Annotated in this window: 94 protein-coding genes, 8 tRNA genes and 1 other RNA gene (1 of these 103 running past the window's edge); 42 read left to right on the top strand and 61 right to left on the bottom strand. The window is 24.1% G+C overall.

Annotated elements, in window-relative coordinates:
* Both BUCIKOCA2762_RS00515 and ndhC read right to left on the bottom strand, forming a co-directional pair.
* Nucleotides 1–553: the 5' portion of a NuoB/complex I 20 kDa subunit family protein gene (locus tag BUCIKOCA2762_RS00515; RefSeq protein ID WP_154028388.1), read on the bottom strand. 125 nt of this gene lie to the left of the window's left edge; the window shows 553 of its 678 coding nt (coding positions 1–553); its start codon is at nt 551–553; its stop codon lies off the left edge, out of view.
* A 132-nt stretch (nt 554–685) separates the two neighbouring features.
* Nucleotides 686–1057 carry an NADH-quinone oxidoreductase subunit A gene (gene ndhC, locus BUCIKOCA2762_RS00510; RefSeq protein WP_154028386.1) on the bottom strand — a complete coding sequence of 124 codons (372 nt, stop codon included), beginning with the start codon at nt 1055–1057 and terminating at the stop codon, nt 686–688.
* 371 nt (nt 1058–1428) lie between these two features.
* Here ndhC and dnaK point away from each other — a divergent pair, with 371 nt between their 5' ends.
* Complete coding sequence (dnaK, locus tag BUCIKOCA2762_RS00505) at nt 1429–3348, top strand: molecular chaperone DnaK (RefSeq protein ID WP_154028384.1); 1920 nt, start codon at nt 1429–1431, stop codon at nt 3346–3348.
* A 137-nt stretch (nt 3349–3485) separates the two neighbouring features.
* Nucleotides 3486–4625: a molecular chaperone DnaJ gene (gene dnaJ / locus BUCIKOCA2762_RS00500; RefSeq protein WP_154028382.1), complete on the top strand. Its 1140-nt coding sequence runs from the start codon at nt 3486–3488 to the stop codon at nt 4623–4625.
* Between the two features lie 88 nt (nt 4626–4713).
* On the opposite strand, the gene rpsT is transcribed toward dnaJ, so the two are convergent.
* Entirely contained in the window at nt 4714–4977 is a 264-nt protein-coding gene (rpsT, locus tag BUCIKOCA2762_RS00495; RefSeq protein ID WP_154028380.1) for a 30S ribosomal protein S20, read from the bottom strand.
* A 430-nt stretch (nt 4978–5407) separates the two neighbouring features.
* On the opposite strand from rpsT, the gene ileS reads away from it, so the two are divergent.
* The 4 genes from ileS (at nt 5408) to carB (ending at nt 13759) form a co-directional block, all read left to right on the top strand.
* Nucleotides 5408–8242: an isoleucine--tRNA ligase gene (gene ileS / locus BUCIKOCA2762_RS00490; RefSeq protein ID WP_154028379.1), complete on the top strand. Its 2835-nt coding sequence runs from the start codon at nt 5408–5410 to the stop codon at nt 8240–8242.
* Between the two features lie 252 nt (nt 8243–8494).
* Nucleotides 8495–9328 carry a 4-hydroxy-tetrahydrodipicolinate reductase gene (gene dapB, locus BUCIKOCA2762_RS00485; protein WP_154028377.1) on the top strand — a complete coding sequence of 278 codons (834 nt, stop codon included), beginning with the start codon at nt 8495–8497 and terminating at the stop codon, nt 9326–9328.
* An 86-nt stretch (nt 9329–9414) separates the two neighbouring features.
* Complete coding sequence (gene carA / locus BUCIKOCA2762_RS00480; RefSeq protein WP_154028375.1) at nt 9415–10542, top strand: glutamine-hydrolyzing carbamoyl-phosphate synthase small subunit; 1128 nt, start codon at nt 9415–9417, stop codon at nt 10540–10542.
* The gene (carB, locus tag BUCIKOCA2762_RS00475) at nt 10526–13759 is read left to right on the top strand and encodes a carbamoyl-phosphate synthase large subunit (RefSeq protein ID WP_154028373.1); all 3234 of its coding nucleotides are present in this window, start codon (nt 10526–10528) and stop codon (nt 13757–13759) included. Before carA ends, carB begins: the two co-directional genes overlap by 17 nt.
* 316 nt (nt 13760–14075) lie before the next feature.
* On the opposite strand, the gene rsmA is transcribed toward carB, so the two are convergent.
* From rsmA to nfo, 3 genes are all read right to left on the bottom strand, one after another.
* Nucleotides 14076–14891, bottom strand: a complete 816-nt coding sequence (rsmA, locus tag BUCIKOCA2762_RS00470; protein ID WP_154028371.1) for a 16S rRNA (adenine(1518)-N(6)/adenine(1519)-N(6))-dimethyltransferase RsmA — start codon at nt 14889–14891, stop codon at nt 14076–14078.
* 743 nt (nt 14892–15634) lie between these two features.
* Nucleotides 15635–15940: a 50S ribosomal protein L25 gene (gene rplY / locus BUCIKOCA2762_RS00465; protein WP_154028369.1), complete on the bottom strand. Its 306-nt coding sequence runs from the start codon at nt 15938–15940 to the stop codon at nt 15635–15637.
* A 137-nt stretch (nt 15941–16077) separates the two neighbouring features.
* Nucleotides 16078–16947: a deoxyribonuclease IV gene (gene nfo, locus BUCIKOCA2762_RS00460; protein WP_154028367.1), complete on the bottom strand. Its 870-nt coding sequence runs from the start codon at nt 16945–16947 to the stop codon at nt 16078–16080.
* Between the two features lie 284 nt (nt 16948–17231).
* On the opposite strand from nfo, the gene BUCIKOCA2762_RS00455 reads away from it, so the two are divergent.
* Nucleotides 17232–18107, top strand: coding sequence for a glycine--tRNA ligase subunit alpha (locus BUCIKOCA2762_RS00455; RefSeq protein WP_154028365.1), 876 nt, complete (start codon nt 17232–17234; stop codon nt 18105–18107).
* Nucleotides 18108–18117: 10 nt separating this feature from the next.
* A complete protein-coding gene (gene glyS, locus BUCIKOCA2762_RS00450; RefSeq protein ID WP_154028363.1) occupies nt 18118–20196 on the top strand; it encodes a glycine--tRNA ligase subunit beta in 2079 nt (692 codons plus the stop codon).
* 334 nt (nt 20197–20530) lie between these two features.
* Here the strand turns inward: glyS and BUCIKOCA2762_RS00445 are convergent, their stop codons facing one another.
* The 8 genes from BUCIKOCA2762_RS00445 to BUCIKOCA2762_RS00410 form a co-directional block, all read right to left on the bottom strand.
* A complete protein-coding gene (locus BUCIKOCA2762_RS00445) occupies nt 20531–20848 on the bottom strand; it encodes an integration host factor subunit alpha (RefSeq protein ID WP_154028361.1) in 318 nt (105 codons plus the stop codon).
* A gap of 3 nt (nt 20849–20851) precedes the next feature.
* Complete coding sequence (gene pheT / locus BUCIKOCA2762_RS00440; protein ID WP_154028359.1) at nt 20852–23245, bottom strand: phenylalanine--tRNA ligase subunit beta; 2394 nt, start codon at nt 23243–23245, stop codon at nt 20852–20854.
* Between the two features lie 15 nt (nt 23246–23260).
* Nucleotides 23261–24235 (bottom strand): phenylalanine--tRNA ligase subunit alpha, encoded by a 975-nt coding sequence (gene pheS, locus BUCIKOCA2762_RS00435; protein ID WP_420022478.1) that lies wholly within the window; start codon nt 24233–24235, stop codon nt 23261–23263.
* A 143-nt stretch (nt 24236–24378) separates the two neighbouring features.
* Nucleotides 24379–24738 carry a 50S ribosomal protein L20 gene (gene rplT, locus BUCIKOCA2762_RS00430; RefSeq protein ID WP_154028355.1) on the bottom strand — a complete coding sequence of 120 codons (360 nt, stop codon included), beginning with the start codon at nt 24736–24738 and terminating at the stop codon, nt 24379–24381.
* 48 nt (nt 24739–24786) lie between these two features.
* A complete protein-coding gene (gene rpmI, locus BUCIKOCA2762_RS00425) occupies nt 24787–24984 on the bottom strand; it encodes a 50S ribosomal protein L35 (protein WP_154028353.1) in 198 nt (65 codons plus the stop codon).
* A 69-nt stretch (nt 24985–25053) separates the two neighbouring features.
* Entirely contained in the window at nt 25054–25590 is a 537-nt protein-coding gene (gene infC, locus BUCIKOCA2762_RS00420) for a translation initiation factor IF-3 (RefSeq protein ID WP_154028351.1), read from the bottom strand.
* Between the two features lie 3 nt (nt 25591–25593).
* On the bottom strand, nt 25594–27528 hold the full coding sequence (thrS, locus tag BUCIKOCA2762_RS00415; RefSeq protein WP_172598348.1) for a threonine--tRNA ligase: 1935 nt from the start codon (nt 27526–27528) through the stop codon (nt 25594–25596).
* 54 nt (nt 27529–27582) lie between these two features.
* Complete coding sequence (locus tag BUCIKOCA2762_RS00410; RefSeq protein ID WP_154028349.1) at nt 27583–28632, bottom strand: 3-deoxy-7-phosphoheptulonate synthase; 1050 nt, start codon at nt 28630–28632, stop codon at nt 27583–27585.
* A gap of 656 nt (nt 28633–29288) precedes the next feature.
* On the opposite strand from BUCIKOCA2762_RS00410, the gene BUCIKOCA2762_RS00405 reads away from it, so the two are divergent.
* The gene (locus tag BUCIKOCA2762_RS00405) at nt 29289–29648 is read left to right on the top strand and encodes a HesB/IscA family protein (RefSeq protein ID WP_154028347.1); all 360 of its coding nucleotides are present in this window, start codon (nt 29289–29291) and stop codon (nt 29646–29648) included.
* 41 nt (nt 29649–29689) lie between these two features.
* Here BUCIKOCA2762_RS00405 and tyrS read toward each other — a convergent pair whose 3' ends face one another.
* Together tyrS and BUCIKOCA2762_RS00395 are read right to left on the bottom strand one after the other, a co-directional pair.
* Nucleotides 29690–30976 (bottom strand): tyrosine--tRNA ligase, encoded by a 1287-nt coding sequence (gene tyrS / locus BUCIKOCA2762_RS00400; RefSeq protein ID WP_154028345.1) that lies wholly within the window; start codon nt 30974–30976, stop codon nt 29690–29692.
* 167 nt (nt 30977–31143) lie between these two features.
* Nucleotides 31144–31779: an endonuclease III domain-containing protein gene (locus BUCIKOCA2762_RS00395; protein WP_154028343.1), complete on the bottom strand. Its 636-nt coding sequence runs from the start codon at nt 31777–31779 to the stop codon at nt 31144–31146.
* A gap of 196 nt (nt 31780–31975) precedes the next feature.
* On the opposite strand from BUCIKOCA2762_RS00395, the gene BUCIKOCA2762_RS00390 reads away from it, so the two are divergent.
* Nucleotides 31976–32048 (top strand) — tRNA-Val (locus tag BUCIKOCA2762_RS00390).
* Nucleotides 32025–33395, top strand: coding sequence for a tRNA lysidine(34) synthetase TilS (gene tilS / locus BUCIKOCA2762_RS00385; protein ID WP_154028341.1), 1371 nt, complete (start codon nt 32025–32027; stop codon nt 33393–33395). Before BUCIKOCA2762_RS00390 ends, tilS begins: the two co-directional genes overlap by 24 nt.
* Before the next feature lie 2 nt (nt 33396–33397).
* Here the strand turns inward: tilS and metG are convergent, their stop codons facing one another.
* The 11 genes from metG to smrB form a co-directional block, all read right to left on the bottom strand.
* The gene (metG, locus tag BUCIKOCA2762_RS00380) at nt 33398–35038 is read right to left on the bottom strand and encodes a methionine--tRNA ligase (RefSeq protein ID WP_154028338.1); all 1641 of its coding nucleotides are present in this window, start codon (nt 35036–35038) and stop codon (nt 33398–33400) included.
* 142 nt (nt 35039–35180) lie between these two features.
* Complete coding sequence (gene gnd, locus BUCIKOCA2762_RS00375; protein ID WP_154028336.1) at nt 35181–36593, bottom strand: decarboxylating NADP(+)-dependent phosphogluconate dehydrogenase; 1413 nt, start codon at nt 36591–36593, stop codon at nt 35181–35183.
* Between the two features lie 85 nt (nt 36594–36678).
* Entirely contained in the window at nt 36679–37293 is a 615-nt protein-coding gene (hisIE, locus tag BUCIKOCA2762_RS00370) for a bifunctional phosphoribosyl-AMP cyclohydrolase/phosphoribosyl-ATP diphosphatase HisIE (RefSeq protein ID WP_154028334.1), read from the bottom strand.
* On the bottom strand, nt 37287–38063 hold the full coding sequence (gene hisF, locus BUCIKOCA2762_RS00365) for an imidazole glycerol phosphate synthase subunit HisF (protein WP_154028332.1): 777 nt from the start codon (nt 38061–38063) through the stop codon (nt 37287–37289). The genes hisIE and hisF overlap by 7 nt, the downstream gene beginning before the upstream one ends.
* Nucleotides 38045–38782, bottom strand: coding sequence for a 1-(5-phosphoribosyl)-5-[(5-phosphoribosylamino)methylideneamino] imidazole-4-carboxamide isomerase (locus BUCIKOCA2762_RS00360; RefSeq protein WP_154028330.1), 738 nt, complete (start codon nt 38780–38782; stop codon nt 38045–38047). The genes hisF and BUCIKOCA2762_RS00360 overlap by 19 nt, the downstream gene beginning before the upstream one ends.
* 4 nt (nt 38783–38786) lie before the next feature.
* Nucleotides 38787–39377: an imidazole glycerol phosphate synthase subunit HisH gene (hisH, locus tag BUCIKOCA2762_RS00355; RefSeq protein ID WP_154028328.1), complete on the bottom strand. Its 591-nt coding sequence runs from the start codon at nt 39375–39377 to the stop codon at nt 38787–38789.
* On the bottom strand, nt 39377–40444 hold the full coding sequence (gene hisB / locus BUCIKOCA2762_RS00350) for a bifunctional histidinol-phosphatase/imidazoleglycerol-phosphate dehydratase HisB (RefSeq protein WP_154028326.1): 1068 nt from the start codon (nt 40442–40444) through the stop codon (nt 39377–39379). The genes hisH and hisB overlap by 1 nt, the downstream gene beginning before the upstream one ends.
* Nucleotide 40445: 1 nt before the next feature.
* Nucleotides 40446–41510, bottom strand: a complete 1065-nt coding sequence (gene hisC, locus BUCIKOCA2762_RS00345; protein WP_154028324.1) for a histidinol-phosphate transaminase — start codon at nt 41508–41510, stop codon at nt 40446–40448.
* Between the two features lies 1 nt (nt 41511).
* On the bottom strand, nt 41512–42840 hold the full coding sequence (hisD, locus tag BUCIKOCA2762_RS00340; RefSeq protein ID WP_154028322.1) for a histidinol dehydrogenase: 1329 nt from the start codon (nt 42838–42840) through the stop codon (nt 41512–41514).
* A gap of 7 nt (nt 42841–42847) precedes the next feature.
* On the bottom strand, nt 42848–43768 hold the full coding sequence (gene hisG, locus BUCIKOCA2762_RS00335; protein WP_154028320.1) for an ATP phosphoribosyltransferase: 921 nt from the start codon (nt 43766–43768) through the stop codon (nt 42848–42850).
* Between the two features lie 434 nt (nt 43769–44202).
* Entirely contained in the window at nt 44203–44745 is a 543-nt protein-coding gene (gene smrB / locus BUCIKOCA2762_RS00330) for an endonuclease SmrB (protein ID WP_154028318.1), read from the bottom strand.
* A 289-nt stretch (nt 44746–45034) separates the two neighbouring features.
* Between smrB and aroC the strand changes: the two genes are divergently transcribed.
* Nucleotides 45035–46093, top strand: a complete 1059-nt coding sequence (gene aroC, locus BUCIKOCA2762_RS00325; protein WP_154028315.1) for a chorismate synthase — start codon at nt 45035–45037, stop codon at nt 46091–46093.
* Between the two features lie 295 nt (nt 46094–46388).
* Nucleotides 46389–47264 carry a 4-hydroxy-tetrahydrodipicolinate synthase gene (dapA, locus tag BUCIKOCA2762_RS00320; RefSeq protein ID WP_154028313.1) on the top strand — a complete coding sequence of 292 codons (876 nt, stop codon included), beginning with the start codon at nt 46389–46391 and terminating at the stop codon, nt 47262–47264.
* Between the two features lie 211 nt (nt 47265–47475).
* Here dapA and dapE read toward each other — a convergent pair whose 3' ends face one another.
* From dapE to BUCIKOCA2762_RS00300, 4 genes are all read right to left on the bottom strand, one after another.
* Nucleotides 47476–48606 carry a succinyl-diaminopimelate desuccinylase gene (dapE, locus tag BUCIKOCA2762_RS00315; protein ID WP_154028311.1) on the bottom strand — a complete coding sequence of 377 codons (1131 nt, stop codon included), beginning with the start codon at nt 48604–48606 and terminating at the stop codon, nt 47476–47478.
* Between the two features lie 109 nt (nt 48607–48715).
* Nucleotides 48716–50710, bottom strand: coding sequence for a transketolase (gene tkt / locus BUCIKOCA2762_RS00310; RefSeq protein WP_154028309.1), 1995 nt, complete (start codon nt 50708–50710; stop codon nt 48716–48718).
* Between the two features lie 69 nt (nt 50711–50779).
* Nucleotides 50780–51736: a transaldolase gene (gene tal / locus BUCIKOCA2762_RS00305; protein ID WP_154028307.1), complete on the bottom strand. Its 957-nt coding sequence runs from the start codon at nt 51734–51736 to the stop codon at nt 50780–50782.
* Between the two features lie 249 nt (nt 51737–51985).
* Nucleotides 51986–53203 carry a beta-ketoacyl synthase N-terminal-like domain-containing protein gene (locus tag BUCIKOCA2762_RS00300; RefSeq protein ID WP_154028305.1) on the bottom strand — a complete coding sequence of 406 codons (1218 nt, stop codon included), beginning with the start codon at nt 53201–53203 and terminating at the stop codon, nt 51986–51988.
* Between the two features lie 246 nt (nt 53204–53449).
* Here BUCIKOCA2762_RS00300 and rsmI point away from each other — a divergent pair, with 246 nt between their 5' ends.
* Complete coding sequence (gene rsmI, locus BUCIKOCA2762_RS00295; protein WP_154028303.1) at nt 53450–54286, top strand: 16S rRNA (cytidine(1402)-2'-O)-methyltransferase; 837 nt, start codon at nt 53450–53452, stop codon at nt 54284–54286.
* An RNA gene (gene rnpB / locus BUCIKOCA2762_RS00290) (RNase P RNA component class A) lies at nt 54285–54650 on the top strand. The genes rsmI and rnpB overlap by 2 nt, the downstream gene beginning before the upstream one ends.
* Nucleotides 54651–54664: 14 nt before the next feature.
* Here rnpB and BUCIKOCA2762_RS00285 read toward each other — a convergent pair.
* Nucleotides 54665–56020 (bottom strand): metallopeptidase TldD-related protein, encoded by a 1356-nt coding sequence (locus BUCIKOCA2762_RS00285; RefSeq protein ID WP_172598347.1) that lies wholly within the window; start codon nt 56018–56020, stop codon nt 54665–54667.
* 249 nt (nt 56021–56269) lie between these two features.
* On the opposite strand from BUCIKOCA2762_RS00285, the gene ppa reads away from it, so the two are divergent.
* The 3 genes from ppa (at nt 56270) to rpmG (ending at nt 57292) form a co-directional block, all read left to right on the top strand.
* Nucleotides 56270–56815 carry an inorganic diphosphatase gene (gene ppa, locus BUCIKOCA2762_RS00280; RefSeq protein WP_154028299.1) on the top strand — a complete coding sequence of 182 codons (546 nt, stop codon included), beginning with the start codon at nt 56270–56272 and terminating at the stop codon, nt 56813–56815.
* A 75-nt stretch (nt 56816–56890) separates the two neighbouring features.
* Nucleotides 56891–57112 (top strand): 50S ribosomal protein L28, encoded by a 222-nt coding sequence (gene rpmB, locus BUCIKOCA2762_RS00275; protein ID WP_154028297.1) that lies wholly within the window; start codon nt 56891–56893, stop codon nt 57110–57112.
* 12 nt (nt 57113–57124) lie between these two features.
* Nucleotides 57125–57292 carry a 50S ribosomal protein L33 gene (gene rpmG / locus BUCIKOCA2762_RS00270; protein WP_154028295.1) on the top strand — a complete coding sequence of 56 codons (168 nt, stop codon included), beginning with the start codon at nt 57125–57127 and terminating at the stop codon, nt 57290–57292.
* A gap of 178 nt (nt 57293–57470) precedes the next feature.
* On the opposite strand, the gene BUCIKOCA2762_RS00265 is transcribed toward rpmG, so the two are convergent.
* From BUCIKOCA2762_RS00265 to fliF, 11 genes are all read right to left on the bottom strand, one after another.
* Nucleotides 57471–58202 carry a flagellar biosynthetic protein FliR gene (locus tag BUCIKOCA2762_RS00265; RefSeq protein WP_172598346.1) on the bottom strand — a complete coding sequence of 244 codons (732 nt, stop codon included), beginning with the start codon at nt 58200–58202 and terminating at the stop codon, nt 57471–57473.
* A gap of 65 nt (nt 58203–58267) precedes the next feature.
* Entirely contained in the window at nt 58268–58534 is a 267-nt protein-coding gene (locus BUCIKOCA2762_RS00260) for a flagellar biosynthetic protein FliQ (RefSeq protein ID WP_154028291.1), read from the bottom strand.
* Between the two features lie 39 nt (nt 58535–58573).
* Nucleotides 58574–59308 carry a flagellar type III secretion system pore protein FliP gene (fliP, locus tag BUCIKOCA2762_RS00255; protein ID WP_154028289.1) on the bottom strand — a complete coding sequence of 245 codons (735 nt, stop codon included), beginning with the start codon at nt 59306–59308 and terminating at the stop codon, nt 58574–58576.
* A gap of 6 nt (nt 59309–59314) precedes the next feature.
* A complete protein-coding gene (locus BUCIKOCA2762_RS00250) occupies nt 59315–59713 on the bottom strand; it encodes a hypothetical protein (protein ID WP_154028287.1) in 399 nt (132 codons plus the stop codon).
* Between the two features lie 34 nt (nt 59714–59747).
* Nucleotides 59748–60056: a flagellar motor switch protein FliN gene (fliN, locus tag BUCIKOCA2762_RS00245; RefSeq protein ID WP_154028285.1), complete on the bottom strand. Its 309-nt coding sequence runs from the start codon at nt 60054–60056 to the stop codon at nt 59748–59750.
* A gap of 210 nt (nt 60057–60266) precedes the next feature.
* Nucleotides 60267–60899 carry a hypothetical protein gene (locus tag BUCIKOCA2762_RS00240; RefSeq protein ID WP_154028283.1) on the bottom strand — a complete coding sequence of 211 codons (633 nt, stop codon included), beginning with the start codon at nt 60897–60899 and terminating at the stop codon, nt 60267–60269.
* Nucleotides 60900–61009: 110 nt separating this feature from the next.
* Nucleotides 61010–61237 carry a hypothetical protein gene (locus BUCIKOCA2762_RS00235; RefSeq protein ID WP_154028281.1) on the bottom strand — a complete coding sequence of 76 codons (228 nt, stop codon included), beginning with the start codon at nt 61235–61237 and terminating at the stop codon, nt 61010–61012.
* 244 nt (nt 61238–61481) lie between these two features.
* On the bottom strand, nt 61482–62858 hold the full coding sequence (locus BUCIKOCA2762_RS00230; protein WP_154028279.1) for a FliI/YscN family ATPase: 1377 nt from the start codon (nt 62856–62858) through the stop codon (nt 61482–61484).
* Between the two features lie 6 nt (nt 62859–62864).
* A complete protein-coding gene (locus BUCIKOCA2762_RS00225; RefSeq protein ID WP_154028277.1) occupies nt 62865–63545 on the bottom strand; it encodes a FliH/SctL family protein in 681 nt (226 codons plus the stop codon).
* A 9-nt stretch (nt 63546–63554) separates the two neighbouring features.
* Nucleotides 63555–64535: a FliG C-terminal domain-containing protein gene (locus BUCIKOCA2762_RS00220; protein ID WP_154028275.1), complete on the bottom strand. Its 981-nt coding sequence runs from the start codon at nt 64533–64535 to the stop codon at nt 63555–63557.
* Nucleotides 64532–66220, bottom strand: a complete 1689-nt coding sequence (fliF, locus tag BUCIKOCA2762_RS00215; RefSeq protein ID WP_154028273.1) for a flagellar basal-body MS-ring/collar protein FliF — start codon at nt 66218–66220, stop codon at nt 64532–64534. The genes BUCIKOCA2762_RS00220 and fliF overlap by 4 nt, the downstream gene beginning before the upstream one ends.
* A 170-nt stretch (nt 66221–66390) precedes the next feature.
* Between fliF and BUCIKOCA2762_RS00210 the strand changes: the two genes are divergently transcribed.
* Nucleotides 66391–66669: a hypothetical protein gene (locus BUCIKOCA2762_RS00210; RefSeq protein ID WP_154028271.1), complete on the top strand. Its 279-nt coding sequence runs from the start codon at nt 66391–66393 to the stop codon at nt 66667–66669.
* A gap of 242 nt (nt 66670–66911) precedes the next feature.
* On the opposite strand, the gene gltX is transcribed toward BUCIKOCA2762_RS00210, so the two are convergent.
* Entirely contained in the window at nt 66912–68327 is a 1416-nt protein-coding gene (gltX, locus tag BUCIKOCA2762_RS00205) for a glutamate--tRNA ligase (RefSeq protein WP_154028269.1), read from the bottom strand.
* A gap of 120 nt (nt 68328–68447) precedes the next feature.
* On the opposite strand from gltX, the gene BUCIKOCA2762_RS00200 reads away from it, so the two are divergent.
* Together BUCIKOCA2762_RS00200 and BUCIKOCA2762_RS00195 are read left to right on the top strand one after the other, a co-directional pair.
* Nucleotides 68448–68520 (top strand) — tRNA-Val (locus BUCIKOCA2762_RS00200).
* An 8-nt stretch (nt 68521–68528) separates the two neighbouring features.
* Nucleotides 68529–68601 (top strand) — tRNA-Lys (locus tag BUCIKOCA2762_RS00195).
* Between the two features lie 45 nt (nt 68602–68646).
* Here BUCIKOCA2762_RS00195 and ligA read toward each other — a convergent pair.
* Complete coding sequence (gene ligA / locus BUCIKOCA2762_RS00190) at nt 68647–70419, bottom strand: NAD-dependent DNA ligase LigA (protein ID WP_154028267.1); 1773 nt, start codon at nt 70417–70419, stop codon at nt 68647–68649.
* A gap of 429 nt (nt 70420–70848) precedes the next feature.
* Here ligA and BUCIKOCA2762_RS00185 point away from each other — a divergent pair, with 429 nt between their 5' ends.
* A complete protein-coding gene (locus BUCIKOCA2762_RS00185; RefSeq protein ID WP_154028265.1) occupies nt 70849–71292 on the top strand; it encodes a hypothetical protein in 444 nt (147 codons plus the stop codon).
* Nucleotides 71293–71471: 179 nt separating this feature from the next.
* Here BUCIKOCA2762_RS00185 and BUCIKOCA2762_RS00180 read toward each other — a convergent pair whose 3' ends face one another.
* Together BUCIKOCA2762_RS00180 and tsaD are read right to left on the bottom strand one after the other, a co-directional pair.
* Complete coding sequence (locus BUCIKOCA2762_RS00180; protein WP_154028263.1) at nt 71472–72689, bottom strand: CCA-adding protein; 1218 nt, start codon at nt 72687–72689, stop codon at nt 71472–71474.
* 190 nt (nt 72690–72879) lie between these two features.
* The gene (tsaD, locus tag BUCIKOCA2762_RS00175; RefSeq protein ID WP_154028261.1) at nt 72880–73911 is read right to left on the bottom strand and encodes a tRNA (adenosine(37)-N6)-threonylcarbamoyltransferase complex transferase subunit TsaD; all 1032 of its coding nucleotides are present in this window, start codon (nt 73909–73911) and stop codon (nt 72880–72882) included.
* A gap of 232 nt (nt 73912–74143) precedes the next feature.
* Here tsaD and rpsU point away from each other — a divergent pair, with 232 nt between their 5' ends.
* From rpsU to rpoD, 3 genes are all read left to right on the top strand, one after another.
* Entirely contained in the window at nt 74144–74359 is a 216-nt protein-coding gene (gene rpsU, locus BUCIKOCA2762_RS00170) for a 30S ribosomal protein S21 (RefSeq protein ID WP_154028259.1), read from the top strand.
* A 79-nt stretch (nt 74360–74438) separates the two neighbouring features.
* Complete coding sequence (gene dnaG, locus BUCIKOCA2762_RS00165; protein WP_154028257.1) at nt 74439–76223, top strand: DNA primase; 1785 nt, start codon at nt 74439–74441, stop codon at nt 76221–76223.
* A gap of 182 nt (nt 76224–76405) precedes the next feature.
* Nucleotides 76406–78247 carry an RNA polymerase sigma factor RpoD gene (gene rpoD / locus BUCIKOCA2762_RS00160; RefSeq protein ID WP_154028255.1) on the top strand — a complete coding sequence of 614 codons (1842 nt, stop codon included), beginning with the start codon at nt 76406–76408 and terminating at the stop codon, nt 78245–78247.
* Between the two features lie 597 nt (nt 78248–78844).
* Here the strand turns inward: rpoD and argH are convergent.
* The 3 genes from argH to BUCIKOCA2762_RS00145 form a co-directional block, all read right to left on the bottom strand.
* Complete coding sequence (gene argH, locus BUCIKOCA2762_RS00155; RefSeq protein WP_154028253.1) at nt 78845–80230, bottom strand: argininosuccinate lyase; 1386 nt, start codon at nt 80228–80230, stop codon at nt 78845–78847.
* Nucleotides 80231–80273: 43 nt separating this feature from the next.
* Complete coding sequence (locus BUCIKOCA2762_RS00150) at nt 80274–81488, bottom strand: argininosuccinate synthase (RefSeq protein WP_154028251.1); 1215 nt, start codon at nt 81486–81488, stop codon at nt 80274–80276.
* 201 nt (nt 81489–81689) lie between these two features.
* Nucleotides 81690–82571, bottom strand: coding sequence for a methylenetetrahydrofolate reductase (locus tag BUCIKOCA2762_RS00145; RefSeq protein ID WP_154028249.1), 882 nt, complete (start codon nt 82569–82571; stop codon nt 81690–81692).
* 575 nt (nt 82572–83146) lie between these two features.
* Between BUCIKOCA2762_RS00145 and BUCIKOCA2762_RS00140 the strand changes: the two genes are divergently transcribed.
* The 12 genes from BUCIKOCA2762_RS00140 (at nt 83147) to rpoC (ending at nt 95543) form a co-directional block, all read left to right on the top strand.
* Nucleotides 83147–83219: transfer RNA gene (locus BUCIKOCA2762_RS00140), tRNA-Thr, on the top strand.
* Between the two features lie 10 nt (nt 83220–83229).
* A tRNA-Tyr gene (locus tag BUCIKOCA2762_RS00135) sits at nt 83230–83311 on the top strand.
* Between the two features lie 4 nt (nt 83312–83315).
* A tRNA-Gly gene (locus BUCIKOCA2762_RS00130) sits at nt 83316–83387 on the top strand.
* A 54-nt stretch (nt 83388–83441) separates the two neighbouring features.
* Nucleotides 83442–83515: transfer RNA gene (locus BUCIKOCA2762_RS00125), tRNA-Thr, on the top strand.
* A 241-nt stretch (nt 83516–83756) separates the two neighbouring features.
* On the top strand, nt 83757–84143 hold the full coding sequence (gene secE, locus BUCIKOCA2762_RS02085; protein ID WP_154028247.1) for a preprotein translocase subunit SecE: 387 nt from the start codon (nt 83757–83759) through the stop codon (nt 84141–84143).
* A 3-nt stretch (nt 84144–84146) separates the two neighbouring features.
* The gene (gene nusG / locus BUCIKOCA2762_RS00115; RefSeq protein WP_154028245.1) at nt 84147–84689 is read left to right on the top strand and encodes a transcription termination/antitermination protein NusG; all 543 of its coding nucleotides are present in this window, start codon (nt 84147–84149) and stop codon (nt 84687–84689) included.
* Between the two features lie 73 nt (nt 84690–84762).
* A complete protein-coding gene (gene rplK, locus BUCIKOCA2762_RS00110; protein ID WP_154028243.1) occupies nt 84763–85194 on the top strand; it encodes a 50S ribosomal protein L11 in 432 nt (143 codons plus the stop codon).
* Between the two features lie 2 nt (nt 85195–85196).
* Entirely contained in the window at nt 85197–85886 is a 690-nt protein-coding gene (gene rplA / locus BUCIKOCA2762_RS00105) for a 50S ribosomal protein L1 (RefSeq protein ID WP_154028241.1), read from the top strand.
* A 165-nt stretch (nt 85887–86051) separates the two neighbouring features.
* On the top strand, nt 86052–86537 hold the full coding sequence (gene rplJ, locus BUCIKOCA2762_RS00100; protein ID WP_154028239.1) for a 50S ribosomal protein L10: 486 nt from the start codon (nt 86052–86054) through the stop codon (nt 86535–86537).
* 52 nt (nt 86538–86589) lie between these two features.
* Nucleotides 86590–86958, top strand: a complete 369-nt coding sequence (gene rplL, locus BUCIKOCA2762_RS00095) for a 50S ribosomal protein L7/L12 (protein ID WP_154028237.1) — start codon at nt 86590–86592, stop codon at nt 86956–86958.
* A 222-nt stretch (nt 86959–87180) separates the two neighbouring features.
* On the top strand, nt 87181–91212 hold the full coding sequence (gene rpoB / locus BUCIKOCA2762_RS00090; RefSeq protein WP_154028235.1) for a DNA-directed RNA polymerase subunit beta: 4032 nt from the start codon (nt 87181–87183) through the stop codon (nt 91210–91212).
* 98 nt (nt 91213–91310) lie between these two features.
* Nucleotides 91311–95543: a DNA-directed RNA polymerase subunit beta' gene (gene rpoC / locus BUCIKOCA2762_RS00085; protein WP_154028233.1), complete on the top strand. Its 4233-nt coding sequence runs from the start codon at nt 91311–91313 to the stop codon at nt 95541–95543.
* 250 nt (nt 95544–95793) lie between these two features.
* On the opposite strand, the gene metE is transcribed toward rpoC, so the two are convergent.
* From metE to ftsY, 3 genes are all read right to left on the bottom strand, one after another.
* Nucleotides 95794–98079 (bottom strand): 5-methyltetrahydropteroyltriglutamate--homocysteine S-methyltransferase, encoded by a 2286-nt coding sequence (gene metE, locus BUCIKOCA2762_RS00080; protein ID WP_154028231.1) that lies wholly within the window; start codon nt 98077–98079, stop codon nt 95794–95796.
* A 504-nt stretch (nt 98080–98583) separates the two neighbouring features.
* Nucleotides 98584–99459, bottom strand: a complete 876-nt coding sequence (rpoH, locus tag BUCIKOCA2762_RS00075; protein ID WP_154028229.1) for an RNA polymerase sigma factor RpoH — start codon at nt 99457–99459, stop codon at nt 98584–98586.
* Between the two features lie 71 nt (nt 99460–99530).
* Nucleotides 99531–100388, bottom strand: coding sequence for a signal recognition particle-docking protein FtsY (gene ftsY, locus BUCIKOCA2762_RS00070; RefSeq protein ID WP_269471965.1), 858 nt, complete (start codon nt 100386–100388; stop codon nt 99531–99533).
* 263 nt (nt 100389–100651) lie between these two features.
* Here ftsY and rsmD point away from each other — a divergent pair, with 263 nt between their 5' ends.
* Both rsmD and dnaC read left to right on the top strand, forming a co-directional pair.
* Nucleotides 100652–101227: a 16S rRNA (guanine(966)-N(2))-methyltransferase RsmD gene (rsmD, locus tag BUCIKOCA2762_RS00065; protein WP_154028225.1), complete on the top strand. Its 576-nt coding sequence runs from the start codon at nt 100652–100654 to the stop codon at nt 101225–101227.
* Nucleotides 101228–101467: 240 nt separating this feature from the next.
* Complete coding sequence (gene dnaC, locus BUCIKOCA2762_RS00060; RefSeq protein ID WP_154028223.1) at nt 101468–102220, top strand: DNA replication protein DnaC; 753 nt, start codon at nt 101468–101470, stop codon at nt 102218–102220.
* Between the two features lie 29 nt (nt 102221–102249).
* Here dnaC and efp read toward each other — a convergent pair whose 3' ends face one another.
* The 3 genes from efp to BUCIKOCA2762_RS00045 all read right to left on the bottom strand — a co-directional run bounded on the left by efp (nt 102250) and on the right by BUCIKOCA2762_RS00045 (nt 104963).
* Nucleotides 102250–102819: an elongation factor P gene (gene efp / locus BUCIKOCA2762_RS00055; protein WP_172598345.1), complete on the bottom strand. Its 570-nt coding sequence runs from the start codon at nt 102817–102819 to the stop codon at nt 102250–102252.
* A 149-nt stretch (nt 102820–102968) separates the two neighbouring features.
* Nucleotides 102969–104621, bottom strand: coding sequence for a chaperonin GroEL (gene groL, locus BUCIKOCA2762_RS00050; protein WP_154028219.1), 1653 nt, complete (start codon nt 104619–104621; stop codon nt 102969–102971).
* A 48-nt stretch (nt 104622–104669) separates the two neighbouring features.
* Entirely contained in the window at nt 104670–104963 is a 294-nt protein-coding gene (locus BUCIKOCA2762_RS00045; protein WP_154028216.1) for a co-chaperone GroES, read from the bottom strand.
* Between the two features lie 379 nt (nt 104964–105342).
* Between BUCIKOCA2762_RS00045 and BUCIKOCA2762_RS00040 the strand changes: the two genes are divergently transcribed.
* Nucleotides 105343–105415, top strand: a tRNA-Phe gene (locus tag BUCIKOCA2762_RS00040).
* Nucleotides 105416–105453: 38 nt separating this feature from the next.
* Here the strand turns inward: BUCIKOCA2762_RS00040 and mnmE are convergent.
* From mnmE to rpmH, 4 genes are all read right to left on the bottom strand, one after another.
* Nucleotides 105454–106809 (bottom strand): tRNA uridine-5-carboxymethylaminomethyl(34) synthesis GTPase MnmE, encoded by a 1356-nt coding sequence (gene mnmE, locus BUCIKOCA2762_RS00035; protein WP_154028214.1) that lies wholly within the window; start codon nt 106807–106809, stop codon nt 105454–105456.
* Nucleotides 106810–106900: 91 nt separating this feature from the next.
* Nucleotides 106901–108274: a membrane protein insertase YidC gene (gene yidC / locus BUCIKOCA2762_RS00030; RefSeq protein ID WP_154028212.1), complete on the bottom strand. Its 1374-nt coding sequence runs from the start codon at nt 108272–108274 to the stop codon at nt 106901–106903.
* Nucleotides 108275–108338: 64 nt separating this feature from the next.
* Entirely contained in the window at nt 108339–108725 is a 387-nt protein-coding gene (rnpA, locus tag BUCIKOCA2762_RS00025; protein WP_232036824.1) for a ribonuclease P protein component, read from the bottom strand.
* A 9-nt stretch (nt 108726–108734) separates the two neighbouring features.
* Nucleotides 108735–108869, bottom strand: a complete 135-nt coding sequence (gene rpmH, locus BUCIKOCA2762_RS00020; protein WP_154028210.1) for a 50S ribosomal protein L34 — start codon at nt 108867–108869, stop codon at nt 108735–108737.
* A gap of 836 nt (nt 108870–109705) precedes the next feature.
* Here rpmH and dnaN point away from each other — a divergent pair.
* Nucleotides 109706–110812, top strand: coding sequence for a DNA polymerase III subunit beta (gene dnaN, locus BUCIKOCA2762_RS00015; RefSeq protein WP_154028208.1), 1107 nt, complete (start codon nt 109706–109708; stop codon nt 110810–110812).
* Nucleotides 110813–110885: 73 nt separating this feature from the next.
* Nucleotides 110886–113297 carry a DNA topoisomerase (ATP-hydrolyzing) subunit B gene (gene gyrB, locus BUCIKOCA2762_RS00010; protein ID WP_154028206.1) on the top strand — a complete coding sequence of 804 codons (2412 nt, stop codon included), beginning with the start codon at nt 110886–110888 and terminating at the stop codon, nt 113295–113297.
* 121 nt (nt 113298–113418) lie between these two features.
* Here gyrB and mnmG read toward each other — a convergent pair whose 3' ends face one another.
* Nucleotides 113419–115311 carry a tRNA uridine-5-carboxymethylaminomethyl(34) synthesis enzyme MnmG gene (mnmG, locus tag BUCIKOCA2762_RS00005; protein ID WP_154028204.1) on the bottom strand — a complete coding sequence of 631 codons (1893 nt, stop codon included), beginning with the start codon at nt 115309–115311 and terminating at the stop codon, nt 113419–113421.
* Nucleotides 115312–115343: the final 32 nt, after the last annotated feature.

Genomic DNA, 115343 nt, shown 5'->3' with positions numbered 1-115343 from the left:
GTTCTTTAGAAATAGATTTTTGTAATAACGTTAATGCATGAATATATGCTTCCGGCCTAGGAGGACAACCTGGTATGTAAATATCTACTGGGAGAAACTTATCTACCCCTTGTACAACTGAATATACGTCATACATTCCGCCAGAATTTGCGCATGCTCCCATAGAAATGACCCACTTCGGTTCTAACATTTGATCATATAATCTTTGTATAATGGGAGCCATCTTAATAAAAGGCGTTCCCGCAATAACCATAAAATCAGCTTGTCTAGGAGACACTCGTAAAACTTCAGAACCAAAACGAGAAACATCATGAACAGATGTAAATGCAGTTACCATTTCTACATAACAACACGATAAACCAAAATTATAAGGCCACAAAGAATTTTTACGACCCCAATTTACAATATTATGAAAAAATTTAGAAATTTTCCCAAAAAATACATTATTTTGCATTTGTGTTGTGATAGGATCTAATACGGTATCTACCGTATTTAATGGATATTTTTCAGATATGTTTTTATTTTTATTAACTTGCGTTAAAGTATATTTCATATTTAAAAATCCTTTTGTCATTAACTGACATGATAATGTTTTATTAATAAATTCAGCGAATATTAAAAGCTTAATAACTAATCAATACATGATTTATGTAATTTACTAAAAATAAAAAATAAAAATATATATTTATTTTAAAATGACCCACTCTAATATATTATTTTTGATCAAATAAAATAATGTCATAAATAAAATATGAATAAAAAAACAAATACTCAATAAACCTATCCATCCAGATTCTCGTATACATAAAGACCAAAAATATAAATACAATATTTCTACATCAAACAAAACAAATAAAATAGCAATTAAAGAAAACTTAATAGGTATTTGTATTCGAGCAGACCCAACTGAAATAACACCAGATTCAAATGGATCTGGAGATTTTTGAAAATATGATCTACCGCCCAATACGTAACCGCATAATAACATTAAAAAACACAGTACAAAAACACCAAATACAAAAAAAATAAAATGTAAATGTTGATCACTTATATTCATAAATATTTATAAACTCAAAAATGTTAATTAATTCTCATTATAGACAATAAAAATAAAATATAAAAATGATATTAATATATCTATATATATATTTTTCATTCAATTAATTATAACATCTTATAAAAAAAAGTTATAATTTTACTATAAAAAATCTAATTATTAATTCATTAATATGATTAAAAACATTCTTGATACGTTATTTTGAAATAAATAAAATTATATTTTTTTTTTACCCTTGATGCTTTATAAACTGACCCCATTTTATTAATATTATCTATTTAATAAAATTATTAATAATTACAAAAATATTATTAATAGTTATTAAAATATTTTTAAATTACATTTAAAATATAAATTAGGAGATTACTAAAATGGGATCTATCATTGGAATAGATTTAGGCACTACAAACTCTTGTGTAGCTATTATGGATAATAATAAAGCTAAAGTATTAGAAAATGCAGAAGGAGAACGTACTACACCTTCTATTATTGCTTATACCAAAGAAAACGAAATTTTAGTTGGACAACCAGCTAAAAGACAATCTATTACTAATCCAAAAAATACACTTTTTGCAATTAAACGTTTAATGGGAAGAAAATTTCAAGACGAAGAAGTACAAAGAGATATTAAAATCATGCCATATGACATCGTCCAATCAAAAAATGGTGATGCTTGGTTAAAAATAAAACAAGATAATATTGCACCGCCTCAAATTTCTGCTGAAATTCTCAAAAAAATGAAAAAAACTGCTGAAGATTATTTAGGAGAAAAAGTTACTGAAGCTGTAATTACAGTACCAGCATATTTTAACGATGCTCAAAGACAAGCTACTAAAGATGCAGGCAAAATAGCAGGATTAGAAGTTAAAAGAATAATTAACGAACCAACAGCAGCAGCACTTGCGTATGGTTTAGATAAAGGTACAGGTAATCGAACAATTGCAGTATATGATTTAGGTGGAGGAACATTTGATATTTCAATTATTGAAATTGATGATGTTGATAAAGAAAAAACTTTTGAAGTACTTTCTACAAACGGAGACACCCATTTAGGTGGAGAAGATTTTGATAATCGATTAATTCATTTTTTAGTTGAAGAATTTAAAAAAGAACAAGGAATGGATTTAAGTAATGATCCATTAGCAATGCAAAGATTAAAAGAAGCAGCTGAAAAAGCAAAAATTGAACTTTCTGCAACACAACAAACTGATGTAAATCTACCATATATTACAGCTAACGCTACAGGCCCTAAACATTTAAATATTAAAGTAACGCGAGCAAAATTAGAATCATTAGTCGAAGATCTAATCATTAAATCTATTAAACCGTTAAAAGTAGCATTAAAAGACGCTAAGTTAAAAATATCAGATATTAATGATATTATATTAGTAGGTGGGCAAACTCGAATGCCTTTAGTACAAAAAAAAGTAACAGAATTTTTTGGAAAAAAACCAAGAAAAGATGTAAATCCTGATGAAGCTGTTGCTATCGGCGCTGCTGTTCAAGGTGGTGTATTATCTGGTACAGTTAAAGATGTACTGTTATTAGACGTAACACCGTTATCATTAGGAATTGAAACAATGGGTGGAGTCATGACCCCATTAATTAACAAAAATACAACTATACCTACTAAACACAGTCAAACATTTTCTACGGCTGAAGATAATCAATCTGCTGTAACAATACATATATTACAAGGAGAAAGAAAAAGAGCTCTAGATAATAAATCTCTAGGACAATTTAACTTAGATGGTATTCAAGCAGCTCCACGCGGAATTCCACAAATAGAAGTAACTTTTGATATTGATGCCGATGGTATTTTACATGTTTCAGCAAAAGACAAAACAACAGGAAAAGAACAAAAAATAACTATACGATCTTCATCTGGATTAAATAAAGATGAAATTAAAAAAATGATTGACGATGCACAAGAAAATTCTGAAAAAGATTTAAAATTTGAAGAATTAATAAAAGTTAGAAATCAAGGTGATCAAATTTCTCATAATACCAAAAAGCAATTATCTGAATGCAAAGAAAAAATTGATTCAACGACAAAATCAGATATTGAAAAATCCTTACAAGAATTAGATCTTGCTCTTAAAGGTGAAAATAAAGAAGAAATTGATGCAAACATACAAAAAGTATTACAATTAAATTTAAAATTAACAGAATTATTAAAAAAAAATAATACAAATAATAATACTGATAAAAAAGAAGATGCAAACAATAACAAAGAAAACGTAGTAGATGCAGAATTTGAAGAAATTAAAGAAAAAGATAAAAACAAATAATTCAAAATATATGAAAAAAATTTAATTACAAAAATAATAAAAAATAAATCCAAAATATCTAATTCTATATCAAAGGGTGTAGAATATTCTATCTACACCCCTATTAATATATATTATATTAGGAATAATAATAAATCATGACACAACAAGACTACTATAAAATATTAGAGATATCTAATAATGCTAATGAACGTGAAATAAAAAGAGCTTATAAAAGACTCGCTATTAAATATCATCCTGACCGTAATCAGGGCAATAAAGCGGCAGAAGAAAAATTTAAAAAAATTAAACAAGCATATGAAGTTCTTAGTGATGCAAAAAAAAGAAATGCATACGATGAATACGGACATGCAGCATTTGAACAGAATAATAATACCGGAGGATTTCACAGTAGTTTTACCACATCAACATCTGATCTAAACGACATATTTGGGGATGTGTTTGGTGATATTTTTGGCAATAATAGAAAAAACACCAAAAAAAAAGGATCTGATTTACAATATAATATGAATCTTACATTAGAAGAAGCCGTACAGGGAACTACAAAAGAAATAAAGATTCCGACATTAAATAAATGTACAGCATGTTCCGGTCAAGGATCAGCATATGGAGCAAAACCACAAACATGTACATCTTGTAACGGTCACGGACATATACAAATGAGAAAAGGATTCTTTAGTGTGCAACAGACGTGTTCTACGTGCCAAGGAAACGGAACAGTTATAAAAAATCCATGTAAAATATGTTATGGGCAAGGTCGTATTAAAATATCTAAAAAATTATCTATTAAAATTCCAGCAGGTATAGATACCAACGATCGTATTAGATTAAATCATGAAGGTGAAGCAGGACAATGCGGGGCACAATCAGGAGATTTATATATACAAGTTACTGTAAAAAAACACCCTATTTTTATTAGAGAAGATAATAACCTTCACTGCAGTGTTCCTATTAATTTTGTCATAGCTGCCTTAGGCGGAGAAATCGAAGTACCTACGTTAACAGGAAGAATAAAGCTTAAAATACCCTCTGAAACACAATCAGGCAAATTATTTCGAATACGAGGCAAAGGTGTAAAATCAGTACGAAAAGGATATCCCGGAGATCTATTATGCAAAATAATAGTAGAAACACCTGTCAAATTAAATACCTTTCAAAAACATCTATTACAAAAATTAGGAAAAAGTTTTGGTGAAGTTAAAGGAGAAAACCATAGCCCTCAATCCAAAAGATTTTTTGATAGTGTTAAAAGATTTTTTGATAATCTTACACAATAAAAATATAGCAAAGAGGGTATTGCTATCTATATAAAATAAAATAGATGCAATACTTATATAATTTATTATATATATCTTGTAAAATATATTAGACAATATTTTTAATATATTTTGTTAATATGGATTTATGTCTAGCAGCTTTATTAACATGCAAAATTCCTTTCAAAGCATATCTATCAATAATAGATTGTAATATACAAAATGTTTCATTCGCTTTTTCTTTATTTTTTTGTTTGATAAAAAAATATACCTTTTTTATGAAAGTTTTTATTGCAGATCGTTTACTAAAATTATATTTTCTTTTTTTTTCAGAAATAATTGCATGTTTTTTAGATGATTTTATATTTGCCATAATATTCACAACCTCATAAATGAGTGCTATTGATAAAAATTACTGATATTAAAAATATTTATAATATTTATTAATATAAATCTTATTATAAGTTATAACTAATAATATATATATATTTTATATATATAAATATATAAAATATATATATTATAAATAATATTATTCATGTTAATATAATATAAAATATATTACATATAAAACAATACCAATTATTAATTAACGATATTTATGATCAAAATATAATAAATATATCGTTATATCGATTAAAATTAATAAAACTATTATATATACTATTATTAATAATTAAAAATTCTTAATAAATACTATTTTAAAAATTTTTATTTTAAAAAAAACATTCATTAGTAATGATATAAAATTTTTTTTATAATTTTAAAAAATAATATATCTATCAATTTACTATGAGGCATATATGAAAACAATCAAAACATCGTTAAATTTACCTAAAACAAAATTTCCTATGCAAGCAAATTTAGTTATTAAAGAAATAGAAATATTAAAAAAATGGAAAAAAAATAAATTATACGATAATTTACATGTATATAACAAAAAAAAAAAAATTTTTTCTTTGCATGACGGACCACCTTATGCAAATGGAGATATTCATATTGGTCATGCTGTTAATAAAATATTGAAAGATATAATACTAAAATTTAAACGTATGTCTGGATTTTTTGCGCCTTATATTCCTTGTTGGGATTGTCATGGATTACCTATCGAACAAAAAGTAGAACAAATATTAAAAAAAAAAAATAACATAAATAAAAAGCAATTTCGTAAAATATGTTATAAATATGTGTTAACACAAGTTCATCAGCAAAAAAAGGATTTTATCAGATTAGGAATCTTAGCAGATTGGGATAATAGTAACTTAACTTTAGACTATGTAAATCAATCTAATACTATAAATGTATTAGCTAAAATTGTTGAAAAAAAATATATTTATCGTGATCTCAGACCTATTCATTGGTGTTTTCATTGTCAATCTTCTTTAGCTGAAGCTGAAATAGAATATCAAAAAAAAAAATCACTATCTCTTTATGTGTCATTTATTTTAAAAAATAACAGTTTATCAAAAATAAAATTTAACAATCCCACCAAAGATAAAATAAATCCCGTTACTAATATTTCAATCGTTATTTTTACAACTACACCTTGGACATTACCAACATGTCAAGCTATTGCTGTTAATCCACAATTAAAGTATCAATTAATAAAAATTGAAAAAAAATATTATATTTTTGAAAAAAAATTAACAAAAAAAATAATAAAAAAAATTAACATAAAAAAATGGAAAATTATTAATTGTATAAATGGAAAAAATTTAGAAAATTTGCAATGTATACATCCATTTTTAAATATTTATGTTCCAATTATATTATCTACACATGTATCTAATGAATTAGGAACCGGAGCAGTACATATGTCTCCAGATCACGGATACGAAGATTTTATCGCATGTAAAAAATATCAAATAAAACCTACCCAAATCGTTAATTCATATGGATTTTATAATTTACCAAAATTTTATCCACTAAATAATATTCATATCTTCAATAAAGAAGATATAATTTTAAAGTTATTAAAAAATAATGATAAAATATTTTTTTTAGAAACTATTCAACATTCATATCCACACTGCTGGCGCCACACAAAACCTGTTATCCTACGAACTACATTACAGTGGTTTATAAAACTATCTGACCCATTATTACAAGATAGCATGCTACAAGAAATTAAAAAAGTTTTATGGATTCCTGGATGGGGAAAAAATAAAATGAAAATAATGTTAAAAAATAGACCCGACTGGTGTATATCTAGACAAAGAACATGGGGCATTCCAATTCCATTTTTTATACATAAACATACCGGTCAATTACATCCAGATACTGTTGATATAATGAAAAAAATATCAAAAAAAATTAAAAAATACGGTTATACAATATGGTGGAAATCTAATACTCATACTTGGATAAAAAAAAACGCTGATATGTATGAAAAAATTAATGATGTTCTTGATGTATGGTTTGAATCAGGATCAAATCATCAACTTAAAATATATAAGAATTATACCAATAATACATTAAATTATATTGCTAACTTATATTTAGAGGGATCAGATCAGCATCGCGGTTGGTTTATGTCATCATTAATTACATCTGTAATTACAAAAAATCATGCTCCATACAAATCAGTGCTAACTCATGGATTCGTTGTTAATGAACTTGGCCAAAAAATGTCTAAATCTTTAGAAAATAATACAAAACCTAAAGATATAATTAAAAAATGGGGAGCAGATATTTTAAGACTATGGGTAGCTTATACCAATTATACTAATGATATATCTATTTCTGATAAAATATTACACCAAATTTCCGACCACTACAGAAGAATTAGAAATACAATAAGATTTTTATTCTCTAACATTTTTGATTTTAAAAAAAATATCCATGTTGTAAAATATAAAAAAATGTTATTGTTGGATCGATGGATATTAGATATAACATATACATGTCAAAAAAAAATTATTAAAAACTACTCAATTTATAATTTTCATGAAGTAGTACAAAAAATTATTCATTTTTGTTCTATTAAATTAGGATCTTGTTATTTAGAATTAATTAAAGATCGATTATACACTAAAAATAGTAATAGTATAGAAAGACGAAGTGGTCAAACAGCAATATTTTATATATTAAATTCCCTTATACGATGGATTGCTCCTATCTTATCATTTACAGCAGAAGAAGCATGGAATTATTTTAAAATAAAAAAAGAAAAATCTATATTTACCGAAAAATGGTTTAAAAAAACAAAACCACTTCCTAACAATATTCCTTATAATATATTTTTTTGGAAAAAAATATTTATTGTCAGACATGAAGTCAATAAATATATTGAACAAGCAAAAAAAAATAAATATATACATAATTCATTAGAAATAATGCTAACACTATATGTAGATATAAAGTTATTTAACTTACTCCTATCTTTTAACAATGAATTGAAATATATATTTTTAGTATCTGAAACACAGTTACATAGATATTCTTCTGCACCGAAAATCGCTTATTCGAGTAATAACATTAAAAATTTAAAAATAATAATAAAAAAAAGTAATAAAATTAAATGTCCAAGATGTTGGAATTATTCAAAAAAAAACAATTTTACAAATAAAAATACAAATATTTGCTATAAATGTCTTGAAAATATTAATCAAACAGGTAAAAAACATATTTTCTTATAAAAAATTTATATAATTTTAACAAAATATAAATATATATATATTAAAATTAATCATCATTTAAGATAACTAATTATCCATATAAATATAAATAATAATTTTAATAAAAATATTTAATAATTATATTAATAACATTTGTTATGGAAAATAACATTTATTAAAATAAACACGTATTATTAACAATCTAATTAATGCTAAATATTAATATATTTATATCAACTATTCAATAACATCTTACCTATAAGAACATCAAACATGAAAAATATCAATACTAAAGTCGTTATTTCTGGTGCACTTGGTCGTATGGGAAAAATTTTAATTAAAGAAATTAAAAAAAACAAATATATTAAATTAATATATGGATTAATTCAAAAAAAACAAATGAAAAATTATTTAAATGATGACCAAAAATCTTCTACAAATAAAAAAAATTTTTTTACTACATTAAATGCTCTCAGAAAAAATAAAAATACTTTATCATTTGATACATTAATTGATTTTAGCACACCATACACTACCATAAAAATGGTAGAATACTGTATTAAATACAAAAAAAAAATGATCATAGGAACAACAGGATTTAATCCTGCACAAATGAATACAATTAAGCAAGCCTCTAAAATAATTCCAATATTATATTCTCCAAATTTTAGTATCGGTATTAATGTAATGCATAAAATAATACAATATATGTCACATATATTAGGTAATAGTGCTGATATTGAAATAATTGAAGCGCATCATAGACACAAAATAGACGCACCTTCGGGAACTGCATTACAATTAGGTAAAATTATTTCAAAATCAATGAATTGGAATTTCAGTAAATCAGCTGTATTTTCACGATACGGAAATATTGGAATACGAAAAAAGCATACAATTGGTTTTTCAACTATTAGAGAAGGAAATACAATTGGCGAACATACCGTATTATTCTCTAATGATTATGAGAAAATTTCCATTGTACATAAAGCTATACATCGATCAGCTTTTGCAAAAGGAGCTCTTCAGGCAGCTATCTGGATACACAGCAAAAAAACTGGTTTATATAAAATGTCTGATGTGCTTAAAAATATTTCTATTTTATAAAAATTACCAATAATATAATAAAATATTATTAATTAAAATTTAGTATTTTATATATATTTATAAAAATCATATATTAGGAGAATATTTTGAAAAAAATAGCGCATTTAATTTTAGAAAATGGTACTGTTTTCCAAGGTATCTCTGTAGGTATAGAAGGCGAAACAATTGGAGAAATAGTATTTAACACTGCTCTTACCGGATATCAAGAAATTTTAACAGATCCTTCGTATTTAGGACAAATTATTTCATTTACTAATCCGCATATTGGTAATGTTGGAACAAATAAACTAGATGAAGAATCTAAAAAAATTCATGCTAATGGTATTATTACTCGATCTATATCACCTCTCGATAGTAATTATCGCAGCACACAAAATTTATCCCAATATATAAAAAAAAATCATATTATTGCTATATCAAATATCGATACAAGAAAACTTACTCATATTTTACGAAATACAGGATCTTTATATGGATGCATACAATCTGAAAAATATATTAATATAAAAAATGCTATCCAAAAAATAAATAATTATAAAAATAAAAAAAAAATAATTACATTTACTGGAGTAAATAAAATTAAAAAATGGAATCCTGTACAATTTACAGATACTAACAATAAAAAAAGATTCCATGTTATTGTATATGATTTTGGCGTTAAAACAAGTATATTAAAAATTTTACAAAATAAAGGATGTCAAATTACTTTAATTCCATCAAATACTTCTGTAAAAAAATTATTATCACTACAACCCTCTGGGGTCTTATTGTCAAACGGTCCCGGCGATCCACGATCATACTCAATATCTATCAAAAATATAGAAAAATTACTCAATTTTTCAATTCCTATTTTTGGAATTTGTCTTGGTCATCAAATTTTAGCATTATCGTTAGGGGCAAAAATTATTAAAATGAAATTCGGACATCATGGATCAAACCATCCGGTCCAAAATATATCTACTAAACGTGTATTTATTACTACTCAAAATCATAATTTTACTATTGACAAAAAATCAATAAAAAATAATATGATCATTACACATATCTCTTTATTTGATCAAACTGTTCAAGGAATTAAGTTAAAAAACCATCCATCTTTTAGTTTTCAAGGACACCCTGAATCCAATCCAGGTACTCATGACATTCAAAAACTATTTGATATCTTTATTAAAAATATGCATAACAAGGAAATTTCAAATGCCCAAAAGAAATGATATAAACTCTATATTAATAATAGGATCTGGACCTATTATAATCGGACAAGCCTGCGAATTTGATTATTCAGGCGTTCAAGCTTGTACAGCATTAAAAGAAGAAGGATATACCGTTATATTGATTAATTCTAATCCAGCAACTATTATGACAGACCCTGATATTGCTGATAAAACATATATTGAACCTATTAATGTAAAAATTATTGAAGAAATTATAAAAAAAGAAAAACCAGATGCTATTTTACCTACTATGGGAGGACAAACTGCTTTAAATTGTGCGTTACAATTATATCAAACAGGAATATTAAAAAAATATAACGTAGAATTAATAGGAGCTACAATTAAATCTATTCAAAAAGCTGAAAATAGATCTTTATTTGAAAAGTCAATGAATAAAATTAATCTACAAACAGCAAGATGTGGTATTGCTCATAATATAAAAGAAGCAAATACAATAATTAAATCTATTGGCTTTCCGAGTATTATAAGGCCTTCATTTACTATGGGAGGTAGTGGCGGTGGTATTGCATATAATTATGAAGAATTTCAAAATATCTGTATAAAAGGTCTGGAATTATCGCCAATATCCGAATTATTAATTGACGAATCGTTAATTGGTTGGAAAGAATACGAATTAGAAGTAATACGAGATAAATTAAATAATTTTATTGTTATCTGTACCATAGAAAATCTAGATCCTATGGGTATACATACCGGAGATTCTATAACTATTGCTCCCGCTCAAACATTAAGTGATCGAGAATACCAAAATATGCGAAATGCTGCAATAATGATCCTTAAAGAAATTGGCGTAACAAACGGAGGATCTAATGTACAATTCGCAATACATCCAAGAACTGGAAAAATGATAGTCATTGAAATGAATCCTAGAGTATCTCGATCATCAGCTTTAGCCTCAAAAGCTACGGGTTTTCCTATCGCGCGAATTTCTACAAAGTTGTCTATAGGATATACCTTGAATGAATTACAAAATAATATTACTGGACATAACACACCAGCAGCTTTTGAACCTTCCATTGATTATGTTGTAACTAAAATACCTAGATTTGATTTTAAAAAATTTCATAAATGTAATGATCGATTAACAACACAAATGAAATCAATAGGAGAAGTAATGGCTATTGGTCGTACATTTCAAGAATCATTACAAAAAGCAATTAGAAGTTTAGAAATTGGATCTACAGGATTTGATATAAATACTAAAAAAATAGATGATAATAACATAATACAAGAAAAAAAAATAAAATATGAATTAAAAGAAACTGGTCCAAAACGATTATGGTATATAGGAGAAGCTTTTCGATTAAAATGGACTATAGATAAAATATACAAACTAACATACATTGATAAATGGTTTTTACAACAAATACAAAATTTAATTTTGATAGAAGAAAAAACAAAAAATAAGAAATTATCTGATTTTAATTATGCACAATTAAAATACTTAAAATCAAAAGGTTTTTCAGATTTACGTATCTCTCAACTGATAAATGTTCAAGAAGATGACATACGTAAAAAAAGATATAAACTAAAATTACACCCTACCTATAAACGTATAGATACCTGCGCAGCTGAATTTTCTACAGAAACCGCCTATATGTATTCTACCTGGGAAGATGAATGTGAATCCTTACCTACAAAAAATTTAAAAAAAATTATCATTCTTGGTAGCGGCCCAAATAGAATTGGCCAAGGTATTGAATTTGATTATTGTTGCGTGCATGCATCACAAATATTAAAAAAAGATAAATATGAAACAATTATGATTAATTGTAATCCTGAAACAGTATCTACAGATTACGATATATCCGATAGATTATATTTTGAACCTATTGCATTAGAAGAAATATTGGAAATCGTACGTATAGAAAAACCTATGGGGATTGTAATTCAATATGGAGGCCAAACACCATTAAAATTAGCCAAATATTTTCAACAAGAAAAAATTAATATTCTAGGAACACAACCAAAATATATTGATATAGCTGAAAATAGACAAAAATTCCAAAAAATAATTCACAAACTAAAATTACAACAACCTAAAAATGATACAGCAAATAATATAAAAGAAGCGTTAAAAAAATCTAATAATATAGGATATCCAATAATTGCGCGTCCTTCATATGTATTAGGTGGACGAGATATGAAAATTATTTATGATAACGATCATCTTATAAAATATTTTTCAAATCGTAATCAACAATCAAAAAATCAAACTATTTTATTAGATCAATATCTAGATAATGCTATTGAAGTAGACGTAGATGCCGTCTGTGATAAAAAAAACGTCTTTATCGGTGGAATTATGGAACATATAGAACCGGCAGGAATACATTCGGGAGATTCAGCATGTACCTTACCTGTTCATACATTGAATAAAAAAATAGAAAAAGAAATAATAAATCAAACAAAAATTTTAGCTCTTAATTTACATGTATTAGGACTAATTAATATTCAATTTGCCATTAAAAACAAAAAAATATTTATTTTAGAAGTAAATCCTCGAGCATCTAGATCTATTCCATTCGTATCAAAATCTATTGGAGCGCCATTAGCAAAAATAGCAATGCGTGCAATTTGTGGAAAAAATCTATTACAACAAAAATACATTAAAATAATTAAGCCAAAATATTTTTCAGTCAAAGAAGTTGTATTACCATTTAATAAATTTCCAGAATCTAATCCATTTTTAGGACCAGAAATGCGATCTACCGGAGAGGTGATGGGTATCGGTAAAAGTTTTTCATTAGCCTTTTACAAAGCTATGCTCGGAGTATCCGCTAATCTTAAAAATCACGGAACAGTTTTATTATCTGTAAAAAATCAAGATAAAAATTTAATTATTGATATTGCTATAAAATTAAAAAAACTAAAATTTAATTTAGAAGCAACATTAGGTACTTATTTAAAAATAAAAAATCAAGGAATCCCGATAAAATTAGTAAATAAAATTCATGAAGGAAGACCAAACATACAAGATGGCATTAAAAATAAAAAATATATTTACATAATAAATACATCAATAGATAATAAAAAAAATAAAGAAACTCATGAAATACGCAAAACAGCTCTAAATTACAAAATACATTATGATTCTACTTTAAATGGAGCATTCGCTACTATTTCTGCTTTAAAACATATTGGAAAATATCCAATATTATCCTTACAGCATATACATCGAAATAACAATTATTAACTCTAATTATAAATAACCTATAACCAAACACAAGAGTTACTCTATAACAACATATTACTAATAAATATACATTTATATGTATATTTATTTTACAAAAATCTATTTTACTTTTAAAAAATATATTAATTAAATAAATATGATATATATTATTTAATCAATTAAAATTATATATATGTATATATCATGTTTATTTGAGACCAATATTTTATTATAAATATTTATTTTCAATAAACTATTTTATAAATAAACTAATAAAATATTACATATACAAAAAATTATATATATAAAATATCAAGTATATATTAAATTATTTGTATTAAAAATATAATTTTAAAAAATTTTTTGCAAGTAAATAATACTGGTATACAGAAACATCTTCTGCCCGAGAAAACGGATGAATATCACATTTTAATAATGTCTGTTGAGAAAATAATTTAGATATATTTTTATTTAAAAATTTACGTCTATGCTGAAATGCTATACGAGTAATTAATTCTAATGCAAAAAAATAACGATTTATTTGCTTTTGATTATGTATACGATATGGAATAAATCGTAAAAAAACAGAATCTATTTTAGGACTTGGAAAAAAATTACATTTATCAATATCGCAAATAGGAATAATTTTATAAAAATACTGTGCAAGAATACTTATTTTACCATATTCTTTACTACCAGGTATTGCTAACAATCTACACGCTACTTCTTTTTGAAACATAAAATTCATATCCAAAATATACGAATTATATTGAATTAAATTTATTAATAAACAGGTAGAAATACTATATGGTAAATTCCCTACTAATCGATACAAAATATTTTCATGTAAAGAAAAAAAATATTGAAAATCAAATTTCATAACATCAGTTAAAATAATTTGCATTTTTTTATTATACTTACTCTGTAATAAAAAAAATACAATATTTTCATCTATTTCTAATACTGTAATTTTATTAACTACATTACAAATCGGGAATGTTAATGCTCCTAAACCTGGCCCAATTTCAATAAAATTATCAATATTTTTTAAATACATTTGTTGTAATATTTTATTGATAATAATTTTATTTTTTAAAAAATTTTGTCCAAATCTTTTTACTGGAATATGCTTTTTATATATCAATCCATTCATTAATATATCCTATAAATATTTACACTACTTATATAAATAAAAATTATTTCATTAAAATTAAATAATTCACTATTAACATAAATACACGTATATTTTTAAAAAAAAATTTCTTTTAATCTCTTTTATATATATAAATAATGATAAAATTTGTATATATTATAATATTTTCTAAAAAATTAATAATAAAAATTATTAATTAATAATTCTCCAATACAGTATAATACTGTTATATTAGTAATATGAACTAAATAGTATATAAAAAATTTGTAATTTTATTAAATAAGCGCAATAATAAAATCACAATATCTATATTAATTCTATCAAAAATATTTAATTATGTTATTAAAAATATTTAATTATTAATAATTTATTTTAAAATAAAATATATATTATTAATTTTAATACTTATAAAAATCAAATAACTACAATAAAAATAATTTCAATTTATTTAATTAATATACATAAAAATATTTATTTAAAATAATAAATACATTTATATTATCTATTTTACGTAACATATTATATATAATATTAAATATTATATTAATTATAATATTAATATATATTTATTATATTAATACAATATAAAATAGTCGGCACGAAAGATTTTTAAAATAACAATTTTTTATAATTGAATTTGTTTTAAAATACGTGCCGATAACAATATTTAATATATTATTAATTATTAAAACAGATCAATAAAAATATTGTTATAAATACATAAAAATAAAAAAATTATTATTTCATATAATATTATTAACGCATAAAAAATCTATATGAAGTAAAATAGATTTAAATGCATGATACTGAATATCTTTCAGAATAACCAAAAACTTTTTTTTATCTAAAATAATAGACAATGTTTTAGAAAAAAAATTACTATTTTTTTGTAAATTAAATACTATATCGTGTTCTAATAAAATTAATAATTCTTGTTTTAAAAATTTTTTACCATATATTATACCTGGCATTTTATGATGCACTTTACGTACATAACGACTATTACTAGTACCTTTTTTATCACGATAAATGGCATTTAATGTTATCATATATAATATCCTTGCTAAAAATAATAAAAATTCTATTGTTTCAAAAATTAAAAAACTTATTAATTATTTTATTTAAAATAATTATACTAAATTTATTAGTTATACAATATATATTGTAATATACTACAAATAATATTTTATTGCTTAAAAATACTTCTTTGACATAATAATGATTGCTGTTTTAACCAGAATATTTCGTTTTTCCACATTTTTGTATCTTTAGTTTCTAAAATAATTGGAATATTTTGAAATTCAGTAATTTGAACAATCTGAGAAAAAACATGTTTTTTTATTTTTCCGTAACCTAAATTATGATGACGATCTAATCGACTATTACACCTTCCTTTAGAATCATTTATATGAATTCCACATAAATACTGTAATCCTATTACAGCATTAAATTTTTTAAACGTCTCTTGAAAAGCAGAAAAATCATTTAATTGATATCCTGACGCAAATAGATGACAAATATCTAAACATATACCAATTCTAGATTTATCTTCAATTTTATTAATAATAAATGCAAAATGCTCAAAACAATATCCCAAATTACTTCCTTGACCGGCAGTATTTTCTAATACAATTACTATTTTGCGTGTTTTACTTAATACAAAATTTATAGAATTAGAAATAATTTCTAAACATTTCTTTTCTGTAATTTTATATAAATAACTACCAGGATGAATATTAATCATTGTTAAACCTAATTTATAACAACAATTAATTTCATGAATAAAAGCATAACATGATTTTTTATTCATTTCTTGATTAGGATGACCTAAATTTATTAAAAAACTACTATGTGGTAAAATTTGTAGAGGGGAATAACAATATATTTTACAATTTTTACGAAAATCATTAATTATATTTTTTGTTAAAGGAGGATGATTCCATCGCAACGGATTGTTTAAAAATAACGAAAAAGCCGTTGCATTTAATTGATGTGCTCGTAATACAGATTTATCTAATCCACCTTGAGCACTAACATGTGCGCCTATATATTTCATTAAATTTTATTATTCCTATTAAAAACAACATTTTTATGATATTTAAAATAAATCTAATATAGATATACTAGTTTATCTGTAATAATAATGCTAATATCAATATTATTATTTTTATAAAATGTACTAATAAAAAAACAAGATCTATTACAGATTTTTTCTACTTACAAAGTAAGTAATACTATACTAAAAAATTTATAGAAATAACATATAACATATACATTTACTTTAAATAACACTAATATATTGAATAATTTCAAAATATTACAAATAAATGAAATAAAATCATGTCTATATATATTTATACATTCCATGAAATAATTCAACAATTAAAAAATTTTTGGCATCAAAAAAAATGTACTATTTTACAACCATTAGATATCTCTATAGGAGCTGGGACATTTCACCATCATACTTTTTTTAATATCTTAAATAAAAAAACTGCTTCTGTTGCTTACTTACAGCCATCCAGACGTCCATCTGACGGACGTTATACCGATCATCCTAATCGATTACAGCATTACTATCAATTTCAAGTAATTATCAAACCCACTCCCAGTAATGTTCAAAAAAAATATTTGTCTTCTTTAAAAAATATTGGAATTGATATAAAAAATAATGATATTAGATTTATAGAAGATAACTGGGAAAATCCTACATTAGGAGCATCTGGATTAGGATGGGAGGTATGGTTAAATGGAATGGAAATAACACAAATTACATACTTTCAACAAATGGGCGGAATTAATTGTAATGAACCAACTGTTGAAATAACCTATGGGCTAGAAAGAATTGCAATGCATATACAAAATATAAATAATATTTTTGATATAGTATGGGACATACATGCTACAAAAAAAATTAAATATTCTGATATATTTTTAGATCACGAAAAAGAAAATTCATCTTATAATTTTGAATTATCGAGTACTCAATGTATATTACAATTATTTAAATTACATATACAAGAAGCAACACGATTAATTAAACTCATTAATCCAATCCCTATTCCTGCATATGAACATATGCTTTATGCTATTCATTATTTTAATTTATTAGATTGCAAAAAAGTTTTATCAACTACTGATCGAACAGACTATATATTAACTATACGAAAAAAAATTAAAAAAATTGCTAAACAATATATCCTTAATCAAAAATAAAGAGTAAAAAATGAAACAAAAAAATTTTATCACAGAAATACAAACAGAAGATCTACCAAGCAGAGAACTTAAAAATATAGCAGAATTTTTCTATTCATCCGTAAAAAAAGAATTAAATTATTATGATATTCAATATAAATCTATAAATTTATATTATACTTCTAAAAAAATAGCTTTAAAAATTCTTTCTTTGTTATACATTCAAACAAATAAATATATTAGAAAAATAGGCCCTCTAATAGAACAAGCTTTTAGTAATAACGGTAATATCACCCCATTAACAAGATTATGGTTACAATCACATAATATATCTATTGAAAATACAGAAAAAATACAAATTAATAAAAAAAAATATCTTAATTATACAAAAAAACAAAAAACTCCTTCGTTACACAAAATTTTAGCATATATTTTATCAAAAATAATAAAAAAAATACCATTTAAAAAATCTATGATATGGAATACTAATTCCATAAGATTTTCCCGTCCCATACTAAACATAATGAGTTTATTAAATCATAAAATTATTTCCTTAGATATACCGGGTATTACTTACAAAAATATTTCTCACGGGCACTTTCTGATGGCTCCTGAAGAAATAATTTTTACACATGCAGATCAATACACTACTGATTTATTTATAAAAAAATACATAATAATTAATTATAAAGAACGAAAAAAAAATATACTTATTCAATTAAATTATCTATCAAAACAAATAAATAAATCAATTAATATTAATAAAAAGCTATTAGAAGAAACTACAGCATCTGTAGAATGGCCAATAGCATATTTAGGTCAATTCAAAAAAAAATATTTAAAAATACCCCCAGAAATATTAATTAATACTATTGAAAATAATCAAAAATATTTTCCATTATATAATAAAGAAAAGAACACAATAACAAACAAATTTATTTTTATCAGTAATGTTAATTCTATTAATGAAAAAAAAATTATTCGTGAAAATGAACAAGTATTACGCGCAAAACTAAGTAATATCAATTTTTTTATAAGCAAAGATCAAAAAATAAAATTTTCTGATAGATTATATTTGTTAAAAAATATATCTTTTCAAAAAAATCTTGGATCTATGTACGATAAAACTTTAAGGATAAAAAAATTAAGCCAATATATTGCAAAAAAAATAAATACAGATACACAATTAATCAAAAAATCAGCTATTTTATCTAAATGTGATTTAACAACTAATATTATAACAGAATGTACAGCCCTTCAAGGAATAATCGGCATGTATTACGCATTAAATAATCAAGAAAATAAACAAGTATCTTTGGCTATTAAAGAACATTATTTGCCTAATTTTTCACAATCAAGTTTACCAACACAAAAAATATCATGCGTATTAAGTATTGCGGATAAAATAGATACAATTGTAGGAATTTTTAGTATTGATAAACAACCAACTAATCATAAAGATCCATTCGCTTTACGCCGAGCAAGTATTGGAATCATTCGAATTATAATTGAAAAAAAAATAAATATTAATTTATATAAAACAATTCAAAAATCAAAAAATTTATATAAACATATTAAAAAAGAAAAAATAATACAATTAATTTTAAATTTTATATTTTCAAAATATATCTCACTATATTCAAAAAAATATAACAAAAGAATTATACAATCTGTTTTATCTCTACAATTAACAAATATTCTTGATATTAATAAACGTATAGATGCACTCACGAGTTTTCAAAAAACCCATAATTTAAATATTATTACTGTAATATATAAAAGAATTAATAATATTATTTCTAAAACTATAAAAAAATTAAAATTAATAAAAATTAATACAGATTACTTATACTGTCAAAAAAATTTTTTATTACATGAAAATAAATTAATTAAACAGATTAAAGCAATTACAAAAGAAATAAATAAAACAAAAAAAATAAATTATTTGAATTTATTAATAAATATAAATCAATTATGTAAACCAATAGAAATATTTTTTCAAAAATCTTTTATAAATGATCCCAAAATAAAAATACGCTCACATCGTATATTTATATTAAAAAAAATAAAAAAAATATTTTTATGCATCACTGATTTTTCTCACTTATAATATACAAATTAATTTATATATTTATATATAAACATATATTCTATATAATAATTACTATAAAAATTACTAAAATATTATACTGTATTAGTAATACATATACGATATTAAAAATGTAGTTAACATAAAATTTATTTTTATAAATATAAAATATTATTTAAAATTATAAAATAAAAATTTTATCTAAACTTACATAACATTATTTCATGAAAATACAGTATAATTAGTATTTAATAATAAAGATAATCATTCAAAAAAAAATATATAATAAAACATTTATTATTTCATACAATTTTTTATAAAAATCATATACATTATTATTAATATAATGCATAAATTATGTAATAATATTTTTTTTAAAATGAATATTTTTTAAAGATTCTATACGATGTTTTAATTTTTGACCTGATTTAAATACTACTACTCTACGAGCAGTAATTGCAACACACTCTCCAGTTTTTGGGTTTCTACCAGGTCTTTGTTTTTTATTTCTTAAGTAAAAATTACCAAATCCAGATAATTTAACTTCTTCTCCTATTTCTAAAGATTTGCGAACCTCTTCAAAAAAAATATCTACTAAATTTTTTACATCCTGTTTACTTAATTTTAACTTTTTAAATAAATAATCCGAAATTTCTGCTTTAGTTAATACCATAATTTAATCTCTTAAAGTTGCTCCAAATTTATCTTTTAATGCATTAATACATTGCAATATATTCAAAGTAATATCAGATTCTTTTAAAGTTCTAACTGCATCATTAAAAACAAAACAAATAGATACACTCTTTTTTCTAATAGGAATATTATTTCCAGTATATACATCATATATATGTATGTCGGTATTTTTTATACTAATATTATTGATACATAAATTTAAAATATCTTTACTCAAAATAGTGTCTGGCACAATAATAGAAATATCTCTTTTACTATTTGGTAATAAAGATATATTTTTAATATTAGTATCTGATCGATTACAGATTTTTTTCCACATAATTTCAAATAAAATTACAGAATCCTTTAAATCAAAAATTTCATGAAAAGAAGAATCTAACACTCCAATTCGACCAATCAACTGATCATATAAATAAATTCCTACACTTTGTTTTGAACATAAACCAACATATTTTTTTGAAATAAATTCTACATCCTTTAGCTTTCCACAAATATTTAAAATAGATTCAAGATCACCTTTTAAATCATAAAAATCTAATTTTCTATTTTTTAAATACCACTCACGACGTCCAATAAATCCGCTAATAGCACCAGATAAATATTCATCTTGAATAACTGGAGTATAACGATCTTTAGGTGAAACAAAACATAATCCAGTTTCAAAAAGACGAATAGATTCCTGTTGTCGTTTTTGATTATATGAAACACAGCTTAATAAACCAATCCATAACGATAATCTCATTTCAGACATATCATTCGAAATAGGATTTTTTATTTTTAAACTCTTATCTTTCAATTTAAAACATTCTTGTATAGCAGAATTGACAAAGCTATATGAAATAATTTCAAAATATCCGTGATCAGAAAGAAATAATTTAATTCGTGATAATGATATTTTGCCTTTTTTAATTAAAAATTTATTTATATATTCGCGAGGTGATTTAGCGATAATTTTATTATATCCATATATTCGAATTATTTCGCTGATTAAATCTTCAACAATTCTAATATCAGAACGCCAATATGGCGGTGTAACATATAAAATATTTTTCTTTTCAAAATATGAAAAATGACAATCCTTTAAAATAATAATGATATCTTTTTTAAAAAATTTAATTCCAGTAATTTTGTTTAATTGTTCAATTTTTAATAATAAAACAATAGGAATAAATATATTCGTGTTCATTTTATATATTTTATATATAGAAAAGTTTCCGCCGCATATTTTTTTAATTAATGTTTGTATATATTTAAGAATATTTTTTTGTAAAACAGGATATATATTATATTTCATATAATCCATATTTTGCTTAATAGTAGGTAACGGTAAAGATCGATTTTGTATAAAATCAGAATTAAAGCAAATAGATCCTAAAAATAAATTTTTTGTAAAATTATTAACTTTATAATATTTAGAATATACCATATCTTCAAAAGATAAAATTTTTTTAGAATCATATAGAATAATTGTACCTTTCGGTAATAAAAAATTTTTATTATTTTTATCTATAATTAATTCTTCTTTATTTAAACTAGATATATATAATTTTTTACTTAATAAATCTAGATCAAATACATGAAACCAATGCCCGGTCTCAATAAAAACATAATTAATGATATTTTTTATAATATTATTCGTAAACATATCAGATTTTATTAATCGTTCTTGCATATAAAATGGTAAAACCGATTTTAAATCTATAGCATATAATTCACAAAAAATATATTGAATATAATCATTTTGAATATCAATACTCACATTACCTTTAATAAAATTTTTTAAATGTAAAAAACTTTTATGCTTAATTTGAGGTAATGGTAAATTGTTTAATAATGCAATTTCTCGAGATAAACCCCAAATAGAGCGTAAATCTACTCTATTAAATGGAATAAAAAATTTCATTAAATATTTGTTTATATGTCTATAATTATTAAAGCTTAACCCAATTATAGCATTACATTCTAAAACAACAATATCATGATTATTCTTATCGATTCCTAAGGAATGATAAGAACCAAATTCATTATTTTTATTTGTTTTAGAAAAATTTTCTGTTAATATACAAGATTTTTTTTTTAAAGAATTATTCGTCAATATAATCGGTATTTTAGTACCTATTAATAAATACTCTTTATCCATAAATACAATAAAAATTTTTTGATTGTTTTGTATACAAATCGTATAAATAAATAATTTTTTAATTATATTAAATGGTTTTTTAGAAACAATCTCACCAATAACTACATTTTGTAAATATAACGGATTTTCTTTAATACATTCCGCTTCACAACCAAAATTTGTTAATTGTTCACACAGCTGTTTACTTGAAATAGGCGGATTAACCCACTGGCGTAACCATTCTTCTCCAAACTTCATTACTATTTCTCGCTATTAAACAAATTGTTTTAAAAATCGTATATCATTTTCAAAAAAACGACGAATATCAGATACCGAGTATTTTAACATAGCTATTCTTTCTACACCAATACCAAATGCACAAGCTGAATAAATATTACAATTGATATTGCAATTCTGCAAAACATTTGGATGTACCATACCACATCCTAATATCTCTAACCAGTTACCGTATTTATCCTGAATATCCATTTCAGCAGACGGACAAGTAAAAGGAAAATACGAACTACGAAACCGTATTTTTGTATTTTTTTTTAAAATTTGAACAATAAAATTTTCTAAAATCCATTTTAAATTTGCAAAAGAAACGGATGTATCTACTATCAAACCTTCAATTTGATGAAACATAGGAGTATGTGTTTGATCATAATCTCTACGATACACTTTTCCGGGAATAATTGCTTTAATAGGACCAGGATTTTTTTCTAAAATTCTAATTTGCATACCAGAAGTTTGAGTTCGTAATACATATTTTGAATTAAACCAAAAAGTATCACTAATATTTCTAGCAGGATGATTATAAGGTATATTCAAAGCATCAAAATTATAATATACACTCTCTAATTCAGGACCGTAATACGTTTCAAAGCCTAAATAACTAAAAATTTCTTTAATTTCTTCAATAATCATAGTAATAGGATGCAAACTGCCGCGTTCAATTTTTCTACCCGGTAACGTATAATCTACAAAATACTGATTTCTTTGATTAATTAATTTATTATCTTTTAATTTTATTTTTTTATTATTAATTTTGTTATTAATTTTTTTTTTAAAATTATTTAAAATAGTACTACATTGTACACGTTCAGAAATATTCAGTGTAGTTAATTTACGGAAATAAAAATATAAAATACTATTTTTTCCTAGATATTTTGATTTAAAATTATTCAGTGACGTACTGTCATCTATTTCCTTAATTTCATCTATAGCAGATATAAAAGTTTTTTTTATAGACTCATATATTTCTTTTTTTAATTTCACATATACACCAATATATTTACTTTATAAAATTATATATAATATAAAAATCTTTAATATACATAGGGAGATTATGGATTCTCCCTTTGATAAAATTTATAAAAATTTTTAATATATCAAGTAATTACAGCATTTTTAGAACGTTCTATTAACATATTAAACGCACTTTTATCATAAACTGCTGTTTCTGCTAACATTTTACGATTAATATTAATTGACAAAATTTTTAAACCATGCATAAATTGACTATATGATAGATTATAGCTTTGAACTGCAGCATTGATTCTAATAATCCATAATTTTCGAAAATTTCTTTTTTTATTACGTCTATCCCTATAAGCGTATTGTCCTGCCTTGATAACAGCTTGATTAGCAACACGATATACTCTAGATCTCGCTCCTCGATATCCTTTTGCTAACTTAATTATTTTTTTATGACGAGCGTGTGCTGTAACACCTCTTTTAACACGTGCCATTAAAAATCTCCTATAAATTATTTTAATATATAAATTATTTTAGTAACATCAAAAATAAGGAAGAAAAATAGACACTTTATGTTGATCCGACATAGAAAGAATAATTTTTTTACGAAGATGACGTTTATAATTTGTATTTTTTTTGGTTAATATATGGCGTAAATTAGCTTGTTTACGCTTAAAATGACCGGAAGCAGTTTTTTTAAATCTTTTTGCGGCACTACGCAAAGTTTTAATTTTAGGCATAAATATTCCAGAATAGATATATGTATATTTAAAGAAATATTATTTACATTATTGAATTACAATTAAATTTTATTTTTTTGGAGATAACATCATAATCATTTGTCGCCCTTCAATTCGTTTAGGAAAATATTCAACACAAGTTAAAGTAGACAAATCATCTTTTAATCGATTTAACATATTAATTCCAATACTTTGGTGTGCCATTTCTCGACCTCTAAATCGTAAAGTAATTTTTACTTTATTACCATCTTTTAAAAATCGTATTAAATTTCTTAATTTAACTTGATAATCTCCTTCATCTGTATTTGGTCGAAATTTTATTTCTTTAATTTGTACAATCTTTTGTTTTTTTTTCTGTTTTTTAAGAGCTTTATTTTTTTCATATAGAAATTTACCATAATTCATAATACGACATACCGGAGGTTTAGAATTAGGACTAATTTCTACTAAATCAAAACCATATATTTCTGCTTGTTCTAATGCTTTATCTATACTAACAATACCGAGTTGCTCGCCCTTTAAACCCATTAATCGTACTTCAATAGAATGAATCTCTTGATTAACACGATAAGAACGAGATAATTGATTTTTTTTTCCGACTTTAATACTCTAATCCTCCATATTGACATCTTCTATATTATAATTTTTAATATTATGTATTATATTTTGAATAAAAATATCTATACTTTGCTGATATTGTTTATTGTTAAATCGATTTCTTACTGTAATATAATTACATTTAATTTCTTTATCACCACATACTAAAATATATGGAATTTTTTGTTTAATATAAGAATGAATTTTAAATTTCAAACTATTATCGGTAATATCGGAAATAGCTCTAATATTATACGTTAATAGTTTTTGTATTATTTGTTGTACAAATAATACATGTAAATTAGTAATACTAAGTACGACTACTTGAATAGGACATAACCATAGCGGTAATTTACCATTATATTCTTCAATCAGAATACCAATAAATCTTTCAAGCGAACCTAATAATGCTCTATGAATAATAATAGGATACTTTTTAATACCTTTTTTATTGATATAAAAAGCACCTAATTGCTTTGCTAAATAAAAATCTAATTGAATAGTGCCACATTGCCATATTCGTTGTAAATTATCTTCTAAAGAAATTTCAATTTTAGGGCCATAAAATGCTCCTTCACCTAATTGATATTGAAACGGTAAACTATTTTTCTTTAAAACAGTTTCTAAATCTTTTTCAGCTTGATTCCATATTTCATCATCACCAATTCTATTTTTTGGACGAGTAGAGAAATTAATAGTAATTTTTTTAAAACCAAATGTTTTATATAAATCAAATAATAAATTAATACAGTGGTGTAATTCTAACTGAATTTGTTTTTTTCTACAAAAAATGTGGGCATCATCTTGAATAAATCCGCGTACACGCATTAATCCATGTAATGCACCAGATGATTCTTGTCTATGACAACTACCAAATTCAGCAATACGTATAGGTAAATCCTTATAAGATTTTAAACCATTTTTAAAAATTAAAACATGTGCAGGACAATTCATAGGTTTTATACAATATTCTCTATTTTCTGACTTAGTAACAAAAATAGATGAGTGATAATATTTCCAATGACCACTTTTTTTCCATAAAGATTTATCAATAATAATCGGACTATTAACTTCTAAATAATTATTTTTAATTAAATAAGTACGAATAAATTTTTTTAATTGCCTAACAATAATATATCCGTTATTATGCCAAAATATCATTCCAGGTGACTCTTTTTGGATATGATATAAATTTAATAATTTTGCAATTTTACGATGATCGCGTTTTTCTAATTCTTTTGATTTATTAATAAAATCTAATAACTGATTTTTTGAAACCCACGCTATAACATGAATCCGTTGTAACATTTTATTATTTTTATCGTTATTCCAGTATGCTCCTGATATATCTTTTAATAAAAAATATTGACAAAATTTAATATTAGATACCTGAGAATGATTATAAAATTCACAATAATCTTCATGATAACAAACATCAATAATATTTTTATTAATAAATTGTTTTTGTATTATATTTATTTGATAAATTTCACCTTTCTTATTTAAGTAATCTAAAAAATCTGAAACAATAATACTTTTAACATATATATTATATGAACTAAAAATTTTATCTAACATTTTTTTAGAAATTTTATCTAAATCTTTTTTTGTTAACACATACGACATATCAACATCACAATAAAATCCAGATTCAGTTATAGATCCACCAGCTATTTTAGCATCTGGCCATATATACTGTAACACTCGATTTAATAATTGCATACAAGAACGTCTAACTTGCCGTATAAATGTTTTATCGTTTTCATTAATCATTACAATATCTGCATCATGATGAATTAATGTATCTAAACTAACTAACTGATTATTTATAAGTCCAGCTATAAAATTTAAATTATGCTTAGGAAATATGTCTTTAGAAATATCCTGTAAAGTAACTGCATTTGCATAAATCTTATTAACTCCATTGCACGACACAATAATCGGCATATCCAATCCTTAAAAATATATTAAAAAAAAATATAACTATAAAAATATAAGAAATTAAAATCGAATCTTAACTACTTTTGATAATTCCTTCAATATCGATACACTATCTTCCCACCCTAAACAAGAATCTGTAATAGATTGACCAAAAACTAGATTATTAATATTAGTCACACTTTGTGATCCTTCTTCTAAGAAACTTTCAATCATAACTCCTGAAATAGCAGTAGATCCATTATAAATTTGTTTATAAATTGAATTTGCAACTTCTAATTGACGTTTATAATTTTTAAAAGAATTAGCATGACTAAAATCAATAATTAAATGTTCTGGTAAATCAAACATTTTTAATTTTTGAACTGTAATATCAATATCTGATTTATGATAATTTGGTAATTTACCGCCTCGCATGATCATATGAGCACAATTATTTCCAATAGTATGATGAATACTACTCTGTCCATATTTATTAGGTGCTAAAAATAAATGACTAGCTTTTGCGGCACGAATAGCATCAATTGCAATTAAAATATTTCCATCTGTTCCATTTTTAAATCCTATAGGACAAGGTAAATAAGACGCTAATTCTCTATGAACTTGACTTTCTGTAGTACGAGCTCCAATAGCGCCCCAACTAATTAAATCAAAAATAAATTGACTTACAATAGAATCTAAAAACTCTGTTGCAGTTGGGACGCCTAGTTTATTGATATGTAATAATAATTTTCTCGCAGTAGATAAACCCCGATTTACATTCAAACTGCCGTCCAAATAAGGATCCGAAATCAAACCTGTCCACCCTAAAACAGTACGAGGTTTTTCAAAATATGTTCGCATAATAATTTCTAAATAATCAGAATATTTATTACGCAATATTTTTATTTTTGTAGCATATTCTATAGCTGCAATAGGATCATGAATAGAACATGGTCCGATAATAACTAATAATCTTTTATCACGACCTAATAGAATATTTTTTATATTATTACGAGTAACTTCAATTAAATCATATACGTCAGAAGTAATAGAATAACGTTTAAATAATTCTTTTGGAGTTATTAGTAAACTATCATTCTGTATATTAACTAATCCATCAATTTTATTCATTTCATTCTCTATATAATTAAATAAAAAAATTTATATTCCAAATAATCAATAATTTATTTTTCTGTAATAATACATTATATACATAATATATATTACGTGATATAAATTATATTTAATAACACATATATCAAAAAAAATATTAATAAAATATTATTTATTAACATATAATACATAATACCATATTCAAATCATGTAATAAAAAATTAATAAAATTAATTTATATTACATAATAAATTATAGATAAACTATCTATATATAAAGATAAAAAATTTTAATATTAAAATTTATATCACTAATATTTATATTGCTACCATTTTTATTTGAAGTAAAATATATTTTTCAAATATTTAAAAATAAATTTTATTTAAATATAACATTACACTTTTTAATTAAATTAATATTAATTAATATTAATTTTTATTTTATATTAAGTAAAATTATTTATTCGTTAATAATTAAAATATATATCATTTTACTATTAAAAATTAATTATAATCTTATTAAATATTAAAAATAAAATTATTTATAATCTATTATCAATAAATATAATTCACGTTTACATTTTTATAAAAAAATCTTATAATTGAGATAATATTTATTATAAAAAATAAAAAATTCATCTCCAATTTAACATATTTATTCAATACAATATAATTATGAATATAATACCAATAAAAAAAATAAATCAATCTATTCCTATTCAAGTTACTAAAAAAGCAGCACAGCAAATATTATTGTTATTAAAGCAAGATAAAAATAATCAAGGTATTAAAATAATATTAAAAAAATCAGGATGCGCTGGATATAAATACTTATTACAAACAGAAAAAAAAATAAAAAATTCAGATTATATATTTATTGTAGAATCTATTAAATTTATTATTCCAAAAAAAATAATTTCTCAATTATACACCACTACAATAGATTTTATTCAAATAGGATTAAACGCTTCTTTTACATTTATAAATAATAAACATACCGCTATTTGTGGTTGTGGAGAAAGTTTCAATATATAAAATATTGAAACTTAATACACTTAAAATATCCATATATACATTTATATTTTCCAAAAAATCAATACATAATTTTTTTTACCTCTACATAATAATGTATATTTATTATATAATAAATCTGATTTATTGAAAAAATATTCTTTTTTAGTTTGTACCCTACTGTTAATGCGAATTGCTCCAGAAATTATCATGTTACGAGCTTGTCTTAATGAAGAAGATAAACCCGTTTTTACTAATGCGTTTGATAAATCTATATATTCGCTACAAATAGCTGATGGAATACCGTCTTGAATTAATTGTGTAAAATCTTCTTCTTTAATATCTTGTATAGAACCACGGCCAAATAAAAAATATACAATACGTTTAACAGAATTTAAGGCTTTTTGTCCGTGTACAAATTTAGTTACAAACTCCGCTAAAAAAACTTTTTTATTTATATAATTATCTGTAATATTAACACTATTAAATTTAAAATTTATCAATTGAATATTAATTGATGTAAATAATTGAATAAAATTATTTACATCACTATCTGATATATTAACCCAGAATTGATAAAATTTATACGGACTAGTTCTTGTAGAATCTAACCATATTGTATTATTTCCTGTTTTTCCAAATTTTTCTCCATTTGGCATAACTAATAATGGATTAGTAATACCAAATACTTCTTCTTTATATAACTTTCTAATTAAACGAATACCAGATAAAATATTACCCCCTTGATCAGATCCGCCAATTTGTAATTTAACACCATATTTTTTATATAAAACTAAAAAATCATAAGCTTGTAATAAGCTATAAGAAAATTCTGTAAATGACATACCGTTCTTTTGCTCTATTAATCTTTTTTTTACTGATTCTTTATGGATCATCTTATTTATAGAAAAATGTATTCCCACTTTTTTTAAAAAATATAATATTGAAACGTCTTTAAACCAAGAATAATTATTTACTATAATTGCTTTATTTATAATATTGCTACTATCATTAAAAAAAAATGATAGTTGTTTTTCTAAACAAATTTGGTTATGCTGTAAAATATCTAAAGAATTTTGTGGCCTCTCGTGTATCCTAAAACTAGGATCTCCTACTAAACTAGTTGCTCCTCCCACCAAAACAATAGGAGTATGACCAAAATTTTGAAAATGCTTTAAACATAAAATCGGTAATAAATGACCGACATGCAAACTACTTGCTGTCGGATCAAAACCACAATACAAAAAAATATTTTTATTTTTTATATATTCGTATAAATTTAACTTATTATAAATTTGATAAAAAAAACCTCTTTTTTCTAGAAAATGTAAAACATTAATTTCTTTAATCATTTTATAACCTATCAATATCATAAATTAATTAAAACAAAATAATTACATATAATCTATTAAATATTAGAATTATATCCTAAATTTAAAAATTTATACTGAAATTATATTTTATATAACTGTATATCATTTAATAATTATACTTTTTAATATATCTATATTTATTGAGTTTATTTAATAATATTATTAAAATATTGACACCATGTATTGATAATACATATTGAACATTTTGGGTGTATAGATTTACAAAAATAACGTCCATGTAATCCAAACCAAGTATGAATGCGAGATTGAAATTTAACCGGAACAACTTGTAATAATTTTTTTTCTACCTGATATGCAGAAGAACCTATCGCAAAACCAGAACGGTTTGATACCCTAAATACATGTGTATCAACTGCAATAAAATTTTTTTTTAACGCAATATTTAAAAATAAATTAGCAGTTTTTCTACCAATACCAGGTAATTTAAGTAATTGACTCCTATTCATTGGTATTTTTTCATTATATAAGTCTGTTAATATCTGGCAAGTATTAAAAATAAATATAGACTTTTTATTAAACAATCCAAGTGATTGAATAATATTTTTCAATTTTATATAACCTAATCGCAATACATCTGATGGCTTGGATACATATAAAAATAATTTTTTAGTAACTTTAGCAACTTGAATATCAGATGATTTTGCAGATAACATAATAAAAATAAGCAACTCAAACAATGAAGAATAATTTAATTCAATTTTTAAATTTAAAAAATATTTTCTAAGATGCTTTAACAGCAAAGTGCGCGTTTTTATATCCATATTTAATGACAAAAAATTCAAAAATTATACTAATATATATTTTTGATATTATACTTATATACTTAAATTTAATTGTATTTAATATACTATCAATATTATATTATTATAATAATATTATGATATATATTATAATATAATTAATATGTATTAATTATTGTTGATAAATCAATATATATATATATAATATATATTATACACGTTCGTAACTCAACGGTTAGAGTGCTACTATGACATAGTAGAAGTTAGTGGTTCAAATCCACTCGAACGTATCATTTAAAATAATTAAAATTATTATGTTTATCCAAAAATTGTTTTTAAAATATCCTCAGCAAAAATATTTTTTACTTGCTTTAAGCGGTGGCGTAGATTCTATCGTATTATTCACGCAACTAATAACCTATAAAAAAAAAAATCCTAATATAAAAATTAGAGTCATACACATTAATCATAATTTACACTTGCACTCTATTAAATCGCAAAAATACTGCGAAAAAATATGTAAAAAAAACAATGTACATATCATTATCGATAATATTAATATACCCCAAAAAAATAAATATGGTATAGAAGGTTATGCAAGAATTGAAAGACTAAAAATTTTCAAAAAATATCTACTACCAAAAGAAATATTATTAACAGCTCATAATCTTAATGATCAATGTGAAAATATTTTTTTATCTCTTAAAAGAAGAGCGGGGATATGCGGTTTATCAGGTATATCCTATACTTCTGTATATAACGATATGAAAATAGTACGTCCATTAATTTATACGCAAAAAAAAAAAATTATATCGTGGGCTAAATCTAAACAATTAATTTGGATAGAAGATGAATCAAATAAACATATTAAATATGACAGAAATTTTTTAAGAAATATAATTCTTTCTAAAATATATAAACGATGGCCTAGTTTTTTAAAAAATTGTACTAAAAGCATGAAAATACTTGCAAACGAACATAAATCATTAGATTTTTTTATCTTAAGATTTATAAAAAAAAATACATTTTCAGATGGATCACTATATTTAATAAAATTTAACCAATTTAAAAAAGAAGTAAAATTATCCATTTTAAAAAAATGGTTAATAATAAATGACATCATTCCAACATACAATATATTATTAAGAATATATAAAGAAATAATTATAAATAAAAATTATTTCAATAAAAAAATAATTTTTAATAATCGAGAAATTAGACGATTTAAAGAAACTATATATTATATTGTTCCTCAAAAAAACATTACAGATATAATAATAAACTGGAAAAATGTTCTAAAACCTGTAATTTTGCCAAATAAATTAGGAATATTAGTTTCTAAAAAAAAGAATTACAAAAATCAAAAAATAATATCAACCTATAAAATACCATTTCCTGAAAAAAATACATTAATTAATATTTGTTTTTATATAAAAAAAAAATATGTTTATGCTAATCAAACTATTTATATAAAAAAAATATGGCAAAAATATAATATACCGCCTTGGTTAAGACATTCCGTTCCTTTGTTATTTTATAATAAACAGTTAATAGCTGGTATAGGTGTATTTGTCATTAACAATCATTTTATACAAAGTGAAAAATATTTAAAGATTCAATGGCTAAATAAAATTTAAAACTATATTTTTTCTAAAAATTTATCAATATCATTAAAACTTATACGTTGATATAAACAAGAAAAATGATTAATTTTATGATTTAACAGAGGTATAGAAATATCTTTCCACATTAATGATGTATTTAAAAATAATTCTGCATTAGAAACTAATACCGGCATAATTGGTTTTAAAAAAATCATTAAAATCTTAAATAAATTAATACCTACCGAACAAATATTATGTACTTTATTTTTATTAGATATATTCTTTATCAATATCCATGGTTGTTTTTGACTAATATATTTGTTAGCAATATCTGCTAAATTTCTAATTTTTTGAACTACCAAAGAAAATTTTCTATCCTTGAAAAAATCTTCAATTTCTACAGATGCATCAATAAATTTTTTATATAGAACTGATTCTATAAATTGATTTGATAATATATTATCAAAATATTTTTCTAGAAAAGAAGCATTTCTTGACGCTAAATTTATAATATTATTAACAATATCTGCGTTAATTTTATATGCATAATCATATAAATTCATATCTATGTCTTCAATAGTATTAGATAATTTTGAAGCAAAATAATATCGCAAAGAATCAGAATCAAAATGTGATAACCATTGACTAGCTGATATCATTGATCCTTTAGACTTAGATAATTTGATACCTTTAAAAGTTAAATAACCATGAGCAAATATTTTTGTCGGTTTTCTATAATTACATCCTTCTAAAATAGAAGGCCAAAATAAAGCATGAAAATAAATAATATCCTTACCAATAAAATGGTATAGTTTATGTTTAGAATTTAATGACCAAAATTCATCAAAATTAATATCTTGTCTAAGATTACATAATTCTTTAAAACAACTAATATATCCAATAGGAGCATCCAACCATACATAAAAAAACTTATCCGAATAACCGGGAATTTTAAAACCAAAATACGGATGGTCCCTTGAAATATTCCAAGAATGTAGACTACTATTTACCCACTCATTTATTTTATTTAATACAGATTTTTGTAATACACCAGAATTAATCCATTTTTTTAAAAAATTTGAAAAAATAGATAATCTGAAAAATATATGATTGGAAAATTTTATCTCCGGTGATGAATTTGACAATTGAGAAATAACATTTAATAATTCTGTTGCATTATAAGTTGCTCCGCAAACATCACAATTATCTCCATATTGATTATCTGATTTACAATGCGGACAAGTACCTTTAACAAATCGATCTGATAAAAACATATTTAATTTAATATCATATAATTGAGCAATTTGTTTTTCTTTTAAAAAATTTTTTTTTAATATTATATTAAATATTTTGCTACATAAATTTTTATTAATTTTACTATGTGTAGATGAATAATGGTCATGAAAAACAGAAAATTTTAAAAAAATATTCTTATGTTGTTTTTGCATACAATGAATTAATTGATTAGGACTAATTTTCATTTTTTTAGCTTTTAACATAACCGCTGTTCCATGCGCATCATCTGCACATAAAAAAATAACCGAATAACCTTTTAAACGTAAATATCGTACCCAAATATCGGCTTGTATTTGTTCTAACAAATGCCCTAAATGTATCTCACCATTAGCGTAAGGAAATGCACATGTCACTAAATTTTTATACATAGAATGTTTCATAAAAAACCATAATTATAAAAAATAAAAATTTTATATATAAAATTTAATTAATTAAATTTTAAGTAATTTTTATATTCAAATATAACAATTTATTAAATATTTACTAATATGTATTTATATATACAGTTTAACAAAAATTATTTTATTTATCTAACCAATCTGTATGAAATATACCTGACTGATCAATCCTATGATATGTATGAGATCCAAAATAATCTCGTTGCGCTTGTATTAGATTAGCAGAAGAATTCACGGTACGATATGCATCGTAGTACGACAAAGCAGCAGAAAAAACTGGAACAGAAATTCCATTACATACAGCCATACCAATAATATTACGTAAAGAAAGATGATATCTATTAATAATATCTCGAAATATTGGAGTAAATAACAAATCAATTAAATCATTATTTTCAGAATATGCTTCAGCAATATTATTTAAAAGATTTGCTCGAATAATACATCCAGATCGAAAAATTTTAGCTATTTTAGAAAAAGATAAATTCCAAGAATAACATTCAGATGCTTTTTTCATTAAACCAAAACCTTGTGCATATGAAATAATTTTCCCCAAAAATAAAGCTTTTCGAATATCCTTGATAAATTTTTCTTTATCCAGATTACTAATTTTAAATATTTTCGGACCAGATAATATTGTAGATGCAATCATTCTATTAGCTTTACAGGAAGATAAATATCGTGCAAAAACAGATTCCGTAATTACAGAACAAGGTGCGTATAAATCTAACCCACTTTTAGCTGTCCATATTCCAGTACCCTTATTAGATGCAGAATCTAAAATATAATCTATTATAAAGTTGCCATCTTCATCCTGTTTACGTAAAATATTTCCCGTAATTTCTATCAAATAACTACATAATTCTCCTTTATTCCAGTACTCAAAAATATTTGATAATTCTATATTATTCATACCAACTAAATTTTTTAATAAAGAATATGTTTCTGCAATTAATTGCATATCACTATATTCAATACCATTGTGAACCATTTTTACATAATGTCCAGCTCCATCAGGACCTAAATATTCTACACATTCTTCTTTATGATATTTGGCTGAAATATTTTTAAAAATAGGAGCTACTAATTCATATGCTTCAATAGTTCCACCGGGCATAATTGAGGGACCTTTTAAAGCACCTTCTGATCCACCTGATATTCCTACTCCAAGAAATTGAATAGATTTTTTTTGCAAGAAATGGAATCGTTTAACTGTATCTAAATAAAATGAATTACCTCCATCTATTATTAAATCACCGGAACATAAATAAGATAATAAAGTATGTATTAATTCATCAACCGGATTGCCTGATTGTATCATTAACATAACACAACGAGGTTTGCGTAATGAATTAATAAAATCTTTTATAGCAAGGTATGGAAATAATCGTTCAATTGGTTTTTTAAACAATTTTTTCATTGTTTTATTATATGATCGGTTAAAAACTGATACTTTGTATCCCGTATTAGCAATATTACATGCTAAATTTTTTCCCATAACTCCCATACCAATAATACCAATATCATGACTTGACATATATATCCTTAATCAAAATAAATATTTTTAAAATATATCAAAAAATATAAAAATTAGTAATTATCAAAAATTAAATATAAATATATTATTTATTCATGCGATTTTTTAAATTATTAATAATTGATTCAAAACTTATATTTATAGATTGTAATAAAACTAATAAATGAAATAATAAATCAGATGATTCATTAATAATATTAACAGGGTTTTTTTCTAAAAAAGCTATAACAGTTTCTACTGCTTCTTCTCCCACTTTTTGAGCAATTCTAGAACTTCCTTGATAAAATAGATTACTGATATATGATTTATTTAATTTTTCTTTTTTTCGCGACTTAATTATACTTTCAAGATGTAATAAAAAAGAATAAATAGGTTGAGAATTTTCAAAACAACTAAATCTATTAAGATGACAAGTATTGCCGGTAGGTTGAACTTGTACCAAAATAACATCACAATCACAGTCTGTAACAACCTTTTTAACATATAAAAAATTTTTTGAAGTTTCTCCTTTAATCCACAACCTGTTTTTTTGTCGAGAATATAAAGTAAATAACTTTTTTTCAATAGTACTATTAAATGCTTCTTGAGTCATATACCCAAACATTAATATTTCTCCCGAAACATAATGTTGAGCAATTGCGGGAACCATATTTTTCAATTTATTCCAATTTAAATTTGAAATATTTTTATCAGTTAACATTGACGGATAGTAACTCCATGATTAAACAAAAAATTTTTTAAATCTAAAATAGAAATATTTTTATTATGAAATATTGATGCTGCTAATGCACCATCAACTTTAGAAATTTTAAATACATCTAAAAAATCATACATATTACCAGCGCCGCCAGAAGCAATTAATGGAACGGAACAACATTTACGTATTTTCTTTAATTGCCGAACATCATATCCACGCTGAGTCCCATCAGTGTTCATTGCATTTAATACAATTTCACCAGCACCTAATTTCTGAACTTTTTTTATCCAATCAATAGTGTTCCAAGATGTAACACGTGATTTATTTTGATTTCCAGTATATTGAAAAACTTGATACATTTTATTTGCTTTATCGTACCATGAATCTACTCCTACTACAACACATTGAACTCCAAAACGATCCGCCAATTTACTAATTAACCACGGATCTTTTAATGCAGGAGAATTGATAGAAATTTTATCAGCTCCTAATGATAAAATCTCTTGCGCATCATTAATTGATGAAATGCCTCCTGCTACCGAAAAAGGAATATTAATAATTTCAGCAATACTAGTAATCCATTGTATATCTAATAATTTTTTTTTAGGTGATGCTGAAATATCATAAAAAACTAATTCATCAATACCTTCTTTAGAATAATATTGAGCTAATTCAAGTATTTGACCAACAATAACATGATTATTAAACTGTATACCTTTAACCACCATTCCGTTTTTAACATCCAAACAAGCAATTATTCTTTTTGCCAACATCGCTGAGCCTCCGAAAAAGTAAACTTTTTTTCTAACAAAGCGCGCCCAACAATTACGTGTTCTATTCTATTTTTTTTTAAAAGACATATATCTGCGACTGAACAAATACCTCCAGAAGATTGTAGTATAATATTTGGAAATTTTTTCTTTAAATATTTATATAGAATAACATTAGGCCCCAAAAACGTTCCATCTCTTGATATATCCGTACATAAAATATTTTTTAATCCCCACGGAATAAAAGAATTAACAATATCTTCTATATCCATATTAGTAACTGTCTTCCATCCATGAATAGCAATTTTTTTTTCATCTTTGTTATTTATTTTTATATCAACCGCTAATATTAATTTATCGCCTCCATATTTAAATAACCATTTTTTAAATTGATTGGGATGTAAAATAGCCGAAGTACCGATAACAATTTTATCAGCACCAGCATGGAATAAATCTTCTATATCATTTTGTGTACGTATACCGCCGCCAACTTGAAAATAAATATTTTTATAACGAGAAATAATTGATAAAATATTTTTTTGACGATATAAGGGATTGCTACATCCATCTAAATCCACTAAATGTATATGAGTAGCTCCATTATGTATATATTTATCTATTTGTTTAAATATATCAATATCATAATATGTTTTACAAGTATAATTTCCTTGATATAATCGTACTATTTTACCTTGAATAAAGTCTAATGATGGAATAATCATATATTTATATCTCTAAAAAATTTTTAATTAGTTGTTCGCCAGAATAACCGGATTTCTCTGGATGAAACTGTACACCAAAAAAATTTTTTACTGCTACCGCGGCACAAAATTGTATACCATGCGTAGAGACAGCAATAGTATATTTATTCACGTTCATATAATAACTATGTAAAAAATAAAATCGAGTATTATTATCAATATCTTTAAATAAAAAATGATTTATAGTATAGTTTACGGTATTCCAACCAATATGTGGAATAGAACAATCAACATTAGGTAATTTTTTAATTGAATGATCTATTCTATTCAACAAAATACATTTATTACCTTCATTACTATATGAACCTAATAACTGCATACCTAAACAAATACCTAAAATAGGTTGTGTTGTACATTTAAGAAATGATAATAAATTTTTATTTTTTAAAATATCTATTACAGCAGAAGCCGTACCTACACCAGGTAAAAATATTTTATTAGCCATTTTAATATCATAAATTGAATCAGTAATACTAACTTGATATCCTAACCGTTGTATGGCTCTTGTAATAGAATATAAATTGGAACAACCTGTATTAATAATAACAATAGACATTACAAAAAACCTTTTGATGTAGGTAAAATATTTCCTTGTAAATAAATAGCTTGTTTTAATGTACGTCCAAATGCTTTAAATAAACTTTCAGCACAATGATGATCGTTATTACCATAAGCATGTAAGTGAATAGTAATTTTCATAGATTGACTTAATGAATAAAAAAAATGTTCTATCATGCATACACCTAAATCACCAACATATTTATTTACAAAGTTTGCATAAAATGATAAAAAAGAACGACCAGATATATCAATAATACATGAACAAATACTTTCATCCATAGGTAACGTAAAACCATACCTGGATATCCCTATTTTATTTCCTAATGCATGCCGTAAAGCAGACCCTAATGTTATACCTATATCTTCTACCGTATGATGATCATCAATAGATAAATCACCAATTACATCAATATACATAAAAATACCACTATGTATTCTGATTTGATCTAACATATGATTTAAAAAATTAATACCAGTATTAATATAACAATTAATTGGAATATCTAAACTAATTCTAATAAATATTTTTGTTTCCAAAGTATTTCTAGAAATCTCTGACAATCGATTTGGAAATGTTAATTGAGTAACAATATGTTGCCATGAAAAAAACTGAGGATGATATAAAAAACTTTTAATACCCATATTATGAGCTAATTGAACATCTGTATTTCTGTCTCCAATAACATAACTATTTTTTTTATCTAACTTATTATTGTTTATCCAATATTTTACCAATGAAGTATTTGGTTTGCGACAACCGCACTGTTCATGAGCAAAATGTGGACAAATTAAAATACTTTTAAAAAAAATGTTCTGTGAAGAAAAAATATTTAACATTAAATTATGTATTTTACTAAATTTATTAACCGGAAAAGATTTGCTTCCCAAACCATCTTGGTTAGTTACAATAATTAATTGATATCCTAATTTAATTAACTGTAATAACGAAACAATTACATCTTTTTCTAAAAAAAATTTACTATAACTATCAATTTGAAATTTTTTTTTAGGTTCCTGAATTAATGTACCATCACGATCAATAAATAAAAATTTTTTTTTCATCTTATAGTTTTTTTCCTTCAAACATATATAATGCTGCAATTAAATCTTGACATTCATCTATTTTTCCAATTGATATTCTTAAACAATTTTTTAAACCTATTTTATGAGATTGATCACGAATAACTATTCCGTGTGAAACAAAATACCGAAAGATACTTTTAGATCGAAAAAATTGAATAAGAATAAAATTAGTATTACTTGGAAAAATATTTTTGATACAAGATAAGTGCTTTAATTTTTCAACTAAAAATTCTTTATTATTTAATATTTTTAATATATTTTTTTGTACACGTTTAATATTATCTAATTTTAATGATTGTACGGCAATATCTGATACAGGAGTAGCAATAGGATAAGGAGCTAATACTTTCTTTAAAACATTAATAATATACGTATTCGATAGCACAAAACCACATCGTAAAGATGCAAGACCAAAAGCTTTCGATAAGGTTCGCAGTATAACTAAATTAGTATATTTTGTTAATTCATGGGTAAAACTATTGACTAAAGAATATTCTATATAAGCCTCGTCAATAACTAATAAAGTAGTTTGTGGAATAAATTTAAGAATACTAATAATATCTTTCCGCAAAAAACAATTTCCGGTTGGATTATTAGGATTACATATATAAATTAATTTAATATCACCGATATTTTTTTTAATATTAATTAAATCTAATTGAAAATCGGATAAAATAGGAATAACGACTTGCTTTATATTGAAAATATCAGCATTCACAGCATACATATCATATGTAGGAGGAAAAAACATAATTTTATCATGATTTGGCGCGCAAAAAGAACGTACAAGTATTTCTATTCCTTCATCAGCACCCCGAGTAATTAAAATATTTTCTTTTGCGACACCAGAATATTTAGAATATTTCTTTAATAGTTCATACGGCTGAAAATCAGGATATCTATTTAAATTACTATGTTTACACTTAACAGTGTTAATCCAAGGAGATTCATTGGCATTTAAATAAATTCGACCTTTTAAACCAATACGACGTGCTGACTGATACGGAGTTAATGCGCATATATGCTGTGGAATTAAACGTTTCATATTATATTGTCTCACGCGCAATAGACATATCTTTTAAAGCATTTGTTCTGATTATTATTGATTTACCATGAGCATCCATTCCTTCTATTTGAGATAATTCAATAATACTATCTGATAAATTTATTAAAGATTGTTTTGTCATTTTTTGAACTGTAATTATTTTCTGAAAATCGGAAATTTGTAAAGAAGAGTAAGTATTAGAGTATCCATATGTGGGTAAAACATGATTTGCTCCAGTAATATAGTCACCTGCAGATCCAGGCGTCCATTTTCCTAAAAAAACTGATCCAGCATTTTTTATATATGATAAAAAATTTACTGAGTTTTTTATATGTAAGGTTAAATGTTCAGGAGAATATAAGTTTGATATATTAAAACAATCTAATAAAGATTGAGTAATAATAATTCTACTATTTTTCAACGAACATAATATAATATCTTTTTTTGTTAAAAATAAAATTTGCCTATTAATCGCAGCAATTACATTTTTTAATAAACCAATACTTGTACTTAACAATATTACTTGTGAATTATTATCGTGTTCCAATTGAGCTAAAAAATCAGCAGCAACAAAATTAGGATTAGAATCCTTATCAGCAATAATCAACATTTCTGAAGGACCCGCAGGCATATCAATAGATACTCTCGGGACCGATTGACTGATTTGTAATTTAGCTTCTGTTACAAATATGTTTCCCGGTCCAAAAATTTTATCTACTCTCTGTATACTCTGAGTACCTAATGCAAGAGCCGCAATACCTTGCGCGCCTCCTAATTGAATTACTTGTTTAATTCCTGATACTTTTGCAATATATAATATTTCATTACTAACTGGAGGCGGAGAACATAAACAAATATTTGTACATCCAGCTAATTTTGCAGGAATAGATAACATCAAAGCAGTTGAAACTAATGGATATTTTCCTTTAGGAATATATAAACCTACTGCATGTATTGGTCTTATAATTTGTTGGCAGCGTACTCCAGGATATGTTTCTACCTCTAAACCATAAGCTATTTGTTTAGTGTGAAATGAAATAATATTTTTTTTTGCTATTGATACAGACTTTTTAAACGTTTCAGACACCAAATTAGCAGAAAGATCAATTTTTTCTTGAGTAACATAAAAAGAATCCAATTTTATTTTATCAAATTTTAAATTATAAGTATGTAAAGCAACATCCCCATATTGTTTAACTTTGTCAATAATTTTTGAAACAGATGATTTTATAGAATTATTAATATTAAAACGTGGTCTTAACAATATATTATTTTTTTCTTCTTTCGTTAAACGATTCCAATAAAAAATATTTTTATTTAAATTTAACATAATTATTTTATTCCATCATTTTTTCTATTGGTAAAACTAAAATAGAACTTGCTCCTAGCAATTTTAATTGTTCCATAGTTTCCCAGAAAACAGTTTCACTACTAACCATGTGGAGAGCTACTTTATTTTTATTTCCAAATAATTCTAAAACAGTTGGTTGTTCTGCTCCATGTAATAAATCAGTCACTAAGCCTAGTTTATCTTTTTCAATATGCAACATAATATATTTAGATTCTCGTGCTTTAATAACACCCTGAATACGATTTAATAACTTTTTAATAAAAATTCTTTTTTCTGGGATTAAATGTTTTATTTTACGAGAAATTAAACATGCGCAAGAATTATAAATAGTTTCTACTTCTTTTAAACCATTAGCGTCCAAAGTAGCACCTGTAGAAACTAAATCGCATATCGCATCAGCTAATCCAGAATTATATGCCACTTCTACAGAACCGTTCAAAACAAATGGTTTAAAAGAAATATTTTTTTTATCAAAATATCGTTTTAATAAATTAGGGTATGATGTAGCAATACGTGAATCTTTTAAAGATAATATTCCAGAATATCGCATATCTAATGGAACTGATAGAGATAATCTGCAAATACCAAAATCAAGATTTTGTAAAATAGCATATGAAACAGGCTCTTCTGTTAATAATCTAGTTAAACATTTTTCTTCTAAAACATTAGAGCCAATAATACCTAATTCCACTACTCCATCCATGATCAATCCAGGAATATCATCATCCCTAACTAACATTACATCAATTGGCATATTTTCAGCAAATGCAATTAAACTAGATTTTTGTAAATTAATTTTTATACCGCAACTTTTTAATAATTTTTGTGAATCATAACTCAATCTACCAGATTTCTGTATAGCTAAACGTACACGATTTTTATTCAATTTTATTACCTTATTTATCATTAATCTGAAATATAATAAAAGATAACAATCTTTTTTTTATGCAAAAAAAACACAGCATATGTAATTTTTAATAAATCTATATCAAAAAATTTTACAGATTAATTCTGAATTTATATTTATTAAATATTATCTATATTAAATAGATCTATACATTAATAACAATTTTATATTTTATATCAAAACTTATATAATACAATTATATTAATAATATACTTAATATATCATTATTAACGTTGAAAATAAATAAATTTTATATTTAAAAATAATATATTTAATATATAATTAATATATTTTCCACAATAAATAATTATTTTGATATCATTATATTAATAATATACTTGAAATAATAAAATAAAATTAAAAATAACAATAATAACAAAAAATTAATGTTATTCAAAATCAAGATTAATATAATTAATTTATAAATATAATTTTTATCGTATATTATCATTTTTTATCACAACTAAAATAGCTGCATCATAACCAAATATTCTAGGAGCTTGATAAAATGCCAAAATATCTGGATGTTTTGATAACCAAAATGGAACGTATTTTTTTAGTATCTTTTTGCCATGTCCATGAAGAATACTGGCGCAAAAAAAATTTTCTTGATGACAAATTGTAATTAATTTACCTAATTCTTTTTGTGTTTGATATAGATTCATACCATGTAAATCCAAAATAATTTCTGGTATATATTCTCCTCTTTTTAATTTTTTAAGGTTAAAATTATAACGTATATTACGAACAAAACAAATTGGATTATCATTTAAAGAACATACTTGTTCATCTACCGTATTTTTAAAATAATAGCTATGAGCTTCTTGTACGTAAATATCTTTATTATATAGATTACACTTACTAACATCTTTGATATTCATATGATAAATTTTGTCTTGCATAATTCGTTTTACTCCTTTCATATGATATAAAAAAGTTTCTTTTTGATTTACATCAATTGAATTATTTTTTTTCATAAATAAATTTCCCATAATATTTAATGATTATAATAAATTTTGTAAATACGATATTATTTACATAGTGTTGTTATTTAATAAAAAATATATAAAATACATAGTATTCTATAAATACTTATTTGTTTTATAATTTGTATAAATAATTTTATATAAAAATATAAGTATATATATTTATATGTATAGATTAATATAAATAATATATTATTTATTTTAAATAAATAAAATATTATAATAAGAATTATAATCGCAAATTAAATATATATTTGATTATTTTAAATATGAGGTTTACATGCCCGGAAATACTATTGGAAAATTATTTAAAGTAACAACATGTGGAGAATCACATGGACCGATGTTATCTGGAATTATTGACGGAGTGCCTCCAGGATTTTCTTTAAAAAATAGTGATATACAACATGAATTAAACAGAAGAAGACCTGGATTTTCTTCATTTACTACCGCTCGAAGAGAAGAAGATATTATTGAAATTTTTTCTGGTGTATTTAAAGGAATAACAACTGGAACTAGTATAGGGATAAATATTAAAAATACAGATACACGATCACAAGACTATTCTGATATCAAAAATATATATCGCCCTAATCATGCTGATTTTACATATGATAAAAAATATGGAATTAGAGATTATAGAGGCGGAGGAAGAGCTTCTGCAAGAGAAACTGCTATACGAGTAGCAGCTGGAGCAATTGCGAAAAAATATTTAAAAATAAAATTTAATATCATTATTAAAGGATATTTATCACAACTAGGGCCTATTAAATGTCCTTTTAAATCATGGAAAGAAGTAGAAAATAATCCGTTTTTTTGTAGTAATCCTGAAAAAATTGATCAAATCGTCCAATATATGAAAAAATTAAAAAAATCCGGTAATTCTATTGGAGCTAAAATTACTATAATTGCAAAAAATGTTCCTATTGGACTAGGAGAACCGGTATTCGATAGATTAGACGCAGATATTGCTCATGCAATTATGAGTATTAATGCAGCTAAATCCATTGAAATCGGTGATGGAATTAATGTAGTAGAACAAACCGGAGATATACATAGAGATGAAATTGTGCCAAATGGATTTTCTAGTAATCACTCAGGAGGAATTTTAGGAGGAATTAGCAATGGAGAACCAATAATTGTACAAGCAGCTTTTAAGCCTACATCTAGCATTAAGATACCCGGAAAAACAATTAATAAATTCGGAAAAGAAACTTACATAATAACAAAAGGACGTCATGATCCTTGTGTTGGTATAAGAGCTGTTCCAATAGCAGAAGCTATGTTGGCAATAACATTAATGGATCATGTTCTACGTTTTCGAGCTCAATGCGGATAACAATCCGCATACATCATAAAATTAAATCACAGATAATTATTTATTAATTCAAATAAAATTATACTTTTATATACCAAAATTGTTATAATTAAATAATTTTATATACATGAAAATTTATTAAAATAAAATTATTTGCATAAAAATAAATATAAAAATACATTAAAATTAAATTTTATAAAAAGTTTATTATCAATAATAAATAAAATATTAATTATAATAAATAATAATTTGAATTACTCAACAATATTAATTGTATTTAAATACATATATTCTTGTTTGCACAAGGAATCAAAAAATGTTTAAAGGAAGTATGGTTGCTCTTATTACACCGATGGATGATAAAGGAAATATTTGCAAAAAAAGTTTAAAAAAAATAATTAATTATCATATCCGCAATAAAACCAATGCAATAGTTTCTGTAGGAACGACCGGAGAGTCAGCCACATTAACCCAAAAAGAACACACCAATGTAATTATGAATACTTTAGAATTTGTAGATGAACAAATACCTGTAATAGCTGGTACTGGATCTAATGCTACTTCTGAAAGCATTATATTAACTAAAAAACTTGAAAAATCTGGTATTTCAGGTTGTTTAAATGTTACTCCTTATTATAATCGACCTACACAACAAGGATTATATCTACACTTTAAAGCTATTTCTGAAAGTACCTATTTACCGCAAATACTATATAATGTTCCCAATCGAACAGGATGTAATTTATTACCAGAAACAATTGCTCAACTATCAAAATATAAAAATATAATTGGGTTAAAAGATGCTTCAGGAGATTTATCTAGAATCCATAAAATTAAACAATTAGTAGGAAACGATTTTCTCTTGATTAGTGGAGACGATACAACGGCTTTAGATTTTATTCAGCTTGGGGGGATCGGAGTTATTTCAGTAACAGCAAATATTGCAGCAAACTATATGACAAAAATGTGTAAATTAGCATTAAAAGGAGATTTTAATAAGGCCAGACAAATAAATAAAAAATTAAATACTCTCCATCATCTTTTATTCAAAGAAACAAATCCAATACCTATAAAATGGGCAGCGAAATATATCGGTTTAATAGAATCAGATACATTAAGGTTACCTATGACACCGTTATTACAAAAAAATCAACATATTTTAAAAAAAATTATTAATTCAATTAATTTATAGTGTACTCTATATATAAAATATATTTTACTTTGATAACATGTTAACAAAATTACCCCCATATAAATATAGAATTTAATAATAATTATTCATAAAAACAATAATATATTACTATTATACAGTAATATATTATATTTTATGCAATGATAAATGATCGTTATCATTGCATAAACATTATATAAAATTAATTTATAAAATATATTATATATAAAAATTATAAAAATAATCTACTTAATAAGTCAAAATAAATATTTTGTAATGTAAATAAATCTTTAATACTAATACATTCATTTACTTGATGAATAGTAGCATTTAATAAACCAAATTCTACCATTTGATTAGCGACATTTATCATAAATCGACCATCAGAAGTGCCGCCATTTGTTTTAATAGCAGGATTTACATTAGTAAAACGATATATACTTTTAGTTACAATATCACAAAAAACATCAGGTGAGAAAAAAAACGGTTTAGCATAACAAGTCCAATGAATAGAATATCGTATGAAATATTTCTTAAGTAAGCTTTTAATTACATGTATAATATTTCTTTCTGTTGACAAAGGACTAAATCTTACATTCAAAGAAATACTTAAATCTCCAGGAATCATATTAGTTACATAATTTTTTCCTGAAGATACTTTTAAAATTTGTAATGTAGTTGGTATAAAAAAATCATTGCCGTTATCAAAAGATAATGTGGACAGTTCAGCTAAAAAAGGTACTGATATGTGAATTGGATTTATAGATAATTCCGGATATGCTGCATGACCTTGTTTACCATATATTATTAAATCAATTGATAATGAACCTCGACGACCATTTTTAATACAATCACCTAATTTTTTTTCACTAGTCGGTTCTCCAACTAAACAGTAATCAATTATTTCTTTACGTTTTTTTAATAAAGAAATTACTTTTTTAATACCATTTTTTCCTGTAGATTCTTCATCTGAAGTAATTAAAAATGATATACGGCCATAATGATTAGGATTTTTTTTAATAAAATTTTCTACAGCTATTACCATAGCAGCTATTGAACCTTTCATATCTGCTACGCCTCTACCAAATAAAACACCATTTTTTATGGTAGACAAAAATGGTGATGTATTCCAATCAAGTATATTTCCTGCAGGTACTACATCAGTATGTCCTAAAAAAGTAATAGTTTTTCCATATCCTCGCCATGCCCAAAAATTATTGGTATCATTCAAATTTATTCTTTCAACATAAAAACCACACAATTGTAATCTTTTTATTAAAATTTCTTGACAACCAAGATCTTTCGGGCTAATTGATGGTATATTAACTAATTTTTGCGTCAAATTTACTACTTTAGTACACATATCATGCCCTAATATTATCTTATATAATCAAAAATTATAATTTTAGTAAAAATAATTTTAAAAAACATAAAAAATTCAAATAAATGAAACAAAAATTATTATTTTTTTATTAACTAAAAAAATACTTTTTAATACGAGCTACTATTTTATTTGCTATAAAACCAAATATTTCAAATACTCTGTTACCAGGTCCAGACTCACCAAAAGAATCAATACCGATTCTCAAACCATTAATTCCTACATATTTATACCAATATTCGCTAGTACCTGCTTCAATAGATACTCGATTTACAATTTTGATAGGCAAAACAGAATCACGATACATTTTATCTTGATTGTCAAAGCAATCAGTAGAAACCATAGACACTACCCTAGTATGATAACCTAATTTATATAATTCTTTAGCAACATCAATCGCCAACGGTACTTCTGATCCAGTTGCAATAATAATTAAATTAATTATTTTTCCATATTCCCTTAAAATATATCCACCTTTAAAAATATTTTTTATTTGATCATCTGTTCTAGAAAATTGAACTATATTTTGACGAGATAATATTAAAGAGGTAGGACCATTCTTTCTACTAAGTCCGTAGTACCAAGATACTGCAGTTTCAACAGAATCGCATGGTCTCCAAACACTTAAGTTGGGTATATATCTTAATGTAGAAATATGTTCAACTGGTTGATGAGTAGGACCGTCTTCTCCTAAACCAATGGAATCGTGTGTGTAGATAAAAATTTGTCGTGTTTTCATTAATGCAGCCATTCGTATAGCATTACGAGCATAATCTACGAAAACTAAAAAAGTAGCAGTATAGGGAATAAATCCACCATGGTGATATATTCCGTTTGCTATTGCTGTCATGCCAAATTCTCTTACTCCATAATGAATATAGTTTCCGGATTTATTTGCGTGTATAGCTTTAGATCCAGACCAAACAGTTAAATTGCTAGGAGCTAAATCAGCAGAACCGCCAATTAATTCTGGTAAAAATGACCCAAATTTTTCTAAAATATTTTGTGAAGCTTCACGCGTCGAAATATTTTTCGGTGAATTATTTAATTTTAATAAAAATTTTTGTAATTTACTGTATAATTCATCGGGTAATTGTTGTTTAAATCGACGCATATATTCTGAAGATAATTCTGGATATTCTATAGAATACTTTTTAAATAAACTATTCCATGATGCTTCTGCTAATTCTCCTGAACGACTTGCATTCCACGCAGAATATATATGTTCAGGAATAAAAAACGGAGGATAATTCCATTTTAATTGTTTACGAGTTAAAGAAATTTCTACTTCACCTAAAGGTGCGCCATGAGCGCTGGATTTACCGGATTTATTAGGAGCACCAAATCCAATAACTGTATTACAAATTATTAATGATGGTTTCTTTAAATTATTTTTAGCAATATTTATCGCGCAAATTATTTCTTCTGGATTATGACCATTGACTTCTATTACATGCCAGTTATATGATAAAAACCGTTTTTTAGTATCATCAGTAAACCATCCAGATATTTCACCATCAATAGAAATACCGTTTTTATCATAAAAAACAACTAATTTACCTAAATTCCAAGTACCTGCTAATGAACATACTTCATGAGAAATACCTTCCATTAAACATCCATCACCAACAAATACCCATGTATAATGGTCAATAATATTAAAATTATTTCTATTAAAATATTGTGACAATAATTTTTCAGCAATAGCCATACCAACGCTAGAAGCTAATCCTTGGCCTAAAGGACCAGTAGTAATTTCTACGCCAGGAGTACAACCAACTTCAGGGTGTCCGGGAGTTTTAGAAAAACATTGTCGAAAATTTTTTAAATCATCTATAGATATATTATATCCCGATAAATGCAGTAAACTATATAATAACATAGAAGCATGACCGTTAGATAAAACAAAACGATCTCTGTTTTGCCATAGCGGATTATTAGGATTGTGTTTTAAAAAATCACGCCATAATACTTCAGCAATATCAGCCATACCCATAGGAGCTCCAGGATGACCTGATTGTGCTTTCTGAATAGCATCAATACTCAAAATTCGAATAGCATTCGATAACTCTCGTCGAAACAACATGTATATTCCCTTTATAAAATAATTCTTTTAAAATATTAAAACTCATTATTTAAATATAATTTTTCAAAATTATAGAGTATGTAATAAAAATTTTTCTAATTTTATTTGATCACAACTAAATTGTCGAATACCTTCAGATAATTTTTCTACAGCCATTGCGTCTTGGTTATGTAAAAATCTAAATTCAGATTCCGATAATGGAATCGGTTGATCTACTACGGTGACGATTTTTGTAGCATCTAATTTTCTAGCAAAACTAAAATTTTGCGTTTTTAATTGCTCTAACAAGTCAGGAGATATAGTAATACGATCACATCCCGATAATTCTAAAATTTGCTCTATTCGTCTAAAACTTGCTCCCATAATAATAGTTTGATACATATGTTTTTTATAATATTTAAAAATTTTTTTTACAGCTAAAACACCCGGATCAGTAACAGCGTCATATGAAGAATCTAAACAAAATTTTTTATACCAATCATAAATTCGCCCAACAAATGGAGAAATTAAAAATACATTAGCTTCCGCACAAGCACGAGCTTGAGCAAAAGAAAATAGTAAAGTTAAATTACATAAAATTCCTAATTTATTTAGTTGATAAGCTGCTTGAATACATTCCCATGTTGCCGCTAACTTAATAAGTACACGAGAAACATCAACTCCGTGAATACGATATAAATCAATTAATTTAATTGATTTTTGTATACATTGTTCAGTATTAAAAGATAATCGTGCATCAATCTCAGTAGAAATATATCCAGGAATATACTTTAAAATTTCTGCACCAAATCCAACAGAAACCATATCACTAGCATTTTGTATTTTTTGTGATATCGAACCACCCATTTTTTTAGCATACTGAACGGCATTATTAACGATGAAATCATATTTTTTTGATAAAACACTTTTTAAAATTAATGTTGGATTAGTAGTAGCATCCTGAGGCTTATATCTAGTAATGCATTCTATATCTCCGCTATCAACTACTACAGTAGTATATTTTCTTAACCGTTCTAATTGATTCATATATAAAACCTTATAATATAAAAAATTAAAAATAAAATTATATTTAATATATTTATTAATATTAATATTAATATTATATAAAAATAACTTTTATTATTATACTTACAAACATATTATAGAAAATATTTAAAATAATATAAATATATTTAATTCATGAATATCATTTCAGATATATCAAATTACTAAATTTATTTTTATAAGAGAAACAACGAGCATATATACATGAATAAAAAAATTCAAAATAATCATCTATTTATAAAATTTTTTAATTACTAAGCTAGCATTAGTGCCCCCAAAACCAAAACTATTAGAAATAGCCATATTAATAACAGTATTTATAGGTTTTGTAACAATATTCATATTGTACGCAATAGGATCTAAAGAATCTATATTTATACTAGGAGCAATAAAGTTATATTTAATCATTAACATAGTATATATTATTTCTTGAACTCCAGAAGCTCCTAATGAATGACCGGTAATTGATTTAGTAGATGATATATAAGGAATACTAAAACCATTAAAAACTTTTTTTATAGCATCTAATTCCTTAATATCGCCAATTTTAGTAGAAGTACCGTGAGCATTAATATAATCAATAGAATCTTTAACATTTTTTGTAGCATAATTCATACAACGTACAAAACCATCTCCTGACGGATGTACCATACTATAACCATCACAAGTAGCTCCATAGCCAATTATTTCAGCATATATCCTGGCATTTCGTGATAAAGCAAAACTTAACTCCTCTAAAATAACAACTCCTCCGCCTCCAGAAATAACAAATCCGTCACGATTTTTATCAAATGCGCGAGAAGAACATTCAGGTGTTTTATTAAATCTTATAGATAAAACTCTCATAGCATCAAATTGACGCGCTAACTCTATGCTCAATTCTTCTCCACCACCTGCAAAAATAATGTCCTGTTTACCCGAAGAAATTAATTCATATGCGTTACCAATACAATGTGCAGAAGTAGAACAAGCAGAATTAATAGAATAATTAATACCATAAATCTTAAAAAAAGTACCTAAACAAGCTGAAATAGAAGAAGGCATATTTTTAATGGCAGAATACGGGCTAATTTTATTACCATTATTTTTTTTATTTTTAAAAAAATATGTGTGTAGTTTAGCAGCTCCACTACCAGATCCCATGATAATACCCACTCTAGGATTTTTCATATATATATCAGGATGTAATTTACTATCCTTAATAGCATCTTGTAAAGATAAATAAGAATATATCGATTCTAAATTCATAAATCGTAAAAAATTTTTAGGTATTTGATTGATTCTTCTAGACGATACTTCTCCCCACACATTACTATGTAAACCATATTCTTTCATTTTTTTAGAAAAAATTATTCCTGAAATACCTTCTTTTAATAATTTTACAATATTTTTTGTAGTAGTGCCAATACTTGAAACAATTCCAAAACCAGTAATAACTGTTCTTTTCAATTATTATTATCCTTAATAAAACCCTTAATCAATATATTAAAATAATTATTTTTATATTATTAAATAATTTAAACCATTGAATAAATTTATCATATAAAATAAAAATTTTATAATTTAATTAAAAAAACTGTATTTATATATCAATAAAATTATTTACTAAAAATTATTATCTAGTATATTATTTATTATAATTTATAATTAATAATATAAGGAATCATTAATTTTTATGTATAAAAAAAAAATAATATTGGTTTACTATATATCGTACCAACACCAATAGGAAATCTATTAGATATAACTTATAGATCTATTAATATTTTAAAAAAAGTAGATTTTATTATAACTGAAAACATTAAACATACATTAATTTTATTAAATCACTTTTCTATTGTAAATAAATTACTATCTTTAAATACTATTAATGAAAAAAAAAAAACTAACCAATATATTAATATTTTAAAAAATGGTAATAATATTGCAATTGTGTCTAAAGCCGGCACTCCAATTATTAATGATCCCGGATATATACTCGTCAAATACGCATATCGTAATAATATTCGTGTAGTACCTCTACCCGGAGCTTGCGCAGCTATTACAGCTCTTTGTGCTGCAGGATTAAAAGCTAATCAATTTTGTTATGAAGGATTTTTACCAAATAAAAAAAAAAAATGTGAAAAAAAAATATATTCTTTACGTAAAGAAAATCGAACAATAATTTTATATGAATCTCCCAAACGATTAGTGCATACAATTCAATTAATAAAAAAAAATATGGGTGTTACACGAAAAATAACAATTGCTAGAGAAATAACCAAAAAATGGGAAAATATACAAAAAGGAACAGCTGAACAATTATTATTAATAATTAATGACGATATATATTGGAAAAAAGGAGAAATAACTATTATTATTAATGGAGCTAAAAAAAATAACAAAAATATTATATCTTCGCGAATATTAAAAATTTTTAATATAATAAAAAAAGAAACTAGTAATACTACAGCAATAAAAATTACTAAAAAAATATGTAGACTTAATAAAAATGTTCTTTATAATAAAATAATTAAAAAAAATATTTTATGAAGTTGATTGAACAGTCACTGTAACAATAATTATTGCACACAGAGGAAAGTCCGGGCTCCATAGGGTATGGTGCCAGGTAACACCTGGGAAGAGCAATCTTACGACTAGTGCAACAGAAAATAAACTACCTATTACAATATAATTATATATAATTTTAATAGGAAAAGGTGAAATGGTGCGGTAAAAGCGCACCGCAAAATTGGTAACAATTTCGGCACGGTAAACTTCCACCAGGAGCAAGGTCAAGAAGGAGAATGTGACCCGCATATTACTCCGGGTAGACTGCTTGTGAATTAATAAGTGATTATTAATCTAGATAAATGACTGTTTTAAACAGAACCCGGCTTATAAATCAACTTCATAATATATAATAATTTATTAAAATCCAGAAATTTGTATTTTATCTATTAACAAAGAGGAACATTGAATTTTATTTTTTAGATTTATATCATCAGCCATACAAACAATATTTTTCCATATATCCAATAAATTACCTGAAATAGTTATTTCATGAACAGGATATTGTATTTTTCCCTTTTCTATCCAAAAACCACATGCACCACTTGAATACTCTCCGGTCATGATATTAAAACCATCACCTAGTAATTCAGTTACAAAAAATCCCTGATACATAGAATGTATAATGTCATCAAATGATTTTAAAAATTTAGTATTAGCTGATGCTGATACTAACCAATTATATGCTGCTCCAGCATGTCCAGTATTATACATATTTAAACGATTAGATGAATATGTATCCAATAACCACGTTTTTAAAATACCGTTCTTTATAATCTTTCTCGTAACAGTCGCTACACCTTCATTATCAAATAAACTAGATGATAAACCTTTATTTAAAAAAGGATTTTCAAAAATATTTAACCAATTAGGAAAAATCTTTTTGCCTAAATAATTTAACAAAAATGTTGATTTATTATATACAACATGTCCATTAATTGCGCTCATTAAACAAAAAAATAACTCATAAGAAATATCTGAACTAAAGATAATAGGAGAAACTTGTGTAGATATCTTTTTTGAGTTTAATTTTGCAATACTTTTCCTAGCACTATTCTGCCCGACAAATATTGGATCGTCCAAATCATTAAAATCTCTTGAAACAGTATAACTAAAATCTTTTTCCATCGAATTATGATCACGAGCTACAACACAACTAGATAAACAATTATACGTAGATAACTGATGTCCTATCCAGCCTAAACTATTTCCGATAACCTTTATATCAACAAAATATTCAAAAGCAGAACTGTCGGTATTAACAATCCTAGAATCGAAATTTAATGCTGCAGAATCTGCTATATTGACTAAATCATTAATTTCATTTATACTGAAAGATTGAGGAAAAAATAAATTTATTTTTTTGTCATTACAGTATAATAAATTTGCATGAGGTAAACCGATAAATTGATCTTTAGTGACATATTGAGATAAATAAATTGATTTGTCAATAGATTTACATATTCCTGCAATAGACGCATCACTAGATTCTACCGAGTATTGTTTGTGATTATTGTATGTAGTAACTGCACTATTAATATAATTAAACAATTCGATATTATCTGTACTTCCATATCGATTTGATACAATTAAACAATATGTTTTTTTTATTTTAACAATACTATTATATTTATTTTTATTTAAATAAAATATTATTTGTTGCATATTATGTAATAAAACATTTAAATCTTTTTCTACATCATTAAAAAATAACATTTTAATGCACCTTAAGTCGATACAAACCTGTAAAATATACAACATACACATAAAATTCATAAATCAATTCAATAAATATACAAGTACATTTATCTATATATTGAGATATTACTAATTAATAAATTTTAATTATTTCTATACTGACAATCATATTAATATATGGTTATTTAATAATATCAATATTAAATAATAAATTATTTTATATAATAATTTATTATTATAACTATCTATATTTACAAATATAAAAAAATGAAAAATTCTATTCAAATACCTACAGGAAAAAATGCTCCTGATGATATATACGGAATTATAGAAATTCCTGCATTTTCTAGTCCTATAAAATATGAACTGCATAAATCATTTCAAATGTTATATGTTGATAGATTCATACCTACTAATATGTTTTATCCTTGTAATTACGGATTTATTAACCATACCTTATCATTAGACGGAGACCCATTAGACATTTTGATACCAAGTCCATATCCACTGCAACCTAAATCTATCATTCGCTGTCGTCCTATAGGATTATTAGATATGCAAGATGAATCAGGGATGGATAAAAAAATAATTGCTGTACCGCATACTAAAATTACACAAGAATATACTAATATTCATGATATTCATCAATTATCGCAATTGTTAAAAAAACAAATTATTCATTTTTTTGAAAATTATAAAAAACTAGAAAAAAATAAATCAGTTATAATAAACGGATGGAAAGATGTCGAATATGCAAAATTAGAAATAATAAATTCTATTAATAGATATAAAAATACATGTTGTAATAAATAACAATTAAAATTTATAAATTTAAAAATTTTATAAATTTATAAAAATAATTCTATACAATTAAACGGAATAATCACTATGCCTAAAATATGTCAAATTACTAAAAAAAAATCTATGTTAGGTCAAAATAGATCACATGCTATGAATGCTACTAAAAGAAAATTTTCGTTAAATATACAATATCATTCCTTCTGGTTACCAAATAAAAAGAAAAAAATAAAAATACGTATATCATCAAAAGGATTGAGAATGATAAACAAATTTGGAATTGAAAAAATATACAAAAAATACATTATATAAATAAGAGAAAATATGGCTAAAAATAATAGAATTAAAATAAAATTAATTTCATCTAGTGGAAGTAAACACTACTATACCACTACTAAAAACAAAAGAAATCAAGTTAATAAATTAAAAATAAAAAAATACGATCCAATTATTAGAAAACATGTTTTATACGAAGAAAAAAAAATTAAATAATACTTATTATTGAGTAAGTACTCTGTTTACACCTATACATAATTACCGGAGATCTACTATAAGATCTCCAATAAAATGATATAAACTAATATTTGATGTTTAAAAATAATATACACGATAATCATGTATATTATTACAATTAAGTCCTGAAAAACTAATATATATAAGATAAATAATCTTACGAATAATTAAACAATTTAAATATATACATTTTTAAGTAATAAAATAAATAATCCAGCAATGTTTTACTAAGTCCATAAAACTGACAAACAAAATATTTCAATAAAATCATGCCAACAACAAAAATAATAATCGGAAAAGAAGAAAATAAAGATGTATTAGGTACTAATCGATTTAATAGCACGCATGCTATAAATAAAATTAAAAAAAAAAACAAAAGTGGTAAAACACAATATACTCCGTTTAAAAAAATAAGACTAGAAAAATTGATAATAGATAAAAAAGTATTTTTATGTATAGGTACATTATATAATGGAAATATATAAAAACTTTTTATTAACAAAATAATTAATTTTAAGTGACCATTATATATGAAAAACACAAATAAAAAAAAAATATTTAACAAATGTGAAAGAACTAAAGAATAAATTTTGTGACCTAAATCAAAAAATGTAGAAAATGATAAACCAATCTGGGCGCTAAGAACTTCTCCTGCTAAAATTATACTAGAAAATAAACATTGAAACAACAGCCCTATCACCATTCCTATTAAAATTTGGTTACATAAAATTATAAAAAATTCTATGTCATAATGATTGATGTGATAACCAAATATAAAAGGTTCTAATAAACGACTAATTAAATATACTAAAAAAAACTTAATAGATAAATCATAATTAATATGGCTAAATATCTTAGAGCATATCAAAGTCGCGAAAATACGCGACATTATTAATATAATTTTACCATTCATACCAAAAATATATTTGTAAAGTAAATTATTCATCATGTTTATTAGTTCATAATTGATATTATATGAAAAATATTTTCTATATATTCTATAGTGAGTCGTAGCATCCAGGGTCCAAACAAAATACAAGATAAAATCATTGATATGATCTTAGGTATAAACGATAATGTCTGTTCATTTATTTGTACTGATGTTTGAAATATACTCATTAATATACCACTTAATAAAGTAGACAACAAACACGGCGCAGATACAAATAATGCAAATTTAATAGAATCTTGAAATAATGTAATTAAAAATTCTTGACTCATAATAATAACCGTCTTAATTAATAATCAAAAAATAAGTTTTTACACAAAGAAGCTTTTTGAAAGAGATATAATTAATAATCTCCAACCATCTGATAAAACAAATAAAATTAATTTTAACGGCAAAGAAATTGTAGAAGGTGGAACCATCATCATACCTAAAGACATTAAAACGCTGGCAACTACTAAATCAACAATTAAAAAAGGTAAAAAAATTGTAAAACCAATTTGGAAAGCAGTTTTTAATTCGCTAATCATAAATGCTGGTAATAAAACTTGAATAGGTACTTCACTACAATATGTTTTAGGTGATACTTTAGCTAATCGTAAAAATACAGAAAGATCAGATTTTCTAGTTTGTTTTAACATAAATTCATGAAATGGTTTTATACCATTCTGTAGAGCTACGTCTAAATTAATTTCATGTTTGCATAACGGTACAATTGCTATATTAGATACTTTTTTAAACACCGGAGACATAATAAATAACGTTAAAAATAATGACAAACCAACAAGTATTTGATTAGGAGGAGAATAAGGCGTTCCTAATGCTGTTCTTAAAAAACTAAACACAAGAATAATACGAGTAAAACATGTCATCATTAATAATAAAGCGGGAATTACACTCAATACAGTTAATATTATTGATGATTGAACAGAAAAATTAAATATATCAAGTCCATTATTAATTATATTGCCTATATTATTATTCGGCATATTAGTCAATAAAAAAACTGGAACAATAGATAAACAAGAAATTATGCTCTTATGTAACATGTTACCTCACTTAAACCAAAATATTATTGATTTTAATAAATTTAATGATTTAGTATACAATGAACATTTTTTTTGTTGTTGCAATACATTTTCACTAAGAGGTGGTAGTTCTTGTATTACATGAACTTTTTTTAACGTAACATTCAGTAATAATCTAATCTTTTCAACAGTTAATATACAAATATAATTATTAGCGTTTAAATAAATTTTATCACTGATATAACTAATATTATTAAAACCTGAGTAAAATAATCTTATTTTTTTTATTAAAAAAAATAAAATAAAAATAAATAAAGTAATATACATAAATATATTTCCATTATTTTGATTATAAAAATAATGAATCATGTTTTTATTAGATTTAATATATATTAAACTGAATTGCATATAACTGTTTAATTTCATAAATTTTCCACATGATTAAAATCTATATTATAAATTATTTGTGTAATAATTTTATTATACGAACACCATATTTTTCATTATGCACAACTAATTCTCCTAACGCAATTAAACAATTATTAACAAAAATGTTTAATGGTTTACCTACTGTATCCTCTAATTCTAATATAGATCCGCGTGATAACTGTAATAATTCACAAATAGTAATTTCGTTTTTCCCTAATTCTATTGTAATAGATACAGGAATAGACATAATAGACAAATTATGTATCATAGAATAATCTATTATTTTTTTTTTAAAATCTTTATTTTGTATTTCTTGATTTATAACTTCTGTTGTATCCACAAAATTTTTTATTACCTTATAAAATAAGATTATTTAATATTCATATTATTTAATTACTTTGTAATTTATCATATTTCTAATATATAATACAGAATCTTTAAAAATAATTAAACAAATTTTTCATATATAATTACTATTATATATAAATAATATTATCTTTAAAATAAATTATTAATATATATTCATTATATTATAACATTAAAAATATTTCTATCTATAAAATTTTTCTACAATATGATAAGGAATATATATTTTTAATAAAAAAACACGATCATTTAAATATATTTTATATATAAAACATATATAAGGTAGATTAACAAATCGTCTATATATTGAACTATTTAATTCAATAAATTTACAATTATTAATGATTGACATTGAAATATTTTTAAAAAAAGTTTTATTACAAATAAAAAAAATTTTTTGCAGTAAAACGTCTAAAATATTTATTTCATTAATTGTTAAATCATTATTGTTAAAATATTCATGTGCATTATCATTAAAATTTCCAAACAAACAATTAATAAAAATCAAGAATAAATCTTTGGTAATTAAAATTAAACATTTATCAGTATAACCTGTTAAAAAAAATTGCTTACCAATATATTTGATATATACACTTTTATCTTGTCTGTCATGATAGTCAATACAGCTATACAAAAATTTTATTGTTATACAACAAGAAAAAAATTTACTAAATTTTTTATTAAACAGTAAAATAAAATCATAAAAAAATTTTTCAAAAAATGAATTTTGTTTTTTAAAAATAAAATTCATAAAATTTATATGATTTAATTTCTTATAATTATTTTTATTAAACCAAAAATTAGATCGTTCAGACATAGTTTATAACTTATTTCTATGATAAATATAAATATATTATATCATGTATTATGATTTTACATATATAATATCACTATTATATATTATAAATAAATAAATTATCAATTCTTTTATTTATTTATATATAAAATATTATAATTATTTAAACACACGACGTTATCTTCACGTTGATCCATTAATATATTTTTTCTTAAAATACAATTTTTCATACGTAATTCTAATTTTTTCCATTGCTCTAACTTAGAATATAATTTATTTTGTACTAATAGTCTTTTTTTTAGTTTTTTTTTAAAATAGTCCAACCAAACATTTTGCTGCATAATAAATTTTTGCAACATCAGTATAAAATTCATAAATAATTGAATTATATGTGGCGAAATACCATTAAAAAAATTTTTATGTAATAAAAAATTATACTTATTTTTATATTTTTTTAATTGAAATAAATATTGTTGTACTTTTATTTGTTTATTTTTATAGTATGTAATATGATAGATATTCTTTTTAATATCTATTTCTATTTTTTTTTAATTACTCTTATACGAGAAACATTCAATATCATACATATCTCCATTTTATTAGCTAAATATTTTGTAATAATTTTATTAATTCTGATATCGATTGTGTATACGTACAACATTCTAAAAATTTTTGTTGCAAAAATTTTTCTAAAATTGGCCAAATCTTTATAGAATTATCTAATAACTTATTTGTACCAGCTGAATAAACGCCTAAATTAATCAGATCATGATGACGATAATAACATGAAATTAATTTTTTTAAATATATAGAATTTTTATAATGATTACGATCTACAATAGAATGCATTGACCGACTAATAGATTTTTCAATATCAATAGCGGGATAATGACCAGCTTCTGATAATACATTAGATAAAATAATATGACCGTCTAATACAGATTTTGCAATATCTAAAATAGGATCATTATATTCATCTCCTTCAGTAAGTACCGTATAAAAAGCAGTAATAGATCCTAATCCATTATCATTAATATTACCTGTACGTTCAATTAAATATGGAATATTTGAAAAGATGGAAGCAGGATAACCTTTTAATACTGGAATTTCATGCATGGCATTTGACATTTCTCGATATGCCATAGCGTATCGCGTTAATGAATCAACTATTAATAAAACATGATTATTTTTTTTACAAAAATCTTCCGCAATAGATGTTGCGTACTGAACAGATTGAATCTTTAAAATAGGAGAAACATCAGCAGGAGAAACAATAACTACCGATTTTTTCAAACTATGAGCGCCTAAAACATTATCAATAAATTCTTTTACTTCTCTACCTCTTTCACCGACTAAAGATACTACAATGATATCAGCATCAGTATACCTAGATATCATTCCAAGTAACATACTTTTCCCAATACCAGGTTGTGAAAATATACCCATTCTTTGACCTCTACCAACAGTTAACAAACTATTAATAGCTCGCACACCAGTATCTAAAATATCTGTGATCGGAAATCTTTGTAATGGATTAATAGATGATTTAAAAAAATTAAATGATTTTTTTTTTGACTGAATATTTCCTAAATTATCCAAAGGGTGGCCAAAACTATCTAATACTCGTCCTAATAATTTATATCCAAACGGAAATCTAGAATATTTAATAACGTTACTTGTTACACTATATTGTGAAAAAACTTTCGCTCCTGGGAAAATACCATCTAAATTATGCATAGGCACTAAAAAAACAATTTTTTCTTTAAAACCTATGATTTTACATATAATACCTGATAATACGTCTTTGTATATTCGTTCTACCCAACAAAAATTTCCAATAGGTAAATATACTCCAGTTGCTTCAATAATTAAATTATTTACACTTAATACTCGACCATATGAAATATCATGAGAAAAAAAGGATATTTTTTTTTCAAATTCATTAATTTTGTTGAACCAAGTGTTTAATAAAAAATTCATATATCCTTAATCCGATAAATTTGCTGCATCATTAATTCGATCCCAAAAAGACGATATAGAAGCATCTACTTCTCCATCAGCGGTAACAATACGATAACTATTAATATCTATTTTATCGTCACTAATAACAATCCAATTATATTTATTCATTAAAACACCAAAATTTTTTATTATTAGTTTATAATCACTAGGGTGTACATGTAGTTGAAGTTTATTGAATATAAATTTCGATTGTTCTGTTAGCTTTTGAATTCTTTTTAATAAATAATTTTTATTAATTACAAAAATATCATTTACTAAAATTTTCGAAATATGTAATACAATTTTCATTAATCGTGTTGAAAACACATTATTAAAATTGTTTATAGCAATTTTAAATTTTTTTAATAGATCTGCATATTGTATTTGTATACATCTTGTTGCATTTTTTAATAAAAAATCACGAGAATAATGAAAACCTTGTGTCCATCCACTAAAATATCCTTTTTTATATCCATCAACCAAACCTTGTTGATATCCTTCTTTATAAATTTTTAAATAAATAGGAGTATTTTTTTTTTTAAAAAGATCAGAAAATAATAACGTTTTGTATTTTAAAATATCTGATTCTTTAAATACATTATAAGTTTTATTTGATTTTTTTGGCGTACACTTTTTCCATAAATTATTATTTATAATATTTTTCATATAACATGCCTATACTTGTCGAATGATGATTTTATCATCTCGTATAAAATTTTTAATATTTTGAAGTAATAAAGTTTTTTTTAAATATATTAAATTATCAGAAACTGATTGATTTGATAAATTAGTTTTTTTAAAATACTTATATTTTTCATGCGACATATTAGAAATAAATTTATTTTTTAAAGAATCATGTATATGATTTAAAACAATACATAAATGATCCAAATCTGTATTATTAATAATAAATTCAATACTGTGATCATCAATATTTATTATATCTTTAAATTTAAAATTTTTACTAATGATTTTATTTAAAATATTTCTATGCGGAGTTTTTATTTTACTAACAAACTGTACAATATCATCAAATTTAAAATAAGACAAAATATTAACTACTTGATTAATTCTTTGCGCTTCTAAAGAGAAAGATTGCTTCATATATAAAAAATGACGAATAATTTTATTTAATTCCATAAATCCTAAATAATGTATTTTTTTACAATTCACCATCTTTTTTAAAATATCTAATCTTTTTTTTTCATTAAAAAATGATAATATCTTTATAGATAAGATTTGATTTATATGAAGCAACAATACTGAAATAATATTTAAATTCTCATTTTGAATGAAGAAAAAAATATTTTCTGCACCTAATTGTTCTAACATAGTTATATTGTGTAAAAAGTCATTTTTTATAAAACTTTTTTTTAATAATTTATATGATTTATCTGAATCAACCGTATTCTCTATAATTTGCGATATACGTGTCTTGATATCAAAATTAGCAATTTTATTTTTTTTTAATAAATCATAAAATTCATAAATTACAGTATCGATATACTGTACAAAATTATCATTTAACAAAAGCATTGCATCTATAAAAACACTAATTTCTGAATTATTAAAACACTTCAAGACAGCGGCCGATTGTTGTATATCCATAGATATCAATAATAAAGCGCTTTTTTGTATACCATTTAAACAATTCATTTTTTATTTATCCAATAACGTATAATTTTTTCAACAATTTTTGGATTTTTATTTAAAAAATTATTTTTTACGAAAAAATTACCTTCATTTAAAGTATTATGTTTTTTTAAATTTAATTTGTTTATATTTTTATTAAAATTATTTTTTGATATTTCATCTATGTTAGTTGATGCTTTTAAAAAATTTTTTTTATTATCATTAATTCTATTATCCTTAATAAATAAGAAAAAAAATAAAATAATAATTAATATTACTAATAAAATTACCAATAAACTATATAAATTAAGATTCATATGCATACAACCATCTTTATTATACAAATAAGCATCTGAAGTAGTAAACATACTATTAATTATATTTATACAATCACCGCGGCTGTCAGAAAAATTTATCACTGATTTAACTAATTTTTCTATATTCTTTAATTCATGTGCAGATAGAGGTAAAAATGTACCTACATCATTTTTTTTATAATTTATTAATACAGTTATTTTTAAATGCCGAATATCCGAATTCCTAAAACCAGGAAAAAAAACAGTATCATTAAAATACATTGTATTCGAATCATTTAAATTTTTTTTCGTATTATCAACAGATTTCATCTTATGCGATACAATAGAATGATCTACACAAATAAATTGTTGATTAAGTAAAAAATTATTTACCAAATATTTCGTAATAAATGATTTAGAAAAAAAATTCAGACTAGACGATTTTAAAAATGATTGTGTTAATGAATTTTTTAAATTATCGTGTTGATTTTTATGTGGGATAATATTTGAAATATTTCCTAATTTTTTTTTTGAATCAGAAGTTTCCTTTAAATGGTCTATATTGGGATTATGTGCGTTATCATTATTAGGATCTACTCCTGCGGTAACACGTACCATTACATTTTTTGAACCATATATAGGTACTAATAATTCAGCAATATGATCAGCAAAATATTGCTCTAAAATGTTAATTTTTGTATATTGGTTTGTTTTAAAAAATTTACCGTGATTTAATGTAAATTTATTTAATATATTTCCCAATTGATTAACAACAACAATATGATCAGCTGATAAATCCGGTATACTACCTGATACTAGCAAAGTAATTGCGTCTATTTGTTCGGAACTTAATTGCGTATTAGGAAATAAAGTTAAAATTATAGATGCAGACGGAATAACGTGTATATCTCTAAAAAAATCAGTATCTTGCTTACAAACCAAGTGTACCCGAGCATGTTGAATTGGAAATATATTTTCTAAAGTTTTAGATAACTCACCCTCTAATCCGCGATTATAATTAATATGTTCATGAAATTGACTAATACCAAATTTTTCCTTATCCAATAACTCAAAACCATCAGTTTTTTTTTTAATATCCTGATTATTTAATAAAGAAAAATGCAATTCATTAACTTTATCTTTTGGAACTAATAAAGTTTTATAAGAATTACAAAACTGATATGGTATATCCATATCTTGTAATTTTGACGTAATCCATTGACCATCTACATCAGATAAATTATCATATAATACTACATAATTAACTCTATTAAACCAAAAAAAAATAGTACATATAGTAAAAAAGATAACACAAACAGTAAAAATGATAAATTTTAATCGATGTGATATATAATTTAAAAAATAATACCAATATTTTTTAATTTTAGAAAATAATATATTTATAATATCCATGATTTTTCCTATTTAATAATTGTGATATAACAATATAATTATTAATTAATTAAATATTATAAAAATTAATATTTTAATAATTTAAAAGTATTTAAATATAAAATAATATAGTATATATATACAATATATAAAACATATTAATAATATATATCTAAACCAGGATAAACATTATGAAAATAAATCCATCATCAAAAAAAATAATAAAACCAACAATACATCCAATACAAAAAAATAAAAAAAAATATATAAATTTTTTTCCAATATGTCATTATAAATTAGAAAAATTTGTTGCCATTAAAGATATTAAAAAAAATAATACAAAAACTATACATACTAATCTAAAAAAAGAAAAAATAAATTCAATAAATCAAAAAAAAATAAAAATATTAATTAAACTACACGAAAAATTAATCAATACATATGAAGAAATCATGAATATACAAATTTAAATATAATAAATATTGTATTTACAATACTATAACATTTAATTAATATCATTTATTAAGCTCAATAATCATTTTTTATATAATTTACATATTAAAATAAACAAATTTTATATATAAAATAATATACAATATTTTATAAAAATATTGTATATTATTAATATAATATACAATATTTTACTAGATTATATCTTAATAAAAATATTAATATATTAAAAATTAATTTTTATTATTAATAATCATTTTAATTATATTAATATATATGATTGCATATACTTTATTAAATTATTTATTCGTAACAAAAACTTATTTTTTCCTATATAAAAGATTATAGTAGAAATATTCGGTGTATTTTTTCTACCAGCAATACCAATTCTGATTAAAGTGGCTATATTTTTAAAACAAACATTAAATTTTTTTGTTAATTGTTTTAATAGCAACAAAATATCTGACTTATACCAGCAAGTCAATAAAAAAAATTTTTTATACAAAAATTTTAATATTTTTATATTAATAGAGTTACAATAAGTTTGAATATTATCTACATTAGATAAATTAATATCTTTATATAAATATAAATATGAAGAAATAAATTCTTCTAATGTATTGTGATGACATAAAAATTCTTTTAATAAATTCTGAATATCAATACTTTCATCTAAAAAGATTTTATTACTTTTACAATATGTAAAAAAATACGAATTTATAGTTTCTGTCGATAAATTATTTAAATAATAGTGATTTAACCACAAAAGTCTTTTATCATTTATCATACTAGGTGATTTACTAATATTTTCCATATTAAATAAATTTTGCATCTCATTTATAGAAAAAATTTCTTGATCTTTGTAAGACCACCCTAATCGTAATATATAATTTAATATTGCTTCAGGAATAAATCCTTCTCTGATATAACTAGTAATACTTTTAGATTTATTTCGCTTAGATAATTTAACACCGGAATCATCTAAAATCATTGATACATGTGCATATAACGGAATTGGTGCACATAATGAATTTAATAAATTAATTTGTCTGGGAGTATTATTAATATGATCTTCTCCTCGAATAACATGAGTAATATTCATTTTCCAATCGTCTATAACCACACAAAAGTTATATGTTGGCATACCATTGGATCGTTGAATAATAAAATCATCTAATTCATAATTAGATATGCATATTAATCCTCGAATCATATCAGTAAATTGTACAAAACCATTTATGGGATTTTTAAAACGTACAACAAACGGTATGTTTGATTTTTTTAATAAAGCACAATATTCTCTACATTGTCTATCATATCGTGGTTTTTGTTTATTTAAAATTTGATTTTTTCTTAATTTATCTAAACGTTCTTGTGAGCAATAACATTTATATGCAATACCTTTTTTTAACATAAATAATATTATATTTTTATATATATTCAGACGATTACTTTGATAAAAAGGTCCTTCATCCCAATTCAATTTTAAATAACTTAATCCATATAAAATATCCTGTACGTAATTATCATTGACTCTTTTTACATCAGTATCTTCGATGCGTAAAACAAATGAGCCGTTATATTTTCTAGCAAATAACCATGAATATAACGCAGTTCGTGCACCACCTATATGCAAACAACCAGTAGGACTAGGAGAAAATCTAGTTTTAACTTTCATAAAATACTCATAAATAAAAAAAAATTAATATAATTGTATATTTTTTAACCAAATAAACATATATATGCAAAATATATATTGACTCATAATATATCTGTTCTACAATAGTATTGTAATCAAGGGTGATTAGCTCAGTTGGTAGAGCTTCTCCTTTACACGGAGAAGGTCGGCGGTTCGAAACCGTCATCACCCAAAATAAACGGGTCGTTAGCTCAGTCGGTAGAGCAGTTGACTTTTAATCAATTGGTCGCAGGTTCAAATCCTGCACGACCCATAAAACTAAACAACTATAATAAAAATAATTTTCTATTAGTTATTTTTATTCAGAAATATGAAAAATATTTAATATATTTATCAATTTTAATATAATATCAATATTATTCTTATTTTTTATAAATTTGATGATTGAATGAGAAATATTGACACCAATACCTTTAATCCCTGATAATATAAAAAAATTGGTATCTAGAAAACTATTTATAGATTTATAATAATTAGCCAAAATTTTAGAAATAGAAACACCAACATCTAGAATGCCTAATGAACAAATAAATTGATCTAAACGAACATTTTTGGAATAACTAATATTATTGATAATTTTATACGATAATTTCTTACCTATTCCTGGTATAGATTGTAATTTATCTACCGTTAACATAAAAAAATCTATTGGAGTAAATAAATAACCGTGATTTATTAATTTAATAATATTTTTTTTACCCAAACCTTTTATGTATATTCCAAATTTTGAAGCAAAATAAATTAATCGTTGTAAATTCTGAGCTGGACATAAAAAACTAGACGGACAATATAAAGAAATATGATTAGATGAATGCAATAATAAAGAATTACAAGATGAACAATGTAAAGGAAAAATAATTTTTTTTACTAATTTATCTCTTTTGTTTATTAAAACATTTCGAATTTTAGGAATAACATCTCCTGCACGATATACTGTGACATAATCATTAATACAGATATTTAATTTTTTAATCATACTAATGTTATGTAAAGATGCTTTACTAATGATAACTCCTGAAATATTAACAGGAATAAAATGAGCAACAGGGGTAATTATACCCGTCCTACCTATTTGAAATGATACATCTATAATTTTCGTTTCTACATCTAAAGAAAAAAATTTCACAGCAATGGCCCATCTTGGATATTTTTCTGCATAACCTATTTTTTTTTGCAAAACCACAGAATCTATTTTTATAACTATACCATCTATTTCAAAATCTAATTTTGATCTATTATAATAAATTTTATTATAAAATTTAATAATATCTTTTGTTGCACTACACACTAAATAATCTCTGTGTATAGAAAAACCCCATTTTTTAATTTGAGTTAATCGTTCATCATGACTATAAGTTTTTTTATCAGATATAAACGCACCACATCCATACACAAAAAACATTAATTTTCTCTGTTTAACAATATCAGGATTTAATTGTCGTAAAGAACCAGCAGCAGCATTTCGAGAATTTGAAAATATTTTTTTATTTCTTGAAATAGCAAGTTGATTTAAAGTAAAAAAATCAGATTTTTTTATAAATACTTCTCCGCGTATTTCTATCACTTTAGGAATATTATTTCCAATAAGTTTTTTAGGTATAGATGAAATTACATATATATTTCTTGTTATATCTTCTCCCACATATCCGTCTCCTCTTGTAGAGGCAGAAATTAATAGACCATTTTTATATAATAAATTTACAGCTAAACCATCAATTTTTAAATCACAATAATATTTAATATCATTAATATTATCAATATACTTTTTTATATATTGTTTAAAAAATTTAATATCAGATATATTATTAGTACTCTTTAAAGACAACATAGGGGTTTTATGTATACATTCAGAAAAAATATTTAATTTTTTTCCTCCAATTTGTTGTAATAATTTATTCGATTTATTAAAGGAATTTTTTATACCATATATTTTTTCCAATTGAATTAACTCAGTACATAATTGATCATAAATATCATCTGAAATTACAGGAGAATCTAAAGTATAATACATATAATTATGGTATCTTATTTGTGCACGTAATTTTGCAATTTTATTATAAAGAGATGTCATAATGTACGCCGCATATAATTATAAATAGTGATTATTACTCATAACGTAATAAAATACCTTTTATTACAATGACATATAATATAAATACATATATCATATCATTAAAAAAAGACAAAACAAAATATTTATTATATATCAATTCATAAAATATAAATTTTAAAAATAATTATATTAGCAAAAATTTCAATATCATTGAATTATTTAAAAATTTATAAAATTAATAATTCACCATTATAAAATTTTTTAATTCAAATGTTTTAATTCAAATATTAACTATTCATACAAATAAATAATCAAAATTAATAAATTCATAAATAAAAAAATAATTCTATGAATTAAAAAAAATAAATGTAATTATTAATATAAAAATTATATTTATGCTATAAATATAATAAATAACATTCCTATAAAAATAAAATATACATAATCATGAAAAAAAAAATATATATTGTATCCCCTACAACAGGAACTATTCAAAATATTTATGAAACAAAGAATTTTTCTATTTACATGCAGAAAATTATTATTAATTCAAAAAAAAATATAATTGTGTCTCCAATTAATGGAACAATAAAGAATAATTTTTTAAAAAAAATAAATTTTATCATTCAGTCTAATCCAGATATATGTATTTGTATTAAAAATAAAATTATTATACAAAAAAAAATAAAAAATAATATCATCCCTGTTAGTACCAATTGTCGTAATGTATGTGCAGGAGAAATCATTTTTGTACTATCTAATTTTAATCATAATAATCAATTTAACCATTATCAAACTACAATACAGATATCATGTAAAAAAAAAATCAATAAAATAAAAAAATCCTTATATCGAGTCCAAGCAGGAATTACCATTTTAACTTTAATTTGAATAACATTTAAATACTCAAAGAGTCCTATCATACTAAATAAACTTTTAACACTAATGAAATTAGTATCTAACATATATTTATATATATAATATTTTTTATTATTTTATCAGTTATATACAAGTAATAAAATATAGTTAAAATACATGTATGAAAATCTTCATATTTTTTTTAAATATTATTAATTTCTCCATTTATTTAATAAATCTACTCTTAAACGATATAATTCATGTTTTATAGCAATACCATGAAACAAATTTTTATCTTTAAACGAATTAATAGATACATTTTTTACAACTAAAAACATAGATTGTAATAATCTACCTAAAGTAGATGTATTTTTTACACTATTAGTAGTATTAAAATAAAATCGTAAAAATATTAATTTTTTTAATCGATTCGGTTTTCTCCATAAATCAATAAAATTAAAAAAATTAATTATTGATTCAGAACTTTGATATTCAATAGTTTGTAAAAAATGATGAAAACCACATACAAAAATTAAAATATTTTGTGTTTCTTTTGGAATTTTTAATCGCATACATAAATTTTTTATTAAAAAAACCGGTTCTTTATAAAAGAACTGGTTATATAATCGTTTTGTAGAAAAAAAACAAAAATAACTTATAAATTGTAGAAAACAAGAAAATCTAATATCAACATCTTTCGTAATTTTAGAAATTCTAGATAATTCCATTAAACTATATTGTAAAATATTAATACCGTTATACTTTAAATTTAAAAAATTAGTTTTTTTAAAAAAAAAATCAATTTCAGGAAATAAATATAATAATGCATTACACTGATGTAAAATCTGAAAATAAACGTGAGGATTACGAGAACATAATCCTTTATATGTTTCTTTCCAAATCCTTTCAGGTGTTAAATATAACAATTCTTTACGATCACAAATTAATCTCATTAAAAATAAAGTTTCTTTAGCAATATAAAAACCTAAATGTGATAAAGTTGCAGCAAATCTAGCAACGCGTAATACTCGTACAGGATCTTCCGTAAAAGCAGACGAAATATGCCGTAAAACTCGTTTTTTAATATCTCGTTGACCGTTAAAAAGATCAATTATATTGCCGTAACAGTCTTGTACAACTGAATTAATTGTTAGATCACGTCTAATTAAATCTTCCTTTAAAGTAATTTTTGAAGAAAAGTTAAATAAAAAACCTGAATACCCAACTCCATTTTTTTTTTCAGTTCTAGCTAATGCATATTCTTCATGTGTTGTGGGATGTATAAAAACAGGAAAATCTCTACCCACTTGTTGATATTTTTTTTTTAACATCTGTTGAGGTGTTGCACCTACTACTAACCAATCACGATCACGCACCGAAAAACCTAATAAACGATCTCGAATTGCTCCGCCAACTAAATAAATTTTCAAAAAATCACCCAAATAAAAAAATACATTAGTATATAAAATATATCATTACTTTTATCATTTTAATTAATTTATTGGAATAAATATTTCATACTCAATCCAAAAAAAATAAATAAATTTAAATATTACAATATCTTACATTAATGATATATTGTACTATTCATAAAAATTAACTATTCAATTTTATTGAAAATTAACTCATATTCTCACCAATTGACAAATTCGGATAAACCGTGATAGATTGGTTTTTAGAATATAAGCCTACATTATATTTTAATAAACCTACATATGCAATCATGGCAGCATTATCTGTACAAAAAACTTGTTTAGAAAAAAAATATTTTATTTGATTATCTCTAAATAAATTTTTTAATTTTTTTCTTAATAGCTTGTTTGCACTAAAACCACCGCATACTAAAAAATTTTTCAATTTATTTTTTTGAATAGCAAGTTTACATTTTATAAGTAATGTGTCTACTATTGCTTCTTCAAAAGAATTGGCTATGTTACATCTTTCATTACGTAAATCAGGACATTGTAGGATAACATTCTTAACATGTGTTTTTAATCCTGAAAAACTAAAATTTAAATTAGAAGTATTTGTCATAGGTCTCGGAAAAAAATATTTTCCAGATTGACCACGCTTTGCTAAATTAGATAATTTTTCTCCACCCGGGTACCCTAAACCCAATAATTTTGCTATGTAATCAAATACATTTCCTACTGAATCATCTATAGTTTTACCTAAAATAGTATATTTAGTAAAACAATGGGCATTAATTAATTGCGTATTTGCGCCAGATACTAACAATGCTAAAAATGGAAATAAATTTTCTTTATTATTCAACATTGCTGACAACAAATGCCCTTCTAAATGATTTACTAAAATACACGGAATATTTAAGGATAAGGATAAAGAACAAGCAATTGTTGCTCCTACTAATAATGATCCCGCTAAACCAGGACCAGTAGTGTATGCAATAGCATTACAAGTATTTTTTCTAATACTATTTTTATCACTAAATAAATATTTAATACAAACTTTTTTAATTAAATAAATTAATTGTTCTAAATGAGATCTTGCCGCTAATTCTGGTACAATACCATTAAATTTAGAATGTACATGGTTTTGATTTAACGTTGAATGAAAAATTAAACCTAATTCTGCATCATAAATAGCAACAGAAGTATCGTCACAAGATGTTTCTATTCCTAATATTCGCATAATTATTCCATTAATATAACTAACACTACTAAAAATTTATTAAAATATATAGTCTATCTAATAATGTATATTATTGTAATATGATATAATCACTTTTATATATATAAATATACATATTTATATATTATACAATAATAAATAATTTATATACAATACTGTACTTTTATATAAATTAGATAATATATTGATTATATTGAATAATAAACCAAAATAAATTTTATGGAAATATATTATGCCAATAATTAAAATAAGAGACAACGAACCTTTTGATGTAGCATTAAGAAGATTTAAAAGATCTTGCGAAAAAGCAGGTATCTTAGCGGAAATACGTCGACGAGAATTTTATGAAAAACCTACAACAGAAAGAAAACGTGCAAAAGCATCTGCAATAAAACGATTAGCAAAAAAATTAGCACGTGAAAACGCTAAACGTATTAGAATGTATTAATAAAATACTATTCTCATATTATATAAATATTTAGACCGTATATTATTAATAATAACGGTCAAAAAATTAAAAAAAATATATGATAATTAAAAAAATAACAGGAAAAATTTCTCAAAAATTTATTTACGAATTAATAGAACGAACAGATATAATAGAATTAATAAATAAATATGTTACATTAAAAAAATCTGGCAATAATTACAAAACACTATGTCCTTTTCATAATGAAAAAACACCTTCATTTACAGTAAGTCCCCAAAAACAATTTTTTTATTGTTTTGGATGCGGAATACATGGTAATGCGATAGATTTTTTAATGAAGTATGAAAAATTAAATTTCTTAAACAGTATTATTGAATTAATAACCTTACATGGCATTAATATTCCAGATATTAATAATAATTCTATCCTTACACATCAATATTCTTATAAAAAAAAAATTTTTTATATTTTAAAAAAAATATTAAAAATATATAATAAAAATTTATTCATAATTCCTAATATAGCGTATCAGTATCTAAAAAATCGCGGAATTAATCATGAAACCATGCAAAAATTTTCATTAGGTTTTGCAACTAAAAATAGTTACCAAATTACAAATTTTATTAAAAACAAATATCTTAATCAATCTATTGTAACAGATTGCGGTTTAATTATTCAAGATATAAAAAAAAATCAACATGATCGATTTAGAGAAAGAATCATGTTTCCTATTAAAAATAAATATGGTCAAATCCAAGGTTTTGGGGGTAGAATATTAAATAAAAATAATTATCCAAAATATTTAAATTCACCTGAAACTATAACATTTCAAAAAAAAAAAAATCTTTACGGAATATACGAACTATATCTCTATAATCCTAAACCAAAAAAAATATTAGTTGTAGAAGGATATCTAGATGTTATTTCATTAACACAATTTAATATTGATTATTCAGTTGCATTGTTAGGAACAACAGTTACTAAATATCAAATACAAAGATTATTTAAGATAAGTAAAAAAATTATATTTTGTTTTGATGGAGATAATGCTGGACGTCAAGCTAATTGGGTTGCATTAAATTTATCATTAAATTTATTAAATGATAACCATACCATAAATTTTGTATTTTTACCAAATGATGAAGATCCTAGCAGCATTATTTTTAAAGAAGGAAAAAAAAAATTTGAAAATAGAATTAAAAATTCCGAAACATTATACTCATATTTATTTAATAAAATTACCTATAAAATGAATTTAGGTTGTATTAATGATCGTATTAAACTAATTCGTTTAACTATTCCTTTAATTAATAAAATACCTAGCAAAATAATACAAATTTATTTAATAAAAATTTTAGGAAATAAAACAGGAATATTAGACATATATCAACTTAATAAACTTATTACTATACCCGACACAAAAAAATATCCAGATAACGTAAAATCTATTAAAATTACCACAATGAGATTATTAATTAGTCTTATAATTCAGAACCCAAAATTAGTAAAAAAAATTAAACAAATAAAAAAAATTAAAAAACTTCATATAAACGGAAAAAACATCTTAATAGAATTAATAAAATTAATTCGTCAAAAAAAAATAATTAAAACAGGACACTTATTAGAATTTTATAGATATACATCATGGGAAAAAATTTTTAAATATTTAAGTACTTGGGACCATATGGTTCAAAAAAAAAAAACATCTTTTATAATTCAAGAACTATTTCATAATTTAAAAATTCAACATTTAGAATATAAATATAATCAATTAATTACTTTAGAGAGACAACACGGACTTAATCTTGTAGAAAAAAATAAATTATGGAAAATTAACAAAAAAATAATTAAAATAAAAAATTATAAATATCAATTATATTAACATATCTCACTAAAGTTTAATTATATTAATTAAAATCACATTATAAGGTGAATCGCAATATATTGTTCTGCAACATAATTTATGTATCAAAATATTATTCAATGATATTAATCTTATACTTTAACACATATATATTATTTACTTTTTAAAATAAATTAATCAATATAAATGGATATCGTCTTATGAAAAAAAAAACAAAATCACAATTAAAATTATTAGTTTCTCACGGAAAAGAACAAGGATATTTAACATATTCAGAAGTACATGATCACCTTCCAAGCGGAATTACAGATTCCGATCAAATTAAAAATATTATACAAATGATACAAGATTTAGGAATTCAAGTAGTAGAAGAAGCAAGAGAAATAGAAGAAATTATTATCAAAGAAACACCTATAGATACTGATGAAGATACAGCAGAAGCTGCTGATCAAGTCTTATCAAATGTTGAAACAGAAATTAGTAGAACAACTGATCCTGTAAGAATGTATATGAGGGAAATGGGCGCTGTAGAACTTCTTACCCGGAAAGGTGAAATAGACATTGCAAAACGCATTGAAGAAGGCATTAACCAAATTCAATGCTCTATTTCTGAATATCCTAGAGCTATTTTATATTTATTAGAACAATATAATCGAGTAGAATCAGGCGATATAAGATTATCAGAATTAATTACAGGATTTATAGATCATAATATAGAAACTAAAATTCCTACTCCATTAGAAAATACATTAGATTATACATCTCACCAAAATATTGAACAACAGTTAAGTATTAAACCGCCAGAAGAACAAACAGATGACTATAACCATATTGATCCTACATTAGCAAAAAAAAAATTTTTACAATTAAAAAAACAATATTATATTACAAATAACACTATCATAAAAAAAAACAGAAACCACCAAGATTCTATAACAGCTATTCAAGAATTATCTGAAATATTTAAACAATTTAGATTAGTCCCAAAACAATTCGATTATTTGGTAAATAATATGAAAAAAATAATTCGAAAAATTAGATTACAAGAAAGAAAAATTATGAAATTATGCACTGAAACATGTCAAATACCTAAAAAAAATTTCTTAAAACTATTTTGCGGACAGGAAACTAATTTTACGTGGTTCAATATAGCAATAAATAAAAAAAAATCATGGTCCTCTAAACTCAATTTCATACAACAAGATATTCAAATAAGTATGCAAATACTATCAAATATTGAAAAAAAAACAGGTTTAACTATTAAACAAATCAAAAAAATTAATCAACGTACATTATTAGGCGAAGAAAAAGCAAAAAGAGCTAAAAAAGAAATGGTAGAAGCTAATTTGAGATTAGTCATATCTATTGCAAAAAAATATACAAATAGAGGACTACAATTCTTAGATCTTATTCAAGAAGGTAATATTGGATTAATGAAAGCTGTTGATAAATTTGAATATCGAAGAGGATATAAATTTTCTACTTATGCAACATGGTGGATACGTCAAGCTATTACTCGATCTATTGCAGATCAAGCAAGAACTATCCGTATTCCTGTACATATGATCGAAACAATCAATAAATTAAATAGAATTTCAAGACAAATGCTGCAAGAAACAGGCCGAGAACCTACTCCTGAAGAACTATCAGAAAAAATGTTAATTCCAGAAGAAAAAATTAGAAAAGTGTTAAAAATAGCAAAAGAACCTATTTCTATGGAAACCCCTGTAGGAGAAGATGATGATGCACATTTAGGTGACTTTATTGAAGATACAAACCTGGAATTACCGTTAGAATCTGCTACCTCCGAAAGTTTAAAAGCTATCACTAACGATGTTTTATCCGGATTAACTGAAAGAGAAGCTAAAGTATTAAGAATGAGATTTGGAATTGATATGAATACCGATCATACATTAGAAGAAGTTGGAAAACAGTTTGATGTTACACGCGAAAGAATACGTCAAATTGAAGCTAAAGCATTGCGAAAATTAAGGCATCCTAGCCGATCAGAAATATTAAAAAGTTTCTTAGATAATTCTTAATTTTATGTTAACAGGTACATCAACTAACATATATAACATAAATAATATAAATCTAATACATTATATTTTTACAAGTATAGAAATTTAAAATAATCATATTAACTACTAAATCATTAGTAACAATTGCTTTAAGTAAAAAAATATTTAAATATATTTATATATTATAATATATAAAATTATTCAAATTTAAAAATAAAATTTTTTATATATTATATATACTACTATCAAAATTTATAATCAGAAATTATTTCAATTAATATATTGAATATTTATAAAATAAATTAATATAATCTATAAAAATTAAATCATTCAAAATTTCTATAAATATAATTTTATTTATAATATATCTATAAATATAAAATCAAATTTATATTAATTACGATTAATAAATCACTATTAATATATTCTAATAAAAAATAAAATCACACAAATTATGATATTCATATCAATCAAGTCGAAAAAAATTAAAATGTTTATATAGAAAAAATATTTCTACATATAATGTTAAAAATATATTTTAATATATCACGCGATAAAATCATCGCGTGATATATTAAATATTTTATAATAAAAATTATATTATTTATAAAATAAATTCTATGATTCTAAACAATATAATCGTTTTTTTATAAAATCTAATGAATTTTTAATTTGTCTTTTGGAAACACCGCCAATTACATCTTTTTTTTCTAAACACGATTCTAATGTTAAAAACTGATATACGTCTTGTTCAATTACTTTACAGTATTTTGTAAGAACTAATAAATCTAATTCTTCAATATATTTATTTTGACGAATAGCTTCTACTACAATATTTCCAGAAATATGATGAGCGTCTCTAAAAGAAATTCCTTTTCTTACCAAATAATCAGCTAATTCTGTAGCATTACTATAACCTTCTTGAGCCAATTTATTAGCACGTACTTCATTTAACTGAATATTATTTAATACAATACCCGACATATCCAGACAGTCTTCCCAAATATCTAAACCTTGAAATAAATATTTTTTATCTTCTTGAAAATCTTTATTATAAGACAACGGCAATCCTTTTAACAAAATCAAAATTGAACATAATGATCCATACACACCGCTACATTTTCCTCTAATTAACTCCAAAATATCTGGATTTTTCTTTTGCGGCATCAATGAAGAACCTGAAGTAATAGAATCAGATAATTCAATAAAATTTACTTCTCCAGAACTATAAAATATCAAATCTTCAGAGAAACGAGATAAATGCATCATACTAATAGATGCTGCAGATAATATATCTATAATAAAATCTCGGTCTGATACGCTATCCAGCGCATTATTCGTGCAATCTGAAAAACCCATTAACAAAGCTAATTTTTTTCTATCAATGTTCCACGATGTTCCCGCAATAGCGCCGCTTCCTAATGGTGATAAATTTAAATGTTTTATAGTATCCAAAACTCGTAATCGATCTCTTTCTAACATTTCAATATACGCTAAACACCAATATGAAAAAGTAATAGGTTGTGCTCGTTGTAAATGCGTATATCCGGGAATAATAGTATTTTGATGCAAACATGCTTGATGTAAAAAAATATGTTGTAATTGGATAATTTTTTTTAGAATAATCTTTGATTTTCTTTTACACCATAATTTTAAATTAGTAGCAATTTGTTCATTACGGCTTCTTCCAGTATATATTTTTTTCCCTAATTCACCAATTTTATTAATTAACATAGTCTCTATCCAACTATGTATATCTTCTGCATCTGATGTTAATATAATATTAATATCATTAATATATTGCTGTAAAATCCATTGTAATGTTTGTTCTATTAATTTTTGTTCCTTATCTGTTAATATTTGAATATCTATTAATATTTTTGACCATGCTATAGAAGATTTAATATCATCTTTTATTAATCGATAATCTACATTCAAAGAATTATTAAACTTCTTAAATTTAGCATGAGTTAATTTAGTAAACCTTCCACCCCAAAGAGACATATACTTACCTCACAAATACACAATACATCTACCCATACACATACTATTTATTATTATTTAATGCGCGAATACGTGATGACAATGAAAATAACCGAATAAAACCTTGCGCATCTATTTGATTATATACATTATCTTTATTAAAAGTAGCATGTTCTTCAGAATATAATGTATTCTGTGATTTTTTTTGTAAAACATTTACCGATCCTTTATATAATTCAAGTACTACTTCTCCGGAAATACTATCAGATAATATCTCTGAAGATTTTTGAAGAGATTTTCTAACCGGTGTAAACCACTTACCATCATATATTATTGATGACATGTCCAATGCAATTTTATTTTTCCAATACATACTATCTCGATCTAATATTAATTGCTCCAAGCTTCTTAAGGCACGATATATAATTGTTCCACCAGGAGTCTCATAGCAGCCTCGCGATTTAATCCCAATAAGACGATTTTCAACCATATCAACTCTACCAATGGAGTGTTCACAACCTAAACTATTTAACTTTTTTAAACATTCATATGGACTTAATGGCTCATGATTTACTTCTATTACATAACCTTGTTTAATTTTTAAATGAATTTTTTCTGGATCATTAGATGCTTCATACGGGTTCTTTGTCCACACCCAACATGTATTATCAGGAGCATTCCAAGTATTTTCCAGAACACCTCCTTCAGTTGATACATGAAATATATTTTCATCACGACTATAAATTTTTTCTTTAGTCACATTAGATTTGATGTTTTTTTGACGTAAATAAATTAATAAATCTTCCCTAGATTGAAACTCCCACTCTCTCCAAGGAGCTATAACTAATAGAGAAGGATCAAGAGCCGCATATGCTAACTCAAAACGCACCTGATCATTTCCTTTTCCTGTAGCGCCATGACTTAATCCAATTGCATTAATTTTATTTGCGAAATCTACTTGAGCTTTAGCTATTAATGGTCTAGCTATTGCTGTTCCTAATAAATATTGCTCTTCATAAATAGCACCAATTTTCAATATTGGAAATATATATTTAGTTACAAACTCATCTTTTAAATCAGCAATATAACAGTCAGATGCTCCTGAAATTATTGCTTTTTCCTGTATTTTATATAAATCTTGACGAGATTGACCAATATCAGCAACAAATGCAATTACATTAAATTTATAATGATCTTTTATCCAAGGTATAATAGCAGAAGTATCTAGTCCACCAGAATATGCTAAAACTATTGTTTTTTTAGAATTATTGTTTTTCATATGTTTTATAAACCTATTTATTATATTTTACTATTCTAATACCTATTGACTATTTCTTAAATCAAATTTAATAAATTATCTAAATTATGAAAATAAACTACTTTTTGATCAATTTATTTATAAATAAATTTTATTAAAATTATCATTTATTTTATTAAAAATAATTATAAATAATTTTATTGTTAATAATTTATTAAGTAATTAAAATAAACCTAATTGATTACAAATTTTTAAACTTAAATATGATTGATTTAATGTATATAAATGAAAATTTTTAATACCTTCTTTATATAAACTAAGAATTAAATTTACAGCAATATTAACACTTAAAGCAGTACACTTGTCAAAATTATCTTCACATTTATAGAATTCATCAAAAATCCATTGAGGAATATAAACATTCGTCATATCAGAAAATTTTTTTAATTGATTAATATTTACAATTGGTAATATGCCGGGTATTAAAGATACCGATAAACCCATATCTGCGCAATTATCACGAAATTTTAAAAATTTATCTACGCTAAAAAAAAACTGTGTAACGGCTTTCTCAGCGCCCAAATCAATTTTATGTTTTAAATTATTTAAATCTTCTTGTAAATTACTAGATTCAGGATGTAATTCAGGATATGCCGCTACTAAAATTTTAAAATTATTTATTGATTTTAATAATTTAATCAAATTACTTGCATATATTATTTTTTTTGTATATCGAACAGGTAAATCCCCACGTAACGCGAGTATATGTTTAATTCCATTTTTCCAATAATTAGTTGCAATAGTCTTTATATCAGACTCATCGTATCCTATAGTAGTAAAATGCGCAAATACTGTTTTATGCGTTAAATATCGTATTTTTTCAACAATAAAAAATGTTGCATCACGATTTTTAGAATATATGCTATTTGTTACTGAATAAAAATTTGGATGACATTGATTTAATAATTTAATAGAATTAAATAATTGTTGTTCTGAAGCAAAATCTTTTGGCGGAAATACTTCAAAAGAAATTTTAATTTTATTTTTTAAATGATAGGATTCATAATTATATTTATCGTTATTATCTTGAATAATATTTATCATATATATGTCCTAATTATGACGAATAAAATGGTATTGTTATACATTTATAATAACATTATTTTAATATAAAAAAATTACATATAAATATATGAAAAAAATCTTTTATAAAATATAGATTCATACTAAATTGCCTTCATTAACATTTATAAGTAATAAAATTGCTGCACTTACAATTTTACACGTACAAAATATATTTTTGATTAAAATTTATAAAAAATTATAAAATCATTCTTTCAATAATTATAATATTTACTAATATACCAAAAAATTGATATATTAGTAAATATTAAAAATATCTTTATACATTATAATTATATTTTTATAATTAAAATAAATTACACCATTTAATTCATTAAATAATGTCAATATCTATAATCACATATCAATTTAATTATTTTCAATAATATAAAATAATTTAATAATTAAAATAGTTTTATATTTAAAAAATATATGATATAATTAAAAATAAAAAAATATTTATTTTTTAAAAATTAAAAATAAATATTTTTTAAATATATCAATGTTTAAAAAATATTTATTTTTAATTACATTTATTTATTAAAAATAAAAAATAAGCCGGCTTAGCTCAGCAGGTAGAGCAACTGACTTGTAATCAGTAGGTCACCAGTTCAATTCCGGTAGCCGGCACAATAAGAGAGGTGGGGTTCCCGAGCGGTTAAAGGGAGCAGACTGTAAATCTGACGTCATCGACTTCGAAGGTTCGAATCCTTCCCCCACCAAAACGCGGACATCGTATAACGGATATTACCTCAGCCTTCCAAGCTGATGATGCGGGTTCAATTCCCGCTGACCGCTACTAAAATATACAATAATCCGTATTTACATTACATAAATAAATACAAATATATTGCTGATATAGCTTAGTCGGATAGAGCACATCCTTGGTATGGATGAGGTCCCTAGTTCAAATCTAGGTATCAGCATAAAATTCTATTATTTATGATCTATTAAAATATTCGAAAAAAATCAAAAATAAGTACTTTACCATTAATTATCTAAACAGATAATATATTTTTATTATTGATACATGTATTATGCATATACTTTAATAATTAATTCTTAATTATATAACAATTCAAAAAAATCAAATTGTATTATCAAAAATAATTATAATTAAATAATTTTTAGAATACACTATATCAATCTAATAAGAGCGCTATAATTATGCATATTCATAAAATATATAAAATATATATGAATTATACTGAAAAAATAAAGTGGTTGTGTATAGCTGTTATCCTACTACTAATACTAGTAAACTATATTTTTTTTATTCATAAATCTACAAAATTAATAAAAATAATATTTTTTAATATATTCTTTATACCACTATTTAGTTTACTCTTTTATACAAATATCGGGAAAAAAATAATTATTTTTATAAAAGATATAAAATCAGAATTGTTTCAAATCACATGGCCCAATTATATAGAAACATTAAAAACAACCGGGATAGTTCTTTTATTAATCATATTAACATCTGTATTTTTATGGATATTTGATGCATTAATACTTCGTATAGTATCCTGGATACTAACACCGAGGTTATAAAAATTGTGCATAGATAAAAAAAAATGGTATGTTTTACAAGCTTTTTCTGGTTTTGAAAATAAAGTAGCACAGTCAATACTTAATAATAAAACAATAAAAAAAATGCAAGATATATTCGGCCAAGTCATAGTTCCGTCAGAGGAAGTCATCGAAATTCGAAAAGGCCAAAGAAAAAAAAGTGATTCTAAATTTTTTCCAGGATATATTTTAATTGAAATGATCATGAATAATGATAGTTGGCATTTAATTAAAAATTTACCAAAAGTATTAGGTTTTGTAGGTGGTACTGCCGAAAAACCAACACCAATTAGTACCCGTGAAATAAATATTATATTAAAAAAATTAAAAAAAATTGGCAATAAACCACGACCAAAAAAAATATTTGAACCCGGTGAAAATATTCGCGTTAATGATGGTCCTTTTTCAGATTTTAATGGAATTGTTGAAACTGTTGATTATGAAAAAAACCGACTAAAAGTTTCTGTATCAATATTCGGACGATCTACTCCTGTTGAACTCAGTTTTAATCAAGTAGAAAAATACTAAACACAAAAAAATAGTAATAAATTACTATGTTTACAAATACAAAAATGAATATTTTTTAATAAAGAGTGTAATAATGAATAAAAAAATTATATCTTATATAAAATTACAAGTTTTATCTGGTATGGCAAACCCTAGTCCTCCCGTAGGTCCAGCATTAGGACAAAAAGGGTTAAATATCATGGAATTTTGTAAAAATTTTAATACACAAACTGCTATATTAGAAAAAGGAGTTCCTACCCCTGTTATTATTACTGTATATTCTGATAAAACTTTTACTTTTATTATTAAAACACCACCTGCTTCAATTTTATTAAAAAAATATTTAAAAATTAAAAGCGGATCTAAAAAACCTAAACATGAAATTATTGGGACTATTACAAAAAATCAAATATACGCAATTGCAAAACAAAAAATGATAGATATGACCGGATCAAACATTGATAAAATAGCTAAAACTATTGAAGGCACTGCCAAATCAATGGGAATCACGATAATACAGGATTAAAAATGAAAAAAATATCAAAAAAAATGCAATTTAATCTCAAAAAAATAAAAATAAAAAAATTATACACTATTAATTCAGCTATAAAATTATTAAAAGACATGAAGCCGGCTAATTTCATAGAAAGTATTGATGCAACATTTCATTTAAACATTAATCCTAAAAAATCCGAACAAAATATTCGCGGATCTATATTACTACCTCACGGAACCGGAAAAAAAATAAAAATTGGAGTATTTACTACCGGAAAAAACATAAATATAGCCAAAAAATATGGAGCAGATTTTGTAGGTATGGAAGATTTAGCAATAATTATTAAAAAACAAACTATTAAATTCGATTTAATTATTGCATCTCCAGAAACTATGAATTTAGTTGGTAAACTAGGACCCATTTTAGGACCTAGAGGAATTATGCCTAACCCAAAATTTGGAACAATATCAAATGATATAAAAAAATCCTTAAAAGAAGCACGAAAAGGAAAAATAAATTATCGAAACGATAAAAATGGTATTATACACAGTAATTTTGGAAAAATAAATTTTCCTAAAATTCAATTGTATGAAAATTTTTTAACATTATATAATAATATTAAACAATCTAAACCAAATCAATTAAAAGGAGTATATTATAAAAAAATTAATATATCCACTACTATGAGTCCAGGTATTACCATTGATCACTTATCTTTATAAAATAAAATATATCCTTAATTTTATTTTAAAATATTCTAAAATATGTAAAAACACTAACCCGTAATAAAAACATATTTCATAAAAATATAAGCCTTCTATCCTGAAATTTATAATATCAATTATTTTATAATTATTTATAAATATCACTATAAATAGGATAAAACCATGGCATTACATCGTAAAAAAAAAAAATACATAATTAAAAAGATTAATGATATTGCGCAAAAATCATTATCTGTAATCACCGCAGATCCATCGGGAATTACCGTTAACAATATAAATCAATTACGCAAACAAGCCGTACAATTTTATGTAAAAATTTATGTAATCAAAAATACATTATTAAAAAAATCTTTAACTAATACAAACTTTGAAAAACTAATTGAAATATTAACCGGACCTACGTTAATAGCATTTTCTTTAAAACATCCGGGTAGCGCTAGTAGATTATTTATAAAATTTAATAAAAAAAACAAAAAATTTAAAATAAAAACAGCAATTTATGAAAATAAAATACTTAAAGAAAATAAAATACTTGATTTAGCATTACTACCTACACATATAGAATCCATAATAAAATTTATATTATTATTAAAGGAAATATCATTAGTGAAATTGATAAGATTACTAAACCATATTACACATAAATAAATATAAACTTTAACCTTTTTACATATATTTTGACTGTTTGGGAATAATAATTATGTTAATTAGTAAAGAAGAAATTTTAAATACTATTTCTAAAATGTCAGTAACAGAAGTTATGGAATTAGTTTCAATGATAGAGAAAAAATTTGATATCACATCCAATATTCCTCTAAATAATCAAAAAATTTCTGTTGAATCTAACAAAGAAGAAAAAGTATCTTTTAATGTAAAATTAATGACTATAGGGCCTAATAAAGTTTCTATTATAAAAATAATACGTAGTACTACTGGACTAGGATTAAAAGAATCTAAAGATCTTGTTGAATCTGCTCCTACTATTATTAAAGAAAATATAACAAAAGAAAACGCAGATAATTTGCATAAAATGTTGACAGATGCTGGTGCTACAGCAGAAATTATATAAAAATAAATATTAAAATGCATATAAAAATATATAAACATACTAGAGTGACTGGTGATTATTAGGTCACCAGTTCTTATCATGATATACAATTTTATAAAAATAAATTTATATACCATCAGAATAAATGAATTCAGAATTCATTTTTATTTTTATAAATATTTATACTTTAAATAATTTATGTAAAATTTTTATTATTATTATTACAAACATATTGAGGAGCTAATGGTTTACTCTCATACTGAAAAAAAACGTATTCGAAAAAATTTTGGTAAACAAAAAAAAATTTTAGATATTCCTTATCTGTTATCTATTCAAATCGATTCATTTAAAAAATTTATTCAATCTAATAAAAATAAATATCAAGGATTAGAATCTGCGTTTCAATCCATTTTTCCTATCCGAAGTTATAATGAAAACGCCGAATTACAATATGTATCTTATACTTTAGGCAAAAAAACATTTAATGTGCGAGAATCTCAAACAAGAGGTACAACTTATGCTGTACCATTAAGAGTAAAATTACAATTAATTGTGTATGAAAAAGATTCAAAAAATACTATAGTAAAATATATTAAAGAACAAGAAGTATATATGGGTGAATTACCTTTAATGACTAATAACGGTACATTTGTTATTAATGGTACAGAACGAGTAGTTGTATCCCAATTACATAGAAGTCCTGGTGTATTTTTTGATAGCGATAAAGGAAAATCGCATTCGTCAGGAAAAATACTATACAATGCAAGAATCATACCATATCGCGGATCTTGGCTAGATTTTGAGTTTGATACTAAAGATTATTTATTTGCACGAATAGATCGTCGAAGAAAAATGCCAATTACAGTTATATTACACGCTTTAAATTTTAGTACTGAAAAAATTTTAAAAATATTTTTTAAACATAATATATTTCGAATTAACAAAAATATTCTCACTATGGACCTAGTTCCACAACGACTATATGGAGAAATAATATCATTTGATATAAAGAAAAACAAAAAAATATATGTTAAAAAAGGAAAAAGAATAACTATCCAACATATAAATATATTAATAAAAAATAAAATTACGTCTATCAACGTACCAAATAGATATATTTACGGAAAAACAGTTAGCAAAAACTATATCGATCCAAATACAGGACTCACACTTATTACCGCAAATACTAAATTAACAAAAGAAGATTTTAAAAAAATAAAAAAACTTAACTACAAAAAAATATCTGTATTATTTACTAACGATCTTGATCACGGGCCCTATATTTCAAATACTTTACAAATTGATCCTACTAAAGATCGATATACTGCATTAATCGAAATATATAAAATAATGCGACCTGGAGAACCACCAACAAGAGAATCTACTGAAAATTTATTTAATAGTCTTTTTTTTTCTAAAGAAAAATATGATTTATCTCCTGTCGGAAGAATGAAATTCAATAAATCATTAAATCGTAATGATTCAAACGGATCTGGAATATTAAATAAAAAAGATATAATTGATGTAATAAAACGATTAATCAATATCCGAAATGGAAAAGGCGAAACAGATGATATAGATCATTTAGGAAATCGTCGTGTACGATCAGTTGGAGAAATGGTTGAAAACCAATTTAGAATAGGGTTAATTCGTGTAGAACGAGCTGTACGAGAAAGATTGTCTTTAAGTGATTTAGAAACACTCATGCCCCAAGACATCATCAATGCTAAACCTATTTCTTCAGCAATTAAAGAATTCTTCGGATCTAGTCAATTATCTCAATTCATGGATCAAAATAATCCATTATCAGAAATTACACATAAACGTAGAATTTCTGCATTAGGAATAGGAGGATTAACAAGAGAACGAGCAGGTTTTGAAGTCAGAGATGTACATCCTACACATTACGGAAGAGTATGTCCAGTAGAAACACCAGAAGGACCAAATATTGGTTTAATTAATTCATTATCGATATACGCTAGAACAAATCAATATGGATTTTTAGAAACACCATATAGAAAAATATTAAATGGAACTGTTACAGCAGATATACAATATCTATCTGCTATTGAAGAAGGTAATTTTATTATTGCACAAGCTAACGTAAAAATCAATAAAAATGGGCAATTTATAGAAAATTTAGTTACATGTCGATACAATGGAGAATTTGGTTTATTTAAAAATATACAAGTACAATATATGGATATATCAACTCAACAAATAGTTTCAGTGGGAGCATCGTTAATACCGTTCCTAGAACATAATGATGCTAATCGTGCACTCATGGGTGCCAATATGCAAAGACAAGCTGTTCCTACAATAAAATCAGAAAAACCACTTGTAGGAACAGGCATGGAAAGAGTAGTAGCAATAGATTCAGGAGTTACTGTTATAGCCAAACGAAGTGGAACGATTCAATATGTAGATGCTTCTAAAATTATTGTAAATGTTAATGAATCTAATATAAATTCCGGTCAATCTGGTTTAGATATATATAAATTAAAAAAATATATTCGATCTAATCAAAATACTTGTATTAATCAAATACCTTGCGTTAATATTAACGATTCAATTAAAAAAGGTGATGTTTTAGCAGATGGACCTTCTACTGACTTAGGAGAATTAGCATTAGGGCAGAATATGCGTGTAGCTTTTATGCCTTGGAATGGATATAATTTTGAAGATTCTATTCTTATTTCTGAAAAAGTAGTAAAAGATGACAGATTTACAACCATTCACATTCAAGAACTATCTTGTGTATGTCGTGATACCAAACTCGGTATTGAAGAAATAACTGCCGATATACCAAACATAGGAGAAGTAGCATTATCAAAACTAGATGCATCAGGTATTATTTATATAGGCGCTGATGTATCTAGCGGAGATGTATTAGTTGGAAAAGTTACTCCTAAAGGTGAAACCCAATTAACTCCAGAAGAAAAATTATTAAGAGCTATTTTTGGTGAAAAAGCTTCAGATGTAAAAGATTCGTCATTACGAGTACCAAATGGTATGCATGGAACTGTAATTGATGTACAGATATTTACTCGAGATGGAGTAAAAAAAGATCAACGTACTTTAGAAATAGAAGAAATGTTATTAAAAAAATCTAAAAAAGATCTAACAGAAGAATTAAAAATTTTTGAAGACAATTTAATTTATCGAATAAAAAAAATATTAATGCAAGCACATATACCAGAACACAATCTAAATATAACTTCATTAGACGATTATTTTAATGAAAATATTCAATATTCTGTAGAAATAAATAATAAAATTAATAATTTAGAAACAGAATATTTACAATTAAAAAATAGGTTTACAAAAAAAATAAAAGAAAAAAATCAAAAAATACAACAAGGTGATGAATTATCACCAGGAATTTTAAAAATAATAAAAGTTTATCTAGCAGTAAAAAGAAAAATACAGCCTGGCGATAAAATGGCAGGAAGACATGGTAATAAAGGCGTGGTATCAAAAATAAATCCTATTGAAGACATGCCTTATGATAATGAAGGAATACCAATAGATATAGTACTAAATCCATTAGGCGTACCATCACGTATGAATTTAGGTCAAATTCTCGAAACACATTTAGGTTTAGCAGCAAAGGGAATCGGGAACGTTATTAATAAAATGTTAAAAAATCATAAAAAAATACTTAAAATTCGTCAATTTTTACAAAAAGTATACAATCTTGGAGATGAACCGTACCAAATAGTTAACTTAAATAATTTTTCTGATGAAGAAATATTACAACTAGCACATAACTTAAGAAACGGTATGCCAATCGCTACACCAGTATTTGATGGGGTTAATGAACGAGAAATGAAAGAATTATTAGAAATAGGTAATTTTTCTACTTCAGGACAAATTACTCTATTTGATGGACGAACTGGAGAAAAATTTGAAAGAAAAGTTACAGTAGGATATATGTATATGTTTAAACTAAATCATTTAGTTGACGATAAAATGCACGCAAGATCAACCGGATCATACAGTTTAATCACTCAACAACCATTAGGAGGAAAAGCTCAATTTGGAGGACAAAGATTTGGAGAAATGGAGGTATGGGCGTTAGAAGCATACGGAGCCTCACATACATTACAAGAAATGTTAACAGTAAAATCTGATGACGTAACTGGAAGAACAAAAATGTATAAAAATATAGTTAGTGGAAAATATAAAATGGAACCAGGTATGCCAGAATCATTCAATGTATTAATAAAAGAAATACGTTCATTAGGTATTAATATTGATTTAAATAATGAATAAACACCAAACATTTCACCTTAAAATACCACATTATCAATATTAATCTTGTTATTTCATCTTATTTTACTAATTATCTATATATTTATAAGAAACAATTTATGAAAGATATATTAAGATTTTTTAAAAAAAAAACTAAAATTGAAGAATTTGATTCTATTCAAATTTCATTAGCATCTCCTGAAATAATACGATCTTGGTCTTTTGGAGAAGTTAAAAAACCTGAAACTATAAATTACCGAACATTTAAACCTGAACGTGATGGATTATTTTGCGCGCGTATATTTGGACCGATAAAAGATTACGAATGTTTATGTGGAAAATATAAACGCTTAAAACATAGAGGGGTTGTATGTGAAAAATGTGGTGTTGAAGTTACCCAAAGCAAAGTTCGCAGAGAAAGAATGGGTCACATCGAATTAGCAGCGCCTATAGCACATATATGGTTTTTAAAATCATTACCATCAAGAATTGGATTATTAATAAATATTCCTTTGAGAGATATAGAGCGAGTACTATATTTTGAATCATATATTGTAATAGAATCCGGCATGACAAATTTAGAAAAATACCAAATATTAACAGAAGATCAATATGTACAAGCAATTGATGAATTTGGTGACGATTTTGAAGCAAAAATGGGCGCAGAAGCTATACAGCAAATTTTAAAAAAAATGGATTTAAAAAATATATGTATAACATTAAAAAATGAAATATCTCAAACTAATTCAGAAACAAAGAAAAAAAAAATTACAAAACGAATTAAACTTATTGAATCGTTATTAATATCAAAAAATAAACCGGAATGGATGATTTTAACTGTACTACCCATATTACCTCCCGATCTTCGACCACTTGTTCCATTAGATGGAGGAAGATTTGCAACTTCAGATTTAAATGATTTATATAGAAGAGTGATTAATCGAAATAATAGATTAAAACGTTTATTAGAACTTTCAGCTCCTGATATAATTGTTAAGAATGAAAAAAGAATGTTACAAGAAGCTATTGATGCATTACTAGATAATGGTAGACGCGGACGATCTATTACTGGGTCTAACAAAAGACCTTTAAAATCTTTAGCTGATATGATTAAAGGAAAACAAGGTAGATTTAGACAAAATTTATTGGGTAAACGAGTTGATTATTCTGGTCGATCAGTTATTACGGTAGGACCATATTTACATTTAAATCAATGTGGTATACCTAAAAAAATGGCTTTGGAATTATTTAAACCATTTATATATGGTAAATTAGAACAAAGAAATCTTGCTACCACTATCAAATCTGCAAAAAAAATGGTAGAAAAAGAAGAATCTATTGTCTGGGATATACTTGCAGAAATTATTTGTAAACATCCAATTTTATTGAATCGTGCACCGACATTACATCGATTAGGAATACAAGCATTTGAACCAATTTTAATTGAAGGTAAAGCTATACAATTGCATCCACTAGTATGCGCAGCATATAATGCTGATTTTGATGGTGATCAAATGGCAATTCACATTCCTTTAACAAAATCTGCTCAAAAAGAAGCTCGATTATTAATGATGTCAACTAAAAATATACTATCTCCTGCTAATGGCGAACCAATTATTGTTCCATCTCAAGATGTAATTTTAGGTATATATTATATGACCAGAAAAAAAAAATATGGAAAAGGTGCTAACATGTTATTAGATTCTCCCAAAGAAGCTGAGCGCATGTATATACTAGGAGCTGCCGATTTACATTCAATTGTAAGAATTCGCATACGCGAATATATCAAAGATAATCACGATAATTTCAAAAAACAACAAAAAATTAAAAAAACTACTATTGGTAGAGCCATTTTATGGACTATAATACCCCGTGGATTACCATTTAATATAGTTAATAAAACTTTAAAAAAAGCAGATATTTCTAAAATTTTAAATATTTGTTATAGAAATTTAGGTTTAAAGGAAACTGTAAAATTAGCTGATCAGATTATGTATATGGGATTCTCGTATGCGGCCAAATCCGGTGTATCTGTAGGAATTAATGATATTATCATACCACCAGAAAAAACAAAAATCATAATAAAAGCTGAAAAAGAAGTTTCCGAAATACATAAACAATTTCAAACAGGATTAGTCACTGCAAGTGAACGATATAATAAAGTAATAGATATTTGGGCTGTTGCAAATGATAATATCGCTGATGCCATGATGAAAAATTTATCTCATGAAATTTTACACGATATAAATAAAAAAACAATAATTCAGAAATCTTTTAATAATATATTTATTATGGCAGATTCTGGGGCTAGAGGTTCTGCCGCACAAATCAGACAACTAGCTGGAATGCGAGGATTAATGGCTAAACCTGATGGATCTATTATAGAAACACCAATAACAGCAAATTTTAGAGAAGGATTAAACGTATTACAATACTTCATTTCTACACATGGTGCTAGAAAAGGATTAGCTGATACTGCATTAAAAACAGCTAATTCCGGTTATCTCACTAGACGATTAGTAGATGTAGCTCAAGATTTAGTAATCACCAAAACTAATTGTAAGACTCACAAAGGTATTTCAATGAGCGCTTTAATTGAAGGAGGAGATGTTAAAGAACCTCTGAGAGAAAGAGTATTAGGGCGCATAACTACTGAAAATATATTTTTCATTGATTCTCAAAAAATCATGATACCTAAAGATACTTTATTAAATGAAAAATGGTGTAGTATTTTAGAAAATAATTCTATTGACACAATTAAAGTAAGATCTGTAGTACACTGCGAAACAACATTTGGAGTATGTGCATACTGTTATGGACGTGATTTAGCTCGTGGAACATTAGTAAATAAAGGCGAAGCAATAGGTGTTATTGCCGCTCAATCTATTGGTGAGCCCGGTACACAATTAACAATGCGTACATTTCATATTGGAGGCGCTGCTTCTAAAGCAGCATCTGAATCTAGTATTCAAGTTCGAAAAAATGGACGTATTCATTTAAATCAAGCCAAATCTGTTATTAATTCTAACGGTAAAATTGTTATCATTTCTAGAAATGTCGAATTAAAAATGTTAAGTAAGTCTGGAAAAACACAAGAAAGTTACAAAATACCTTATGGATCTATACTAACTAAAGGGGAAGGAGAAAAAATTAACGCTGGAGAAATAATTGCTCGATGGGATCCTCATACTATTCCAGTAATTACCGAAGTAAGTGGATATATTCAATTCATTGATATGATTGATGGACAAAGTATTACCAAACAAACTGATGAATTAACTGGTTTATCTTCTATAATAATTCTAGATATATCTGAAAGAAATATACAAGGAAAAGATTTAAAACCCGCTTTAAAAATTATTGATAAAAATGGTTCAGATATATTTATACCTGGTACTGATATGCCTGCTCAATATTTTTTACCCGGTAAATCTATTGTGCAATTAGATAACGGAATAAAAATATCTTCAGGAGATACATTAGCTCGTGTACCTCAAGAATCAGTCGGAACTAAGGATATTACCGGTGGTTTGCCAAGAGTTGCTGATTTATTTGAAGCTAGAAAACCTAAAGAATTAGCTATATTAGCAGAAATTAATGGAATTATTTCATTCGGCAAAGAAACAAAAGGAAAAAGAAGACTAATTCTTACACCACCTAATGAAGATCATGCTTATGAAGAAATGATCCCAAAATGGAGACAGCTTAATGTATTTGAAGGAGAAAGAGTAGAAAAAGGAGATATTATTTCTGATGGTCCAGAATCTCCGCATGATATCTTAAGATTAAGAGGTGTACAAGCTGTTACCAACTATATTGTGAACGAAGTTCAAGAAGTTTATCGACTACAAGGTGTAAAAATAAATAACAAACATATTGAAGTCATTATTAGACAAATGTTAAGAAAAGCAACAATAACAAATTCCGGAGATTCTAATTTTTTAATAGGAGAACAAATAGAGTACTCTCGTATTATACTAGAAAATAAAAAATTAAAAAAAAATAAAAAGAAAATAGCAAAATTTTCTAGAGATTTATTAGGTATAACTAAAGCATCTTTAGCAACAGAATCATTTATTTCAGCTGCATCGTTTCAAGAAACTACTCGTGTATTGACAGAATCAGCAGTAGCAGGAAAAAAGGACAAATTACGTGGATTAAAAGAAAATGTTATTGTTGGTAGATTAATTCCGGCCGGAACGGGATATCAATATCATAGACAACGATTAAAAAATAGAACTAAAAATCTATCAAATAAAAAAAACGATAAAACATCTATTAGCGTAGAAGAAGCGGCGGCAAATTTATCTGAATTATTAAATTCTACTAAAAATATTAATAACAATATATAAATATATCATTCGAGCTGATTTAATCAACAGCTCGATATACATATCTATCTATATAGACATATAAAAAATTATTCATAAACATCTGTAAAATATAAAATTTTTAATTAACAACAATAATTTTTATATATTTACATATAAATATATTATTTAACATTTAACAAATTATTACGTCAATAAAATCAAAATATTATTACCACTAAATACAATCAAAATTGAATGAGATTGCATGAAGTGGAATAAAAATTTATATTTATTTCGTTAGAATTTTTTTTCGAACATTAATAGTAGCCTGTATCATATTTTGCAAAGCCAATGATGTTTCCATCCAAGTACGTGTTTTTAAACCACAATCAGGATTTACCCACAACTGTTGTATTGGAATATATTCGATAGCTTTCATTAATAATTGTTCAATCCAATTAATAGTCGGAATATTTGGAGAATGAATATCATATACTCCAGGCCCAATATCATTGGGATATTTAAAGTTTTTAAAAAATTCCAATAACTCCATATCTGAACGAGATGTTTCAACAGTAATAACATCAACATCCAAATCTACTATAGCTGACATAATATCATTAAACTCACAATAACACATATGAGTATGAATTTGTGTTTTATCTTTTACACCTGAGGAACATAATTGAAAAGATTTAACAGCCCAAGATAAATAATCGTTCCAATTATTTTTTCTTAACGGTAATCCTTCCCGTAAAGCAGGCTCGTCAATTTGGATAATATTAATTCCGGCATGTTCTAAATCTAACACTTCATCCCTTAAAGCTAAAGCAATTTGCTTAGCAATATTTTCTTTAGAAATATCTTCACGAGGAAATGACCAACATAAAATTGTTACCGGTCCGGTTAACATTGCCTTGATCGGTTTTTTAGTCAATTTTTGAGCAAACTTAGACCACATCACTGTAATTGGAGTAATTCGACTAATATCTCCTACAATAATTGGCGGTTTAACACAACGTGAACCATAACTTTGAACCCATCCGTATTGTGTAAAAACGAAACCTTCCAAATATTCACTAAAATATTCTACCATATCATTTCGTTCCGGTTCTCCGTGAACTAAAACATCCAAACCTAATTTTTCTTGTTGAATAATATTATTTTTAATATACTCTTTAATTGAATCTTCATAATCTAATTGACTAATTTTTTTGTTTTTATAATCTAAACGTAATTTCCTAATATCTGATGTTTGTGGAAAAGAACCAATAGTAGTTGTTGGTAATATAGGTAAATTTAAGTTTAATTTTTGAACCTTAGAACGAACAAAAAAACTATTTTTTCTCTTCATGTGATCAGAAGAAATTTGTAACAAACGATTTTGTACTACAATATTATTAACAATATTGGATGATTTATATGCATTAATTGGTTTAATCCAATGATATATTTCTTCTATATCTAATTTTCCATTCAAAACACGTGATAAAATAGATAATTCCAAACATTTTTGCATACCAAATGAAAACCAAGATTTTACAAAATCTGTTAAATTATCCTCTAATGACAAATCTAACGGAACATGCAATAAAGAACAAGATGTACTAATCCAAAAAACATTTCTAAATTTCATAAAAGATTTTAATTTAGTAAACCATGTCAATAAATCAGATTTCCAAATATTACGACCATTAATAACACCTAAAGATAACAAATATTTTTTATTAAAATAATTATGTAATTGAGATAAATCATATTTTCCAGCAATTAAATCAATATGTAAACCATCAATTGATAATATATTAACTATATCTAAGTTATGATGTATATCGCCAAAATATGTAGATAATAAAATTTTTGCTGTATTAACAATGTGTATTTGTTGGTATGTTTTAATAAACGCTTGTTTCCATTCTTTTGAGATATCTAAAACCAAAATAGGTTCATCGATCTGAATCCATTCAATTTTTCTTTTAGATAACTCTGCTAAAACTTCTTGATAAATAGGAATTATTCTTTCTAAAAGATCTAATTTATTAAAATTAATTCCTTTTACTTTTCCTAACCAAATATAAGTAAGAGGACCTAATAAAACTGGTTTTACAGTATAACCTAACGCTAATGCTTCGTCAGTTTCTTCAATAATTTGTTTCCAAGAAAAGCAAAATTTTTGATCAAGTGTAAATTCAGGTACAATATAATGATAATTTGTATTAAACCATTTTGTCATTTCAGATGCTGAACAGTTTTTATTAACTAACCTAGATCCCCGAGCAACTCTAAATAAAGTATCTAAATTTATTTTTTGTTCATTAATTTGATGTCTTTCTGGAATATTATTAATCATCATACTAATGTTTAAAACGTGATCATACCATGCAAAATCACCTACTGTTACATAATCTAAACCACTATCGGCTTGGTATTTCCAATTGCTATATCTAATTTTTTTACCAACAGCTAATAAGTCATTTAATGTAATTTTTTTTGACCAATAACTTTCTAAAGCAAATTTTAATTCACGATGCAAACCAATTCTAGGAAATCCTAGTATATGATTTTTTATAGCCATATATAAATTTTCCTATTACATTTATATTAATAATAATATTTTAAAAATAAAAATTAATGATGATAATCGTCAAGCATAATTATTATCATTTATGAGATAAATTAATAAATTAAAATGATATATACAATTTAATTAAATAAATACATTTAATATATCAGAAAAATTAATTTAATTATATATAAAATATATAATTCATCTCATACACAACATGCAAATATAAATAAAATTTATCTAAGAATTTATTTTTATTTATACAAATGAATAATAATATTATTTTTTATTTATCACAAATTTAAAAAATAAATTGCTATATTTAAGAAAAATATTAATGTCATTAAATAACTATTTAATTTAATTTAGATATAAAAGATAACATAAATATATTTAAAATAATGCTAGCTAATTTTTAGACATAAAATTAAAAAAATTATATTTTAATAAAAAATAATTTTTAAAAATCAATAATTAAATAATTAAATAATTAATAAAAAATTTATAAAATTATTATGCTTCAATTGCTATTTTTAATTTTTTCATAGCATTTTTTTCTAATTGCCTTACTCGTTCTGCTGAAATACCGTAATCTCGAGCAATTGCTTGTAAAGTAATTTTAGAATTATCTTGATCTAACCAACGTCTCTTAATAATTTGTTGACTTCGCTCGTCTAATACTAGTAACGCATTACTTAATTTATTAGTGGCATGTGATGCCCAATCATCTTGTTCTATCTGTACTGCAAAATTTGACTTTTTGTCTTCTAAAAAAAAAGATGCTCGTATATTACTTATAGTATATTCAGATTGAGAATCTGGCGCCGTAATATCTAATGTAATATCCTGAGCTGACATTCGAGCTTCCATTTCTGTTACTTCCTGCTGACTAACTCCTAACTCACGTGCTACAATATCTATTTCATGACGATTAAACCAACCTAATCGTTTTTTTGATTTTCTTAAATTAAAAAATAATTTTCGCTGAGCTTTAGTTGTTGCAACTTTTACTATACGCCAATTTTTCAAAACATACTCATGAATTTCAGATTTTATCCAATGTACAGCAAAAGAAATTAAGCGAACATTAATATTAGGATTAAATCGTCTAATCGCTTTCATTAATCCAATATTTCCTTCTTGAACTAAATCTGCTTGAGGTAAACCATACCCTGAATAATTTCTTGCAACAAGAATGACAAAACGTAAATTAGATAAAATTAATAATTTTGCTGACTCTATATCGCTATAAAAATATATTTTATTTGCAAGAAATCTTTCTTTTTTTGGTGATAAAATAGAAAAAGAATTTGCCATCCGAATATATGCGTCTAAACTACCAATATTAAAAAAATTAACTGGATTAATTTGATTTTTTATTTTTTTCATTTTATCCCAAAATTAAAATATGTACTATTTATTCTTATAAATTTATCAATTAGTAAATTACTAATTATAGTCTATAACTTAATATTAAAAAAACCATCAATAAACTTTTTTTGATTAAATAATTGCAAATCTTTTATTTTTTCTCCTACACCAATATAACGAACAGGGATCATTAATTCGTTAACAATAGAAAAAATTATACCCCCTTTAGCTGTTCCATCTAATTTAGTTACAATAGATCCAGTAATCTTTATATGAGAAGAAAAAATTTTAGCTTGTTGTATAGAATTTTGACCAATTCCTGCATCTAATATTAAAAAAATTTCCTGAGGCGCAATAGGTAAACATTTTTTAATTACTCGATTAATTTTTTGTAATTCTTGAATTAAATGATTTTTATTATGTAAACGACCCGCTGTATCAATAATTAAAATTTTTTTTTCTTGTTTTATTGCTAAATTAACTGCATCAAATACTACTGAAGCAGAATCGGATCCTATTGGCTTTGAAAATACCGGAATATCATACGTTAATCCCAATTCTACTAATTGATCTACAGCAGCAGATCGAAATGTATCCCCTGCAGCCAAAAGCACTGAATGACCAAGTTGTTTATAAAAATATGCTAATTTCACAGCAGTAGTAGTTTTACCTACACCATTTACTCCAACAATAAGAATAACAAACGGAATTTCTTCAAAACAACAATACTCAAATTTTTGTGAAGTTGTTAACATCTTTAATAATAGAGTTTTAAAATATATAATAGCTACTTTAGTATCCGAAATATTCTTTTTAAGAATATTTTTTTTAAACGTATATAAAATCTTTTCAGTAGCAACAACTCCAAAATCAGATAATAATAATAAATTTTTTAATTCTTTAAAAATATGTTTATCAATTGTTTTATTGGAAAAAATACTATTAATTTTATTAATAAAAAAATTTTTTGCAATATTCGCGTAATTACTTAAAAAAGAAAAAACTGGTTTTTTAGAAGTATTTTTCGTAGATTTAGATAAAACATTTGTATTATCATTTTTAATGATATCAATTTTTTTTTTATTTTTAGAAAAAAAATTTAATGCAGAAAAAAAATTTTTTTTTTATTAAACATATAAAACCTCGAGTTTTTACTATATTATGTTTTATAATATTTTATATACTAAAATTCCATAATCAATTTATAAACATGAAAACTAAAAAGAATAAACGAAAAAAAATTCGTGTTACTGGAGGATTTTTAAAAAATCGAATATTACATTCAGTAACTAAAACAAATGTACGACCCACTAGAAATTGTGTTAAACAAGTATTATTTAATTGGTTACAAAATTATATAAAAGATTCTATATGTTTAGATTGTTTTTCAGGTAGCGGAAATTTGAGTATAGAATCAGTATCTCGATTAGCACAATCAGTAATAGCATTAGAAAAAAATTATATTTTGGTGAACAAATTAATAAAAACAATACAAATTTTTTCAATTAATAATATATCCGTTATTCACGTAAATACAATAAAATGGTTAAGAAAAAACGGTAAACCGTTTGATATTATATATTTAGATCCACCGTTTAATAATAAGTTATTGCTCAATATATCCATAAAATATTTAGAACAATATAATTGGACTCATAATAATTCAATTATATATATTGAGCATATTGATGATAATATATATATACCTGATAATTGGAAATTAATTAAAAAAAAAAATATTGGAATTGTATCGCTTTCATTATTTTATAAATCAATATTAATATAAAATAAGTATTGTTTAAAAAAAATATTAATATATATATTTTAATACAAATTAAATAAATTTATTTATTATATAAACTATAATAAATCTATTGTACACAATCTATAAATGTTTGCAATATATCTACATATTTTTATTTTTTATATTTATAGTTAAAAATTGTTAATTATAAATACATACAAATAAAGATGCACAAACAACTTTAATATAATTTTTATAAATATTTTATCAATAAAAATAATTATGAAAAAAAAACAATACAAAATAACTGATTTTTTAACAAAATTAAAAAAAATAATGCCGGCATATATACAACCAAAATTTTATAACGATAAAGAACTACTTATATGGAATCAAGAACAAGGAAAGAAATATTCTGAATCTATTATACGTAAAAACAAAGTCATGAAAATAAAAAGAACATTAGGTCGATCAGGAATAAAAGAATTATATGTAAATTGTTCTTTTAATAACTACCATATTAATCATGAAGGACATAGAAAAGTTCTTTATGCAGCACGTAAATATGCAGAAAATTTTAAAAATAATATTGCAAGTTTTATATTTTCAGGACGACCGGGAACTGGAAAAAATCACTTAGCTTCAGCTATTGGTAATTATTTGATTTTACAAGGATATAATATATTAATAATTACAGTAGCAGACTTAATGTCTACTATAAAAAGTACTTTTAATCGATCATTGACAAAAATAACTGAAGAAAAATTATTACAAAATTTAAGTACAGTAGATTTACTTATAATTGATGAAATTGGTATGCAAATAGAATCTAGATACGAAAAAATGATCATTAATCAAGTCATAGATAGACGTTCTTCATCAAAAAAATCTACTGGAATGTTATCTAATTTAAATCATCAACAACTAAAAAATTTATTAGGAGAACGAGTAGTTGATAGAATGTGCTTGGGTAATAGCTTATGGTTGACATTTGAATGGGAAAGTTATCGTAAAAATATACACGGCAATAAATAAATATTAAAAATATTGATAATATATTTTAATCAACTAGTCACGCGAGAAATATATTTTCCGTTACGTGTATCTATTTTAATAGTATCTCCTTTTTTAATAAATAAAGGTACACGTACAATAGCTCCAGTCTCTACAGTCACCAATTTAGTGGATGAATTAATGGTGTCGCCTTTCACTACAATATCTGTCTCTTGTACTTGTAAATGTACAAAATTATCTATATGAACAGCAATAGGTGAATTATTCCATAAAGTAATTCTACATTTAGATAAATTTGTTAACCATTTTTCGGAACTAAATAAAAATTTATGTGATACATGAATATGTTCAAAATTTTCTTGATTCATAAATACCCAAACAGATTGATTAGTATATAAATATACTGCATTAATTTCTATAACATTTGTTGAATAAAAAATATCAGTCGCTTTAACAGTTTTATTTAACAATTTTCCTGTTAAAAGTTGCTTTAATTTAATCCTAACAAAAGCTTGTCCTTTGCCTGGTTTAATAAATTCACTAAATTGAATTTCACACGGATCGTTATTTAATAAAATTTTTACTCCTGCTTTTAAAGAGTTACCGCTATAAGCTGTCATAATATATATCTCAACAATAAATATAATCCCTTGTTCTCACATAGTTATCATTCTAGAGAACAAGGAGACTATTAATCTATCAAAAGTAACATAATTTATTATTTCTATAATAGTAATATTTTATTTTAAATAAAATTAAAAAATAACAACTACATCATGCCACCCATTCCACCACCCATTCCGCCGCCTGGAGGAGTGCTTAAATCAGAGGAAGATTTTTCATCTTTGGGAAGATCTGTTACCATACATTCTGTAGTAATCATTAATCCTGCAACAGACGCTGCATACTGTAATGCAGATCGAGTAACTTTAGTAGGATCTAAAATTCCAAAAGATATCATATCTCCATATTCATCAGTAGCCGCATTATAACCATAATTACCATGTCCATCTTTTACATTATTAGTTACTACAGACGGTTCTTCGCCAGAATTTGCAACAATTTGGCGTAAAGGAGCTTCCATAGCACGTAATGCTACTCGTATTCCAACATTTTGATCTTCATTTTGACCATTAATACGAGAAATTGTTTCTGCTACTCGAACTAATGCTACTCCTCCGCCTGGTACTACTCCTTCTTCTACCGCAGCTCTTGTTGCATGTAATGCGTCTTCAACACGAGCTTTTTTTTCTTTCATTTCAACTTCGGTAGCTGCTCCTACTTTTAATACTGCTACACCACCAGATAATTTAGCTAAACGTTCATTTAACTTTTCTTTATCATAATCAGAAGTTGCTTCATTAATTTCTTGTCTAATTTGATTAATACGACCTTTAATATTATTCTTGTTACCATTACCGCCAATAATAGTAGTTGCATCTTTACTAATAACTACACGTTTTGCTTGACCTAAATCTTCTAAAGAAGATTTTTCTAATTCCATAGCTAATTCTTCGGATATAACAGAACCACCTGTAAGAATAGAAATATCTTGTAACATTGCTTTACGACGATCACCAAAACCAGGTGCTTTGACTGCTGATACTTTAACAATACCTCTCATAGAGTTTACAACTAAAGTTGCTAATGCTTCACCTTCTAAATCTTCTGCGATAATTAATAATGGTTTACTTGATTTAGCCACTGACTCCAAAATTGGTAACAATTCACGAATATTAGATATTTTTTTATCTGCCATTAATATATACGGATTATCTAATTCTACTAATCCAGTATCTGGTTTATTGATAAAATATGGAGATAAATATCCTCTATCAAATTGCATACCTTTTACTACTTCTAATTCATTTTGTAAGCCTGTACCTTCTTCAACCGTAATAACTCCATCATTTCCTACTTTTTCCATTGCTTCAGCTATTAAGCTACCTACTTTTTCATCTGCATTAGCAGAAATAGTACCTACTTGTGTAATTGCTTTTGAATCTGCACAAGGAACTGATATTTTTTTTAATTCATCAACAGCATGAATAACAGCTTTATCAATTCCACGTTTTAAATCCATAGGATTCATACCAGCAGCTACTGCTTTTAAACCCTCATTTACTATAGATTGTGCTAATAAAGTTGCTGTCGTGGTTCCATCACCCGCTGCATCATTTGCCTTTGATGCAACTTCTTTAACCATTTGAGCGCCCATATTTTCAAATTTATCTTCTAATTCAATTTCTCGTGCTACTGATACACCATCTTTTGTGATACTTGGAGGTCCAAAAGATTTATCTAAGACAACATTTCTTCCTTTAGGACCTAATGTTACCTTCACCGCATCAGCTAAAACATTAACTCCGCGAAGCATTTTAATTCGAGCTTCATTACCAAATTTTACATCTTTTGCTGCCATTTGAAATGTCCTCAAAATTTAAAATTATTAGTTTGTTAATTAATTATATTATTCTTCTACAATTGCAAGAATATCACTTTCAGTAAGAATTAAAACTTCTTCATTATTAATGTTTTCAGTTTTTGCTCCATAACCTTCATTAAATATAATGACATCACCAACTTTAACATCTAATTTTTTAATATTACCATTATCTAAAATTCGACCTTTTCCTACCGCAATTACTACTCCGCGAGTAGATTTTCCAGCTGCAGATCCAGTTAATACAATACCACCAGCAGATTTTAATTCGGCTTCATTACGTTTAATAATTACCCTATCATGCAATGGACGAAGTTTCATATTTTAATCCTCTTTAATAAATAAAATACATTTTTACAAAAATAACGTAACTGTCAGTATTTTTTTAATGTACTCTTATATATAAAGAATATATGGATCTCAATAAAGAATTTCAAGGGGTTTATTTAAATTTTTATTTAATTATTATTTTTATTAAATTTAATAAATAACGATAAAAATCAATTTTTATCTATTAAAATAATTATAAAATAATCATAAATATTTGTAAATATTTTTAAATATATTCGAGTATTTTAAAGAAATTAAATATACAAATTGTTGAATACACAAATATTAGTAATATTTTATAAATAAATAAAAATTTTTATTTAATAAAATCATTGACAAAATAAATATTTTGATGTTTAATAATTTTAATGCCCGAATAGCTCAGTTGGTAGAGCAGGGGACTGAAAATCCCCGTGTCGGTGGTTCAATTCCGCCTTCGGGCAAATTATTTTGGTAAAATTAATATTTTATAAAAAATATTTTATTTGCCAATACAAAACTCAGAAAAAATTTTATTTAACAAATCATCATTACTAAATTTTCCTGTGATTATAGATAAACTTTGCATTGCTAAACGTATATTATCAGATAACAATTCAATATTTTCATTTTCTAACCAATCCGTTTTACCAATCATTAAATATTTTAACGCCTTTTCTAATCCTTCTATATGTCTACGTCGTGCTAAAAAAATACCTTCAGTATTATTTGAAATACTAGATATCTTTTTAAGTCTATTATGGAGTAAATTTACCCCCCGTCTATTTTTTACTGACAAATAAAAACACAAAAATTTTTCATATATAATTTTTACTTGCGGTATTTGATCAACAAGATCTATTTTGTTAAAAATAAATGTAATATTTTGATTTTTCTGTAAATTATGTATACTATTCAATATCATTTGATTATTAACATGACTATCATGAGTAATATCTAATACAAACAAAATATGATCAGAACAGTAAATATTCTTTTTTGCTAACTTTATACCTATTTTTTCAATAACATCGTTACTTGCACGTAATCCTGCAGTATCTAATAATTCACAAGATATACCGTTTATATATATATTATTATGTAATACATCACGGGTAGTTCCTGGAATATTAGTAACAATTGAAATTTTTTGATTAGACAAATAATTAAATAAACTTGATTTACCAACATTAGGCGGTCCAGCTATAACTATTTTTATACCTTTTTGTAATACATGATTTTTTTGTGCAACACATATTAAATTTTTTAGTAACTGAATTATTTTGAATAAATTATCTGTTACATTAAATTCATGACTTATTTCATCAGGAAAATTAATAATAGCTTCTATTCTAGAATACAAAGATTTTAATTGATTAATAACAACATATATTTTTTTTGAAAAAACACCTGATAAAGAACGCAACGCAGATTTCACTGCAAGTTTAGATTGTGCGCTGATTATATCACTAATTGCTTCTGCTTGAATTAAATCTATTTTTTTATTTAAAAAAGCTCTTTCTGTAAATTCTCCTGGACGAGCAATACGAACATTTTTAACCAATAATATATTTTCTATTAATAAATCTAACAAAACAGGATTTCCGTGACCATGAAACTCTAATATATCTTCACCTGTAAATGATCGAGGAGCAGAAAAAAATAAAGCAATACCATAATCAATGATGTTACCATTAATATCTAAAAAAGATGTATAATGAGCAAATCGTTCTTTCATGGAAATATTTAAAAATTTTTTTATTATTATTGCAACAGAAGATCCAGAAATTCGTATAATTCCAATACCTGATTGACCAACAGCTGTTGCAGGAGCTACAATAGTTTCATAAAAAATCATATTTTATTTTTATTCCAAATATATAAAATATTTTTATTAATATAAATAACATTTATATTAATAAATAATTATTTAATTTAATTAAAAAATATTATTTATTTTTAACAAAATTACGGCGTATTATCCATTGCTGCAAATAAGTAAAGATATTACTAGTTAAATAATATAATGCTAAACCAGAAGGTAACCAAATAAAAAAACCAGTATATAAAACAGGAAGAATACATAAAAAATTTTTTTGTTTAAAAATATTTTTAAAATTTAATTCATTAAATTGTGTAAATAAAACACTTATACTAATACACATAGGTAAAATATAATATGGATCATAACTAGATAAATCACGAATCCAAAAAATAAAAGGTGCGTGATGTAATTCAATTGAAGAAGCTAACACATAATAAAAAGCTAAAAATATAGGAGCTTGTAAAATTGCAGATAATAAATTAATTAATGGATTAATTTGTTTAGATTGATACAATAAAAAAATTTTTTTATTTATAGTATTTACATCATCATGTAATTGATGTTTTATTTGCTTTATTTCAGGTTTTAGTAATTTTATTTTTAAAATAGATACGTATTGTAATTTTGTTATCGGATATGTAACTATTTTTAATAAAATAGTTACTAAAATAATAGAAACACCCCAATTATTTAGTAATTTATAAAAAAAATTTAACAAATAAAATAATGGATAAATAAATATATATAACCAACTACGTTTTACATTAATTTTTAAATTTTTAAAAATTTTTAATATTTTGTTTTGTATTACAGATCCTATTCGTTTATTAAAATAAGTTTTAAAAAAATTATTAAAACTAAATTTTTGATAATTTTTATGATAAATTAAAAAAAAATTATTTTTTTTAACAGATATCAAAATATTAAATATATTATAATGTACATAATTGTATATAATATAATTAATTTGATTCTTAATACAATCGTATATATTGAAGTGATATAAATTTTTTATTATAGAAATTATCTTTAAATAAAAAATATTGCTATTTAGTTTTTTTTTTGTAAAAACGTTAATTATTTTAAAATTAAGTAATTTTTTATATAATTTTAATTTTGAAAAATATATAAATTTTTTAATATTTTGTATATCATGATATTGATTATTAATAATCTTATTTATAAAGTTGTAAGTAGTTTTTTTTTTATTTTGTAAAATAGTTAATAAAGATGATATCTTGACATATCTATAATATTGTAAGATATTAATATATTTATTATTTCTGTTTAATAACTTAATATTTAATGATAAAAAATTATTTTGTGTATCAGTGAACTGATTGTTATAATTATCATTAATATTAGAAATATTATGTATAAAATTATTTACCTTTAAATTATTTTGATTTATAGAAAAATGTGTATTCCAAAAGTTCCATATTAAAAAAGAGAATAAAACACAAGATATTATAAAGAAAATACGTTTAAAATATATCATAAAATTGTCTCATCAAATAAAACTAAAAAATAAAATATCATGAATTCACAGTACATAAATTTATTTATACTTTATTTATATTTAAAAAATTATTTTTATTATTATAACACCATAATTTTTGCAAAAAACGTAATATATTACTATTACTTAGCAAATGTGTGTTTTTTTTTACAATAATAATAAAATCCATTAATAATAAGTTGTGTTGAATTAAACGAAAACTTTCTCTAATTAAACGTTTAATCCTATTACGATCATGTGCATACATAATATTTTTTTTAGCAATAGAAATACCTAATCTTGGGAATTTTAAATAATTTAAACATCTTAACATAATAAATGACTTGATATCAATTTTATAATTTTTATTATACACACATTGAAATTGATTATTAGATAATAACCGTAATTTTTTACTAAAAAAAAATTGAGAGATATTACGTGATTTCATAAAAAATTTTTATACACATAAAATGGAACGTGACTTTGAACGTCTATGCGATAGTATATTCCTACCACCTTTAGAAGACATACGGGCACGAAAACCATGAGTACGATTACGTTTAATGACAGATGGTTGGAAAGTACGTTTCATAAATTTTTTCCTATTATAAAGTTAAAAATATATTTTAGTTAATTAGATTAACAGTTACAAAAGATAATTAAAATTAAAATCATCACTAATAAAATTTACTATATAGATATATCTATTAAAATATAAAAATTCAATTATCTTGTATATCCCTAACCATATTGTAATAAAATAAATAAAAAAAACTATAAAAAATTTTCAAAAAGTAATATACAAATTATATAATTACAAAATACTTTTAAATATAATAGATATATTAAATAAAAAAAATTAAAAATAAAATCATTTTTTAATAATAATATTTATCGAAAATATTAATTTCATAATTTAATTAAAGACAAATCAAATCAATCAGCTTACTATTTATTGTATGAATTTATTGAAAATTTAAAAAATTTTAATAAAAATATGATACCTTCAATATAAAACAATTTTATTAAGAATCTTAAAAATTATTAGTAATTCTCTTAATATATCATTAACACGTCATGTTTAATTATTTTCTTAAAAAATATATATAACAAGAATTACCATATATATTTTAAGCATTATTTAAAAAAATAAAAAATTATATTAATAAAAACTGTTATTCTGATTATATTAATAGAATTGGCAAAAATTCAAAATGTTTTTTAAAAAAATAAAAACATATTTTTTTAAAAAATTCAAGACATAAAAATAATAAAATAATATTTTTATATTAATAATCCAAAAAAGTTTTTATATTTTTTTGATATAAAAATATCCGAGATAATTTTAAAAAATAGATCTAAATTTATTATAAAATCAAGATAATTTATTATAACATCAATAAAAATAACTAACTAAATTTATAAAATATGGAATTCAAAATTAAAAAAAATGATTTTTTAAAATCTTTTAAAAAAATCAATAAAATTATTACAAAAAATACAATATTTCCAATATTAGAAAATATAATTCTAAAAATTAACCAAAATATACTTAAATTAACTAGCTCTACATTAGAAATAGAATTAAATACATATATAGATAAAAAATATTTCACTTATTATACAGGAGGCTGTATTACAGTTTCTGGAAAAAAAATATTTAATATCTGTCGTAATACAAAAGACAATACAGAATTACATTTTCAATTAATTAATGAAAAAATACACATTAAAATATCTAATAGTTTATTTAAAATAAATACAATTTCATGTAATAGTTTTCCAATATTTAAGACAGTTACAAATAAAGAAATATTCCTTATATCACAATTAGTGTTAAAAGAAACAATATTGTTAACATATTTTTCTATAGCTAATAATGATATTCGAAATACTTTAAATGGAATGTTATTAGAATATAAAAATAATTATCTATATGGAGTTACTACAGACGGACATAGATTATCTATGTATAAAACTCATTTAAATTTAAATATATCTTATTTTTCTGTAATCATTAATAAAAAATCTATTTTAGAATTATATAGATTATTAATCTATACAACAGATACAGTAAGAATTACTATTCATCATCATTATATATCATTTCAAATTAACGAAATACTAATGATTACTAAATTAATAAATGGTAATTTTCCAAATTATAATGATGTTATTTTGAATAAATACACATATTGTATTTTAGTTTCAGTAGAAAAATTAAAAGAATCATTATTAAAAACATCAATTTTATGCAATACTACTTTTAAAGGTGTTTGTTTAAATTTTTCAAAAAATTTATTAACAATAACGTCAAATAATCAAGAAGATGAGGAATCATGTGATTCTTTTTTTATTGATTACAATTACCCAAATATTTCATTTTCTGTGAATGTTTTCTATTTACTTGATGTCCTTAATGTATTGAAAAGTAATAAAATTAATATTATTTTTAATATGCCGATTTCAAGTATACAAATTCAATCAAATATACAAAAAGAAATAAAATACATAATTATGCCTTTAAAAATATAAATTTATTTAAATAATTTAATTTTTTGTACAAAATTCTATATACTAAATATCACTGATTAAAACAGGACAATACATGTCAAATTTATATACTTCTTCCAATATAAAAATATTAAAAGGATTAGATGCAGTTAGAAAACGACCAGGTATGTATATCGGTGATACTGATGATGGTACTGGATTACATCATATGGTTTTCGAAGTAGTAGACAACTCTATAGATGAAGCCTTAGCTGGATATTGCAACTTAATTGAAGTAACTATTCATACTGATAATTCTGTGTCTGTACGAGATAACGGAAGGGGAATACCGATTGATATTCACCCAGAAGTAGGTGTATCAGCTGCTGAAGTTATTATGACTGTATTACATGCAGGTGGAAAATTTGATGAAAATTCATATAAAGTATCTGGCGGTTTACATGGTGTAGGTATTTCTGTAGTAAACGCATTATCAGAAAAATTAGATTTATGTATCTATCGTGATAAAAAAAAATATCAGCAACAATATTTTTGTGGAAATCCTCAAAAATCATTATCATATTCAGGAAAAACAAAGAGAAAAGGAACAAAAATTCGTTTTTGGCCAAATAAAAATATTTTCACTAATCATAATATTTTTCAATGCGAAATCTTAGAAAAAAGATTACAAGAGCTATCATTTTTAAATAATAATGTAAAAATTAAATTAAAAGATCTAAAAAATAAAAAAAAATTTCAATATTTTCATAAAGGAGGTATTAAATCATTTATAAAATATATTAATAAAAATAAACAACCAATACATAATAAAATTTTTATATTTCAAAAACAAAAAAAATCTATTGAAGTAAATATAGCTATGCAGTGGAATACCACATTTCAAGAAAAAATATTGTGTTTTACTAATAATGTACCACAACAAGACGGAGGTAGTCATTTATCCGGATTTCGTGCAGCTCTAACACGTACTTTAAATTATTTTTCTGATAAAGAAAAATTACATAAAAAAAATAAAATTACTGTTACTGGTGAAGATACAAGAGAAGGATTAACGGCATTAATTTCAATTAAAATGTTTAATCCAAAATTTTCTTCCCAAACAAAAGAAAAATTAGTATCTTCAGAAGTAAAATCAGTTGTTGAAACACTATTAAATGAACATTTGATGAATTTTTTATTAGAAAACCCAAAAGATGCTAAAATAATTGTAAACAAAATTACACAATCCGCACGATCTAGAGAAGCAGCAAGAAAAGCTCGTGAAATTACACGTAAAAAAGGATTATTAGAGGTTACTAACCTACCAGGTAAATTATCTGACTGTCAAGAAAAAGATCCTGTTTTTTCAGAAATTTACTTAGTAGAAGGTGACTCAGCTGGAGGATCAGCTAAACAAGGAAGAAACAGAAAAAATCAAGCAGTATTGCCATTAAAAGGCAAAATATTAAATATAGAAAAAGCTCGATTTGAAAAAATAATAACTTCTCCTGAATTAATTACATTAATTACAGCTTTAGGTTGTGGTTTTGGCAAAGAAGAATATAATTTTAAAAAATTAAGATATCATTATATCATAATTATGACGGATGCGGATGTAGATGGTTTACATATTAGAACATTATTATTAACATTTTTTTTTCGACAAATGCCGGAATTGATAGAAAAAGGACATATATATATTGCACAACCACCATTGTATAGAATTAAACAAGGAAAAAAAGAAACATATATAATGAATTCAAAAAAATTATATAAATATCAATACAAAGTTGTTAAAAAAAATAGTTATATACAGTATATAGAAAAAAAAAATAATAAAAAAATTAATAAAAAATTTTCTATTGTTATGGATAAATATCAAAAACTTAAAAAAAAATATTTTTCTATTGATACAAAAATACCAATATTTTTATACAAAACAATACTTTATATTTTCCCTTTACAAAATTTAAAAAATAAAAAAAATGTTAAAGAATGGATTAAGCAATTAATACAAAATCTACAAAATCAAAAAATTTTATATAAAAAATATATATATTCTTATTGTATTAAAAAAAATAAATCACACTATGAACCAATATTAAATATTAATGATAAAAAAAAATTTTGTTCATATCACTTAAAAAAAAATTTTTTTGTAACATCAAAATACAAGATATTTTTAAAATTTATAAAAAAAATTAATTACATTATTAAAAATAATGCATATATAAAATTTCATAATAAAAAATTTATATTTAAAAATATTGATAATGCAATTGATTTACTAATCAAAGAAACACAAAAATTTATTCATATACAAAGATATAAAGGATTAGGTGAAATGAATCCTGAACAATTATGGACAACTACTATGAATCCTAAAACTCGAAAAATGTTACAAATCACAATGCGAGATGCCAATTTAGCAAATCAATTATTCAGTACATTAATGGGAGATGCGGTAGAACCTAGAAAAAAATTTATACAAAAAAATGCTTTATATGCACAAAATATTGATGTATAAGTAATTTAAATTCCTATAAATAATAAATTTATATTAATTTCGGCAGGACATAAATTTAATAAACCTGCCAAAACTTAATTAAGATAATATTTTTTATAAAAATTTTTATAAAAAATAAATTTTAATATAAAGATTTATTTTTCTTTAAAAAAATAAGCAAAATAGAAATTGCTGTAGGTGTTATTCCCGGAATACGAGAAGCTTGACCAATAGAATAAGGACGATATTCATTTAATTTTGTAACTACTTCGTTAGATAGACCAGTAATACACTTATAATCTTGAATAGAAGATAACTTTATGTATTCATAACGTATATTTTTTCTTGCTTCTTTTTGTTGTCGTTGAATATATCCATAATATTTACTTTGAGTTTCAATTTCTTCAGTAATTATTTTATTTTTTATAAATAATTTTTCAGATATAAAACTATTTACAAAATTAATTAAAATATCATATGTAATATCAGGTCGACGTAAAAAATCAAAAGCACTACAATTTTTTTTTAAAGTAATATTTAAGTTGTTATGTTTAAAAAAATGATTAACTAACTTAGGTGTAATTATAATATTTTTTAATCTTTGACATTCTTGTTTAATTTTATAATTTTTTTTAGAAAACATCACCCATTGTTTTTGGTTAACTAAACCTAGTTCATAACCAATTTTAGTTAAACGATCATCAGCATTATTTTCACGTAATAACAATCGATACTCTGCTCTAGCAGTAAACATACGGTAAGGCTCTAAAGTACCCTTATTACATAAATCGTCAATTAACACACCAATATATGCTTGATCTCGTTTTGGGTACCAAGAAGGTTTTTTCTGAACGAATAAAGCGGCATTTATGCCCGCTAATAATCCTTGAGCACCAGCTTCTTCATAACCAGTAGTTCCGTTAATTTGTCCTGCCAAAAATAATTTTTTAATAATTTTTGATTCCAATGTCATTTTTAAATCTCTAGGATCAAAAAAATCATATTCTACAGCATATCCAGGATGGATGATCTGTGCATGTTCTAGTCCCTTTATAGATTGTACCATTTTTATTTGTACATCCACAGATAAACTAGTAGAAATTCCATTAGGATAAATAATTTCACTATTGATACCTTCAGGTTCTAAAAATATTTGATGACGATTTTTATCAGGAAAACGAACTATTTTGTCTTCAATAGAAGGACAATATCTAGGTCCTATTCCAGTAATAATACCGTTATATAACGGACTATTATATAAATTTTTTTTAATTAATTTATGTGTATTTATATTTGTGTACGTAATATGACAAGGTACTTGTTTAGGATGTTGTAAAATATTTCCAGTAAAAGAAAAACAAGGAGTAGGTTCGTCACCCCATTGTGTTTCTAAATCATTAAAATTAATAGTATTAATATTTAGACGTGGAGGGGTACCTGTTTTTAGTCGTCCAATTCTAAAAGGATATTTTTTTAAATTATTAGCTAATTTTGATGAGTTAAAATCACCTCGTCTACCTCCTGATAATATTTCAGAGCCAATATACATATTTCCATTTAAAAATGTACCAGTTGTTAATATAACAGCAGAACTTTTAAAACAATTACCGTCATGAGTAATAACTCCATATACTTGATTATTTTTAATAATTAAATCAAATACTTCCTTTTCAAGAATAGTTAAATTATTTTGATTATTTAAAAAATATTGTATTTTCTTTTTATATAAAAATCTATCTGTTTGGACGCGCGTAGATTGTACTGCAGATCCTTTTCTGGAATTTAATTTTCTAAATTGAATTCCTGAATAATCAGTTACCCGTGCCATTAAACCACCCATTGCATCAATCTCTTTAACTAATTGACTTTTTCCTAAACCTCCAATAGCTGGATTACAAGATAAAGTGCCAATAGTATCTATATTTTGCGTTAATAATAAAGTTTTTTGCCCCATCCTTGAAGAAGCAGATGCTGCTTCTGTACCTGAATGTCCGCCCCCAATTACAATAATATCAAATTTTTCATAAAAAACCATATTTTTCCCTAAAAATTATTTGTATATATTTG

Origin of the sequence: Buchnera aphidicola (Cinara kochiana kochiana), from assembly GCF_900698905.1 — a bacterium.
Classification (GTDB): Bacteria; Pseudomonadota; Gammaproteobacteria; order Enterobacterales; family Enterobacteriaceae; genus Buchnera_F; species Buchnera_F aphidicola_W.
Note: the sequence above shows the minus strand (reverse complement) of the source record. Positions and strands in the feature narration are given on the sequence as shown.

What these genes read in the sequence shown, in the direction of transcription:
- ndhC (WP_154028386.1), bottom strand. Translation starts at nt 1,057, where the DNA reads ATGAATATAAGTGATCAACATTTACATTTTATTTTTTTTGTATTTGGT.
- dnaK (WP_154028384.1), top strand. Translation starts at nt 1,429, where the DNA reads ATGGGATCTATCATTGGAATAGATTTAGGCACTACAAACTCTTGTGTA.
- dnaJ (WP_154028382.1), top strand. Translation starts at nt 3,486, where the DNA reads ATGACACAACAAGACTACTATAAAATATTAGAGATATCTAATAATGCT.
- rpsT (WP_154028380.1), bottom strand. Translation starts at nt 4,977, where the DNA reads ATGGCAAATATAAAATCATCTAAAAAACATGCAATTATTTCTGAAAAA.
- ileS (WP_154028379.1), top strand. Translation starts at nt 5,408, where the DNA reads ATGAAAACAATCAAAACATCGTTAAATTTACCTAAAACAAAATTTCCT.
- dapB (WP_154028377.1), top strand. Translation starts at nt 8,495, where the DNA reads ATGAAAAATATCAATACTAAAGTCGTTATTTCTGGTGCACTTGGTCGT.
- carB (WP_154028373.1), top strand. Translation starts at nt 10,526, where the DNA reads ATGCCCAAAAGAAATGATATAAACTCTATATTAATAATAGGATCTGGA.
- rsmA (WP_154028371.1), bottom strand. Translation starts at nt 14,891, where the DNA reads ATGAATGGATTGATATATAAAAAGCATATTCCAGTAAAAAGATTTGGA.
- rplY (WP_154028369.1), bottom strand. Translation starts at nt 15,940, where the DNA reads ATGATAACATTAAATGCCATTTATCGTGATAAAAAAGGTACTAGTAAT.
- nfo (WP_154028367.1), bottom strand. Translation starts at nt 16,947, where the DNA reads ATGAAATATATAGGCGCACATGTTAGTGCTCAAGGTGGATTAGATAAA.
- BUCIKOCA2762_RS00455 (WP_154028365.1), top strand. Translation starts at nt 17,232, where the DNA reads ATGTCTATATATATTTATACATTCCATGAAATAATTCAACAATTAAAA.
- glyS (WP_154028363.1), top strand. Translation starts at nt 18,118, where the DNA reads ATGAAACAAAAAAATTTTATCACAGAAATACAAACAGAAGATCTACCA.
- BUCIKOCA2762_RS00445 (WP_154028361.1), bottom strand. Translation starts at nt 20,848, where the DNA reads ATGGTATTAACTAAAGCAGAAATTTCGGATTATTTATTTAAAAAGTTA.
- pheT (WP_154028359.1), bottom strand. Translation starts at nt 23,245, where the DNA reads ATGAAGTTTGGAGAAGAATGGTTACGCCAGTGGGTTAATCCGCCTATT.
- rplT (WP_154028355.1), bottom strand. Translation starts at nt 24,738, where the DNA reads ATGGCACGTGTTAAAAGAGGTGTTACAGCACACGCTCGTCATAAAAAA.
- rpmI (WP_154028353.1), bottom strand. Translation starts at nt 24,984, where the DNA reads ATGCCTAAAATTAAAACTTTGCGTAGTGCCGCAAAAAGATTTAAAAAA.
- thrS (WP_172598348.1), bottom strand. Translation starts at nt 27,528, where the DNA reads ATGCCGATTATTGTGTCGTGCAATGGAGTTAATAAGATTTATGCAAAT.
- BUCIKOCA2762_RS00410 (WP_154028349.1), bottom strand. Translation starts at nt 28,632, where the DNA reads ATGAATAAAATTGATGGATTAGTTAATATACAGAATGATAGTTTACTA.
- BUCIKOCA2762_RS00405 (WP_154028347.1), top strand. Translation starts at nt 29,289, where the DNA reads ATGAATATAATACCAATAAAAAAAATAAATCAATCTATTCCTATTCAA.
- tyrS (WP_154028345.1), bottom strand. Translation starts at nt 30,976, where the DNA reads ATGATTAAAGAAATTAATGTTTTACATTTTCTAGAAAAAAGAGGTTTT.
- BUCIKOCA2762_RS00395 (WP_154028343.1), bottom strand. Translation starts at nt 31,779, where the DNA reads ATGGATATAAAAACGCGCACTTTGCTGTTAAAGCATCTTAGAAAATAT.
- metG (WP_154028338.1), bottom strand. Translation starts at nt 35,038, where the DNA reads ATGAAACATTCTATGTATAAAAATTTAGTGACATGTGCATTTCCTTAC.
- gnd (WP_154028336.1), bottom strand. Translation starts at nt 36,593, where the DNA reads ATGTCAAGTCATGATATTGGTATTATTGGTATGGGAGTTATGGGAAAA.
- hisIE (WP_154028334.1), bottom strand. Translation starts at nt 37,293, where the DNA reads ATGTTAACTGATAAAAATATTTCAAATTTAAATTGGAATAAATTGAAA.
- hisF (WP_154028332.1), bottom strand. Translation starts at nt 38,063, where the DNA reads ATGTTGGCAAAAAGAATAATTGCTTGTTTGGATGTTAAAAACGGAATG.
- BUCIKOCA2762_RS00360 (WP_154028330.1), bottom strand. Translation starts at nt 38,782, where the DNA reads ATGATTATTCCATCATTAGACTTTATTCAAGGTAAAATAGTACGATTA.
- hisH (WP_154028328.1), bottom strand. Translation starts at nt 39,377, where the DNA reads ATGTCTATTGTTATTATTAATACAGGTTGTTCCAATTTATATTCTATT.
- hisB (WP_154028326.1), bottom strand. Translation starts at nt 40,444, where the DNA reads ATGAAAAAAAAATTTTTATTTATTGATCGTGATGGTACATTAATTCAG.
- hisC (WP_154028324.1), bottom strand. Translation starts at nt 41,510, where the DNA reads ATGAAACGTTTAATTCCACAGCATATATGCGCATTAACTCCGTATCAG.
- hisD (WP_154028322.1), bottom strand. Translation starts at nt 42,840, where the DNA reads ATGTTAAATTTAAATAAAAATATTTTTTATTGGAATCGTTTAACGAAA.
- hisG (WP_154028320.1), bottom strand. Translation starts at nt 43,768, where the DNA reads ATGATAAATAAGGTAATAAAATTGAATAAAAATCGTGTACGTTTAGCT.
- smrB (WP_154028318.1), bottom strand. Translation starts at nt 44,745, where the DNA reads ATGAAAAAAAATAATTCAATTGATGTAAATCAAAAAGAAACTTTTTTA.
- aroC (WP_154028315.1), top strand. Translation starts at nt 45,035, where the DNA reads ATGCCCGGAAATACTATTGGAAAATTATTTAAAGTAACAACATGTGGA.
- dapA (WP_154028313.1), top strand. Translation starts at nt 46,389, where the DNA reads ATGTTTAAAGGAAGTATGGTTGCTCTTATTACACCGATGGATGATAAA.
- dapE (WP_154028311.1), bottom strand. Translation starts at nt 48,606, where the DNA reads ATGTGTACTAAAGTAGTAAATTTGACGCAAAAATTAGTTAATATACCA.
- tkt (WP_154028309.1), bottom strand. Translation starts at nt 50,710, where the DNA reads ATGTTGTTTCGACGAGAGTTATCGAATGCTATTCGAATTTTGAGTATT.
- tal (WP_154028307.1), bottom strand. Translation starts at nt 51,736, where the DNA reads ATGAATCAATTAGAACGGTTAAGAAAATATACTACTGTAGTAGTTGAT.
- BUCIKOCA2762_RS00285 (WP_172598347.1), bottom strand. Translation starts at nt 56,020, where the DNA reads ATGTTATTTTTTAATGATGTAGAAAAAGATTTAAATGTTTTATTACAT.
- ppa (WP_154028299.1), top strand. Translation starts at nt 56,270, where the DNA reads ATGAAAAATTCTATTCAAATACCTACAGGAAAAAATGCTCCTGATGAT.
- rpmB (WP_154028297.1), top strand. Translation starts at nt 56,891, where the DNA reads ATGCCTAAAATATGTCAAATTACTAAAAAAAAATCTATGTTAGGTCAA.
- rpmG (WP_154028295.1), top strand. Translation starts at nt 57,125, where the DNA reads ATGGCTAAAAATAATAGAATTAAAATAAAATTAATTTCATCTAGTGGA.
- BUCIKOCA2762_RS00265 (WP_172598346.1), bottom strand. Translation starts at nt 58,202, where the DNA reads ATGTCGCGTATTTTCGCGACTTTGATATGCTCTAAGATATTTAGCCAT.
- BUCIKOCA2762_RS00260 (WP_154028291.1), bottom strand. Translation starts at nt 58,534, where the DNA reads ATGAGTCAAGAATTTTTAATTACATTATTTCAAGATTCTATTAAATTT.
- fliP (WP_154028289.1), bottom strand. Translation starts at nt 59,308, where the DNA reads ATGTTACATAAGAGCATAATTTCTTGTTTATCTATTGTTCCAGTTTTT.
- BUCIKOCA2762_RS00250 (WP_154028287.1), bottom strand. Translation starts at nt 59,713, where the DNA reads ATGAAATTAAACAGTTATATGCAATTCAGTTTAATATATATTAAATCT.
- BUCIKOCA2762_RS00240 (WP_154028283.1), bottom strand. Translation starts at nt 60,899, where the DNA reads ATGTCTGAACGATCTAATTTTTGGTTTAATAAAAATAATTATAAGAAA.
- BUCIKOCA2762_RS00235 (WP_154028281.1), bottom strand. Translation starts at nt 61,237, where the DNA reads ATGTTGCAAAAATTTATTATGCAGCAAAATGTTTGGTTGGACTATTTT.
- BUCIKOCA2762_RS00230 (WP_154028279.1), bottom strand. Translation starts at nt 62,858, where the DNA reads ATGAATTTTTTATTAAACACTTGGTTCAACAAAATTAATGAATTTGAA.
- BUCIKOCA2762_RS00225 (WP_154028277.1), bottom strand. Translation starts at nt 63,545, where the DNA reads ATGAAAAATATTATAAATAATAATTTATGGAAAAAGTGTACGCCAAAA.
- BUCIKOCA2762_RS00220 (WP_154028275.1), bottom strand. Translation starts at nt 64,535, where the DNA reads ATGAATTGTTTAAATGGTATACAAAAAAGCGCTTTATTATTGATATCT.
- fliF (WP_154028273.1), bottom strand. Translation starts at nt 66,220, where the DNA reads ATGGATATTATAAATATATTATTTTCTAAAATTAAAAAATATTGGTAT.
- BUCIKOCA2762_RS00210 (WP_154028271.1), top strand. Translation starts at nt 66,391, where the DNA reads ATGAAAATAAATCCATCATCAAAAAAAATAATAAAACCAACAATACAT.
- gltX (WP_154028269.1), bottom strand. Translation starts at nt 68,327, where the DNA reads ATGAAAGTTAAAACTAGATTTTCTCCTAGTCCTACTGGTTGTTTGCAT.
- ligA (WP_154028267.1), bottom strand. Translation starts at nt 70,419, where the DNA reads ATGACATCTCTTTATAATAAAATTGCAAAATTACGTGCACAAATAAGA.
- BUCIKOCA2762_RS00185 (WP_154028265.1), top strand. Translation starts at nt 70,849, where the DNA reads ATGAAAAAAAAAATATATATTGTATCCCCTACAACAGGAACTATTCAA.
- tsaD (WP_154028261.1), bottom strand. Translation starts at nt 73,911, where the DNA reads ATGCGAATATTAGGAATAGAAACATCTTGTGACGATACTTCTGTTGCT.
- rpsU (WP_154028259.1), top strand. Translation starts at nt 74,144, where the DNA reads ATGCCAATAATTAAAATAAGAGACAACGAACCTTTTGATGTAGCATTA.
- dnaG (WP_154028257.1), top strand. Translation starts at nt 74,439, where the DNA reads ATGATAATTAAAAAAATAACAGGAAAAATTTCTCAAAAATTTATTTAC.
- rpoD (WP_154028255.1), top strand. Translation starts at nt 76,406, where the DNA reads ATGAAAAAAAAAACAAAATCACAATTAAAATTATTAGTTTCTCACGGA.
- argH (WP_154028253.1), bottom strand. Translation starts at nt 80,230, where the DNA reads ATGTCTCTTTGGGGTGGAAGGTTTACTAAATTAACTCATGCTAAATTT.
- BUCIKOCA2762_RS00150 (WP_154028251.1), bottom strand. Translation starts at nt 81,488, where the DNA reads ATGAAAAACAATAATTCTAAAAAAACAATAGTTTTAGCATATTCTGGT.
- BUCIKOCA2762_RS00145 (WP_154028249.1), bottom strand. Translation starts at nt 82,571, where the DNA reads ATGATAAATATTATTCAAGATAATAACGATAAATATAATTATGAATCC.
- secE (WP_154028247.1), top strand. Translation starts at nt 83,757, where the DNA reads ATGCATATTCATAAAATATATAAAATATATATGAATTATACTGAAAAA.
- rplK (WP_154028243.1), top strand. Translation starts at nt 84,763, where the DNA reads ATGAATAAAAAAATTATATCTTATATAAAATTACAAGTTTTATCTGGT.
- rplA (WP_154028241.1), top strand. Translation starts at nt 85,197, where the DNA reads ATGAAAAAAATATCAAAAAAAATGCAATTTAATCTCAAAAAAATAAAA.
- rplJ (WP_154028239.1), top strand. Translation starts at nt 86,052, where the DNA reads ATGGCATTACATCGTAAAAAAAAAAAATACATAATTAAAAAGATTAAT.
- rplL (WP_154028237.1), top strand. Translation starts at nt 86,590, where the DNA reads ATGTTAATTAGTAAAGAAGAAATTTTAAATACTATTTCTAAAATGTCA.
- rpoB (WP_154028235.1), top strand. Translation starts at nt 87,181, where the DNA reads ATGGTTTACTCTCATACTGAAAAAAAACGTATTCGAAAAAATTTTGGT.
- rpoC (WP_154028233.1), top strand. Translation starts at nt 91,311, where the DNA reads ATGAAAGATATATTAAGATTTTTTAAAAAAAAAACTAAAATTGAAGAA.
- metE (WP_154028231.1), bottom strand. Translation starts at nt 98,079, where the DNA reads ATGGCTATAAAAAATCATATACTAGGATTTCCTAGAATTGGTTTGCAT.
- rpoH (WP_154028229.1), bottom strand. Translation starts at nt 99,459, where the DNA reads ATGAAAAAAATAAAAAATCAAATTAATCCAGTTAATTTTTTTAATATT.
- rsmD (WP_154028225.1), top strand. Translation starts at nt 100,652, where the DNA reads ATGAAAACTAAAAAGAATAAACGAAAAAAAATTCGTGTTACTGGAGGA.
- dnaC (WP_154028223.1), top strand. Translation starts at nt 101,468, where the DNA reads ATGAAAAAAAAACAATACAAAATAACTGATTTTTTAACAAAATTAAAA.
- efp (WP_172598345.1), bottom strand. Translation starts at nt 102,819, where the DNA reads ATGACAGCTTATAGCGGTAACTCTTTAAAAGCAGGAGTAAAAATTTTA.
- groL (WP_154028219.1), bottom strand. Translation starts at nt 104,621, where the DNA reads ATGGCAGCAAAAGATGTAAAATTTGGTAATGAAGCTCGAATTAAAATG.
- BUCIKOCA2762_RS00045 (WP_154028216.1), bottom strand. Translation starts at nt 104,963, where the DNA reads ATGAAACTTCGTCCATTGCATGATAGGGTAATTATTAAACGTAATGAA.
- mnmE (WP_154028214.1), bottom strand. Translation starts at nt 106,809, where the DNA reads ATGATTTTTTATGAAACTATTGTAGCTCCTGCAACAGCTGTTGGTCAA.
- yidC (WP_154028212.1), bottom strand. Translation starts at nt 108,274, where the DNA reads ATGATATATTTTAAACGTATTTTCTTTATAATATCTTGTGTTTTATTC.
- rnpA (WP_232036824.1), bottom strand. Translation starts at nt 108,725, where the DNA reads ATGAAATCACGTAATATCTCTCAATTTTTTTTTAGTAAAAAATTACGG.
- rpmH (WP_154028210.1), bottom strand. Translation starts at nt 108,869, where the DNA reads ATGAAACGTACTTTCCAACCATCTGTCATTAAACGTAATCGTACTCAT.
- dnaN (WP_154028208.1), top strand. Translation starts at nt 109,706, where the DNA reads ATGGAATTCAAAATTAAAAAAAATGATTTTTTAAAATCTTTTAAAAAA.
- gyrB (WP_154028206.1), top strand. Translation starts at nt 110,886, where the DNA reads ATGTCAAATTTATATACTTCTTCCAATATAAAAATATTAAAAGGATTA.
- mnmG (WP_154028204.1), bottom strand. Translation starts at nt 115,311, where the DNA reads ATGGTTTTTTATGAAAAATTTGATATTATTGTAATTGGGGGCGGACAT.